Here is a 115,343-nt window from a genome sequence, read left to right on the forward strand (position 1 = left end):
TCATTTTCAGCAGCATCAACTACGAAAGGATGGCTATTCCCGCCACGTTCCAGGAACATATGGTGGTACTGAACTACAAAGTAACAGCGCTTTCGGGAGTGAAAATCGTATACAGTACGGGTTACCAGGAAGTGTCGCGCGAGCGGGCCACGGGCGCTTTTGCCCAGGCAGATATGAAAGTATTTCAGCAACGCGCCACCACGAACGATATCCTGTCGCGACTCGACGGGCAAATTGCCGGTCTCACGGTAATGCCTAATACTTTCAACCAGGACGTATTAAATCCCGGTGTACAAACCAATAAAGTGGTGATACGCGGTCTCGGCTCTGTTAACTCAACCAATGACCCGATATACGTGGTGAACGGCGTGATCGTTACCGACTTTAGCACGGTGAATCCGCAGGATATAGAAGATATTACAGTATTGAAAGATGCGGCCGCTGCGGCCATCTATGGTGCCAGGGCCAGTAACGGGGTGATCGTGGTACGTACCCGCGACGGTCAGAAAAAGCAACGCCTGCAGGTGAACTATGCGGGCAACTATACGTTCAGCGGCAAGCCGCACCTGGACTATGTACCGTACATGAACAGCCGGCAGTTTATCGAAACTTCGCGTGAAATCTTCGCACCGGACGTTTATCCCGCCGAAACGTTTGCCTATTCCAACATGCTGCCCCATACAAGGGTGATGTACGACGAATACCTTGGCCTCATTTCTTCCGCCACCGCCGATCACCTGCTGGATAGTATGGCGAATATCAGCAACCGCGGGCAGATACGTGACATGTTGTACCGCAATGCGATGCTGACTAACCACACGGTTTCCGCTTCGGGTGGCACGGATAACTATTCTTTTTATGCCTCTCTCGGTTATACTGGTGTACAGTCACCCACGCCCGGTGAGCGCGATAACAGTTATAAGTTTAACGTGTCGCAGCAGTTCAATGTTGGTAAACGCGTCACTATAGGCTTAAACACAACGCTGATCAACAGGAATACCAGCAAAAGAGGCGGCCTCTCAGCCTCCTATAGTTTCCTGCCTTACCAGTTGTTCAAGGATGGCGCAGGCAACGACCTTAACTTCGCTTCGCTGATGCAGTGGAACGATTCGCTGCGCAACGACTACCAGTCGAGAAGCCGTGTTAACCTCGATTATTACCCGTTAATTGACCAGCAATATAACGAGTCGAAAAGCAACGCCCTGTCTATGAACCTTACCGCGAACGTAACGGCAAATATCTGGCGGGGATTGAGCTACCAGGGTGTTTTCGGATATATTAAGAATCCCGGCACACAGGAAACATATACCGACAACCGCTCCTACATGCAGCGCATGCAACAGCTGAATTTTACCATTGCGCCCACTGAAAACGATGTTCCACAGTATCTGCTGCCTGCCACCGGCGGTATGTACAGCACCACCAGCTTTGAGCAAAGAAACTGGACGGTGCGCAATCAGCTGGTATATGATACGCGTGTTCGCCAGGGCAGAGATGCCTTGTCGCTGCAGGCTGGGCAGGAGGTATTAGAGAACTTCAGTTCCTCCACACAAACGACCTTACTTGGTTATGACAGGCAGCTGGGTTCTTATCCGCTGATAGACTATGCCACCTTAAGTCAGCCCAACTTCGGAACGGTGACCGGCTTTGCGTCATTGGGCGTACGGCCCTTTGATATCACTACGGTTTTATCCCGCTTCCGTTCTTACTTCGCGCTGGGTAACTATACGTTCGATGATCGTTACAGCCTGGACCTTAGCTGGAGGCGCGATCAGAGTAACCTGTTCGGTGCCGATATTGCCGCGCAAAACAAACCAGCATACAGCATAGGTGGTAAGTGGCAGATCAACAAGGAGCAGTTTATGCAGCGCATAAGCTGGGTAAATGAACTCGGCCTGCGGTTGAGCTATGGCGTTACGGGTAACTCACCGGCCGCTATTGCCGGCAATGGCACTTCGATGGATATCTTAAACGCCATGCCGCAATCGCAATCGGGCAGTATTGCCGGCGATGCCTTAACGGTAGAAACAATTGCCAACCCCAAACTTACCTGGGAAGCGACCCGCACCATCAACGCCGGTTTAAACTTCCGGATACTTCAGGGCAGATTGCATGGCGTGTTCAACTATTATCAACGTAAAACAGAAGGCCTGCTCGCAACCCTGCGCTTAAATCCTTTCTCCGGCTTTGCCGTAACGATGGGTAACCTGGGTGATATGGAGAATAAAGGTATCGACTTAGAACTGCACGCTCAGAACATCATTGCCGGCGACTTCCGCTGGTCTACCGATTTGATTATCGGCCATAACCGGAATAAGTTATTATCGCTGGGCGTTCCCTCCGCATCTTCTTACTCCAATACGCCGATGGGCAGGTTGTTCTCCAACCACATCGTCGGTTATTCCGCCCAAACCCTGTTCTCTTACCGTTATGCAGGGCTCGACAATATGGGCGATCCGCTGATTTACCTGGCAGACAAATCCACTACAAAGGCACCTAATATCGCTACGGTGAAGGATATGGTGTACAGTGGCACGACGCAGCCCGTGGTAAATGGCGGCTTCCGCAATACGTTCGACTACAAAGGCTGGAGCCTGGGCGTGAACATGGTATACAGCTTCGGGCATGTGATGCGGGCAGACGTAAACAACAGTTATTCAGGCCAGCTGGCGCAGACGGGGATGTATGGCGGCATCAGTGGTAACAACCTTTCTACCTACTTCCTCAACCGCTGGAAACAGCCGGGTGACGAGGCAAAGACCGACATTCCTTCTTATGTAGCAGACATGTACACCGATGCTACACGTCGCCACACGAACTATTATGTATATGCTGACAGAAATGTGCTCGATGCTTCTTATGTCAAAGTGCGGGACATCACCTTGTCTTATGACCTGCAGCCCGCGGCCCTGCGGCTGCTGCACGTTAAACAGGTGAACGTGTTTGTACAGGCCGGCAACTTCATGGTATGGAAGGCCAATGACCGCGATATTGATCCGGAGTTTATCAGTCCGCGCGGCGGAGGCAGGGTTACACCTGCGGCCCGGCATACCTACACCGCTGGCTTAAATGTTACACTCTAACCTTTAAAAAAGAGTTTATGAAGATGAAAAGAATTTATCCGCTGATATATATCGTTTGTTTGCTGCTCACTGCTTGCGGCGACAGCTTCCTCGACGTGATACCGCAGGGCAAAAGGATCGCCACCAATGTGGAAGATTATGACCTGCTGATGAACGAAATGGGTCTGTTCCGCGATAATGAGTATGCTCCGGGAGGATGGTCGGAAGCCATGATCATGGGCGATGATGCCGCTGCTTCGGGCAGGTATTTGTCGACTACGCAGATATTTGCTACACGCCTGTTTAACTGGGAGGCGCTCGTATACCAGGACAATGATCAGCCACCGGTATTTCTGCAAACCGCAGTCACCAACCTGTATACGTTCAACAAAGTGATCGCAGAAGTGGGAGGGGCAGCTGGTGGTACCGCAACACAAAAAGCCGCCCTGCGCGGCGAAGCGCTGGCCAGCAGAGCATGGACGAACCTGCAGCTGATCAACTATTACGCAAAACCTTATGCTGCGGGCACGGCTGCCACCGACCCAGGTTTCCCGATCATCACCATACCCGATGCTACCATTCAGCGTTATGAAAGAGGCACGGTGCAGCAGATGTACGATCACATCATCAAAGACCTGGAAGAAGCGATTGCCGTACTGCCCGTTACGCCGCGCATCCGGACCCGCTTCTCCAAACCCGCGGCGGAGGGTTTACTGGGTAAAGTGTACGTGTTTATGGGGCGGTACGCCGATGCGTTACCACACCTGAATAATGCATTCACCAGCCTTTCCGGCAGCAGCGTGCAGTTGTTCGACTACCAGCTTTTAACCGGCGTCGCCGATCCGAACTTTGGTTTTGACGGGCCGGGCAACGATCCGAACAACTTTACAGAAGATATCGTATCCAAAATATTCACCACCTCACCGCAGTCGTTTTTCCAGCTGAATAATCGCCCGTTGTTGCTCGCACCTGCTGCCGCAGCTTTGTACGACAGCCGCGACCTGCGCCTCAAATTATATTCAACCGGCGATGTAGATGGCAGTACCAATGCCGGCGGCCTGTTACGCAAATACGGTGTGCGCTATAACCGGTACGGATTACAGTTGCCTGAGCTATACCTGCTTCGGGCAGAGTGCCTCGCGCGTGGTAATAATCTGCCAGGCGCTGTGGCCGACCTGGAGGAACTTCGCAAGCACAGGATGCCTGCCGCCGCAGTAGCCGTACCATCGAATGTGGCTGCGGACCGGGACGCGCTTATTCGTTTCGTGATCGATGAACGTACCAGGGAGTTCGCGCTCCAGGGATATCGGTGGTTCGATATGCGCCGCCTGTCAGTAGATCCACTGTTCGCCAGCCAGACCTTTACACATACTACCTATAACCAGGACGGCAGCACTACCACCGTTACCATGGACCAACCCAACCGCCTGGTGATGAGAATACCCAACAGTTTTATGCTTAGCAATCCAGCCATGCAGAACAATCCATAAACCGAAACAGACATAAAGCAAATACTATGACGAGCATTGTAAAGCTCGAGCACTTGTCGCATAAATATGCAAGTGCCTGGGCGATCCGTGACATTAATATGCTAATCGGGCAAACCGGTATCATGGGGCTTTTAGGCTCCAATGGTGCCGGAAAGTCTACCACCATGAACATTATGTGTGGAGCGTTAAAGCAAACCGAAGGCGAAGTTTTCATTAACGGCATCAATATGCGGCAGCAGCCCGAGCTGGCCAAACAGCAGATCGGCTTCCTGCCGCAGCAGGCCCCCCTGTACATGGACCTTACCGTGGCCGAGTACCTGCGTTACTGCGCCGAGCTGCGCGCGATTCCTTCTTCCGGCATCAAGGCGGCCTTAGGTGCTGCGATGGAACGTTGCGGCGTAGCACATTATGCCAACCGGCTTATCCGTAACCTGTCGGGCGGTTACCGCCAGCGGGTGGGTATTGCTCAAGCCATCATCCACGAACCTAAACTTGTCGTACTGGATGAGCCTACCAACGGCCTGGATCCCAACCAGATCACCGAAGTGCGTGGATTGATAAGGGAAATTGCCCGCGAGCGCGCGGTGATCTTCTCCTCCCATATCCTGTCGGAAGTGCAGGTGTTATGCGATGAAGTAACGATGATCGAAGGCGGACGGGTCGTATTTGCCGATTCGATGGATGCGTTTAACAACTACATCGCGCCCCACAGTATTCTGATGGAAATGGAAAACCCTCCGGCAGCCAATACACTGCTTACCATTCCGGGTATTACGAGCGTGGAGTTCTCTACCCCGCGTAAAGCGCGCATCTTCTTTAGCGGCGACCAGGAAATTGTGGAGGCACTGGTAGCGGCCAGCGTGCAACAAGGCTGGCGGCTGAGGGGTATTCAGCTCGAAAAGAATGCACTGGACGAAATATTTAAACAACTCTCGAAACAATCTGCACAATAATACAGTAACCATGAAGATGATATTTAAGATAGCCAGAATAGAAATCAAACAGCTGTTCTACTCGCCGATCGCATGGTTTCTGCTGATCGTATTTTTAGTGCAGTGCAGCATGGCCTACAGTGAAGTGCTGGACGGATATGCCCGCCGGCAGGAGTTGGGCGGCTCCGCCATGACATCCATGAAGCTGCTTACCTCCTGGATATTCGGGGTGCAGTACGGCATATTTTCGACCGTACTTAAAAACCTGTTCCTCTACATTCCGCTGCTCACCATGGGCCTCATCAGCCGCGAAACCTCCAGCGGTACCATCAAACTGCTGTACTCATCACCCATTACCGTTACACAGATCGTGATGGGTAAATATGTGTCGATGCTGGTGTACAGCTTTTTCATGTTGTGCATTATCGCCCTGATGATGATCGTTGGCTGTTTCAATATACAGTCGCCCGATATCCCCATGATGCTCACGGCGTTGCTGGGTATTTACCTGCTGCTGTGTACCTACGCAGCAATTGGCGTGTTCATGTCGAGCCTTACTACCTACCAGATACTGGCAGGCGTGGGTACCTTCGTGATGATCGGTATTCTCAGTTACATCGGTAATGTATGGCAGCGCTACGATTTTGTGCGGGATATTACTTATTTCCTTTCGCTGACCGGTCGTACAGAACACATGCTGCGCGGACTGATTACCACCAAAGACGTACTTTACTTCCTGGTGATCATCTATGTGTTCCTGTGCTTTACGATCCTGCGGATGAAAGCGGGCAGGGAATCGCGTACGTTTGCGGTAAAAGCAGGCTGGTACACAGGCGTACTCGTATCGGGATTACTACTCGGTTACATCAGTTCGCGCCCGGGCCTGATCGCCTATTTCGATGCTACCGATACCAAAACCGAGTCACTGTCGCCCAAGGTTAGGCAAATCGTCGAGGACCTGGGCAGCGATAAGCTGGAGGTAACCGTATACGCCAACCTGCTCGACAATTTCTATCAACTCGGTACACCTGAATTTCGTAACCGCTTGCTGGAGGTGTGGGAGCCGTACGTGAGGTATAAGCCAGACATTTCGTTTAAGTATGTAAGTTATTACGACAGTGCACAAAATGCAGGAATGATGATACTTGCACCGGGTGAGAAACAGCAGAACCTGCAGGAGCAGGCGGCAGCCCGTGCCAAGAGTTACGACTACACACTGGCCGACTATCAGTCGCCGGCGGAAATACGTAAAATGATCGACCTGCGGCCCGAGAATAACCGGTTTGTGATGCACCTGCAATACAAAGGCCGCAGCACCTTTCTGAGGGTGTTTGATGATATGAACCCGTTCCCGGGCGAACCGGAGTTTGCTGCCGCGTTTAAGCGCCTGCAACAGGCTAAGTTTCCGAAAATACTGTTTGTGACAGGCAACCTGGAACGTAATCCGTTCAAAAGCGGTGATCGTGAGTACAAACGACTGGCGAATGAAAAAGCATTCCGGTTTGCATTTGTAAACCAGGGTTTTGATGTGGATACGATTTCGCTCGACCGCGACGAGGTGCCGGATGATGCAGCTGTACTCGTACTGGCAGATCCGCGCCAGCAACTGAGTGCCGCCGCCAGTGCAAAACTGAATGACTATATCCGCAAGGGTGGCAGCTTACTCGTAACCGGTGAACCCGGTAAGCAGGACGTGGTAAATCCATTACTGCGCCCGCTCGGTGTACAGCTGATGGAAGGTGTGATCGCCCAGCCGGGTTTCCAGGAAACACCGGATATGGTATACGCGCCACTGACGGCTAATGTTGGCTTGCTGACGAAAGAGCTCATCTCTAAATACCGCTACAAATGTAACGTGGTAATGCCCGGCGTTACCGGCCTTCAGTTCACGACCGATAGCGGCTTTTCCATCAAACCCCTGCTCACGAACGACCCGGAAATCAGCTGGTTGAAGAAGGGTGAACTGGTACTTGATTCTGCCGCTATTCAGTTCAATGAGGCAGCGGGTGACGAGCGCCGCATGTTCCCCCTGATGCTTGCCATGACGCGTAAAGTGAACGGGAAGGAACAAAGGATCATTGTGTCCGGCGATGCGGATTTCCTGAGCAATCGCATGTCGGGCATGTTTCAGCCACAAACGATCAACTTCCAGTTTGACACGGAAATATTCAGCTGGCTGAGTGGCGGCGAGTACCCGATCGATGCTGCCAGGGAGGAGAGTAAGGACAGGCGGCTGAACATATCTTCCGACCAGGTGAAAATCCTGAGAGTAGCGTTGGTATGGATCGCGCCAGCCATATTGGCGATCATCGGATCCATTTTGTTATTACGGCGTAAAAGAAAATAGGCATGTTGTTTACAACCGATCAGCAAACACTGGACGATCTCGGGATATTCGGAAGAAAGAATGGTGACTCCGTGTTTAATCAGTACAATCGTGCACAAACACGTGGTGGGGCGTCGGAGCTGGAACAAATGTTCCGGCATCCGCTGTCGGACCAGGCAGCGATAGCCCGTCGCAGCGATATCATTCGCTATTTCGCGGATGCTGCACTGGCGTTCCCTTTCGTAGCCACGCAGCTGGATGCTGCGGCGAACTACCTGGCCAACAATGATGAACGCAGCCGGTTAGATGGCGGCCGGTCGCTGAGTCAAAAGATTGGCCGGCTCGTGGCAGCCAGCGGTGATGCAGAACAGGTGTACAGTGGGGTACAGGCAGTAGTGTCTATACTCGGTACTGCTCAAACTTTTTTGCAGGGAATGGTATTACCCGCATCGCATGCCTATGCCGGAGAGGCGGGCGAGATGAAAGGCGTGTTGGCTACGGATGCATTGGAGCCCTTTATCAATGCACGTAAACTCACGCATGAGCAGGCAGCAGAGGCAGATCATGTGTTCCGCTTCCAGTGCCGCTGGCAAATTGCCGCCTTGTTAACCGCGATCAGCCGGTTGGATGTATACATATCCATCGCCGGCGTGGCCCGTGAGCGACGCCTGACGTTTGCCACACCTTTGCCTCCCGGCGCGCCACAAGTGAACATCAGGGGGGTATATCATCCCTCGGTAAAAAACGCGGTAGCAAACGATATTACTATTGCAGCGGATGGCAATGTGCTGTTCCTGACAGGCGCTAACATGGCGGGTAAATCCACCTTTATGAAAACGCTCAGCATCGCATTGTTCGTAGCACATACGGGCTTTCCTGTTGCGGCGGAAGCCATGTCGTTCACGGTGCTGGATGGTATGTACACTACCATCAACCTGCCCGATAACCTCGGACAGGGAGCAAGTCATTTTTATGCGGAAGTGATGCGCGTAAAGAAGATGGCACTTGAGCTGGCTACGGGCAAACGTTTGTTTATTCTTTTTGATGAACTGTTCCGCGGCACGAATGTGAAGGATGCGTATGAGGCCACCATTGCTATCGTGAAGGGCTTTGCCGGAAAGCGGGAGAGTATCTTCCTCATATCCACGCATATCGTGGAAGCAGGGCCTGTGCTGGAGCAACAGTGCCATAACATCCGGTTCATCTACCTGCCTACGCAAATGCAGGGGAATCGGCCGGTATACCCGTACAAGCTGGAGAAAGGCATTACCAGCGATCGCCACGGGATGGTTATTATTCACAACGAAGGCATCCTGGACATGCTCACATCCGGGTTGGCCGTGCAGCAACGTAATCGGTTATGACTTTTTATACAGACAAGCAAACGCTCGAAGACCTGAACCTGTTAGGTAAGTTTAAGTCCAATTCTGTTTTCAACATCTTCAACAAGGTGAAAACCGCCGGCGGCGAACGGCTACTGGAAGGCTTCTTTCGCCAGCCACTTACAGATCCGGCTGCCATTAACGCCCGATGTGCTACGTTCAAACGTTACCAGCAAATGGTGATTCAGTTGCCGTTTACCCGCGCTGCTTTTGATCGCGCAGAGGCCTACCTGGATACGACAGTGCCGGCTAACTACCTGCTGGTAGCCGCATCTGTATGGAGAAAGAAAGCCCTGTCGGGCATTACCCGCGATCAACGTTACGAGGAGTTGTACAATGGTTTGCTGGCGACGGTAACGCTGCTCGCCCAACTGTCGGCCTTCTGTGCGCAGGTAAAGGAGGATGATGAAGATATTAAACTGATCAGCCGCCTGTTGTCGGACAACCGTTTACGTGACCTGAAGCAAGTCAGTACACTTACTGTCACCGATGTAATCCGGTTCGACCATCTGTTGCGCGGCAAGATGCGCCGGGAAATGTCTGTGCTGCTCGCTACCGTGCATAAAGTAGATGTTTATATCGCAGTGAGTGATGTGGCCCGGGAGCGGGCCTTTGGTTATGCCGAAGCGCGGCCGGTACAAGAGCATATTGCCGACATCAAAGGACTTCGTCACCCGGCGTTACGCGATGCGGTGGCGAATGATATGCACCTCGATGCGGGCAATAACCTGCTCTTCTTAACCGGGGCCAACATGGCAGGTAAGTCAACCTTCATGAAAGCGTATGGCATTGCCATTTACCTGGCACATATGGGCTTCCCCGTAGCGGCCGAACGGATGGTGTTTTCCGTTCGGGAGGGGCTGTATACATCGATCAACGTGCCGGATAACCTGCAGATGGGTTATAGTCACTTTTATGCGGAAGTGCAGCGTGTAAAAACGGTAGCGTCGGCGGTGAGCGGCGGTGCAAAACTCATCGTGATCTTCGATGAACTGTTTAAAGGAACGAACGTAAAAGATGCCTATGATGCCACGCTGGCCGTGGCTGCGGCATTCAGTGCGTACCGTTCCTGCCTGTACATCATATCCACCCATATCATCGAAGTAGGCGAAGCACTGCCGAAAGTAAATACGCGTTTCGCCTATCTGCCAACGGTGATGGAAGGCGCTGTACCGCGCTACACGTATCGTTTAGCGGAAGGCATCACCGCCGACAGGCACGGTATGATGATCATTGAGCAGGAGGGGCTGCTGGCGTTGCTGGGTTAGACCAGCGTCCTTCCATATCGTACCGGTCATAACCGGGTGCAAAGCCGTCGGGCGTGATCTTTACGGTATGGAAGCCCATCTTCTCGTAAAACGCCACGGTGTGTTGTGTGGTATTCATCTGGTGCAGGAAATCCGGGAACAGTTGGCGCATCAGGTCAATGCGGAAAAGGGTGAACAGCTTACCAAATCCTTTTTTGTGATAGTCCTGGTGCACCATTCCCCACGCGAGGCCGGCCACCGCCTGTTTGGCATCGTGGAAAACGCCGCCGCAGGCAACGATCTTACCCTCATGCTCCATCACAAAAAAGTTGTCATCGCCGTGCTGGTCGAGCCAGTTAGTGAATAATAACACCTCTTCTTCGGTGAAATACTTCGGCCGGTTACTATGAAATGCAGTGAGGCAGTCTTCGCGGTGCGCGGGTGTGTAGGGTATGATGTTTGGCATGATACGTATGTATTTTGCTGCTACAAGTTAATCCATTTCTCCGTTGCAAATGTGCCTTTTGACCGGGCTAATACGTCAGTTCACCAGCTGTTATCCCCATTCCGGGACCACCGCCCGCAACGCACCCTTCATGAAACCGGACGTTTTTAGCCTGTCGCACCTGGCCCCAGCTTTTGTCGTTTTACCCACCTTTTTCCTAAATTGAGGCGGCGTATGTTTGCATCATAAAATACATCATCATGGAAAACAACACCCGCACCAAAGTAACGATAGAAAGCACTATTAATGCGCCTGTAGCCAAAGTATGGCAGTACTGGAACGAACCGGAACATATTAAGCAATGGGCGTTTGCCTCCCCGGAATGGCATGCACCGCAGGCTACGAACGATCTGCGCGAAGGCGGTACCTTCACCACCCGTATGGAAGCGAAAGACGGCAGCTTCGGTTTTGATTTTGGCGGGGAGTATACCAGCGTGGCAGAACATAAAGTGATCGCCTACAAAATGGCAGATGGCCGGGAAGTGAAGACGACCTTCGAACAACAGGGCGACAAAACACACGTCGTAGAAGTGTTCGATGCAGAGGATCAAAACCCGGTAGAGATGCAGCAGGCAGGCTGGCAGGCTATCCTCGATAATTTTAAAGCACACGTGGAAAGCGGTAAATAACAGCTTTGCGGCATGACGATACGGTGCATGCCGCGCATCTGTTCCCTAAAATCCATAATTTGCAGGGCAATTAAATGGATTATGAAAAGATACGCAGCCCTGTTTGCCTTATTGTTACCTATCGGCGTACTTGCCCAGGAGTATAAAGAACCCAGTGCGGCCAGTAAGGCCTACCACGAATACCGCCTTAAAAAGTCGGTGCCACCTTACGGCCTCGAAAAAGTAAATGGGCTGCTCGCCGCCGCCGGCGACAATGAAGGCGGAAAGGCTATTCCCGCAAAAGCTTACCTCGCACTCAGCCTCCGAGAGAAGTTCACTTACACCATGATCCATGCGGAATCGTATAGCCAGAACTGTGATATTGTACTGCCCGAAGAAGGCGAGGAAAAACACATTTACGGTTACCTGCAGGGCGATGTATTTAACGAAGCCGAATGGAGCGACCGCCAACGCGACTTCCTGCAGGGCAACCGCGATTCGGTGATGGCGCTCATTAAAGAATCGGCGAACCGCAGCAAACGCCTGGGCCGCAATTACAAACTCGCCTTGTTCGAAATTAACGCGGTGGAAATGATTCCGTTCCTGGTGGAGTTTTACCAGCGCGATCGTAAAGACCATGACATTCTCACAGTACTGCTTATGCTGATGCTGGAAGGCAAGTACCAGCCCTTTATGTCATCCTCTTCGTACGCAAAACTATACGGACCCAATAGCTCGTACAGCGCGTACCTGCAATACAACAAGGCAAACGAAGACCTGATCATTCAACGTGCGATGGACTATTACCGGTCAAAAAAATGATCCTGGCGCTGTACATATCGTGCATTCTGTCTGTTCCGGATACTTCTTTCGTGCGGGTACCCGCCGGTGAATATTGGGTAGGGCAGAAGGGGCATGCCGTTAATCCTGCCCGTAAGGTACGGTTAAGCACCTACGAGATTGGTGTCACGGAGGTAACGAACCGGCAGTTCGCCGCATTCATAAAGGCAACCGGCTACCAGACAGACGCCGAACGCCGCCACGATGCACTGGTGTTTGAGCCCGGCCTCAGGGAATTTCGCTGGAAGGAAGACAGTACGGCCACCTGGCGATATCCGAACGGCATCCGCAACGGTGGCATCGAACAGAAAATGGATCACCCCGTTACGACGATCAGTTACCGCGATATTCACGCTTATTGCGAATGGGCAGGCGTGCGCCTGCCATCGTTTGATGAGTGGGAGGTAGCTTCGCGCGCAGGTGCCCGCACTACATTCTTTTGGGGAGAGGACGCGAAACGTATCGGCACTTATGCTAACATCTGGCATGGCCGCGACCATTTGCAGTCCGACACCTCCGATGGCTTTATGTACACGGCTCCTGTAGGCTCATTTCCGCCCAATCCCTGGGGTTTATATGATGTGTATGGCAATGTGTTCGAATTTTGCGAAGGGCATCTGGGTAAGGCAGACGTTGCCCATGCGCGCGGCGGCTCCTGGTGGTGCAGTGCCCATGCCTGTAATTTCTTTAACTCGGTAGACATTGGCCGGGTAAGCGTGTATGCGTCGTTCAGTAACCTGGGTTGCCGGGTGGTAAAGAAGTGAAAAACCCCGCAATAAATATTATCTTGTAAGCCCGATAGCCCACGTGTGACTGATAGTATTTATGCTACTACCCAATTCCCTTATGAACAAGCGACTGATATTACTGATCTGTGTTCTGGCTGTATGCCTGCATGTTTCCGCGCAAAATACCGCAAAATGGATTGCCCCGGCTGATACGGCCATGAAGAACTATGGCGTTTACCATTTCCGTAAAACATTCAACCTTACTGCACGACCCACCGCTTTCCCCATTCTTATTTCGGCGGATAACCGCTACCAGTTATTCGTGAACGGCGTGTCCGTCAACTACGGCCCGCAGCGCTCGGACCCGCAGAACTGGCGGTACGATAGCCTGAACATCGCATCTCACCTGAAAAAGGGAGAAAACATACTGGCTGTTACGGTTTGGAACCAGGGCGTTTACGCCGCATGGGCACAGCTGTCCGTACAAACAGGCCTGTGGTTGAAGGGTGATGGTGTTAACTCAGATACGTCCTGGCAGGTGATGAACGATCACGCCTACACGGCTATTGCAGATGACAATCATATTGTAGGGCCGTTTGAGCAGTTAACGGCCGCGCAATACCCTTGGGGATGGCAGCAGGCCGGCTACAATGCCCGTCAATGGCAATCCGCCAAAGTAACCGGAGATAAACGCACGCTGTTTCCCCGCAACATTCCTCTGCCGGAAGTGAAGCCGCAGCGCTTCGCTAAAGTTCGCCGGGCAGATGGGCTGACTGTCACCGACGCGTTCCTCTCCGGTAAAAAGCCACTGCAGATCGCTGCGGGTAAAACGGCTACGATATTGCTCGACCAGGGTGTGCTCACCACCGCCTTCCCCGAGCTGGTGTTCAGCGGTGGCCGCGATAGTAAGATTACGATCACCTATGCAGAGTCGTTATACGACGATAAAACCAATCAAAAAGGCAACCGCAACGAGGTGACCGGCAAACATATCGCAGGCCAGTACGATGTATTTATCGCGGATGGCGGGAGTAAACGGTTATTTAGTCCGCTCTACTACCGTACGTTCCGTTATGTGGAACTGAAGATTGAAACGCTGGGTGAACCGCTTACGATACAAGATGTCCGCAGCAATTTTACGGCTTATCCATTCGTGCAGAAGGCGAGTTTCCGCTCCAGTGATCCTTCGCTCACGCAAATCTGGGACATTGGCTGGCGTACCAGCAGGCTGTGTGCTTATGAAACGTACATGGACTGCCCGTACTACGAGCAGCTGCAATACATCGGCGATACCCGCATACAGGCATTGATATCGATGTACGTATCCGGCGACGATCGCCTGATGAAAAACGCCATCCGTCAGTTCCGTGATTCGCGTATTGCGGATGGTCTTACGCAAAGCCGTTACCCTTCCAACATGCGGCAGATCATCCCTCCGTTTTCCTTATTCTGGATTGCCATGATAAATGACTACGCACAGCTGGGCAAGGATACCAGCTTTACGCTGTCGATGATCCCGTCGATCGAGCGTATACTTGGCTGGCACGAGAACCACGTGCGCAAAGACCAGCTGCTCGGTAAAATGCCTTACTGGAACTTTGTCGACTGGCCCGCAGAGTGGCCATGGAAGGGTGAAGAGGAAACGAGTGGCATCCCCGCCGGCACGCTCGAAGGTGGTTCTGCCATTCTCACGTTGCAGTACGTTTATGCGCTGCAACAGGCGGCTGCCATCTATCGCCAGACAGATAATGAACGAATAGGCGCTTCGCTGGATAAACGCGCAGATGTGATGAAGAAGGCGGTCTACGAACTTTGCTGGGACGCATCCCGCGGCATGCTGGCGGATTCGCCGGAAAAAAAGGAGTTCAGTCAGCACGTAAATGCCCTCGGTGTACTCACGGATGTCATTCCCGAAAAAGACCAGCGCGACTTGTTGCTGAAGGTGGAAAAGGATAGCACACTTATTCAATGCACAATCTATTATCGCTTCTACTTATCGCAGGCGTTCAAAAAAGCGGGATTGGGAGATGAGTACGTGCGCATGTTAAAACCCTGGAAAGGCATGATCGACCTGGGGCTTACGACTTTCGCCGAACGCCCGGAACCCACCCGTTCCGATTGTCATGCCTGGAGTGCCAGCCCGAACTATGATCTGCTGGCCACCGTTTGCGGCATTACACCGGCTTCAGCGGGCTTTAAATCGGTGTCGGTGGCGCCTCACCTCGGCAGCCTGGAATGGGTAGAGTGCACCATGCCACACTGGGCCGGTACCATTGAAGTGAAGTTGAAACGTACTGCGGGCAAGGGTGTGCAAGGAACGGTAACGCTGCCCGCCGGTATCAGCGGCACGTTTAAATGGAACGGGCAAACAGTTTCGCTGGCCGGCAAAAAGAACGAGATCAATCTGTAACAATACTACGGTACAATGGCCATTGCTTCCATCCCCATCAGGTAGTCGGGGTTGGACAGGCCGCATACAAACAGCATGGTTACTGCAGGCGGATTCGTTCGCTTGCCCCAGTATTGCTGAAAGGCTTCAAAGCCGGGACGTGGGTCCTGGCCCTTCAACACGTATACCGTCCATTTGATAACGTGCTGCCAGTCTGCACCCACGGAATACAGCGCCGACTGTATATTTTTCATGATCTGCTGCGCCTGCACAGCCATATCTCCTTTGCCTACTACTTCGCCATCGGCGTTATTGGCGTTGATTTCGCCGAGGTAAATAGTTTTGCCTGAACCTTCGACGGTTACAACATTGGTAAATGCAGGATTTTTTACCAGCTCGTCCGGATTTACGTGGGTGACTTTTGCAATACTCATAGGGTGTAAGGGACAAGCATTGTGCCATCGCCAGGGCCTTGTGGACTGATTTTTGTTACCTTTAGCTCATCAATATCCCCTTCAGTAACCGAGTACCATATGAGGACAGTTTTACCGGCCATGTTAGTAACCGTGCTATGTTCCTGCGAAAAAAGCACTAAGCTGCTTACAACTGAGGAACTTGTAGATAGCAAAATTGAGAATGTGATTCCCGCGCGTTACCTGGATACGCTGCGTAAGCTGGGTTTGCACGCTAATCGGGGCATTAATCCGCCCAATATCGAGGGGAATTATTTCATTCGCCCACATCTGCTCGATGCCGGAAATGTTCCCGGTGACGAACACGGGCGCCGTTTCGCCGATGCGCAGGCAATTTTTTCTACACAAAGCAACAAGGATTTTGCCGTCAACTTTACCGGCTCCAACTTCGTATCCCGGTACGATACCAGTTTGGCGACCGTCATTGCGGGGCAGGGTAACGATTTTACCGTGTATGGGAAAGTGAAAGCGGTAAACGGTGAGCACTATGCCATTTTCGGTGTTGTGATATCAGGAACAAGGTTGGGTAGCGATCTGCGCGATCTTCGTATCGGCATTATCAATATCGATGATAGTCACGGTGGGGGGCAGTTTATTAAAGAAGGCCAGGGGCGGGTAGGATATGATGCAGATGACGTAACGCATAAAGAATAAAAAAAAGGCTGTATTAAAAGTAGTTACGCCCGTTTTTATCCGGGTGAATGATGGAGCGTTTTCAGCGACCATCAAACTACTTTTGATACAGCCCCTTTACTTATTTAGCCGGAGTAATCGTGATATTCTTAAACTCTATCGGACCATGGTCGCCCTGGATATAGATCGGGCCTGGTTCCCCTTCGTTGCTGTCCAGCGCGCCGCCTGTAATACCGGGGATTTCCTGGTTGTTGATCACCGTTTTTCCGTTTACAACAATTGTTACCATACGGCCGATCAGGGTGATGTCGTAAGTCTGCCAAACGCCCGGGCCTTTCGCTGCAATTTCACTTGGTGCGAGGAAGCCATAAACACCGCTGAACAATACACTCGCCGGATGCGCGTCCGCAGGGCTGTCTTCGATCTGCACCTCATGACGTCCGCGAAGATATACACCACTGTTGCTGCCCTTCTCATAACGGAACTCCACATGCAGTTTGAAGTCGGTGAATTTTTGTTCTGATACCAGGTTTGAGCCGGAACGTGGGCTGGTAAGTATGCCGTTGCGTACTTCCCACTGATTGGTAGCGCCGCTGGGCTTCCAGCCGGTAAGGTCTTTGCCGTTGAACAGCGCAATCGCTTTACCCCATGATGGTGCCGCAGTGCGCTTCAGGTAAGGCGCTTTCACTCCGGTAAAACTTTCTTTTTTACCTGCGCGGGAAATGGTGCCGGCAATGCCGCCGCCGGTTAGTTCGCCTTCTATTACAAAATCTTCATCGCCACTTTCCCATTGTGGTGGAATCGTAAAGCTGAATTTACCATTGTCGAAATTTACTTTGGCTACCGGCCTTGCGCTGCCCGATGGGCCTACGAAGTAGCCTACCAGTGTGGTCCTGCCGGAGAGTTTTACTTCCAGCCAGGAAGGTGCTTTTTTGCCGTTCTGGTCTACGGTGATGTCCCAGCGGCCGATCAGGTCTTTCGCTTCCGTAGATTGCACGGTCGCAGCCGGGTGGCTGAATGCGGGGGTAATGGCCGCTGCCAGCAACAGGCAACTCATGCCGGTTGCGAAAATGTGTTTACGCATAACTATGTTTTCAAGATGATGGATAAGTACTTGCGGAAGACGTGGGTTCCGCTGGTGCGCGGCAAGATAGGTTTTATTTGCATTAGCCGCAATAAGCCTTACATGAGCGGATGAAAAGCAAAGGCCCCTTTGCAGGAGCCTTTCGGTTATTTATTAAACTCGTATTTGTATCGGATCATGCCCAGCAGTTCGTTGCCCTTGGCGTAGGCGTCTTCTTTGAGCGGCAGGCCTTTCGCATCGTAGCTGTACCTCCATACCGTGTAGTCCGAAGTGGTGGCGTTTACCGTGGTCATTTGCGCGAGGCGGCCCTGTGCGTCGTACTCGAAAATATAATCGGGCAACATGCGCTTTTTAGTGGGTTGATAGCGCATCACTTCCGTGAGGCGGCCCTGTGCATCGTAGTTGTAATAAATGCGCTGGGCGCGGATGTATTTGCCGGTCTCCAGCTCCTCTGTCACCCTGCCGGCGGTATCTGTTTTGAACAATACCAGGCTGGAGTCATTGCTGTTGTTCTTACGGCGCACCATCTGCACGGGGCGAAGCAGCGAATCATATTGATATGTGCGGGTTTCCGTCATCTTAAATTTCTCATCCCGCGCCTGCGAAACAGTTTGTATGCTCACGAGCGCATCGTTCACATAGCGGTACTGGGTGGTGTTGATACTGCTCTCTGTACTGTCAACGATCTTCGTCAGCTGTCCTTTCGGTCCGAAGGTGGAAGTCAGGATTGACAGTCCGGTAGCCCTGGACCGTGTCACGGAACGCATCTGGCGAAAGTTATTGCCGATGGAGCGGATGCAGATAAAATCATCGTCGCTCTGGAGGTTGGCGTCCAGGCTTTGAACGGTTTGGGCAGATACATTGGCTGTTTTAAGCGCCTGCATGTTGGCCACCGTTTTACTGGTATTGTGAATATCCTGGAGATAATACTGTGCGGACGCCCTGTTGCCTGTAATAACCGCTAATCCGAGCGCCAGCAGCGCAATGCCTGGTTTTTTCATGAGAATAACTGAAATAATGCCGATTTATGGCGACAAAAGTACTAACGTTCCGGCTAATTCAAAACGTATATCGGCTTTACAATTACCGAAAAATTAAAATATCTTTAATCCAGCCTAAACCCTCAGCCAAGATCTATGAGTGCGAATCATCTTCGTAAGGATAAAACCTGCCTCAACTGCGGTCGGGAAGTTCCGGAACGCTTTTGTACCCACTGCGGACAGGAAAACGTGGAGCCGCATGAAACCTTTGCCCACCTGGTGGGCCACTTTTTCCAGGACATTACCCATTACGACTCCAAAGCCTGGATCACCATCCGCGACCTGCTGTTTAAGCCGGGGCTGCTTACAAAGCTCTACCTGGCTGGTAAACGCCAAAGCTTCGTGAACCCCATCAGGATGTACGTATTTACGTCTTTTGTGTTTTTTCTCGTGCTGGCGTATGTAGGACCGCATCACGATCCTTACGAGGTGCATGCCCCCGGCGACGATATTGATACGCAGGCATATACCTCTTCGATTGACAGTATCGATGCACGGGCGCGGCGTGCGGACGAGCAGCCCGGGCTTAATGCGAGCGTAACGTTACTTTCAGATACCGCCTTTACGCATATCCTCCGCACGACGGTAGGGGAGCCGGAGCGGGCCGTAAGGCAATACGATTCGGTGCAGGCGACCATCCCCGCAGCGGAGCAGAGCAGGGGGACCGAACGTTTCTTCGCCCGCTCTTTCCTGTATATGCATGGTAAGTATGGAAGTAATGTAGGGCGCGCGCTGTTGGACAAGCTACAGCACAACGTTCCTAAAATGATGTTCGTCTTTCTGCCACTATTCGCGCTGCTGCTGCAAATGCTGTATCGCCGTAAAGGGCTGGTGTACGCGGATCACGCCATTTTTACCATTCATTTTCACACCTTCCTGTTCCTGCTGGGTATCGTGTCGTTCCTGCTGGATCACTGGCTGCATACGGAATGGTTCTCCTCTATTGCGTTTTTATTATCGGGTATTTACTTCGTAATCGCTTTAAAAAGAGTTTATGCGCAATCCACAAGAAAGTCGCTGCTGAAAGCGGCGATCGTGTTTATTACTTACTCCCTCAGCATCCTGTTGATCATAGTTGGCTATGTTATAAGTATATTAGCATTCGTTTAAAACACGCATATGCCCCCCGAATACGTAATCATACACCAGCAAGTTGCGCCCCACGTCGCGCACATCAGCCTTAACAGGCCCAAGGAATTAAATGCGCTCAACCTGCAACTGATGGGCGAATTGCGCGATGCACTCAAAGCGCTCGATGCGGACGATAACGTTCGCGTCATCGTTGTCAGTGGCAATGAGAAGGCTTTTGCAGCCGGCGCAGATATTAAGGAGATGGCGAACAAAACAGCTATCGACATGTTCATCACCGATCAATTCAGTACATGGGATGCGATCAAGAAGATCAGGAAACCGATCATTGCAGCCGTAAGCGGATTTGCACTGGGCGGCGGTTGCGAGCTCAGCATGCTTTGCGATATGATCGTCGCCAGCGAGACGGCGCGTTTCGGTCAGCCCGAAATAAAAATTGGCGTCATGCCCGGAGCTGGCGGAACCCAGCGTTTGACGCGGGCAGTAGGCAAAGCTCTCGCTATGGAAATGGTGCTCACCGGCCGTTTTATTACGGCGCAGGAAGCGATGAAAGCAGGACTGATTAACAAAGTCGTGCCGGTTGAGTTATATTTGCAGGAAGCTATCAAACTGGCATCGGAAATCGCCCTGTTAAGCCCGCTGGCTGTAAAAATGGCCAAAGAAGCGGTGCTGAAGTCTTTTGACACCACACTTGAAGAAGGTTTACATTTCGAACGAAAGAACTTTTACCTGCTGTTTGCCGCCGAAGATCAAAAGGAAGGTATGCAGGCTTTTATGGATAAACGGGCACCGGTGTTTAAGGGCAGATAGTGGATCAAACTAAAAACACTTCCCATGAACCCATTTGACGAATTACTCGCGAACAACAAAGTTTGGGCAAAAGAAAAGGTGGCGGCCGACCCCGACTTTTTCAAACGCCTCTCCGAACAACAGGCGCCAAAGTTCCTGTGGATCGGCTGTTCCGACAGTCGTGTACCCGCCAATGAGATTACCAATACCCAGCCGGGCGAAATATTCGTGCACCGCAATGTAGCGAACATGGTCGTGCACACCGATCTGAACCTGATCACCGTGATCGAATATGCCGTCAACATCCTGAAGGTGGAACACATCCTGGTGGTTGGCCACTACGGCTGTGGTGGCGTAAAAGCGGCACTCACCAACAAGAATTACGGCATCATCAACCGCTGGCTCAAACATATCAAAGACGTATACCGTTTTCACCGCGATGAGATCGACGCTATTCCTACCGAAGACGGGCGTACGGACAGGCTCGTAGAACTGAACGTGGTGGAGCAGGTGATGAACCTCGCGAAATCCAATACCATACAGGAGGCCTGGCATCGCCACCAGCGGCCGCATTTACACGGCTGGGTATATGGTTTAAAAGATGGGCTGATCAATCCTGTATTCCATATGGAGCCGGGCACGCACATCGATCCTATTTACGAGTACGATATGGATTAAACAGATGCTTATGAAGAAATGGCTGATCGTAACCGCATTGTTGCAGGGTACTTTTTTGATCGCCTGTAAAAACAACGGCAAGGAAAAAGCGCAGAAGCGTCGCCCCGATTCGGTCGTAATGGTGAATACCGATACGATGATCGAGGCTACCGATACAAACATCGTGGCGGTACAGTCGGCGTCCTGGGCCGCTTTTGAGGCGTTTGACGGCAAGTATGGGCATGATCTGGGCCTGTTTGGCCAGGAGCCACTGAAAGACCGTTTTAAGGCACTTTTAGGCGAGAATACGAAGGCGTTCCTGGAACGTCACAAGGTAACACCACCCATCCAGGTCGAAAATTTCCTGCTGTTCTCCGAAGGTTGTCGTCCGCACGATTGTACCGTGGAAGAATCGGCGCTGGTGATCGACATGAAAAAAGATATTATTTACGCGGGGCTGGCAGTTAACAAACAGGTAAAACTTTTCTCAGAAAGAGGGGATACGGCTTACCCGGACCGGTTACGGAAATGGAAAACGAAGTTCGCAGAATAAAAAAGCCGGGATTTATGGTGTCCCGGCTTTTCATTTATACGTTAATCAAACTTCTTCTTAAGCGCCAGTAGCTTGGCCTGGAAGTCGTTCAGCGGCGCCTCTTTTTTAGGCTGCCTGTTATTATTGTTGTTATTGCCACCACCGCGGTTGTTGTTCTCCCGGCGCTGGCCGCCACCACCTTGCGCGGGTTCGTTGTCCTTCATGGAAAGGGAGATACGCTTACGCGCGATATCCACTTCCAGCACGGTGACCATTACTTTTTGGTTCAGTTTTACGGCTTCGCTCGGGTTGCTCACGAAACGGTTAGAGAGGTGCGAAATGTGCACGAGGCCATCCTGCTTCACGCCAATATCAACGAACGCACCGAAGGCGGTGATGTTCGTTACTACGCCAGGCAGTTGCATGCCGGGTTTCACATCTTCCATCGACTTAATACCTTCTGCATATTCGAAGATCGCGATTTCATCACGAGGATCGCGGCTGGGCTTTTCCAGCTCTTTCATGATGTCTTCGATCGTGAGCAAACCTACTTCTTCGGTGATATATTCTTTCGGGTTGATCTTTTTACGCAAATCGGTCTGGCCGATCAGTTCCTGCACCGTGCAGTTCTGTTTGGCAGCCATCGCCTCGATCACTTCGTAACGCTCGGGGTGTACAGCGGAGTTGTCCAGCGGGTTATCGCCGTTCTCGATGCGAAGGAAGCCTGCACACTGTTCAAACGCTTTATCACCCAGGCGGGTCACTTTCTTCAGCTCCTTACGGTTTTTGAAAGCGCCGTTCTCTTTGCGGTATTTAACGATGTTTTCCGCCAGGGAAGGGCCCAGGCCGGAAACGTATGCCAGCAAGTGTTTGGAAGCGGTGTTAAGGTTCACGCCCACGTTGTTAACGCAGCTGATCACCACGCGGTCGAGGCTTTGTTTGAGGTGGCTCTGGTTTACGTCGTGCTGGTACTGGCCTACACCGATTGCTTTCGGATCGATCTTCACCAGTTCCGCCAGCGGGTCGATGAGCCTTCGGCCAATTGATACTGCACCACGTACGGTTACGTCATGATCAGGGAACTCTTCACGCGCCACTTCTGATGCGGAATAAACGGATGCACCGCTTTCGTTTACCATGAACACGATTACCTTTTTACCGAAGTCGATCTTTTTCACGAACTCCTCGGTTTCGCGACCAGCTGTACCATTACCTACTGCGATGGCAGCAGTATCGTACTTGTCTACCCACTTGCGCAGCATATGTTCTGCATCGTCGCGTTTATAGTTTTTTTCCAGCGGGTAAATCACGTCATTGTCCAGCATGTTGCCCTGGTTGTCCAGCGCTACTACTTTACAGCCTGTACGATAACCCGGGTCGATCGCGATCACTGCTTTTGGTCCTAACGGAGCGGCAAGCAGCAACTGGCGCAGGTTTTCTGCAAATACTTCGATCGCTTCCGCATCGGCACGTTCTTTTGCCTGGGCACGGAACTCGTTTTCGAGTGATGGGCGCAGCAGGCGTTTGTAAGCGTCTGTACCGGCTTTTGCTACCTGTTCGCCGGAAGGGGTGTTTTTCTTCACCACGAACTGGTCGTTGATGATTTCCAGCGCATCCTCTTCAACCGGCGCAATGGTGCCGTACAGGAAGCCTTCAGCTTCGCCGCGCAGGATGGCCAGTACACGGTGGGAGGGGATGGTGGTAATATCTTCGTTGAATTCGAAATAGTCTTTGTATTTCACGCCTTCTTCCTCTTTACCCTCGATCACTTTGGCGGTGAACTTGGAGGTATTGTTGAAGAGTTTACGCATTTTGTCGCGCAGCTCGGCGTTTTCGTTCATACGTTCCGCGATAATGTCGCGGGCGCCTTTGAGGGCATCATCGCCGGTGAGTACCTGTTCGTTCAGGTAACCTTTGATGATCTCGTCCAGCGCGCCGGTTTCCTGCTGGTCCATGATCAGGTTGGCCAGTGGCTCTAAACCTTTCTCGATGGCGGCCATAGCGCGGGTCTTACGTTTCGGTTTGTACGGCAGGTACATGTCTTCCAGTTCGGTCAGTACCCACGAAGCTTCCAGTTTTTCCAGCAACTCCGGCGTCATCTTATCCTGCTCGGTAATTGTTTTAATGATGAAAGCGCGACGCTCGTCTACTTCCTGGTAGCGTTTCTGCAGGTCCTCGATTTTGGCAATCTGTACCTCGTCCAGGCTGCCGGTCACCTCTTTACGGTAACGGCTGATGAAGGGCACCGTAGAGCCTTCGGCCAGCAGGTTCATGGTATTCTCTGCCTGCTTCTTCGCAATTCCCAGTTCTGAGGAAATCAGCTCAATGTGTTTCGCATTCATAATAATATCAATAATTTATTCTTTTTTCGGGTAGAAGGAACAGGGGTAAAACCTCTTTTCCTCCGGGCCGCAAAGCTAATTAAATTGGCTTATCTGCCAAGAAAAAGAAATTAACAGTTTTTTGCATATAGATACGCTTAATCTCGTCCCTGTTTTTCGAAGTAAATAACACATTTTCAGCGGATTTGCTATCTTTTAATACAGAATCGGACCGCACCCGCCAAATACTTTGTATTTTGCCGGCTATTCCTAATAACGTTTGCATGGAAAATAAGCACTCATTCAGCAGCCTGCTGACTATAATGGACGACCTCCGCGAGAAATGCCCCTGGGATCGCAAACAAACGATCCATAGCCTGCGGCAGCAAACCATCGAGGAATTGTACGAACTCACCGACGCTATTACCGACACCGACTGGAAGTCTATCCGCGAGGAGCTGGGCGACCTGTTGCTTCATATTGTGTTCTACGCCAAAATAGGCAAGGAACAAAACCAGTTTTCGATTGATGATGTGATCAACGGCATCTGCGAAAAGCTGATCTCCCGCCATCCGCACATTTATGGCGACGTTAAAGTGGAAAATGAGGAAGAAGTAAAACAGAATTGGGAAAAGCTCAAACTAAAAGAAGGTAAAAAGTCGGTACTAAGCGGCGTGCCCGGCTCGCTGCCTGCCCTTGTGAAGGCCATGCGCCTGCAGGAAAAAGCCAAACAAGTGGGCTTCGAGTGGGATAATACCGACCAGGTGATGGATAAAGTGAAAGAGGAAATGGACGAACTGAAAGCTGCCATCCATACCGGAAAACAGGACGAAATAGATGAGGAATTTGGGGATGTACTCTTCTCGCTCGTCAATTACAGCCGCTTTTTAAAGGTGGATGCGGAGAATGCACTCGAGCGCACGAACAAAAAGTTCATCCGCCGCTTCCAGCGGATGGAAGAACTGGCCAACCAGCGCGGCCAGCAGCTGAGTGATATGTCGTTACAGCAGATGGACGACCTTTGGAACGATATCAAGAAAACAGAAAAAGGAGTATTATAAACTTTGGCCCGTTTAGATTCAAAAGAGATCCGCTTATTCTTCCTGCGCAACGGTTACCTGTTGATCGTAGCCGCTTGGCTGTTTACGTTCGCCTTCCTGTTCGCCAACTTCTGGTCGTACTATTCTTCGGAAGATGGGGTGCGGCAGACGTTACAGAACAGCATTAATGCCAGGCAGCGTTCCTTCGATCGCATCGCCGCCGACACGCAGCTCGTGCGCAGTCTCATGGAGCGCACTTACACGCAGGAGCAGCTGCAGCGGCTTTACCAGAAGGATTTATACATCTTTGCGTATGATAACCGCGGTGGCGACTCCTGGGAAACGTTCTGGAGTACGAGCATGGTAAAACCGCTCGATCTGCCGCTCGATCCGCGGCCGGGCAGTTATTTCATCAAACTGAACAACGGCGATTATGTGATGATTTGCCGCAAAGTACAGCCAGAACAGTACCTGGTCGGGCTTATTCCTGTGAAAATGGAATACCAGATCGAGAACGACTACCTGGTAAATGGCTTCTACAAACGGCCGGCGATCAGTAATGAATATTCCATCCATACGAGTGGTCCGGGTAAGCCGGTGCTGAGCGCCGATACGGGCAGTATTCTCTTTTATCTCTACCATGACCTGAGCGGCGGTCGTTATCCACCGAGCTGGATCAGTATTGCTTTGTGGAGCATCGGTTGCATCTGCATGCTCATCTTCATTAATCAATTTGCTACTTTATTAGCCCGCAAGATCAATCCTGTATGGGGTTTCCTGTTTCTGCTGGCGGTATTGTTCATCGGTCGTGTATTCACCTATTTATATGCTTTTCCCATCGACCTGCGCACATTGCAGTTGTTCGATGCCACGATATATGCGCGTGACGATGTATTTCGATCGCTCGGCGACCTGTTGCTGAACGTGCTGCTTACCTTCTGGCTCATTTTGTTTTTCCGGGAACATGTGCGGACGATCAAACCGCCTGCTCTCGAAAAAACCTGGCAGCGCTGGCTGGTAATCAGCTTTTCGGGATTGATCATGTTCGTCGTAGGACAATTTTACTCCGACCTGGTGCAGTCGCTCGTAATGGACTCGCAAATATCGTTCGATGTAACCAACGTATTCGGCCTCGATCAATACAGCGTAGTAGGGTCCATCGTGTTGGGTTTTATCGCGATCAGTTTCCTGTTCTTTTCGCAGATTGTGAACTACCTGCTGAACCAGCTGACGAACTTCAACTATCGCAGTAAATACCTGTTCCTCGCTATCGTAGGACTATTATGGCTGGCGGTGAATATATACAATGACGAACGTGTGTACGATGTGGCCTTCATGACCTGGCTGCTCGCCTACGTGATCCTGCTTGACCTGCTGGCTCTGCGTTTTGAGGATACGCCCAGCTCCGTACCGTTCCTGTTCTGGATGCTCGTCATGACTGTCACCACTTCCGCCGTATTGGTGTATCACAATAACCAGAAGGAACTGGAAGGCCGCGTAAAAGTGGCCGAGCGCCTGTCCAAACGAAAGGACGTAGCCCTCGAATCCTTCCTGAAAGATGTGAACGAAAAACTGGCGAAAGATGCAATGGTACAAACATTTTTTAAGTACCGCACCCGCGTAGCAAAAGAGGAACTTCGCCAACAGATCGACCAGAAATACTTCACCGGCGCGTATAACAACTATCGCATCGACCTGTATACCTTCGATCAGAACCATACGCCGTTATATAACGACAATGCAGAAACGATGGACGAGTTCGACAGCTTCAAAACCCGTACGGAGAAGCCGTTGATCGCCGATAACAACCTGTATTACGAGGAGCGTAGTTTTAACGATTACAGCTACATTGGTACCCGCGAAGTACGTGAGGACTCTGTATTGCTCGGCTACCTGCGTTTCGTGCTCACGCCGCTGGTCGCGCAGCCGGAGCGGCCTTTCCCAAGTTTATTAGTGGAAGGCAGTAAAACCGGGCAGAACGACGTAAGCTCCATGTATTCGTACGCGGTATATGATAAAAACATACTGGTAAATAACAACAACGACTATCCGTTCCCGGTAAAGCTCTACGCCGCTGATATACCGGCTATGCGTGACAATGTGACCTATGCCGATGAGGATAGTTACTCCAAATTATATTATCGACCTACGCCTGAAAAGCTGGTGATCATTGTAAAGAAAGACAGGAGCTTCGTAGAATTCATGACCTTGTTCGCCTACATGTTCTGCCTCTTCCTGATCATCATCGCCATCTATGCCGTATTCGACCTGCTCATTAAAGCCCGTATGCGCTGGAGCCAGATGAAAGCGCTGCTCAATATCAATATCCGCAAAAAAGTACAGGGTACGATCATTTTCGTGGTAGTATTCGCTTTCATCGTATTGGGTGTAACAACGATCTTATTTTTCATCAACCGTTATCAAACCGAAAATGCAGAACGGCTGAGCCGCAAGATCAATGCCGTAGCGCACGATCTTCAAACAGTATTCCAGCACCGGCTTGAGTTTGATGAGATGGAAATGATCTACGACTCATTGTCGCGCTCCGTCAGCAAACTGGCTGAAAACCACGACGTAGACCTGAACCTCTACGACCGCGACGGCAATCTGCGTTTGACCACGCAGCCGTTGCTGAGCGAAAAAGGCCTCACGGCTAACAAAATCAATCCGATCGCGTATTTCGAGCTCACCCGGTTGAACAAAGTACAATTCATTCAGAACGAAAGGATCGGCCGCATGAACTTCCTCTCCGGTTACATTCCGGTGCGCGATGGCGCTAATATCCTGGCCTACCTGAACGTGCCATCGTTTACGACCGAAACGGAGCTGAACAACCAGATATCCAACTTCCTGGTAGCATTGATCAACTTCAACGCCTTGATATTATTGATCGCCGGCCTGCTCGCGCTCTTTATCACGAATACGATTACACGCTCGTTCTCGTTGGTAACAGACAGGCTGCGCAGCGTAAACCTCGGGCAGCATAACGATGAAATTGAGTGGGATAAGGATGATGAGATAGGCTTGCTGGTGAAGGAATACAACAAAATGGTACGCAAACTCGAAGTGAGCGCCGTCAAACTTGCCCGAAGCGAACGTGAAGGTGCCTGGCGTGAGATGGCGCGGCAAGTGGCCCACGAAATCAAGAACCCGCTCACGCCGATGAAGCTGAGCATTCAATACCTGCAACGCGCGATCGCCAACGATTCTCCGAACGTAAAAGTGTTATCGCAAAACGTAGCAAACACGCTGGTTGAGCAGATCGAGCACCTGTCGAACATCGCGTCCGACTTCTCGGCCTTTGCGCATATTGGTCAGGCCAACAGCGAAGAAATGTCGCTGAACGAGTTGCTTTATTCCCTTACAGGCTTATACCAGGGCCATCCTGGCTGCGCGATCGAGTACGAGCAGCCGGAACGCCAATACACGATTTTCGCGGATAAAACACAAATGAACCGCCTGTTCACCAACCTGCTGCAAAACGCCATCCAGGCCATGCCGGAAGGTAAGCAGGACGGACTCATACGCATCATGCTGCGGCCGTCCCGTATGGGGCATGTGACGGTTAGCGTGGTCGATAATGGCCATGGCATTCCGGCAGATGTGCAGCCAAAAATATTTGTACCCAACTTCACGACTAAGTCATCCGGCACGGGCCTGGGACTGGCGATGTGTAAAAACATCGTGGAACAGGCGAGGGGCGAAATCTGGTTTGAAACGGAAGAAGGGAAGGGGACGACGTTTTTTGTGAAGTTGCCTCTGATAGAGGAATAACCGCTACATAAAAGGGCCGGACTGCTTTCACAGACCGGCCTTTTGATCTTTATTGGACCAACATTTTTTCGCTCTTCAGCCCCCGTTGTGTCACTCACTTCAACTGCGTTTTCACTATCGGCGTCTAAAACCGCGCCCCAAACAACCTGCTCCCAATCCTTACCAGCGTTGCACCCGCCTCCAAAGCCAGTTGATAGTCGCCGCTCATGCCAATAGACAATTCGCGGAATGTATTTTCCGAAGGAAAATACGCAGCCTTCACTTTATCGAACAGCGCCTTTAATTGATGAAACTCCTTCGCGATCTGCGCTTCGTTATCCGTATTAGTCGCCATGCCCATAAAACCGCAGATCCTTACGCCAGCAAACTTATCCGGCGCAGCCGCCACTGTAGTAAGCAATTCTGTAAGCTCCGCTTCATTCAGGCCGAACTTGGTCTCTTCTTCAGCAATGTGTATTTGCAACAGGCAGTCGATACGTCGTTGCTGTTTGAGCGCCTGTTTACTGATCTCCTGCAGCAGTTTCGTACTGTCGATTCCGTGAATCATGCTCACGAACGGCGTTATGTATTTCACCTTGTTCGATTGCAGGTGGCCAATGAAATGCCATTGAATGTCAGTCGGCAACAGGGCTTGTTTTTCCATCATTTCCTGCACATAGTTTTCGCCGAAAATGCGCTGTCCGGCTTTGTACAGGGCCATAATGTCCGACGCCGGTTTGATCTTAGAAACTGCGACCAGCTTTGCATTGAACGGTGCTAACTCGCCGGTGATATGTTGATATGCGGGTAAATTGACTGCCATAGTACCGCAAAAATAAAGGAAATGCGGTATTTGTACCGAAGAGCTTGTGATTCATTCAACAATTCTCAAAGAATGATGGATAAGATTGAATTTTAATGCGGCCATTTTTTTACGTGGGCTTTTATAGATAGGTTTGTAAACACCACAATCCCCGTTATAAAACATTTTACGGTATGAATTTTCAATTAACTGAAGAACACCTGATGATACAAAAAGCAGCGCGTGACTTCGCTGTAACGGAACTTTTACCCGGCGTGATAGAACGAGATGAGCAACAGAAATTTCCGGCGGAACAGATCAAAAAACTGGGTGAACTCGGATTTCTCGGTATGATGGTAGACCCCAAATACGGCGGCTCCGGCATGGATACGATCTCTTACGTACTCGCGATGGAAGAGATCTCGAAGATCGACGCATCTGCTTCCGTAGTGATGAGCGTAAACAACTCCCTGGTTTGCTGGGGACTCGAAACATTTGGTTCAGAAGAACAAAAACAACAATACCTCGTGCCCCTCGCCAAAGGTGAGGTGATCGGCGCCTTTTTGCTGAGCGAGCCGGAAGCTGGTTCTGATGCTACTTCGCAGCGTACTACCGCTTTTGAAGACGGCGACCACTACATCCTGAACGGTACCAAAAACTGGATCACGAACGGCAATTCCGCCAGCACTTACCTGGTGATTGCACAAACGCATCCTGAAAAAGGTAGCAAAGGCATTAATGCATTTATCGTAGAAAAGAACTGGCCCGGCGTTACGATCGGAGCTAAAGAAAATAAACTGGGCATCCGCGGCAGCGACACGCATAGTGTTATGTTCCAGGATGTGAAAGTGCCTAAAGCAAACCGCATTGGCGAAGATGGTTTCGGCTTCAAGTTCGCGATGAAAACGCTGGGTGGTGGCCGTATCGGTATTGCCTCGCAGGCGTTGGGTATTGCCAGCGGTGCGTACGAACTGGCATTGAAATACTCCAAAGAAAGGAAAGCTTTCGGTAAGGAGATATCACAGCACCAGGCCATCCAGTTCAAACTGGCGGATATGGCTACGAAGATCGAATGCTCCCGGCTGTTGTGTCTCAAAGCCGCATGGCTGAAGGATCAGCATGAAGATTATGTACTGGCCGGCTCCATGGCCAAAGTATTTGCTTCAGAAACGGCCATGTGGGTAACTACGGAGGCAGTGCAGGTGCACGGCGGTTACGGTTATGTAAAAGAATACCATGTGGAACGACTCATGCGCGATGCTAAAATTACCCAGATATATGAAGGTACTTCTGAGGTACAGCGAATCGTGATCAGCCGCTCTATTCTGGGATAAAACCTGCTTCATAAATACTTCATACAGCCGTGCAGGTTGTTTCCCTGAATTGGTGTAGATTGCCAATATATTATGAAGAATATTAAGATAATAGAGGTGAAGTCGGAAATCGGCGCAGGCACCCGTGGCGCGAGCCTGGGGGTAGATGCGATCAAGATCGCGGCGCTCGATTTCATGAGTAATTTCTTTGTGCACTTCCCTTCCGAAGAAATAGAAACGGAGAATAAACTCCTGTTCGAACCCATTGAATCTCCCTTTGCCAAACGCATCAAGGGTACGATCAATATGTACGAACGAGTGAGTAAAAGTGTATACGAAACGATCAAAGCCAACTGGTTTCCCGTAGTACTTTCCGGTGACCATAGCACTGCAGGCGCTACCATTGCCGGTCTTAAACTGGCGCGCCCCAAAGCTAAATTAGGGGTGATATGGATTGATGCGCATGCTGATCTTCATACGCCTTACACCACACCATCCGGCAATATGCACGGCATGCCCATCGCTACTGCCATCGCGGAAGATAACCTGGATTGTAAGGTGCACGAGCTGGATGATAACACGACGCGGCTCTGGAATCAACTTAAAAACATCGGTAAAATTGCCCCCAAGGTATTACCGGAAGATATCGTTTTCATTTCCCTGCGGGATTATGAAAAGGAAGAGGAGCACCTGATTAAAAAGTACGGCATGAAGGTGATCTCCACCAACGAGGTACGCCGTAAAGGTCCGGAAGCCGTGGCCCGTTCAGTATTCCGCTACCTTAGTGACTGCGAGCAGATTTACGTATCATTTGATGTGGATAGCCTCGATGCGTCCATTTCCCGTGGCACGGGTACGCCGGTAAGCAACGGGTTAAGAGAGCGGGAAGCACAGGATCTTATCTCCAAGTTCATGCAGCACCGCAAAATCTGCTGCTTCGAAATCACGGAAGTAAATCCCACCCTGGACCGTGAGAACCTCATGGCCGAAATTGCGTTCAACATCCTGCAACGCAGTGTGAACGTACTCATGATGAACTAACTTTTGCTGAAATAGGCGATGAGCCAACCCACCACTTCACTATAACTACGGATGCCTTTCTCCTGGTGATTGGCCTTCAGGTATTGGTCGTAGATGGCAGATGAATAGTCGTCTATCGGCCCCTGGAACTGCTCGTAGAAGCTCATTAAATCGTCGTAATGCTTTCTCACCCTTGGATCTGCTTTTTGCCAGATAAGGCGCGTAAGAGAAGGGTCACGGCGCGCGAGGTGACGAATACTGTAGAGGAACATTTCAAAATTACCCGCATAACGGAAGCGCACGTCTTCCGACCCGGAGGCTACCAGGTAACCTACAAAGTTGGCGTCTTCCTCCGGTGCGTAGCCAATCTGGTGCGCGATTTCATGACAGGTTGTAAAAGGTTGTACGAAGGCCGGTACGCTGGTGTTCACCTGCGCCTCGTTGGTAAACGGGTTCAGGTAGCCGGTTACGCCAATGTAGTTCATCCACCAGCCGAATATCATCGGTTTAATAGATGGGTGCTGGTATTCCAGTACCGGCCACTTATTTTCTGCGGCGAGATAACTCGTGGCCGCCATGTTAAATAATTGTTTGTTGGAGAAGGTCGGCAAACTGTCCACTGCGGCACAATCGCGGTTCACCAGCTTTAATAAGGTGTCGCTCAGCAGGTAGAGGTCGGCCCGGCTGTACTTTTCAGGCACATTCAGGTCGAGGTCCTGCGCCAGCGTTTTACGATGATAGTTGCCGCCCCAGAAGAGCAGGAACACCAGGTAAACGGATAATATTGCATTTATTCCCTTCAGGATCAGAAATAGGGCTTCTTTTCCCTTTCTTTTTATAGCGGTATATATTAGTTTTGAGAAAAAAGGAGCAGGGTTATTACCCAGGAAATATAAATGATGTCGCCTATGCTAAATGGAATGTTGCCAAGGGTGATCCTGAGCAACTTGCTTATGAGGAAGTACCACCTGTGAAAATAGAAGCCCGAAAACCCGGGTCCCACTGTTAGTATACCTTTTAGCAGCACGATGAGCAGTACAGTCAGCGAAATCTGAATAATCTTTTTTTTAATCCTGGAGCCGCTGTCCAAGTTACTATCAAACATGATCGACGAAGTTTTACAACGAGAATTATCTGCCGTACTATCCGCACAACTGAGGGTGAAAATACAGATTAATCAGTCAGAAAGGATACACGGAGGGGATATAAATGAAACTTACCGTATTCAAACCAACGAGGGCGACATGTTCCTCAAGTTGAATAATGCCCGTCGTTACCCTGGCATGTTCGCCCGGGAATACGACGGCTTACAGGAGCTGCGTGATAAGAACGTAATCGCTGTGCCTCGACCACTGGGCTTTGGCGAGACTGCCGGAAAATCCTATCTCGTAACTGAGTTTATGGCGAAAGGCGCCGCTTCGCCCGACTTCTGGGAGAATTTCGCGGCCTCTGTGGCGCGCCTGCACCAGCAAACCCAACCCTTTTTCGGTTACCGCGACGCCAACTATATCGGTTCCATCAAACAATATAATACGCCTTATAACAGTTGGGCGGTGTTCTACGCATTCAACCGCCTGTTGCCGCTCATGCGTATGGCGTACGACCAGCAGGCCATCACTACGGCTGATAAAGAACAGATAGAACGCCTGTGTAAAAAGCTGCCGGAGTTGTTCCCGGAAGAGCCGCCGGCATTATTGCACGGCGATTTGTGGTCGGGCAACTTCATGATCGGTGCTAACGGCAAGGCCTGTATTTTCGATCCGGCGGTGTATTACGGACATCGCGAAATGGATCTGGCGATGACCAGGCTGTTCGGCGGTTTTGATACGCGGTTTTACTACACTTACCAGGCTATTATGCCACTGGCCCCGGGCTGGCAACAGCGCATAGGCCTCTGCCAGCTGTATCCATTACTGGTACACCTGGTGCTGTTCGGTGGTAGTTATTACAACGATATTAAAGAGATCCTGCAAGGGTTTTAAACAGGCGAAGCGTGCGGGTTTAAGGGCATAGGACCGCGTTGTTGGCTACGCGTGCGCCTTAATGAAGTCCTGCATCTTCCGCAGCTCGTTCTCCACTACAGGAAAGAATTTATCCACCTCACTTACTACTTCCGCCAATAACCCTGGCACTTTGTCCATTTCGGTATTGTTGCGCAGCAGGCCCTCCAGCGTTTCCATTTTGGCAGTTACCCAGGTAAGGCCCACCATCGAAAAGTTAGGTTTGATCTTGTGCACCTGGAAACGGAGCTGGTCCAGATCTTTACCGGCGGCAATTACATCCAGTTTACGCATCTCCTCACGAATGTTATTCACGAAAATCTCGAATAGGTCAACCGCATAACTGATATTGCTTTCATAAAGCGTGTTAAGGTATTTCACGTCGAGGCCGGAGTGGAACTCGTACCCGCTGATATTTTGTACTTCCATTATAATTTCAGTTTCGTCTTCGTTCAGGTATTTATTGAGCACCTGCAGTAACTGGTCAGGTGTGTAAGGTTTTGTAAGGATGTCGGTAATGCCGATTTGCCGCGCTTTCGCAATGGTACTGGGCATGGCAGCGGCCGTAGTGGCGATGACCGGTGTTGCTACGTTAGGTTTGCTTTCATCTTCGCGGATCTTCTCTGCCAGCTCAAAACCATCAATGCCCGGTATGCGGATGTCCATCAACACCAGGTCGTAATGACGGGAGTTAACGAAGTACAGCGCGTCGTGCCCGTTAGTGGCCAGCTGGTAGTCCACATGGTATTTTTCCAACAGGCTGATGATGTATTTGAGGTTCATAGGATTGTCCTCTACCACCAACACTTTGGACTGACCGAAGTCTATCTTCGCATATTTATTATCCAGTTTTTCTGGCATACCTGGGCGTACCGGTTTTCTCGTATCAACAAACGGCAAGTTAAAACAAAAGCACGTACGGTAAACAGGTTCATCTACAACACTTATTCGACCACCCTGTAATTCCACCAGTTGTTTGGCGATGGCGAGCCCTAAACCAGTGCCGCCATACTTTTCGCGAATGCCTTTTTCAGCTTGCTTATAGTTCTGAAACACCAGCTCCAGCTTGTCTTTCTCGATGCCGATGCCTGTATCGCATACCTTGAATCTTACCCAGGTAGTGTTGTTCTGCACATTTTCCAGTTCTACCTGCAGGCATATTTCACCCTCACGGGTAAACTTTTCTGCATTGCCCAACAGGTTCATGAGAATCTGGTTCACGATCATGTCGTCGCCCATCAGCAACGTGTTCAGCCGTTTGTCGAATTGCACGGTGAGCATGATAGGGCGTTGGGCCAGTTTCAACTGGAAAGAATGTTTCATAGAGTCGATCAGTTTACTGAGATCGAACTCGCGTTGCTGCACTTCCAGTTTGCCCGCTTCTATTTTGGACAGATCGAGAATATCGGTGATGAGTCCATGTAATATGTTGGAAGAGTGTTTCAGTATTTTTATATACTCCTTCTGGCCTTCGGTCAGATTGGTTTCGTCGAGCAGGTGCGTCATGCCGATGATGGCGTTCAGCGGCGTGCGGATTTCGTGGCTCATATTGGCCAGGAACTCCTTCTGCGTACGCTGGGCTTCTTCTGCCGCTTGTTTGGATTTTTCCAGCTCCTTTTGCAGCTTTTTATGGTCGGATATGTCCATATGGATGTGCACACCGCCGACCGTTTTGCCGTCGCGATCGTACAGGTTGGCCGAACTGGCCACTACCCACTTGCGGGCGCCGTTTTTCAGCACCACTTCCATGTCATATAATATAGGCAGGTCGGTGGCGATACGATGTTTGCGAAGCTTGCGGGCAGCTTCGCGGTCGGCCTCGTTGGGCACAAAGAGGTCGGTAATATTCCGGCCGATCACCTCCTCACGGGTGTAACCGGTCAGTTTAAGCAGGTTGTCAAACACCCTTGTGATGTTGCCATCAATATCCGTTTCGCAAAAGGCGGCGTTAAGATTATCGAGGATGATGCGGTATTTTTCATCGGTACGCTTCACTTCTTCCTGCCACTGGCGGTGCTTGGTAACGTCCACTACCTGCCATATCGCTCCGCGGAAGGCATCATCGTCATATATCGGAACATAACTCACCTCGCGGATGTGGCCGGTTTTAAATACCAGTTCCCATCCGAACAGCGGTTTTTCCCGCAGGCGCAATTCGTCCATTTTGATAATGAACGCCGCCGGGTCGGCAGTAAGGTCGGCCAGGTAACTCACCAGGTCATTAAATGGAAGATCAATATCGCGGTCGTTGATGGGACTGTTTTTGAAATAGGCGGCGAAAACTTCATTGACCCATATAAAGTGGTGTCGTTCGTCCGAAACAAGTACGCCGGCATTGGTATTACGGAGAAAAGCGGAGAGGGGAAGCGCAAAAATAGCCGGTAACTCCTCCCGGGTTAACGGGGAAGAATACGGTTGTTCTGCTCGGTCTATTCTCGCTTTCTGCGTCATACGTTTTTCGGGACAGGGGGTAATGATGGATTTCATAAGAAAACATCAGGAAATTTAATGTCTTACCCATGGGTTCACAGCGACTCGCAACTCAGTAACAGTAAATATCTGATATTTTTGTATATTTTCTTATATAAATCTCATAGACAATCAACAAAGTTAGGAAATTTTTGCTTTTGCAAATATTTGTATACCTTTGCATCCCTCTTAAAGTGAGGATTTTGTTATGAAACAGCTCCGAGAATTTGATATCGCCTTTGTAGGACTAAAACCCGGAGTTCATTCGTTTCAGTACCAAATTACGGATAGTTTCTTTGAAAACTATGGTCCGCAGGATTTTAGCGACTGTAAAGCGACTGTAAAGTTACAATTCGATAAGAAGAGTAACTTTTTTATGTTGAAGTTCGAGATAGGAGGTTCAATTACAGTTACCTGCGACCGATGTGGTCAGCCATTTGAGCTGCAGTTATGGGATGATTTTGAACACGTGGTAAAACTCGTGGAAGCGCCCGAAGAACTGGAAGGCGATGCAGATCCGGAGGTTACATATATTAGTAAGACCGAATCTCATTACAATGTGGCAGGCCTGATTTACGAGTTCATCAACCTCAGTATTCCGATGCAGCGTATACACCCGGTTGATAGTGAGGGGAAAAGCGGATGCGATCCCAAGGTACTGGAAATGCTCGAAAAGATGAACGACCAGGAACAGCAAAAGGCAAATCCGATCTGGAAAGGATTGGAAAAATTTAAAGACAATTAATTAAATAAGGACAAATTAAAAATTAAATAAGATGCCAAATCCGAAACGCAGACACTCCCAGCAAAGATCAGCTAAGAGAAGAACGCACTACAAGGCTTTCGCTGATACGCTTAGCACAGACAGCGCTACTGGCGAGGTTCACCTGAGGCACCGTGCACACTGGGTAGAGAATAAACTGTACTACAGAGGTAAAGTTGTACTGGAAAAACAGGCAGCCGCTACTAAATAATAATTTTTTACTATTTTTACACCCGAGCTAACAGACAAATACACATGAGAATCGGGCTTGATATGATGGGTGGCGACTTCGCCCCTGTTGAAGCAGTAAAAGGAGTAAAGTTATTTTTAGAGACCGTCGCCTCTGACGCGCACCTGGTACTCATCGGTGACGAGCAAGTCTTGTCGCCTTTGTTATCCGAAGCGGGTCTGGACCAATCACGATATTCAGTTGTTCATTCATCTCAAGTAATTGGGATGAATGAACATCCTACCAAGGCGCTGAAGGAGAAGCAGCAATCTTCCATTGCGATAGGCTTTTACCTTCTTCACAACAAGAAAGTTGACGCATTTATCAGTGCCGGTAACACCGGGGCGATGATGGTAGGCGCGCTTTATACCGTTAAAACGATTGAAGGCATTCAGCGTCCCACAATTTCCACCATTGTGCCCCGTGAAAACGGCGTAAATGGTATATTGCTGGACGTGGGTATTAACGCCGATTGTAAGCCGGAAAACCTGCTGCAGTTCGCTGTGCTCGGTTCCCTCTATTCCCAACACATCCTCAAAATTGATTCGCCACGCATTGGCTTGTTGAATGTTGGGGAGGAAGAAGGAAAAGGAAACCTGCTGGCCCAGGCCACTTACCCGCTTTTGAAAGAGAGCACACAGCTGAACTTCGTTGGTAACGTAGAAGGTCGCGACCTGTTTGAAGATAAAGCCGACGTTATTGTTTGCGAAGGCTTTACCGGAAACGTGATACTCAAATTGGCTGAATCCTTCTATGGAATCACCAAAAGGAGGAATATCAGGGACGAGTACATCGATAAGTTCAATTTCGAATCCTACGGTGGTACCCCCATTTTAGGCGTAAACGAACCGGTGATCATTGGCCATGGTATTTCTGAGGGACCGGCTTTCAAAAATATGATCCTCCTTGCTCAGCAAATGATTGAAAGTAAGCTGATGGACAAGATCAGGGAAAGTTTTGTAACCGTGAAGTAGCAGCAATGCCTATACAAGAAATTCGAGACCGCTCCGCATGCCGGAGCGGTCTTTTTTTTAGTCTATTCAGTCGCTAGGGTATTCTGCCCTTTTTCCCCTAATTTTGCCAGATGAGAAAGATATTTTCCCTGGCTTTGCTCTCCGCAAGCCTGTGGGCATGTGAACCAACCAAACCGGCATTGCAGTCCGGGATATGGCAGGCCCGCCTTCACCGGGCCGATGGCGCCGATATTGTTTTCAATTTTGAAGTGAGTGACAGTGCCGGCAAACCGCAACTGCACATTCTGAATGCAAAGGAACGTTTATTGGTCGACGATGTTCGCCAGCAGGCGGATTCGGTATTCATCAAAATGCCCTTCTTCGACTCTGAATTTAAGGCCGCCCTGCAGGCCGATGGCAGCCTGAAAGGATTATGGGTACGGCATCTGGCTAAAGAAGATGCGAGTATTCCCTTTAGTGCACGCCCTGGTGTGGCCGAACGATTCCCCACTGGTGCAGCCACAGAAAAGTCAGTTTCGGGCAGATGGGCTACTTATTTTACCGCGCCGGATGGTACGGACAGCTCCTTCGCTATTGGTGAATTTGAACAGGAGGGAAGCCGTGTAATTGGTACATTCCTCACCAGCACAGGTGACTACCGCTTCCTGGAAGGTGTGGTGAAAGACGATACGCTGAAGCTCTCCACCTTCGACGGTTCGCACGCTTACCTGTTCACTGCCAAAGTGGAAAGCGATTCCACGCTGAGCAACGGGATGTTTTACGCGGGCATCTCCGGCAAGGAAATCTGGACCGCCCGTAAGGACACAAAGGCCGTACTGCCGGACGAAACCACACTGAACACGATAAAGCCCGATTCCAGCGTGCTGGACTTCCGGTTCCCGGATGTGAACGGGAACGAAGTGTCTATCCGCGACGAGCGTTTCCGCAATAAGGTGGTCATCGTACAACTCTCCGGCTCCTGGTGCCCGAACTGTATGGATGAAACGGCGTTCCTGAGCGATTGGTACAAGCAAAATAAAGACCGTGGCGTGGAGATCATCGCGCTGGCATATGAGCGTACCACGGATACAGAGAAGTCGAAAAAGGGGGCGATGAGCTTCATTAAACGCTTCGACGTTACTTACCCCGTGCTGCTGACCGGCGTAACACCGTCCGACACGCTGCGTACGGAAAAAACGCTGCCGCAGTTAACCGGCATCAAAGGCTTCCCGACGACGATCTTCATCGGTAAGAACGGCAAGGTAAAGGAGGTGCATACGGGCTTTACCGGTCCGGGTACAGGCGCACATTACGAAACGTTCAAGCAAAATTTCAACCGGTTGGTAGATGAGCTGCTGGCCGAAAAGATACCAGAACAGAATATCTGATCCATAAAAAAAGGAGAAAGTCCGTAAAACCTTTCTCCTTTTATGTTTCAGCGGGTTGCTGTTAAAACTCGTTCTTCCACATCATACTCTCTACCGGCTTCACGGTACGGCCGTTGTATTTGGCATTTCCCTTTTTGTTATAGAAAGTTTCAATGTCGCCTTCTACTGCAAAGTAGATCAGCTGACCGATTGGCATGCCGGCGTATATGCGTACCGGCTGTGCACAGGAAATTTCGAGCGTCCAGGTGTTGCAGAAGCCTACGTCGCCTTTACCAGCGGTAGCGTGAATGTCGATGCCCAGGCGGCCGGTGCTGCTCTTCCCTTCCAGGAACGGCACGTGTGCATGCGTTTCGGTGTATTCCAGTGTTACGCCCAGGTAAAGGGTGTTTGGCTCCAGTACGAAGCCTTCTTCCGGGATTTCGAAATGGTCGATTTCGTTGTGTTTACGGGCATCCAGCACGCGGTCTCTGTACGTGGCGAGGTGTTTACCCAAATGCACGTCATAAGAGTTGGTACCGAGAAATTTCCGGTCATACGGGGATATCACGATTGTACCCTTTTCAATTTCCTCAAGGATGCGCTTATCCGACAAAATCATACTGGAACGTTGTTTGGTTAGTTTTTAAGTGATCGGGTTAATATTAATTCTATTACTTTTGATCACTTAATTAATGCGGCAAGATATGCCAATATTACGTACGATACAAATAGATGAAGATACAAAGCTGGGGGTGTGGAAAATTAGTGAAAAAGAGGCCTTTTTCAGGAAGAAGGTAGCGATCGAACCCGAGGTACACCATCCGCATAAACGATTACAGCACTTCGCAGGCCGTTACCTGCTGCAGGAACTGTTTCCGGATTTTCCGGTAAATAACATCCGCGTAAGGGAAAGCCGCAAGCCTTATCTGCCCGATGATAGTTTTCACTTTTCTATTTCCCATTGCGATGATTACGCCGCGGCGATCGTGAGCCGCAAAGCGGGTGTTGGCATCGATATTGAACTGGCGCAACCCAAGATCGAAAAGGTATCGCACAAATTCCTGGGGCCGCAGGAGCTGGCTTTTATGGACCCGGGACAACCGCTGCTGCATAAGTCGGTGTGCTGGTCGGCCAAGGAAGCGGTGTTCAAGTGGTACGGCGAGGGTAAGGTCGATTTTCGCGAGCATATGCAACTGCATCCGTTCCGCTTTATGCAAACGGGCATCATCGTCTGCGATTTTCTTAAACCGGATAAAAACGCACGCTTATATTTGCATTACCTCATGGACGGCAATATGTGCCTGGCCTGGGTAGTGGAATGATATATGTCATTGGATGACTGAAAAAAACTGTTCAACTTGAGAGTATTCCTTTTAGGCTTCATGGGGGCCGGCAAAACATACTGGGGCAAACAACTGGCCGAACACCTGCAATTGCCATTTTATGACCTCGACGAGGTGATTGTAGAACGGGAGGGCATGTCTGTAAGTGATATATTTGCCGCCAAAGGTGAAGATGCTTTTCGCCAGATGGAAAAAGATGCGCTGCGGGAACTGGTGGCCGAACAGGACAAGTTCGTGATCTCCTGCGGCGGCGGTACGCCCTGCTTCCATGATAATATCACTTTCATGAACGAAAAGGGCACGACCATCTGGCTTAATCCGGCTGTAGAAACGATGGTGGAAAGGCTGAAGCGCAAACGCGGCAAACGCCCGTTACTGCAAGACCTGACGGATGAAGAGCTGCTGGCCTTCGTAGAGAAAAAACTAATGGCCCGCGCGCCGGTGTACGAGCAGGCCAAGGTGGTAATTACAAGTGAAGATATCACGCTCGATACCTTTGATAAACATTTGAAAGATGCATAAGAACTTTTTAGCCTGGAGCGCCATATTAGGTGCGTTATCTGTGACCTTGGGCGCTTTCGGCGCACATAAACTGAAAGAACTGGTACCGCCCGAAACAGTAAGTACTTTCCAAACCGGTGTGACTTACCAGTTTTACCATGCCTTTGCATTATTAGCAGTGGGCATCCTGTACGCCAATTATCCAGGGCCGTTAATGACCTGGGCTGGCCGGTGTTTCCTGTTGGGCATCCTGTTGTTCTCCGGCTCGCTGTACCTGCTTACGATCTTTAAGGCGACCGAAACCGTAGGACTGAACAAGTTTGGTATCATTACGCCTTTCGGCGGCCTGTTCTTCATTGCCGGTTGGATCTGCATGGCCCTGGCGTTCCTTAAAAAGTAATTGTTCTATGCGTTTAACCCGCTTCGTTCTGATACTGGCCGCCCTCCTGGGTAGCATTTCCGTAAATGCACAGCAGCGTAATATTGCAGGCGATTGGTATGGCGTGTTCATGAAAGCGCGCGCCGTGCTCACGCTTACCGATAATAACGGCACGCTGCAAGGTGTGTTTAAGTCGCCCGACCAAACGCAACGCGAATTTCCGATGGATGTGTTGCGGCAGAACGGCGATACGCTGGAGTTTGAAATACGCTCACTTGCCCTGCGTTATAAAGGTTTATGGCTGGATTCTGCTGCCATATACAAAGGGCATTTTTCGCAGGCGGGGCAACAATTTCAGCTGGACTTTTCCCGCAACAAGCTGGAAAAAGCGGTGGTGAACTTTCCGCAGGAACCTAAGCCGCCTTTCGATTACGAAGTGGAAAACATTACGTTCAACAATACAAAAGATAATGTAACCCTGGCCGGCACCTTTACCCGCCCGCGCGGCACCGGTAAGGTTCCCGCCGTGTTGCTCATTACCGGGTCGGGCGCACAGGACCGTAACGAGGAGCTGTTTGGTCACAAACCTTTTTGGGTGATCGCCGATTATTTTACACGTAACGGCATTGCTGTTTTACGCTACGACGATCGCGGTTTCGGTAAGTCTACCGGCAACTACGGCAAAGCAGATGTAAACGATTTTGCCCGTGATGCAGCGGCTGGTGTAGCCTGGCTGCAACAGCGCGCGGATGTAGATGCCGCAAAGGTCGGCGTACTCGGACATAGTGAAGGTGGCATGGTGGTACAAATGCTGGCGGCAAACGATAAGTCGATCGGTTTTATCGTGTCGATGGCAGGGCCGGGCTTGAACGGTGTTGACATGGCGCGGCTGCAAAATGCGGCGGTCAATCGCTCCGGCGGTATGCCCGATAGCGTGATCAAAGTAATAACTGCGGAAAATACACGTTTATTGCGCATGCTGGCCGCTGAAAAGAACATAGATACATTACGCCGCAAACTCGTACCGCTCGTAAACAACCTGTACGATGCAATGCCCGAATTATACCGCAAGGGACTGCAAAAGCCGGCGTTCACGTTCCAGACGATCACCAGCACTACTTCGCCCGCCATGTTGTCGATCGTGCGTTTTGATCCGGCTTTGTACATGCCGAAAATCAAATGCCCGGTGCTGGCAATTAACGGGGAAAAAGACATACAGGTATCGGCTAAAGAAAATATCGAAGGCTGGAGCAGCGGTTTAAAAAAGGCCGGCAACAAAGATGTTACGGTGCATATATTCCCCGGACTGAACCACCTTTTCCAGCAGTGTAAAACCTGCGATGTACAGGAGTATGCCATGCTGGAACAAACCATATCGCCTGAGGTGCTGGAGATGATGACGAAGTGGATACAACAACGTACCGGGCCGCAGAAATAAAAAAGGCCGTATGCCCGGCAATAGTTAATTTTGGTACCATATTATGGCAGGAAACAAACTGAAAACCGAAAAGAAAAAAGCGGAAAGCAAGAAACCGCAAGCCAAGCCAGACCCCGATGTGCTGAAGCCGGACAAAGAACCGGAAGTGAAAGTAAAGGAACTGGTAAAGGACGAACGCACCCATAAAGTACTGGGTGTTTCGATGCTGCTGTTATCGCTCTACTGTTTTATCGCGTTCACCTCTTACCTTTTTTCCTGGGAAGAAGACCAGGACAAAGTATTCCGCTACTCTGCCCGTATTCTTTTTAGTGATGATGTGGAAGTGGATAACCTGCTGGGCCGCCTGGGCGCCTTCGTTTCCCACTGGTTTTTCTACAAAGGATTCGGCCTCGCATCTTACCTGTTCTGCTATTTCTTTTTCATTTTAGGGGTAAACTATATCGTTGGCCGCCGCGTATTCCGCATCTGGCGCAACGTAAAATATATCCTGTTCGGGTTGATATTTATCTCCACTGCTTTTGCATTCATTTCCGGCAAGTCCGCCTTCCCATGGGGCGGCGCGGTGGGTACCGCGATTACGAAATGGACAAGCGGCTTTGTGGGTAAAGCGGGCATGGGCCTGTTATTACTGGTAACCGGCTTAAGCTGGTTGATCTGGAAATTCAACATCGACTTCAAACTGCCGGAAAAGAAACAGCCTGCCATTAAACCGGTGAAAGCCGATGAAGGCGGCCCTGTTTTACATATTGACGAAGAAGTGGAGCCCAAAGAAGATACGGCACCTTTCCGACCTAACGGCCTCAAACACGAAAGCGGCGTTACGGTAATACAACCCGCATCCGAAGAAGACTTCGACCCGGGATTACAGCTGGTGGAGAGAGAAGAACCTTCCATTCCGGCCAGTCACATCACCTACATTCCGCCGATAGCACCACCATTGCCCGAAGAATCGTTGCTGGAGCTGGTGGAGGAAGAGGACGAGCCACCTTTCGATATGACGGAAGTTACCAAACCTGCTGAACTGGAAATTCCGGAACAACCTGTGGCCCGTCGCGGTAAAACGCCCACGGAGGTAACATTCGAGATCAAACCGCCGGTAGAAGAAACCGTGGCAGAAGACGAAGACGTTCACCAGGGGCCACTGCCCGTTCGCGAACACGTTACCGCAGACCCTTACGAGCCCACGCTCGACCTGCGCGACTATCAATACCCTGCGCTCGAAATGCTTGAAAACCACGGTTCCGATAAAATCGTGCAGGATGCCAGCGAACTGGAAAAAAACAAGAACCAGATCATCGATACGCTCAAAAACTACGACATACAAATCCAGAAGATCAGCGCTACTGTTGGTCCGACCGTTACCTTGTACGAAATCGTACCTGCCGCCGGTGTGCGCATCTCCCGAATCAAAAACCTGGAAGATGATATCGCGCTGAGTTTGTCCGCCCTGGGTATCCGTATTATCGCGCCCATTCCGGGTAAAGGTACCATTGGTATCGAGGTGCCGAACGTGAAGAAAAGCATCGTATCGCTGCGTAATATGCTCGCTTCGGAAAAGTTCATGAACAGCAACATGGACCTGCCCGTGGCGATCGGTAAAAAGATCGATAACGAGAACTTTATTGCCGACCTGGCCAAAATGCCACACCTGTTGATGGCGGGTGCCACCGGCCAGGGTAAGTCTGTGGGTATCAACACGCTCCTGGTGTCGCTATTGTATAAAAAACACCCGTCGCAGCTGAAGTTTGTGTTAGTCGATCCCAAGAAAGTGGAGCTGTCGCTGTACAAACTGATCGAGAAACACTTCCTGGCCAAACTGCCAGGGGAGGAGGATGCGATCATCACCGATACAAAGAAAGTAATTCATACCCTCAACGCCCTCTGTATTGAGATGGATGTGCGTTACGACCTGTTAAAAGAGGCCGCCACCCGTAACATCCGCGAGTACAACGCAAAATTCACTGCCCGTAAGCTTAACCCGCTGAAGGGGCACCGCTTCCTGCCGTTTATCGTGCTGGTAGTGGATGAGTTTGCGGACCTCATCATGACTGCCGGTAAGGAGGTGGAAATGCCGATCGCCCGTTTGGCCCAGCTGGCCCGTGCCGTAGGTATTCACCTCATCATTGCCACGCAGCGCCCGTCCGTAAACATCATCACCGGTACCATCAAAGCCAACTTCCCGGCCCGTATAGCGTTTAAGGTATCGTCCAAAGTGGATAGCCGCACCATCCTGGATATTGGCGGTGCCGAGCAGCTGATTGGTCAGGGTGACATGTTGATCAGCTACAATGGGGAATTAGTGCGCCTGCAGTGTGCTTTCGTTGACACGCCCGAAGTAGAGAAGGTAGCCGAATTTATCGGCGAACAGCGGGGTTACCCGGAAGCCTTCCTACTGCCTGAATACGTAGACGAGAAGGAGATGGACGGCAAAGACTTCAGCCTGGCCGACCGCGATCCGCTCTTTGAAGAGGCGGCCCGCGTAATCGTGCAAAATCAGCAGGGATCTACATCTTTACTGCAGAGACGCATGAAACTGGGTTATAATCGCGCCGGCAGGCTTATGGACCAGCTGGAATCCGCTGGTATCGTGGGTCCGAACCTGGGTAGCAAGGCCAGGGAGGTAAATGTCAAAACCGAGGCCGATCTCGAGGAAATTCTTAATGATTTGTTATAATTCTTCCGATTATTGCCCGGCATTTCCACTTTTGCCCGGAAATGCGAATTTTGCATTTCATTAAAGTTATCAGGCATAACATTTGTCTTATACCGTGAAAAAACCAATAACTGTTATAAAACTTAAGATGATGAAGAAAACGATACTTATAGGCGCCCTGTTGTGTGGACTGGTATCTGTCAGCTCAGCACAATCGAACGATCCTAAAGCCAAAGCGGTACTGGACGGCGTGAGCAAAAAATTTAAATCACTCACTTCCGTAGTGGCCAACTTCATCCTCAAAATCGAAGGGGCTAACAACAAAGTGTCTGATACCAAGAAAGGTACGGTATTCCTGAAAGGCGCCAAGTACAAAGTAGCCCTCGACGGACAGGAAATTATCAGCGATAATAAAACCTCCTGGACATACACCAAAGACGTAAACGAGGTTACCATCAATAACGTAGACCAGAGCGCAGGTACCATGACGCCGGCCAAACTGTTCACCAACTTCTACGATAAAGATTACCTGTATCGTATGGATGCGGAAACCACCGAGAAAGGTAAAGTGCTGCAGAACATTGAGCTGACGCCTACCGACAAGTCTAAGTCCATGTTTAAAGTACTGGTATCCATCGATAAAAAGAGCCAGACCATTGCAAGGATGAAGATGTTTGAAAAGAACGGTAACAAAGTAACTTACGAGATCACCAACTTTACGCCGAATGCAAGTGTAAACGAAGCTACGTTTACTTTCGACAGCAAAAAATATCCAGGCGTAGAAGTAGTGGACCTCCGCTAATAACGAGCTTTCACATCCATATAAATAGAACAAAGCCCATCGGTCTTATATCTTTAGACTGATGGGCTTTTTCGTGGCTTTAGGCCTCGTTTCCTACAATGGAAAGCGATGCATAGAACTTCCACATTTTTCACTACCTTTGGCAAGTTTAATTTTAAAATCCAACAATATGGCATACGACGTAATCGTAATTGGAAGTGGCCCTGGCGGCTATGTGGCCGCTATCCGTGCTTCTCAGCTGGGATTCAAGACAGCTGTGGTGGAGAGGGAGAACCTGGGAGGTATTTGTTTGAACTGGGGTTGTATTCCCACTAAAGCGTTGTTAAAGTCTGCACAGGTATTTGAATATATCCAGCACGCGAAAGATTACGGTATTACCGTGAGCAGTGCTGAAACTGATTTTGCTGCCGTTGTTAAACGCAGCCGCGGTTCTGCCGACAAAATGAGCAAAGGCGTGCAGTTCCTGATGAAAAAGAACAAAATCGATGTATTGTTAGGCAATGGTAAGCTGAAAAGCAAAAACCAGGTAGAAGTAACCGATAAAGACGGTAAAGCTACTGTACACGATGCAAAATATATTATCCTGGCTACCGGCGGCCGCGCCCGCGAACTGCCTAACCTGAAAATGGACGGCAAAAAGGTAATCGGTTACCGCGAAGCCATGGTACTGCCTGAGCAGCCTAAATCTATGATCGTTGTTGGTTCCGGCGCTATCGGCGTTGAGTTTGCCTACTTCTATCACAGCATCGGCACCAAGGTGACTATCGTTGAGTTTATGCCGCGCATCGTGCCGGTAGAGGATGAAGACATCTCTAAAGAACTGGAGAAAATCTACAAGAAGAAAGGTATCGACATCATGACCAATGCTTCTGTTGAAGCAGTGGATACCAGCGGTGCTGGCGTGAAAGCGAAAGTAAAAACCCAGACCGGCGAAATCACCCTGGAAGCAGATGTGGTACTGAGCGCTGTGGGCGTTACCGCTAACATCGAAAACATCGGCCTCGAAACAGTAGGTGTTAAAACCGACAAAGGCAGGGTAACGGTTGATAAATACTACGCGACTAACGTTAATGGCGTTTACGCGATCGGTGATATCGTTCCTGGCCAGGCATTGGCACACGTTGCGATGAAAGAAGGTATTGTTTGCGTGGAAGCTATCGCTTACAACGAGAAAAAATACCATCACAAACCTGAGCCGGTTGATTATAACAACATCCCTGGCTGTACTTACTGCTCTCCTGAAATCGCTTCCGTAGGTTATACCGAGAAAGCGGCTAAAGAAGCAGGGTACGAAGTAAAAGTGGGTAAATTCCCCTTCACTGCTTCTGGTAAAGCTACCGCTGCAGGCGCAACCGAAGGCTTCGTAAAAGTAGTGTTCGATGCGAAATACGGTGAGTGGTTAGGTACTCATATGATCGGTGCTAACGTAACCGAGATCATCGCGCAAACCGTAACTGCCCGTAAGCTGGAAACAACTTACATTGAGGCTTTGGACGCTATGATGCCGCACCCGACCATGAGCGAGTCCGTAAAAGATGCGATCGAAGTAGCTTACGGCGAAGCGATCCACCTGTAAGAAAATACAAAGCAGTTTATAGTAACAGCCCGGCAGCGAAGTGTTGCCGGGCTGTTCTTTTTTTGATTAAATTGCTCTTTTTACACCAAACAACACACGTATGTTGCAACAAATGCTGAAACGCGCCGTGCTGCCAGCCCTGTTCGTTTTATTACAATTTCGCGCCCACGCCACCGAAGGCATGTGGCTGCCGCACCTGCTGTCGAACATGAACGAAAAGGAGATGAAGGGAATGGGCATGAAGATCAATGCGGCAGATATCTACAACGTCAATAAAGGCAGCCTGAAAGATGCCATCGTGAGCCTTGGCGGCTTTTGCACCGGCGAACTCATATCTTCTCAAAGCCTGTTGCTCACCAACCACCATTGCGGTTATTCAGCTATACAAAGTCACTCGTCCGTAGAAAGTAATTACCTCGAGAAAGGCTTCTGGGCAAAGTCCCGGGCGGAAGAGCTGCCTAATAAAGGCCTCTTCGTTACCTTCATCGTACGCATCGAAGACGTGACCCTGCAGGCTTTGCAAGGTGCCGGCAGAAATACGCCGGAGAAAGACCGCGCGCAGGTCATAGAAGCGAATCTGGCTAAGATCAAGGACAACGCGAAGAAAGAAGATTACCAGGATGTAGTGATCAAACCTTTTTACGAGGGCAACCAATACTACCTGTTCGTCACAGAAACTTACCGCGACGTTCGCCTGGTAGGTGCGCCACCATCTTCCATCGGTAAGTTCGGATCAGACACCGATAACTGGGTTTGGCCCCGCCATACAGGCGATTTTTCGCTGTTTAGGATTTATGCCGGGAAAGATAATCGTCCCGCAGAATATTCGGCCGATAATGTGCCTTTAAAGCCTAAACACTTTTTGCCCGTATCGCTCGACGGTATCGCGGAGAACGATTTCACGATGGTGTTCGGTTTTCCGGGCCGTACTACGGAGTATCTGCCTTCGCAGGCCGTGAAACTTACCGTAGAGGGACAAGATGTAGCCCGTGTAGCTATGCGTGATGCAGCGCTGAAGATCATCGACGGTTTTATGCGCCAGGATGAAAAGATCAAAATACAATATGCGGCCAAATACGCCAGCACCGCCAACGCCTGGAAGAAGTGGATCGGCGAAATGCAGGGCGTGCAGCAAACAAAAGGTATTGAGAAAAGAATCACTTACGAAACGGAATACACCAAACGTCTGAACGCCAACACCTCTCTGAAAGAGAAGTACAACGGTGTGCTGGACTCACTTAACACGATTTACCAGGACTTTTCGCCTTACGCCGTTAACCGCGACTACTATTCCGAACTGACCCGCAACGTAGAGCTGCTCTCTGTTTCAGATAAGTTGATCAATATGATGAATGAAGTAAGGCAGAAAGGAGAAAGTGAATACCCCGCCCTGCGCGAAAAGTTTCTTGCCAGCCAGGCTTCGTTCTACAAAGATTTTAGTGCGAAGGTGGATCATGATGTAGCCGCTGCCTTGTTCGACCTTTATTTCACGGCTGTGCCCTCCCGCTTCATTGGCGGCGAAGCCACACAGATATGGATGGAAACAAATAAAAGCGGTAAACAACTGGCGGATAAGTACTATAGTAATTCCGCACTCGTGTCGTACGACAAGCTGAAAGCCTTCCTGGATAAACCTTACCGCGATGTGGCCACGGACATATTTAAAGATCCGGTCACACGCATGAGCATTGCCTTGCGAAATGGCTTTATCGAAAATGTAAATAACCCTGCCGTAGGCATGCAGAACGATATCAACCGCCTGCAACGTATCTACATGCAATCGCAAATGGAAGTGCTGAACGATCGCCGTTTTTACCCGGATGCAAATAGTACATTACGCATCACTTATGGTAAAGTGAATGGCTATCGCCCAACAGACGCAAAAACGTATGACTTCATTACCACGCTCGATGGTGTGATGGAAAAATATAAGCCAGGTGATTATGAATTTGACGTGCCGGAAAAACTGCGCACCCTGCATGCACAAAAGGACTACGGTCAGTACGGTGCAAACGGCCGTATGCCGGTTTGTTTCATAGCTTCTAACCACACGACTGGCGGTAACTCCGGTAGTCCGGCCCTGGATGCGTATGGCAACCTCATTGGCCTCAACTTCGACCGCACCTGGGAGGGTACGATGAGTGATATTAACTACGATGCGTCTATCTGTCGAAATATTATGGTGGACGTACGTTATGTGCTGTTCATCATCGACAAGTTTGCCGGTGCCAAACACCTGGTAGATGAAATGAAGCTCGTCCATCCAAAGAAAACAGCGGTGAAAGCCGCTCCCGCGAAACGGGCATAAAAACAAAGGCCGGGCGATAAACCCGGCCTTTAATTTTTTATGCTTGGATTTTACATTCATATACGATCGAACTACACACATCCACGTTACGCAGCGCTTTCCGGTAAGAGCGGAACCCGTTCCAGAACCCCTTTACCAGTCCGCTGCCGCCGGATTTATACTTCTCACTTAATAAACTCACATAGAACGAATCAAACACCATCGGGTGCTTTTTTACGACTGTAATGCCGTGTGCCAGCAACATTTGCTGCATGGCAGCAGGGGAGAAGTGGTACAGGTGGCGCGGCACATCGTAGGCTGCCCAATGTTCACCGTAAATGACTGCATCTTTAGACGTATAGTTTGGGACAGCGATCAGCAACGCGCCGCCGGGTTTTAACACCCTTTTGATCTGCTCAACGTATCCATGCAGGTTGTGCACATGCTCCATGACATGCCACATCGTCACCACATCAAATTGCGCGGCTTCGATGGTGAACAGTGCCTCTGAGGGCAATGCCGCCAGTTTGTACAGCGTTTGTGCATTGGCCCGTGCGCCTTCGTCTGGCTCGAGGCAGGTCACCTTCCAGCCGGTTTGTTGCATAAAGTGAGCAAACGCGCCGGTGCCGGCCCCAATGTCGAGCAGGGAACCCTCTTTCTGCTTGGCTGCGGACTTCACCCAGTTTTGTTTGGATCGGAGGGTGATCTTACGCGCACTGTGGTACAGGCGGTTTACTAGTCCTTCCTTCGTTTCGGTATGCGAAATATATTCCTCCGACTTATAATAAGCGCCAATCTGGCTTTCTTCGGGTATATGCTGCGTGAAACGGCCGGTGCAATGCGCACAATGCCATATTTCAAACGATGATTTTGATACGGTATAATCCACCGCGTTTAACGCGTGGGCGATGTGATCGGACCCACATAAGGGACAATATTGATACGAAATAAGGCTCATGTTGCTTTGTTCCGGTTTACGCCGGCCGGAGGAAAAGGCCTCCTGGCCGCATGCCGGCGAAGTTAAATCTTGAAATCCGTTTTTGGTAAAACGGTTGTTACTTTTTTATGCGTGGTTAGCGGTACTCGCCCCACACTTTACGCAGCGTGTCCGAAATTTCGCCCAGTGTGCAGTAATGCTCTACAGCATCGACTACGAGCGGCATCAGGTTTTCGGTGGTACGGGCGCAGGCTTCAATAGCTGACAGCAACTCCTGCACCTTTGCATTGTCGCGGCGGGCGCGCAGCGAGGCGAGCTTTTCTGATTGCAGGCGGCGAATGCTGTCGTCCACCCTAAACACTTCCGGCGCTTCCTCTGCCTGAACGGTAAACTTGTTCACACCTACGATCACCTTTTCGCCTGTTTCAATTTCTTTCTGGTAGCGATACGCGCTGCGGGCGATTTCGTCCTGGATAAATCCCTGTTCGATCGCGCTCACCGCACCACCCATTGCATCTATCTTATCGATCAGCAGTTGCGCCTGGGCCTCCACTTCGTTGGTGAGTGCTTCGACATAGAAAGATCCGGCGAGCGGGTCTACTGCGTCTGCGACACCACTTTCGTAACCTACGATCTGCTGGGTACGCAGGGCGATGCGGGCGGCAGCTTCCGTCGGTAGCGACAAGGCTTCGTCGTAGCCATTGGTGTGCAAAGACTGCGTACCGCCTAACGTAGCGGCCATCGTTTGAATCGCCACCCGTACAATATTGTTATGTGGCTGCTGCGCCGTGAGCGTACTGCCACCGGTTTGAGTATGAAAACGGAGCATCTGTGCTTTGGGATCGGTAGCCCCCAGTTCCTTTGTGATGTTCGCCCACATGCGGCGGGCAGCACGGAATTTGGCTACTTCCTCAAAAAGATGGTTATGCGCGTTAAAGAAGAAGGAGAGGCGTTTGGCGAATACGTTTATTTCTAATCCCTTGTCGATCGCCGCTTTCAGGTAGGCTTTGCCGTTGGAGAGCGTAAACGCCAGTTCCTGCACGGCATTAGCACCTGCTTCGCGGATGTGATAACCGGAGATGGAAATCGTATTCCACTTCGGCACTTCCCGGCTGCAGTAATCGAATATGTCTGTAATTACCCGCATTGAGGGCTGGGGCGGGTAGATGAACGTACCGCGTGCGGCATATTCTTTCAAGATATCATTTTGTATTGTGCCGGATATCTTTTTCAGATCGGCCCCCTGTCTTTTCGCCAATGCAATGTAAAGCGCGAGCAGGATGAAGCCCGTGGCATTGATCGTCATCGATGTGGAAATATTTTCCAGCGAGATGTCTTTGAACAGGATTTCCATATCCTCGAGTGAATCGATGGCCACACCAACTTTACCTACTTCACCTTCCGCCATGGCATGATCGCTGTCGTACCCAATCTGCGTGGGCAGGTCAAAGGCCACACTTAATCCCATTACGCCCTGGCTCAGCAGGTAGTGGTAGCGCCGGTTACTTTCTTCCGCCGTACTGAAACCTGCGTACTGGCGCATGGTCCACAGTTTGTCGCGGTACATGCTGGCATGCACACCACGCGTAAAAGGAAACTCGCCGGGCGTTTCCGTCATCGGTACCGGGGTAGTATATACCGGCTGAATAACTATGCCGGAATCCGTTTTGATCTGTTTGTCCATATTGGTAAGGTGGTTACAATGTTACGATATTTTCAGGCAATCGTTCAGGGGTACGGAAAGATACATATTACACACAAACGGCACAATACACTTCGATAGATACGGCACAGTTTATGAGCCGTTAACATTCAGTTTAAATAAGAACCAATAATTTGTGGTAAAATCCGAAGTCTGGCTATGATCAACTACCTGCTGTTATCTATTACCATTATCCTGGCCCTTTACAGTTTGCTGCTGGCGTATACAGCCTCCCGCAAACCTTTGCCCGATGCCGGTTTTCAGGCTGCCCTATCGCTGGCGCTGGCGTTATTTATCTATCTCTATGGCACTTGGGTTTATCTCAGTATTTATGCGCGTTATGCATTTGGTATCCTGTACATCATGCTGGCCGCGTATGCATTACTCCGCCGGCGGCGTGATCAGCCCTCCGGTAAGCGACTGGCGCTCTGGCGGCGCATCAGCCTTAGCTTTTTTACGATAACGATGCTGATACTGACTGTGCTTTATTTCACCGGTACCACCGGCAAACCCGATACGGTAAACCTCGGCTTCCCGTTTAAGACGGGCCGCTACTTTGTGTTACAGGGCGGTAAAGGTCTGCCGAGCAACTTTTTTCATTTCAGCATCCGTGGAGCCATTTATGCAATGGACATCGTGCAGCTGAACAAATACGGTGGCCGCGCCAACAGTGTATTTTCCCGCAACCTGGAGGACTATGCCATTTTCGGCGATACGGTGTTCAGTCCCTGCTCCGGCCGGGTAGTGCGTGCCGAAACGGACAATCCGGATAATATTCCGCCCAACATGCAGCGCGGTCCCAAGAATACGAATATGGTCGTGATCGAAACGGAGGAATACACCGTATTTCTTGCCCATCTTAAACGGGGCAGTGTAAAGGTAAAAGAAGGCGATATGATCCAGAAGGGCCAACCCCTTGGCGCTGTAGGCAACTCCGGCTTCAGCGCGGAGCCGCACCTGCATATCCAGGTGCATGCAAAGGAGGGCGACAAGCCCTGGTACCAGTCAAAGCCGCTGTACATCCTGTTTAACGGCCGCGGGTATCTGTTTAACGAAGTGATTAACGCGAGAAAAGGATATTAAACGAGGTGAATGGCCTCGTAAATCTTTTCAATCCAGTAATAAACGCGAGAAAACGACGAAGCCTGCATGGATCACATGCAGGCTTCGTTATTGAGAGACGTTGTTTACATAATCTTCTTCGCTTCCGCGCTGATGATTCTCGCTGCAATGTCCGCAGGCGATTCGCCGCTTTGCAGGAACACTTCCAGGATGCCTTTGTTCAGTTCTTTACCCGATGCGTCGGCAGGCAGTTTGGAAGCCACCTGTATGATGATGGATATCAACTGTTCTTTCACGGTTTTAACGGCTTCCCAGGCCTCGGCGGATACATAGATCTGCTGGGAGATATTATGCTCAAATTCGGCTTTAATCGTTTGAATAAGGCCAACCTGCATGTCGCTCACCGTAAGACCAGGTTGCGATACGCGGGTAATCAGGCTTTGGGGCGTGATGCGCTCTACATATAACACAATACGTTCGTAGGCCTGCAACTGCAATGGCAATGCGGCATTGCTGGATGGTGTTGCCGGGGGCTGGCTGCCTGCCAGTGACTTTTCTTTTTCTTTTTTGATCAGATCTTTGATCGTAGAATAAATAATGACAGCTGCGCCTATGATCAGTACTGCGTACAGTAACTGTGAATTAGAAATGGACATGAATGTATATGGTTTTATATCGCGCACAAACATAGTAATTAATTATTATGTTTTTAGCACTTATCCTGAATGATAAAGAAAATATTTTTCGTTTAACACTCTGGTAAACTGATCGGTATGTTCACCGCCAGGCCGCCATCGGAGGTTTCTTTGTACTTCGAGTTCATGTCCTGCGCCGTATCCCACATGGTTTTCACCACGGCATCCAGCGATACTTTAGCCAGTTCCGGGTTACTTTGCAGAGCGAGTTGCGAGGCGGTAATGGCCTTAATCGCTCCCATGGTATTTCTTTCGATGCAGGGCACCTGTACCAATCCGCCGATGGGATCGCAGGTTAAACCGAGGTGGTGTTCCATCGCGATCTCTGCCGCCATTAGTACCTGCCGTTGCGAGCCGCCCAGGCATTCTGTAAGCGCTGCTGCGGCCATGGCCGACGATACGCCGATCTCCGCCTGGCAGCCGCCCATCGCAGCTGAAATGGTAGAGCGTTTTTTAAAGATGCTGCCGATTTCGGAGGCGGTCAGCACGAAACGCATGATCTTATCTTCCTCGTATCCGTCGCAGAAGGTGATGTAGTATTGTAAAACTGCCGGTATCACGCCGGCCGCGCCATTGGTAGGCGCCGTCACCACGCGACCGAACGAAGCGTTTTCTTCGTTCACCGCCAGGGCGAAACAGCTTACCCAGTCAAGTGTATAGGCAAAATGACTGCCGCCCTCGCGGATGGCTTTTACCCAGCTATCGTAGTCGTTATAGGTACGGCCTTTCAGCAGCCTGGTATTGAGTGCGGCCGCCCTGCGCGCAACTTTTAGTCCGCCAGGCAGCTCGCCGGATGTATGCGAACCCCTGTAAATACAGGCTTTCATCACTTCCCAGATGTTCATCACTCCTTTGCGGGTCGCTTCTTCCGATCGCCAGGCCAGTTCGTTCTCCATCACCACTTCCGAAATGGAGTACCCGGTTTTGATACACCATTGCAGCAACTGCCGCGCGGTGTCGATCGGGAAGGGGAGGTCTACCTGCTGTCCGCCGGCATTACCTTCGCCCTCTTTTACGACAAAACCACCGCCGATCGAGTAGTAAGTAGAAGCGGTCTGGTCGCCGTTATTAAACGTTACCAGGAAGGTCAGCGCGTTCGGGTGAAACGGCAGCGATTCCTCGTACAGGAAGTCGATATCTGTTACCGGGTCAAAATCTATTTCGTGTTTACCCGCCAGCACCAGCTTTTTCGTACGGCGGATGTCGTTAATTTTCGGGGTAATGTTGTTCACATCGAACGTAACCGGGTCGTCGCCGGCCAGGCCGAGTTGTACTGCCACGTCTGTACCATGCCCATAGCCGGTTTTGGCCAGGGAGCCATACAGTAATACGGTCACATGGGTAATATCGGATAGCTGGCGCTCCGCTTCCAGTTCGTGCAAAAACCGCATGGCAGCACGCCATGGGCCTAAAGTATGTGAGCTGGATGGTCCTACGCCAATCTTAAAAATGTCGAAAACGGAAATGCACTCGTGCGCCACAGAAAAGAGTTTAATAGTCAAAAGTAACGAAAGATCGGCGATGCACAGTGCCGGTCATCGCTGTAAATGACATCTGCGTGAGAAACTTAATATGGAACGGGCATCGTCTCGCTGTTCATCCGCCTCTCCCGTCATGGCGAACGCGAGCGAAGCGACCCTCCGCTTTAGTCTTCGCTTCGATGATTTAGCCTGGAGGCTTGGGCGTAGGGTCGCTTCATTTCATTCGCGATGACGATAAAGGCATAAGAGAAAGCGCCCCTTCCAGAGACGCTTTCTCTTATGTTATAAAGATGAAGGCATAAAAAAAGCACCTCCTTCCGGAAGCGCTTTCTCTTATCTTATAAAGCAACTTAGTTGATATAAACCTCCACCAGCTTCATCCTGAAATACAACACGGAGTTAGCAGGGATCTTTTCGGAAGCACTTCTACCATATGCTAGCCCGGAGGGGATCAGCATTTCCAGCTCGCCGCCCTGGGTGGTTTTACGCAAACCGTACTGCCAGCCACGGATCAGGTTCATCAGCATCGCGCCGCCAAGGGTGCTGGTAGAGTCGCCTGTGCCATCGAAGGTGGTGCCGTTCAGCAGTTTACCAACGTAAGATACTTTCATTTTGGAGGTCAGTTTCATGGTGTCGGTGCCGGTACCATGTGTAACGATTTTGTAATACAGACCGGTGGTGTCGCGTACCATGCCGGTAATATTTGCGGTGTCGATGTAATGTTTAATGATCTCTTCATCCTTCGCAGCCTGTTTTGCCGCATCATAGCTTTCTTTTTCGTCTTTCTTACAAGCTGTTGCCAAAACCACGAGCAATACTGCAGCCAGGCCTAAAAGGTGTTTCATCTTCATGTGTACGTTATTGAAATATAAAAGTAACGAATTGATTAGTCTTTAAAGTCCACCAGTTCTATCTCGGAGATGAGGGGCGCGTTAGCGGGTATGACGTTACTGATCCCTGCCGGACCATAAGCCAGCGCCGATGGAATGTACAAGGTCATTTTGCCCCCTTTGCCAATGCGGGACAGGCCGATCTGCCAGCCCGGTATATGTTGATTTAAAGGCCTGCCGTCCAGCATGCTGGGCACGCCCAGGGAGGACTGCACGATTTTGCCGGTCACTAATTTGGTGGTAAAGATGACAGTGGGTACAGAGCTGCCTTTCATGGTTTCCGGGCCGCCCGTCCTGTGAACGCGGAACATGAGCCCTGAGGGGTCGCGTAAAACGGAATCGATGTTGTTTAACCTGAAATATGTTTCAAAAATGGCATCTTCCTCTTGCGCACGAACGATTCCGTCCTGACTTTGGGAAGTTTCCTCTTTGGTACAGGCGCAGAGTGCCGTCATAAAGCACAGGATCATTACAGTTATAGCACGTATCGTCATATATTAAACCGGCTGGTGTATATGTTTCTTAAACGGTTGAGGCGCGGTAAAGTTACAGAGGAAAGGGTATAAAAAAAGAGGCTGCCTTGCGGCAACCTCTCTTGTATTGGGAATGTCCGTATTTCCAATTAGTAATCCATGCCCATGCCAGGACCGCCCGGGTGCGCGTGGCCAGCGGCAGATTTAGGCTCTGGTTTATCAGCGATCACACACTCGGTGGTCAGCAGCATACCTGCGATAGAGGCAGCGTTTTCCAGCGCAATGCGGGATACTTTAGTCGGGTCGATTACACCTGCAGCGAGCATTTTCTCGTAAGTTTCAGTGCGTGCATTGAAGCCAAAGTCACCTTTACCTTCTTTCACTTTCTGAACAACGATAGAACCTTCGATACCGCAGTTAGCAGTGATCTGACGCAGCGGCTCTTCTACAGCGCGCTTAACGATCTGGATACCAGTAGCTTCGTCTTCGTTTGCACCTTTCAGTTTGTCGAGGGATTCGATAGCGCGGATGTAAGCAACACCACCACCAGGTACGATGCCTTCTTCAACGGCAGCACGGGTAGCGTGCAGGGCGTCATCAACGCGATCTTTTTTCTCTTTCATTTCTACTTCTGTAGCAGCACCAACGTACAGTACAGCCACACCGCCGCTCAGTTTAGCGAGGCGCTCCTGTAATTTTTCGCGGTCGTAATCAGAAGTAGTTACTTCGATCTGCGCTTTGATCTGGCCGATACGAGCCTGGATGTCAGCTTTTTTGCCTTTACCACCTACAACCGTAGTGTTGTCTTTATCGATCGTTACAGACTCTGCACGGCCCAGGTAAGTGAGGTCGGCGTTCTCAAGTTTGTAACCTTGTTCTTCGCTGATAACAATACCCGCAGTGAGGGTAGCGATATCCTGCAGCATTTCCTTACGACGGTCGCCAAAGCCAGGAGCTTTAACAGCAGCCACTTTCAGAGTGCCACGCAGTTTGTTTACTACCAGGGTAGCCAGTGCTTCACCTTCCAGGTCTTCAGAGATGATCACCAGGGGAGCGCCCTGTTGAGCAACTTTCTCCAGGATGTGCAGGATGTCTTTCATCGTGCTGATCTTTTTATCGTAGATCAGGATGTAAGGGTTCTGCAGTTCAGCCTGCATTTTTTCGCTGTTAGTGATGAAGTACGGAGACAGGTAACCGCGGTCGAACTGCATACCTTCTACTACTTCTACAGTAGTTTCAGTGCCTTTCGCTTCTTCAACGGTAATAACGCCGTCTTTAGTTACTTTTTTCATCGCTTCGGCAATCAGTTTACCGATAGCATTATCGTTATTGGCAGAGATAGTAGCTACCTGCTCAATTTTTTTGTTGTCGTTACCAACTTTCTCAGACTGTTTAGCCAGGCTGTCAACAATACCTTTAACAGCTTTGTCGATACCACGCTTCAGGTCCATTGGGTTAGCACCTGCTGCTACGTTTTTCAGACCTTCGCCGATGATCGCCTGGGCCAGAACGGTAGCGGTAGTTGTACCGTCACCTGCAATGTCAGCAGTTTTAGACGCTACTTCTTTCACCATCTGGGCACCCATGTTTTCGATAGGATCTTCCAGTTCGATTTCTTTTGCAACAGTAACACCGTCTTTAGTAACGCTTGGAGCACCGAATTTTTTCTCGATCACTACGTTACGGCCTTTAGGGCCCAGGGTCACTTTCACCGCGTCTGCCAGGGTGTCAACGCCTTTTTTCATTTTGTTGCGGGCGTCGATATTGAAGAATATTTGCTTTGCCATATGAATGGTAATTGTGGAGTTGTTTTAATGATTTGATTGTGTTCAGTTCGCGTAAACGCAATGGAATTAAACGATCGCCAGGATGTCTGACTCGCGCATGATCAGGTAATCTTCGCCTTCCAGGTTCACCTCTGTGCCGGAGTATTTGCCATAAAGTACAGTATCACCTACTTTAACAGAAACAGGTTCGTCTTTTTTACCAGGACCAGCTGCAATTACAGTACCGCGCTGAGGTTTTTCTTTAGCGGTGTCGGGGATGATGATGCCGCCTGCTGTTTTTTCTTCTGCTGCTGCGGGTTTAACGATCACCCTGTCAGCCAGTGGTTTAATACTTAATTTAGACTTAGCCATGGTTATTTGTAGTTTAAAAAGATTTTAATGTTTGATGTTGCTGAGTTCACGAGAATTATGCCAACGACCGTTTCGGGTCAAATTTGCAGGCGACAAAGATAAGTAACTGACAGCGTACTGTCAATTAATGTCAATTTTACAGTGGGTTGACAGTCAGGCCGCCTGTTCTGGCAGGGGCTTGTCAGGCGCCATACGCAGCATCCTACCGGAGTTTAGCGATAATTACAGCCGTTAAAGTGCTGGCGGTGATCAGGTATCGGCAAACGCGTCCGTAACAAATTTTCCCATATGCGCATAAAAACGTAGATTTGCGGCCATTTTGCATGCATGATTAGTAGAAGAAACATCAGAGTAAAGGTGATGCAGACGCTGTACACCCTCGAGACAATGGAGCAGGTGAAGCCTGGTACAGCCACCAGTCTGCTGAACGAGAAGTTAGACCAGACAAGCCAGGTATTTACGTACCTGTTGTACATGGTAACACAGGTGGCGCAATATGCCGAAACCGATTCGCAGGCCCGTGCCTCCAAGCACCTTCCCTCCGAGGAAGACCTGAACGTGAGCACGAAAATAGCTGGTAACGAGTTCCTGTACCAGATCATTAACGACAATGGTTTTAAAGTAAACCTGGATAGCTGGAAGCTGAAATTCCTGCCAGACCAGGAGTTGCTGCGTAAACTCTATAACACCCTCACCGAAACCGATACCTATAAGGCGTACATCGCCGAAGAGGGCCGTACAAAGTCGGCAGAGAAGCAGATGATGGAGTTTATCTATAAAGAAGTACTCAGCAAAAATGAATTGTTCCTCCAGCACATGGACGATCACTTCCTGAACTGGGGCGACGATGCCGAAATGATGGGCCTCCTGATCGGTAACTACTTCTCCAAACCGCAGCTCTTTAACTTCCTGCAGCTGATCAGCAAGGAAAAACTCGAATACGCCAGAGAACTGCTCCGCACCGTGATCGATAAGAAGGAATACTGCCTCGAACTGATTAAACCTAAACTCCAGAACTGGGACTCCGACCGTATTGCGGCCGTGGATATGCTGCTGATGGAGATGGGCGTTTGCGAGTTCCTGTACTTCCCGACGATCCCTACAAAGGTGAGCATCAATGAGTATATCGACCTGGCAAAGGCTTACAGCACACCGCAGAGTGGCCAGTTCGTAAACGGCATCCTGGATAACATCCTGAAAGACCTGGAACAGGCAGGACGTATCCAGAAAACCGATCGCACAAAAAAATAAAGAAAGCCCGACGGAAAAACTAATTTTACGTCAAACTCCTCTTTCCATATGAAGAAACTGGTTTACATCCTCGCCTTAGGCATTTTAACTGTGTCCTGCAACAACAACCAGGCTAAAACCGAAGGTGCGCAGGAAGGTACGTCGTTATCATCCGGCGAAAACAAAGGCGAACTGCCCGTGATCACTTTCGAGAACGCGGTGCATGATTTTGGCAAAATTACTGAAGGTGAAATCGTGGAGTACTCCTTTAAGTTCACCAACACCGGTAAAGGCAGCCTGTTGATCCGCAATGCCGTAGCCAGCTGCGGTTGTACGGTGCCCGAATGGCCTAAAGAACCCATTAAACCGGGTGAATCAGGCTACATGAAGGTGAGCTTCAACAGCAAAGGAAAACCCGAAGGTTTTACTGAAAAAGAAATCACGATCGAGGCTAACACCGAGCCGCCTGTAGTAAAAGGCCCTAAAGTGCAATGCACGATCGTTAAGAAGGCATAACTTGTTCTAAAACAATAAACAACAATAAAATGTACATTAATTTATTAAACACGCTGCTGATGGGCGCGCCTCCGGCCGGCCAGGGTAGCGGTGGATTCGGGATGGGTAACCTGCTGTTCATCGGTGGTATGCTCGTTGTGATGTATTTCTTCATGATCCGTCCACAAACCAAGAAAGCAAAAGAACAAAAACAATTCAGCGAAGGTCTGAAAGAAGGTGATAAAATCGTTACCATTGCCGGCATGCACGGTAAAATCAAAAGGATCAACGCAGATGGCACCATCCTGGTGGAAATCGCCGTTGGTACCAGCGTAACCATGGAGCGTTCTGCTATCAGCCGCGAATACTCTCAGGCTGCACAGGCTCCTGCCGCAGAAGAAAAGAAATAACTGTTTACAGATAACATCTTACAAGCCCGCTTCTTCCACGAAGCGGGCTTTGTGTTTTTGTACATTTTTACGACATTGCGTGTATGATGATCATTGGTCTCACTGGAGGAATCGGTTCGGGCAAAACTACAGTAGCGAAGATATTCGAACTACTGGGCATACCTGTTTACTACGCAGACGATCGTGCGAAACTGTTGATGACGGAGGACGAACAGCTGGTGTCCGAAGTAAGGCAGCACTTTGGCGATCGCGCCTACAATGCCGCAGGCGAACTGGAAAGGAAGTATATCGCTAACATCGTGTTTAATGATCCCGCCAAACTGGCGCTCTTAAATTCCCTGGTGCACCCTGCCACCATCCGCGATTCCGAAGTATGGGCCAACAGGCAAAACGCGCCGTACGTGATCAAAGAGGCCGCATTAATGTTTGAAACGGAATCGTTCCATCATGTGGACAAGGTGATCTGTGTATTTGCACAACAGGCGCTCCGCATTCAGCGGGTGATGAAGCGCGATAACGTTACCCGTAACGAGGTGCTGGCGCGTATGCACAAGCAGATAGATGAATCCATCAAAGCGAAATTATCGGATTACGTGATCTATAATAACGAGCAGCAGCCTGTCATTCCGCAGGTGCTGGCCTTGCATGAAACGTTACTGAAGTTATTATAAAACGCGAAGGGAGGAACGATGACCGTTCCTCCCTTCGCACTTATCGCTTAAAAGTTATTGCAGTTTTTCCAACCCCGCTTTCAGGCGTTTTAAACCTTCGGTGAGTTTCTCCATAGAAGAGGCGTATGACATGCGCAGGCAGTTGGGCGCCCCGAAGGCAGCGCCGGTTACCAGCGATACGTTGGCTTTGTGCAGCAGATACATACACAGGTCGTCGGCGTTGTTTACCTCCATGCCTTCGGCCGTTTTGCCGAAAAAAGCACTCACGTCCGGGAACATGTAGAATGCTCCGGCAGGCTCGTTTACCACGAGACCTTTAATTTCCTTCATTGCATTATATACAAAAGCGCGACGGTTGCGGAACTCGGCTACCATGTCGTTGGCAGTGTCCAGCGGGCCGGTGAGGGCCGCTACGGCTGCTTTTTGCGTGATAGAACAGGTGGCGGAGGTAAACTGGCTCTGGATCTTGTCGGCTGCTTTTGCAATGTGCAGCGGTGCCGCCAGGTACCCCAGGCGCCAGCCAGTCATCGCAAAGCCTTTACTGAGGCCGTTGATAATCACGGTACGCTCTTTCAGGTCGCCGAAGCTGGCAATGCTGGTATGTGCGCCGATATAATTGATGTATTCGTAAATCTCGTCAGAAAGGATGTATATCTGCGGGTGTTTAGCAAACACGGCAGCCAGCGCTTCCAGCTCCTCGCGGGAGTATACGGAGCCAGTCGGGTTACAGGGGGAGGAGAACATGAACATCCGCGTTTTGGGCGTGATGGCGGCCTCCAACTGTGCAGGCGTGATCTTGTAATCGTTTTCGATACCGCAGGCAACGAACTTCACTTCGCCCTGGCAAAGCTTCACCAGCTCTGAGTACGTAACCCAGTAGGGGGTAGGGATGATCACCTCATCGCCCGGATTAATGATGCTGAGCACGGCGTTGGCAATACTTTGCTTGGCACCGGTAGATACGACGATCTGCTCCGGGGTATAGGTAAGTCCGTTGTCGCGTTGCAGTTTCACGGTTACAGCCTTCTTTACTTCTGGATAGCCGGCTACGGGTGTGTAATGGGTAAATCCTTCGTCAATGGCCTTTTTCGCTGCATCGCGAATGTGTACAGGCGTATCAAAGTCGGGTTCACCGATGCTGAGGTCTACAATATCTATTCCCTGCGCCTTCAGTTCGCGGCTCAGTTTCGCCATCTTGATGGTTTGCGGCTCGGATATCCTCGAAAGTCGTTCTGCTAGTTGTAACATAGAAATTGATTAATAGCCTTTTGGCCGCGGCAAACCTACATAAAAAAAGGGAGCAATGATGCTCCCTTTCCTGTTCAAGACGGTTTATATAGCTGTAAACTAGTACAGGCTGTGTTTGTAAACGTTCAGTGCGATCTTGCGCGCATCGGTACCAGCGGCTTTTTTCAGGCCGGCCAGGTAAACAGTATAAACGTTACCAGCAGCAAAATCGGTAAAGGTTTTGCTTGCCAGCGCGGTGGTGGATCCCAGTTCGAACACTTCAATTTTCACCACACCTGCGTTGGTGCCCCAGAATTTCTGGTAAGTGCTGCCAACGAAGTCGCCATACGCGCGCTCACCAAAGATTTCTACATCATTCACCACTACTCTTACATTACCTACGTCCTGTCCAACATGGAGGAAGCGCATGTAAGCTTTATCGGAAGTTACGTTTGAATAATCTTCGATGATGTTTACCACTTTAACTGAGCTGTCAGCACCTGCTACATTATTGTTATAAGTGATTACGCTGTGCCATGCCAGGGTATCGTAAAGGGCCTGGTTAGTCGTCAGCGAGCTGTCGGAGTTGTATTTCTTAAACGAAAACTCCTGTGTGCCGGGCGTAACCTGTAAGGTTGCGTACTGGCCAAACTCGAAAGCTCTTGAGGTGATCTTTTTACCATTGTTAAATACATCCTGAGATGCAGGGTACACTGCCAGGTTAATCAGGCTGAGGATGGAGTACGGTTGTGCGGGTTGCGGATCGCCACTTTTCAGGCAGGAAGAAAATCCGGTAATCAAAATTGCGGCTGCTGCCACCAGCGTCCAGAGTCGGTTCATTCTTGTTAGCATGCTCTCTTTTGGTTTATAGTTTATTGATCTGTTTCTCATATGTTAGCTTATAACGCTAAAGATGCGGTTTGTATTTTCCTGTGCCTTACACCTCACTTCGCCTGGCGCAACAGGCATTCCGGCACTAAATGCGGGAAGCGTTCTTTGTTAAACGAAACAGGAGGGAAGAAGTTACACCGGCCGAAAAATAAAGCTTTTGGCCCGTTTAGGCGAATTTTACGTAATAATTTGGCAAAAGTTGCGTTCCGTTGGCTGTTAATTCATAGAATTTTCGTAGTATGGCAGGCTGCCGCGAGTAACTGTATTATTGCAAAGCAAGCATGTCGGTATGGCGTAGAAAAAATTGTTACGGTCAAAAGGCGCTCAAAATCAGGCAAATAATGTATTTGCAGGACTTTTGACGGGCACTTTAATATATCAATTTAAATTCTATCTTTGCAACTCTTAAAAAAAAATTATAAACCCGAATCAACATGCAACTAAAAGGACTGGTTAGATTTTTTGCTGTCGCACTGATCCTTATCTCTTTGTATCAATTGTCCTTCACGTTTGTGGTACGGAACTATGAGAAGAAGATAAAGCAGCAGGCCGAAAAAGATGTGGCCAAAAAGTATCCTGCAGCTACAGGAGACACGCTGAAGGATCTGCTGAGCGCAAGGAAACAGGAGATCATTGACAGCACCAGTGGTGAAGAAATTGCGGGTTTTCCCTGGTTTGTCACCTATACCAAAGCGAAAGAAAGAGAACTGAACCTGGGTCTTGACCTCCAGGGCGGTATGAACGTGGTGTTGGATGTAAGCGTGGAAGACGTGATCCGCTCCCTCTCCGGCTACTCTAAAGATCCGGCCTTCAATGCGGCCCTGGTTAAAGCCCGGGAAATGAAGAAATCAAGCCAGTCCGACTTCGTTACGTTGTTCGGTGAAGCTTATGCCCAGCAAGCCCCACAGGGTAAACTGGCGTCTATCTTCGCAAACGCCAGCCAGAAAGACCTGAACTTCAACTCCTCTAACGAACAGGTACTGAGTGTGATCCGCAAACGTTCGTCTGAAGCGATCAAAAACACTTACCTCGTACTACAGAAAAGGATCGACAAGTTTGGTGTAGCGCAGCCTAACATCAGCCTTGATGAAAATAAAGGTATCATCTCTGTGGAACTTGCCGGTGTTGATGACGCAGACCGCGTACGTAAATACCTGCAGGCCAGCGCTAACCTGGAATTCCGCGAGGTGCACAAAAACACGCCTGAATTTGCTAACCAGACTTTAGGCGCCGTTAATGAAGCCGTAAGAAACTACCTCGGTTACAGCACTGCCAAAACAACTACCGACACTGCCGCTACCGCTGCTGCTGCAACTCCTGCTCAGGATACTGCCGCTGCTGCTACTGCCGCCGCTACGAAAGATACATCTGCTATCGGTAGCCTCGACGTAGCCCTGGCTGCCGACAGTGGTAAAGGTTCCAAACTGGATTCCGTTGCTAAAATGCAGGCCGACTTCGCCAAACAGGCTCCCCTGTTCGCGGTGATGGTGCCTAACATGGACCAGCAAGGCAACACCGACTTTGGCCCTTCTATCGGTAACGTACATATTAAAGATACTGCGACCCTCCGCCGTTATTTCAACCTGCCTGCTGTTAAAGCGGTATTGCCGAGAGATTTCGTGCTGGCCTGGGGCGCTGCTTCTAAAAATCCGGAAGCTAAAAACTACCTGCCTGTTTACGGTCTGAAAGTAAACCCGGTAAACCCGAAAGCGAAAGTAACGGGCGAAATGGTAACCGATGCGAAACAATCGTTCGACCAGAACAGTAACGCAGAAGTATCCATGACCATGGACGAAACCGGTACCCGCGAATGGCGCAGGATGACCGGTGCGCTGAAACCAGGCAACATCGAAGACCGCAGAACGTTTAATTACGTAGCCGTGGTACTGGATGGTATCGTATATTCAGCTCCTTCTATTAATGGTGAGATTCCTAATGGTCAGTCTTCTATCTCCGGTAACTTTACCGTTGATGAGGCGAATGACCTGGCTAATATCCTGAAATCAGGTAAAATGCCTGCCCCGGCTAAAATCGTACAGGAACAGATCGTCGGCCCAACCCTGGGTGCTGAGTCTATCGCTGCAGGTGCTAAATCCTTCGCGATCTCCTTTGCGGTAATTTTCGTACTGATGCTGGTGTACTATAACACAGGCGGCTGGGTGGCTAACATCGCCCTCATCCTCAACCTGCTGTTCACCGTAGGTATCCTCGCTTCGCTCGGCGCAACGCTCACGATGCCTGGTATCGCCGGTCTGGTATTAACCATCGGTATGGCCGTGGATACGAACGTAATCATATTTGAAAGGATCAAGGACGAACTGAGTCGCGGCCGCACCTACCAGGAAGCGGTGGAACACGGTTACAAACGTTCCCTCGCACCGGTACTGGATGGTCACATCACCTCCCTGCTCACGGCGCTGATCCTGTTCTACTTCGGTCTTGGTCCGGTACTGGGCTTCGCAACTACACAGATCATCGGTCTGTTGCTGTCCCTGTTCTGCGGTATCCTCGTATCCCGTATGATCACCGACTTCTGGACAAACAAAAAACGTCACTTCGAATACTTCACACCTATTTCCCGCAAAATCTTCAAGCATGCGAACTTCGACTTCGTAGGCAAACGTAAGATCGCGTACGCTATTTCTGCGGTGGTAATGGTACTGGGTATCGCTTCGTTCTTTAACGGTTTCGACCACGGTATCGACTTCGCGGGTGGCCGTAGCTATACGGTTCGTTTCGACAAAGAAGTAAACCGTGAGGAAGTAAGAGAAAACCTGGCGAAAGTATTTGAAGCAGAACCTTTCGTGAAAACAGTAGGCCAGACCTCCGAGCAGCTGAGCATCACTACTTCTTACAAGATCGAAGAGCAATCTCAGACGATCGACCAGGAAGTATCCAGCAAACTGTTCGACGGCCTTAAACCCTACTATCCTGCCGGTACTACTTATGAAACATTCATGAGTAAATACGTGGTAGGTTCTCAGACCGTATCTCCAACGATCTCCGATGACCTGCGTACCGGTGCGATCAAAGCGACCGTGTTCTCTATCATCGTGATCTTCCTGTACATCCTGATGCGTTTCAGCAAATGGCAGTACTCTATCGGTACCATCTTCGCGCTGTTGCACGACGTACTGGTAACGCTGGCAGTATTCTCCTTCCTGCGTAACGTAGTGCCTTTCCCACTGGAAATCGACCAGCACTTTATTGCGGCGATCCTAACGGTGATAGGCTTCTCGATGAACGATACGGTGATCGTGTTCGACCGTATTCGTGAGTACTTCCGTAATGGTAAAGGGCTCGACAGAAATACGACGGTAAACAAGGCGATCAACGATACCCTGAGCCGTACGATCATGACTTCCTTCACCGTGTTCCTCACCATCCTGATCCTGTTCATCTTTGGTGGTGAAGCTACCCGTGGTTTCGCATTCGCGATGCTGATCGGTGTAATTACCGGTACTTATTCTTCTATCTTCGTAGCAGCACCAGTAATCGTTGACTTCGACAGGAAAAACGAACTGGCTAATGAGTCAGAAGTAGTAGTAGTAAAAGAAAAAGCGCCTAAACTGTAAGGTATAGCGCTAAGCATATTGAAAAGGGCCGGTATTTGCACCGGCCCTTTTTTTGTTTCGTTGCATAAAAAAAGCAAGCCGTTAAGCCTGCTTTTCTTTTTAGGTTGATGCGTGAGCAAATGTTTAAACGGAGCGTCGCAACGGCGGTTCAATAGTAGCAATGCCGTTGGCTGACTACTCACTAAAAGGATTTTTAAAAGTGAAGCCCCTGCCGCTGTCATTGTCCTGGTAGCCCACTTCCATGCCCATTAAGTGCAGTGCGTGCGCTTTTTTAATGATGACGGGAATGCCCGCCACGGTAAAGCGTGCATCATCTTCCAGCGGGGCGTCGAAGCCCAGCATGTACGACATGCCACCGCCTGAGCAGCCACCGCCGCCCTTTACGCCTATACGCAGGTGTTGCGTGGTATCAAAGCCATCCTGTTCCATCAGCTTCCGCAGTTCCGCTACTGCTGCATCTGTGAGCAGTACCGGCGTATGCTTTTGTGTGTCCATAATCCCCGGTTAATTTATTCAAAATTACAAAATCCGGACGGGGTAGCAATTAATGCGCGGAACCGTTAAATTTATAGCCTATTTCAAACAACTATGCGTCATCTTATCACCGCCTGTATGGCGATGCTGCTATTCCACTATACCCATGCCCAGGAGTTCGGGGGCAACCCGCCTTCGCACAAATGGCGGCAGATCAACAACGATACCGTGCGGGTGATATTTCCTGAAGGGATGGATAGTATCGGTCAGCGGGTGGCCAATACCGTGATGTACATCAACCGCCACAACCGCCTGTCTATCGGCGGTAAGCAGGAGAAGATGAGCATCGTACTGCAAAATCAGACCTTGCAGGCCAACGGTTACGTACAACTCGCGCCTTTCCGCTCGGAGTTTTACCTGGCGCCGCCACCCAACTCAAATGATATGGGGGCTATGAGCTGGGTCGATCAGCTGAGCATCCACGAATACCGCCACGTATTACAGAATACTAACTTCAATGTAGGCATCTCGAAAGTAGTGGGCATTATCGGCGGAGAACTCGGGCAAACCGCTGCTACAAACATCGCCGTGCCTAACTGGTACTGGGAGGGCGACGCGGTGTTGAGCGAGACGGCATTGAGTGAACAGGGTAGAGGGCGTTTACCGGCCTTTTTCGACGGTTTCCGGGCACTTTCGCTGGCGGAGAAGGATTATTCCTACATGAAGATCAGAAACGGTTCTTTAAAGGATTACGTGCCGAGTCATTACCCGCTCGGCTATATCATGAGCAGCTATGGGCGTTACGAACACGGCACCACCTTCTGGAAAGACGTTACGGACGATGCCGTTCGGTACCGCGGGGTGATTTATCCCTTCAGTCACAGCCTGAAACGCCGCACCGGTAAGAACGTGGCCGGCTTCTACAACGCCGGCATTAACTGGTACCGCCAGCAATGGGAGCGCGACGTACAGCAGTCCGGCGCGTTCGACGATACGGCCATGATAAGCCCCGATGTACGCACGGTAACCGATTACAAATATGTATACACCACTACCAATGGCGACCTGCTTGTTCTAAAGAGCTCCTATAAAAAGATCGCCGGCTTCTATCGTATTGATAAAAATGGTCACGAAGAGCGGTTGTTCGCACCAGGCTTTGGCTTTGACGACTACTTCGGCTACCGCAACGAACGTATGGTATGGACGGAAACCCGCTACCATCCCCGTTGGACGTGGAAAGACTATTCCGTTGTAATGATACATGAGGCCGGCAATACGCGGCAGCTTACGCTTAAAACCCGTTACTTCTCCCCGGATATTTCTGCGGATGGTAAACTGGTATGTGCCGTATCCTCCAGTCCCGATATGCATTACAACCTGGATGTGCTGGACGCCGCTACCGGCGAGGTGTACAAACAGCTGCCCAATCCGCAGAACTGGTATTACACCTATCCGAAATTTACAGATGACGGACAGTCGGTCGTTGCCGGTGTGCGTGGCCCTGACGGCCGCATTGCGCTCATTAAACAATCCATCGCCACCGGCGAAAGCACCTTCCTGCTGCCCTGGGACCGGCACGTACTGGGCATCCCGTCCTTGCAGGGCGACACGATACTGCTTACTGCCAACTATGGCAACGTAGATAACGTGTATGCCGTAACAGCCGACGGTGTTCATCAAGTCACCAACGCCCGCAACGGCGTGCAACATATGGCGGTCAGCGACGGGCAGCTCGTGTTCAGCGAGTTCACGGCCAAAGGCTATAAACTGTTCCGCACGCCGCTGCAATTCCGTAAGGTACAGGCGTCGCAAAGTGCCTGGCTGCGGCCGGACTTCAAAGAAGGCGGAAGTATTATCGGCAGGGTGCCGCAAACAAACAATCCGGTCACGAAGTATTCACAGTTGCATGGAATGTTCAACCTGCATAGCTGGGTGCCTGTATTCAGCGATCCCGATTTCAGCGTCACGGCTTATAGCGACAACATTCTTAATACCGTCACCGCATCTGCCAGTTACAATTACAATCGTAATGAAGGAAGCTCTCAGATCAGTGCCGACATCCTGTCCGGCGCGCTGTTCCCGTATCTTAGTACCGGCGCTGCCTACACGTTTAACCGCAGTTTGTATGTGAACGATAGTATAGAAGTATTCTGGCGTGAGGCCGACTGGCATGCGGGTATTTCTGTTCCGTTACAGTTGTCGCGCGGCCTGTACGGCAGGGCGCTTACGATCGGCGGTACTTACACGTACAAGCAGCGAATCAAAAACGCGTCCAGTAAATACATGTTCCGCGATACGGAATTGCAGTATGTAACCGGTACCCTCAGCTTCGTAAACCAGCGTATCAAAGCAAGGCAGCAGATCAATTCCCGCTTTGCGCAATCGGTGTACCTGCAATATCGCAGGTCGGTCAACGCGGTGCATGCCTGGCAGTTCATGGGGCGGGCCGATTTGTACCTGCCGGGATTATTCCCTACACACAGTTTGGTGCTGCAGGGTGCTTACCAGCAAAGGGATACAAGCCTGCGGTATGCATTTAACGACAACTTTGCCTACGCACGCGGTTACAACGAACCTTTTTACGAACGCGTATATAAACTCGGCGCCAACTATCACTTCCCGATCGCTTACCCGGATTGGGGCTTTGGGCATATGTTATATTTCATGCGGATACGCGGCAACGTGTTTTATGATCACAGTATCGCACGCACGCTGTGGAGCCTGCGTAATACGCGTTACGCATCCACAGGGGGAGAGTTGTATTTCGATACCAAAGTGGGAAACAGTATTCCGTTCACATTCGGGTTGCGGTATAGCTACTTGTTGGATATCGATCCGCAGGACCCGGGCCGGCAGCATTACTTTCAGTTGATATTGCCGTTGCAGCAGTTGTTTGCGTATTAGGGTATCCACATAAAAAAAAGCTCCTCGTTCCTTACGAGGCATACTTATAAAAAAGAGGCTGCCCGTTCTTCACGAGGCAGCCTCTTTTTTCGCGCTCCAGATCCGGAAGGATACCAGTTACCGTACAAAAAACTTCATCGCCGGTACCATGTACAGTTTATCACCCGCGTACTTTACAATGATGTTATTGAAGTACAACACATGCCCCGGTTGTATGGTTTCCTTAACATGTTTGGCCCATATCGGCGACAGGCGATCTGTCTTAAACACTTCGCCCGTAAAGTCAGTGTAGATCACCGGTTTGTTGGTAGTATCGTTTATCCCGATCTCGCGGCTTTCGTGTGTAAACTCGAACGACACGACCGGGTATTTATTCTTTTTGTTATCCCATACTACCAGCGGCGAATCGGCCATGGCAATAATGTCCGGGCGGGGTAAACTATCGGCCAGCAGGTTGTTCCAGGTAGTACGGAAACGGAGCGTGTTTTTAGCAGGAGTCGCCGGCTTCTTCGTCGTTTGCGCAGTGGCGCTCACAGCACCGGCCATTGAGGCAATAAATAAGAGTTTTCGTATCATAAGTGCTTAAAAAGGGAACGTCCGGTGTATTAACGACCGGACGCTCTCCAAAATTATAACAGTTTCAAACTTTCCTCGATTACTTTGATCTTGTCCTCCGCATCTGCCTTCTTTTTCCTTTCCACCTCTACGATCTCCGGCTTGGCGTTGGCCACGAAGCGTTCGTTACTCAGCTTCTTTTCTACCGATATCAAAAAGCCTTTCTGGTATTCCAGGTCTTTCAGCAACTGGTCTTTCTGCGCCGCAGTATCCAGTTCCGTTTCTGTTTTGATGTAACACTTATCTTTCTGGATGACCAGCGCAATTGCACCGGTTACCGCTTCTTTCGTGTACGTCACCGCACTGGCGTTCACCTGCTTGCCGAGTATTTGTTCAATACGACGGAAAGCCGCTTCGTTGCTGGTTTCGATATGCAGCTCCACCGGATCCTTTGGTTTGATCTGGTGTTTGTTGCGCGAATCGCGGATGCTCGTGATCACTTCTTTCGCCAACTCGCCATCGGCAAGGATGGCGCTGTCGATCGTACCCGGAGCAGCAAACTGGCGGATCACCAGGTCGTCGCCGGCGGCACGGTCTTTCAGCAGGTGATAGATTTCTTCTGTTACGAACGGCATGAACGGGTGCAGCAACTGCATCAGCCTTTCGTAGAAGTTGATCGTTTGCTCATACACCTGCGCATCGATCGGCTGTTCAAAGCCAGGTTTGATCCACTCGAGGTACCAGCTGCAGAAGTCGTCCCAGATGAGGCTGTAGATGGTTTTCAGCGCTTCACTCAGGCGGAAGTCTTTCATCAGGCTTTCTACCTCGGTGTGCGCCTCGTTCAGGCGGCTTTCGAACCAGGTTACAGCGAAATGCGGGATCGTAGCTTTTGTATCTTCTACTTTCCACATTTTTACCAGCTTGAGGGCGTTCCACATCTTATTGGTGAAGTTGCGACCCTGCTCACAGCTGGTATCGTCGAACAGCAAGTCATTGCCCGCGGGCGAAGATATCATGATGCCGAAGCGAACCGCGTCCGAACCAAACTTCTCGATCAGTTCCAGCAGATCGGGCGAGTTACCCAGTGACTTACTCATTTTACGGCCTTGTTTGTCGCGCACCATGCCGGTAAAGTATACGTCGCTGAAAGGCTTTTCCTGCTTGTATTCCAGGCCGGCCATGATCATACGGGCCACCCAAAAGAAGATGATATCCTGACCCGTTACCAGCACGTTGGTAGGGTAGTAGTAATTGATTTCCTCGTTGCCCGGTCTGGTAATTCCGTCGAACACCTCGATCGGCCATAACCAGCTGGAGAACCAGGTATCCAGGCAATCTGCATCCTGGCGCAGTTCGCCGTTAGGCGCACCGAACTTCTCCGTATACAGGCGTACCGCTTCTTCCTGCGACTCGGCCACTACAAAGTTGCCGCTCTCGTCATAATACGCCGGTATGCGCTGTCCCCACCACAACTGGCGGCTGATGCACCAGTCCTTCACATTCTCCATCCAGTACTTGTACGTCGCCATAAAACGATCGCCGGGGTGAATGCGTACTTCGCCGCTGGTCACCGCTTCCAGGGCAGGTTTGGCCAGTTCGGCCATTTTCACGAACCACTGGGTAGAAATGCGCGGTTCCACTACCGTAGTAGGGTTACGCTGCGAGTATCCCAGGCGGGTGGTATATTCTTCTTCCTTGATCAGCAAGCCTTGCTCTGCCAGCGTGGCAACTACCTTTTTGCGGGCAACGAAGCGGTCTTCGCCCACAAATACGATCGCGGCCTCGCTCAGCGTGCCGTCGTCGTTCAGCGTGTCCACCACTTCCAGGTTGTGTTTGAGCCCCAGGTTGTAGTCATTGATATCGTGTGCAGGCGTCACTTTCAACGCACCGGTACCGAAGGCAGGATCCACGTAATTATCGAAAATGATCGGCACTTTACGGTCGATCATCGGTACCAGGGCGAAGTGGCCTTTCAGATGTTTGTAGCGCTCATCATCCGGGTTTACGCAGATCGCCGTATCGCCCATGATCGTTTCCGGGCGTTGGGTGGCGATGGTAATGAACTCGCCTGTCTTTTCGCCGGCCGCATTCACGATCGGGTACTTTACATGGTACAGTTTGCCGGTGAGGTCTTTGTATTCCACCTCTTCGTCGCTCAGCGCCGTTTTGGCCTTACTGTCCCAGTTGATCATACGCGCGCCGCGGTACAGCAAACCCTTATTGTACAGGTCTACGAATACCTTGATCACCGCTTTGTAATAATGATCATCCATCGTAAAGCTAACACGGTCCCAGTCGCAGGAGCAGCCCAGCTTTTTGATCTGGTGGTAAATGATACCGCCGTATTTATCCTTCCACTCGTACGCGTGTTCCAGGAACGTTTCGCGGGTGAGCTGTGATTTATCGATGCCTTTTTCTTTTTTGAGCATCTCTACCACCTTGGCTTCGGTGGCAATGGAAGCATGGTCAGAACCGGGGACCCAGCAGGCATTGAAGCCGCTCATGCGGGCTTTACGGATCAAAATGTCCTGTACGGTTTCGTTCAGGGTGTGGCCCATGTGCAGTACCCCCGTAACGTTAGGGGGCGGTATCACAATGGTAAACGGCGGCCTGCCGTCTGGTTTGGAGCTGAAATAACCATTGTCCATCCAGTGCGCGTACCACCTTTCTTCCGTACCCGAGGGGGTATAGTTCTTCGATAATTCCATATACGAGGTAAAAACGTTGAATCGCAAAAATAACCAGAAAGCAGTGAATTACAATAATAGTTGCACCAGCTCTTCACCCTGTTCAGCCGCCGTTGTGTCACTCACTGCACCGTCTGGTGCTTTCCTCAGCGATTAAAGACGATCCTTCGTGGATCCTTCGAAGATCCTTGCTGTCAACACCCTGTATCAGCACTGTGACAGCGAGTTGACAGCAACCGCAGCAAGGATCCCCGGAGGATCCCGGGAGGCTGGAGGTAGTCAGGAGGATAGTTGGTTGTCGTGAGAAGCCCTTGAGGGGCGGGTTGCGTCATGGAAATGTTGTAAGAGTGCAAAAGTTGTAGAGGGGAAGTCCAATGTAAGTCCAATAGGAGAGTTATGTGAGAGTTATGTGAGAGTTATGTGAGAGTTATGTGAGAGTTATGTGAGAGTTATGTGAGAGTTATGTGAGTGTCCCGTCCTAAAATAGGTTTACACCCTTGTGAGATAATCCGGATTAAGGTTTACACCTGTCTTATACTAGAAAAACTTGAGAGCTAGTTTGTCACATTTTAAAAAGGTTCACACCCATATGAGGTGATCCGCATAAGGTTCATGCCCATGTAAGATAATCCCCCATCAAAATTTACATTCCTATTTGTTAAAAGCCCGGCAACGGATCACGTAGCCGGGCTTACAATCGTCTAAATATGTTTTTACAACCCCATCGCTGCAATAATGTCACAAACCCTGTCAGTCATTTCCGTAGTCACATCAAGGTGAGTGACCATGCGTACCTGGGTGGCAGATACGACGTGGGCCAATACGCCGTGCTGGCGTAGGTGGTCGGTAAAGGTTACCGGCGTCCAGTCGCCTTGTACGTCGAAAATGATGATGTTCGTGTCTACGGGCAGCATGTGACCGGTAAAGTCGCGTTTCAGGAGCGCGCGGGCAATGCGTTTAGCATTGGTATGATCGTCTGCCAGGCGGCTGATGTTATGTTCCATGGCGTATAGTCCGCAGGCAGCCATATAACCTGCCTGGCGCAACCCGCCACCTAACCTTTTACGTACTCTTCTGGCTTGTTTGATGTAATTGGCGCTGCCCATCAATACAGATCCCATCGGACATCCCATGCCTTTGTTGAGGCACACGGAGATGCTGTCGAACAGGCGGCCGTAGGCTTTGGGCTGCTGTCCGGTCGCTACCAAAGCGTTAAACAGGCGGGCGCCGTCCAGGTGCAGGGCCAGGTCGTGCCGGTCGCATACCTCGCGTATCTGCTCCAGCTGCTCAAACTCGTAGCAGCAGCCACCGCCACGGTTGCTCGTATTTTCCAGTGATACGATTGAAGTACGGGCCTTGTGAACGTCATCCGGGTTGATGGCATTGATAATATCGGCAGCTGCAAGCAGGCCGCGGTCGCTTTCTATAGGTTTGACCTGCACGCCGGAGTTGGAGGCGATGCCGCCGCCTTCGTAAATGTATACGTGGGCGTGCTCGCCGCAAATCAATTCGTCGCCGGGTTGCGTATGTACTTTAATGGCGATCTGGTTGCTCATGGTGCCGGAAGGGCAGTAAAGGGCTGCTTCCATGCCAAAATGCGCTGCCATAATGGCCTCGAGTTGGTTCACGCTTGGGTCCTCACCCCAAACATCGTCGCCGGTAGCTGCATGCATCATCGCTTCCATCATGGCAGGCGATGGCTTGGTGAAAGTGTCGCTTCTTAAGTCCGTAATCATTGAAAATTTTACAATAAGAGTATTAATAAATTAGAGATCTTGTTAATTTAAAGACCGTTCTTTTTCAGTTGTTAAAATTTGTTTAAAGCACTCAAAATACTTAATAAAAGGCTATAATTTTACGTTTTGATTCAGTATTTTGTTATTAGCTGCTTAATGAGAAGAGATAGGAGTGAAGTTATTTGGAAACGTGTGGGATTAGCACGATCTTTGCAGGCTTTTTATAGCAAATTGTAAGGTATAACATTTAAATAATTACAACAAAATTTTTTTTTGAGTGTTATACATTTTTCTAAACCAATACTTTAAAATATGAGGCAACTTAAAATTGCCACCCAGATCACCAATCGTGATTCGCAGGCGGTAGAAAAATACCTGCAGGAAATCTCGAAGATCCCTTTGTTAACTCCGGAGGAAGAGACTGTGTTGGCTCAGCGCATTAAAATGGGCGATCAAAAGGCTCTTGAAAGATTAACCACAGGCAACTTACGTTTCGTTGTGTCCGTTGCTAAACAATATCAGCACCAGGGGCTCAGCCTGAGCGACCTGATCAACGAGGGTAACCTTGGCTTGATTAAAGCAGCCCAGCGTTTCGATGAAACCAAAGGTTTTAAATTCATTTCGTATGCAGTATGGTGGATTCGCCAATCCATTCTGCAGGCGTTGGCCGAACAGGGTCGTCTTGTTCGTCTGCCGCAAAACAAAATTGGCACTTATAATAAAGCTAACAAAGCTTATATGGCTTTCGAACAGGAGAACGAGCGTGAACCTTCTACCGAGGAACTCGCAGAAATCCTGGAAATGTCAGAATCGGAGATCAACAATATCTTCCAGAGCAACACCCGCCATATGTCACTGGACGCACCAGTACATGAAGCCGAAGACGTAGCTATGGGCGACCTGCTGGAAGGTGGCGATATTACCGACGACGATGTAATGCGCGACTCCCTTCGCGAGGAGATCCGCAGGGTGCTGAAATCACTCAGCCCCCGTGAAGCCGAGATTGTGAACGCGTATTTTGGTCTGGATGGAGAAAACGGCGCCACTATCGAACAGATAGGGCAGAAATATGATCTGACAAAAGAAAGGATTCGTCAAATTAAAGAAAGAGCTATCAAACGCCTTCAGAAAGCACGTTATAGCGGCGCTTTGAAATCCTATCTGGGTTAAACAGGCAATATCAGAAAATATTTTAATGGTTTAAGCGCCGGCCTGTTTTTACACGGCCGGCGTTTTTTAATGGCCAATATTCTCATTTCTACCTAAGACCTGTTATTTTTGCAAACTGTGTTATGCGTAGCGTTCACTTCCTTTTCCTCATCACCATCTTCTTTGCCGCCTGCGAACGCACGGTGGAGATTGACCTGCTCGACAGGGAAAGTAAGCTGGTAGTGGAAGGGCAGATAGAAAACGGGCAGTATCCCCGGGTTTCCCTCAGCAGGAGCCTGGATTTCTACTCGAAAATAACGCCTGGCATACTCGAAAGTTCTTACATTCACGGCGCTGTAATCACCGTATCCAACGGCATCCGCACGCACCGGCTCAGGGAGTATAGCGTAAAGGTGAGCGACTCGCTCCGCATTTACTACTACTCTGCCGATCCGGCTTCGGCATCCACCATTTTCCGGGGGCGCTTAATACCACCTACACGCTGCACATCGAAGCGGAAGGCAAGGTGTACGACGCCACCACCACGATACCGGCGAACGACCTGAAGCTGGACAGCCTGTGGTGGGAACCGACAGACGGGGACGATACCAGTAAGGTGCGCATCGTCGTACGGGCAACAGATCCGCCGGAGCGTGGTAATTACGTAAGGTATTTTACCGCCCGCAACCGGCAGAGCTTTTTACCCGGACTGAACTCCGTCACCGACGACCAGGTGGTGAACGGCACCACCTTTAACATCCCGGTAGATGCGGGGTTTGACAGGAGCCAGAAGCTGGACCTTGATACATATGGGTTCTTCTTCCGTGGCGATACGGTGCGGGTGAAGTTCTGTAACATCGACAAAGGCACCTTCGATTTCTGGCGAACGCTGGACTTTGCTTTTACCGCGGCCGGTAATCCGTTTACTTCGCCGGTGAAAGTGCTGGGCAATGTAGACGGAGCTTTAGGGTACTGGGGCGGTTACGCAGCACAATTTAAGACCATTATAATACCAAAATAAACCAACCAATCATTCAATTTATTCAAACGACAGCATGGAAACAAACACGCAAAGTGAGCATGTGCACCTCCTCATCATCGGTTCCGGCCCTGCCGGTTACACCGCAGCTATTTACGCTGCGCGTGCAAACCTCAAACCGGTGCTGTACCAGGGTATTCAACCTGGCGGGCAGCTTACCATTACCACAGAAGTAGAAAACTATCCCGGCTACCCCGAAGGCATTCAGGGCCCGGAAATGATGGTAGATTTTGAAAAACAGGCGACCCGCATGGGCGCTGATATCCGCTTTGGTATGGCTACGAAGGTAGACCTGTCCAAACAACCGTTTACCGTTATCATCGACGAAGAAAAGACCATTACCGCCGATGCGTTGATCATCGCTACAGGTGCCTCTGCCAAATGGCTGGGCCTCCCGAGCGAGCAGCGCCTCAATGGTAGCGGCGTATCCGCGTGTGCGGTGTGCGACGGCTTCTTCTTCCGTGGCAAAGAGGTAGCGATCGTAGGTGCGGGCGATACCGCGGCCGAAGAAGCACTGTATCTGTCTAAACTTTGCTCTAACGTACACATGATCGTGCGCAGGCACGAAATGCGTGCTTCTAAAGTAATGCAGGACAGGGTACTGAAAGCTTCCAACATCATGGTATACTGGAACAGCGAAACCGATGAGGTGCTGGGCGAAAACAAGGTAGAGGCGGTAAGACTGGTGAACAACCAGACGAACGTTAAAACCGAGATCCCGGTGAGCGCATTCTTCGTAGCGATCGGTCACCAGCCTAACTCAGGCATTTTTAACGGTCAGCTGGAAATGGACGAACAGGGTTACATCAAAACGGTTCCCGGTACTTCCAAAACTAACATCGAAGGCGTATTCGCCTGCGGCGACGTGCAGGACAAAATCTACCGCCAGGCCGTAACGGCTGCAGGTAGCGGTTGTATGGCTGCACTGGACGCAGAGCGTTACCTTTCCGCAAAAGAACATCACTAATTTTTCCATAAAGGGAAGAGGTTCCGGCCTTTTCCCTTTTCCTTTCTTATAAAAAGCCTGCGTTATGCTTACGGTAGCCCTGGAACAACTCCGCTTTTTCGCCTACCACGGTTTTTATGCCGAAGAAGGCGTTCTGGGCAACGACTTTCTCCTCGATATTTATGTAAGTTTTCCCGAACCGGAACAGGTAGAGGCACTGGCCGAAACCGTGAACTACGCTGCGTTGTACGACATTGCCCGCGAAGCGATGGTGGTACCGCAACCACTGCTGGAACAGGTCGTGTATGATATTTCCGACCTCATCCACCGCCGGTTCCCGAATATTAGTCAGACCAAAGTAGCACTCCGTAAAATGAACCCGCCCATGGGCGCGGAAATCCGCAATTCGCTCGTAGTGCTTGAAAAGAATTACTGATACTTCCCGTATATTTATTACCGTTAAATAACCCGTCCTATGTTTAAAAACATTTTTTTCCTGCTGATACCGGTGCTTACTGCTTTCAGCCTGCAAGCACAAACGGTGGAAGATCTACAGGCCGAAGCGCAGGCGCTGGAGAAACAGATGAACGAAGCCGGCGCGTTACAGAAGTACAAAGAAGTACTGAAGATCCAACCCGCTAATGTACCCGCGCTGGTACAATCAAGCCTGCTGGCCGTAAAAGAAGGCTTCCGGCAGAAAGATAAAGAAGCGAAACAAACGTTATATAATGAAGCGAAGGCGTATGCCGAACAGGCGTTGCAGGCCGATGCCTCCAATGCCCAGGCCAACTTTGCGATGGCAGTGGTATTAGGCCGGATTGGTCTCATATCCCCCGCAAAAGAAAAAGTAGCCGCCGCCAAAGAGGTGAAGAAGTACGCGGACCTGGCCCTCCGGTTTAATCCCGATTACGGTGAGGCTTACCACCTGTTAGGCAAATGGAACTTCGAACTGGCGAACATGAGCAGCCTGGAACGTACGGCCGCCAAGGTGCTGTTCGGCGGCGTTCCCCCAGGCACCATCCAGGACGCGATCGCGAATTATGAAAAATGCCGTAAGCTGAAACCTGGTTACATCATCAACTACTATGACCTGGCTATCGCTTACCATCAGGATAATAAGGATACCGAAGCGATGGAGATACTGAAGAAAGTGAACGGCGTGCGCCCGGTTTTCCAGGATGATGTGCAAACGAAGGCAGAGGCGAAAAAGATGTTGGAAGGATTGCAGTAGCCGCGATGAAGCTTTTCTCTTGCCGTCATGGCGACCGCAGGGAGGTCAATCTCGTATGCAGTCTCAGCGCGGGCGATTTACGGAGATTGGAGCGATCTATCTATTCGTCATGGCAACCGCAGGGAGGTCAGTCTCGTATGCAGTCTCAGCGCGAGTGATTACGGAGATTGGAGCGATCTATCTATTCGTCATAGCGACCGCAGGGAAGCCAACTTCCGCGACAGTCTCCGCGTTTGCAACATTTCCTGGGGACTTACAACTGCTTCCCCTTCCATTTTCCACTCTTCAAATACCAGGCAGCCAGCACCAATACGGTGATCCAGTAAATAAATTCAGAGCCCCATGCCCAGTGCAGGGGCTTTTGCCATTGTTCGATTACCACTTCACAATATACGAGGTACAGGATTACTGCCGTAAACTCGATGAGCAGGTTCACCTTCGTGTTGCCCGTACCCGTTACCCCGCTAAACACCACCGACGACACCGCCGTGGTGAGAATACTGGCCGTTAGCATGCGGACAGAAGGCAGGGCTTCCTGAATCAGCGTGGCATCCGGTGTATAGATGGCGAGCAACTGGTGAGGAAACAGGTTTACCACGAGACAAACCACCGAAACGCAGGCCAGGCTGTAGCCCGCGATCTTGCGGATGATACCGGTCACTTCAAACTCGCGGCCCTGGCCAATGAGATTACTCACCATTGTGTTAGCCGTAGACCCCAGCGCCCATATAAATACCGACAGTATGCCGAACAGGCTGCGCATCATGTTGGAAATGGCCAGGGGCCTTTGTCCCAGGTGTTCGATGAAGATGAAGAACACCAGCCAGCTGCCCACTGCGAACAGGTACTGTACAATGAGCGGCGCCGCTACAGTAAGTGTAGAACGAATAGCGGCGAACTGCGGCCGCAGGTATTGAAACAGGTGAAACTGCTTATGATATTTCAGGATGAACAGCATGGCGAAAGCGGTGACGAACCCCGTGCATTCCGCGATGATAGAGGCATAGGCGGCGCCATTCAATCCCATCGCCGGGAAGCCGAGTTTACCGAAGATGAGCGCATAATCCATCCCGATATTGGTAAACTCCATGAATACAGACGTTACCGCGAGAATGCGGGTATTCGTAGTGCCGATATAAAATGAGTTGGCCAGTCCCATCATCATGAGGAAAGGTAGTCCCCACATACGAATGCGGATGAAGGAGAGCGCAGCTTCCTGGATTTGCGGGTCGTGCAGGGAGCTGGCAAAGATGATAGGGGCCAGCACGGCAGTAACGCCTATCGCGAGGAACGCGAACACCAGCCCAAGCCAGATGCCGCTGCCAAACAGGCGGCCGATGCCCGGATAGTTCGTTTCTCCCGCCCGGCGTGCGATCAGGATCTGCATACCGTTGTTGAGCCCATGAGAGATCATGTACATCACCAGGTAATACAACCCAGCAATGCCATTCGCCGCCATTTCGAATTGTCCGAGCCGCCCCAGGAAGGCGACGTTGGTCATGTGATTGATCTGGGGTATAATGAGCGCCAGCCATATGGGCGCCGCTATTTTGAACACCTGTCTGTTCGATGTATCTACTCGCATATAACTAATGCCGCAAAGATACTTAAACCTTTTACAGACCACCATTTCGGGGCAGTTTTCAACAATTTTGCCTATTATTGTGCCTTACAAAAGACCATATATGCCCGTGGCTTACACGATACAACCCACTTTTGCGATTGATGACACCAGTTTGCTGGAAACAGACCTCACTACCTGCCACCTTGTGGTACTGGTTGGTAAGGGCACTTTCAGCTATGCCGTGTACACCGCCGCAATGCGGAAGTTCCTGGCATTGAAGTCTTACAGCTTTCAGCCTGCTACCGGTGCGGTGGCGGAGCTGGAAATGATCGAACAGGTGTTTGATGCAGACAAACTGCTGCTCACTGCCTTTAAAGAAGTGCTGCTCGCTTTCGATACGGCCGACAATACGCTGGTACCCGAAATGTTTTACGGCGCACAACTGAAAAAAGACTTTCTGCACGTTGCCCACCAGGAAAAAATGCAGGAAGCCGTACTCACGGATACGCTGCCTGAACTTGGCATGGTAAACGTATATGCTACCGATAAAGACATCCTGGGTTTCTTACGTAAAGAGTTTTCTACCGATAAAGTAGTACACGCGCACACCGCGTTGCTCAAAGCTTATAACCAGGACCCGGACATTCACAGCCCGGACGGCACAGTATTTATCGAAGTACAGCAACAGAAATTTACACTCACTTTATATTCCTCCGGTAACCTTTTACTGCAGCAGCAATTCACCTATAAAAGCGGGCTGGATGTAGTGTACTATGCTGTAAATGCCCTGCGCCAGCTGCAACTATCGGAGCAGGACGTGCGGGTGAAACTCGGCGGCGCGCTGGAAGAACATTCACAGGTATACCAGGAGCTGTATAAGTTTATACCTAAACTGTCGTGGGTGCAGCGGCCGGACGGTTTCTCTTTCCTCGCAAAGATGCAGGAAGTTCCCTCGCACCATTTCCATAACCTGTATGCACTAGCCTTATGCGTATAATTGGCGGCGAGCTGGGAGGCCGGAGGATTAATCCGCCTACCAATATGCCACATACCAGGCCTACCACCGACATCGCGAAAGGAGGCCTTTTCAACATCATCGAGAATAACCTGGATATAACTGCTCTTAAGACACTGGACATATTCGGGGGCACCGGGGCTATCAGCTACGAGCTGGCTTCGCGTGGGGCAGCGGATCAAACTATCGTAGAGAAAGATCCTAACATGGCGAACTTTATCCAGAAAACGGCGGACTCGTTAGGCGTGAAGCTGAAACTGGTGCGGATGGATGTGTTTAAATACCTCGAGCATTGTACCGATAAGTTCGACTTCATTTTCGCTGGTCCACCCTACGCGCTGGATACCATCGACGAATTACCAAAGATCATTTTTGAGCGGCAGTTGCTGAACCCGGAAGGTTGGTTTGTGCTGGAGCATACGCCTCGCAATAACTATAAAGAATTTTCCTATTACCGTACCGAAAGAAATTATGGTACGACGATCTTCTCGGTGTTCATCAACCGTGAGGAGCTTAGAAAACCTTAATGCCATGCAACGCATCTGTTTATTTCCCGGCACCTTCGACCCGGTTACATTTGGACACACCGACGTGATCGACCGCGCCATCGACCTGTTCGATGAACTGATTATCGGCATTGGCGTAAACGCCGGTAAACAACCGATGTATTCCGTAGAGCAGCGTGTGGCCTGGATCAAAGAGATCTACAAAGACCAGCCGAAGATCAAAGTGGCTTCTTATGAAGGGTTGACAGTTAATTTCTGTAAAAAGGTAAACGCACAATTCATCCTCCGCGGCATTCGTTATGTGAGCGATTTCGAGTACGAAAAGGCCATTGCAGATATGAACCGGATGATGGACGATTCCATCGAAACTATCTTCCTTACCTGTTCACCACGCTACAGCACCGTAGCATCAACACTGGTGCGGGATGTGATCCGGAATGGGGGCGACGCCAGTCAGTTTGTGCCCGAGCCGGTATTAAAAACAATCAGGAACGCATAATTCAGCATATCATGAAACCAATCTGGCATTCGATGAACGTGTCGCTCGAGCAATTGAACGAGAACGGGAAGGGTACTTTGGGCGAGCATCTGGGCATGGAGTTTACAGAAATCGGTCCGGACTACCTGCGTGCCATGATGCCGGTGGACCACCGTACGGTGCAGCCTTACGGCTTATTACATGGTGGTGCTTCCGCAGCACTGGCCGAAACGGTGGGTAGTGTGGCCGCTGCACTTGTTCTAAATCCTGAAAAGCAGCTGGCAGTGGGGTTGGAGATCAATGCCAACCACGTTCGTGGTGTACGGGAAGGATACGTGCACGCGATCGCCAAACCGCTTCATTTGGGTGCTACCACCCATGTTTGGGACATCCGGATTACGGACGACCATCATAAGTTGGTGTGTATAAGCCGGTTAACGGTGGCGGTTCTACAGAAAAAGAATCAAACAGAAGATTAAGATAGAGCGCCGCCGGGTGGTACTCTCTTTTTATAAGTTATTGTGTACCAACAGGCTGACAGCAGCGGTGTTACAGGAAAAGAATCGAACGTAAGATTAAGATATAGCGGCGTGCTGAAATGGCACGCCGCTTTTTTTATACTGTTTGAGGGACGGGTGTGACGCTTATGATGTATGGGGTGCCTTTAGCGGCCGGATAAGTCGCTGTGTTTGTTTACTGCGTTACACCTTCCTGTGTTTTTATCGCTTCGCTCTCCATGCTTCAAACACATTGATGATGTTCTGGTAGGAGAATTTCAGGTACTTATCTACATTTTCCTGTTTCACCCACTCAATATCCATAATATCTTCTTCGATCTGTGGTACCGTCAGCTCCGTTCCGGTGAAGTGCATGGCGTACCAGTGGCTGTGTTTGAGTACTCGCTTGCCTTTGTGGGAATAATAATGGAAGGTTTCGGTAATCTTATCGCCCAGGGTAACCGAGTGTAAGCCCGTTTCTTCCCTCACTTCGCGTAGGGCGCACTCTTCAATCGTTTCGCCGTCGTCCCATTTCCCCTTGGGCAAGTCCCACTTGTTGCGGCGGAAGATCATGAGTACATCGCCGGCGGGGTTGGTGACGAGTCCACCACCTGCTTCCAGCACCGTATATTTTGCTTTCACTTGATTGAACAGGCTGGCCGGGTCTGCTGTGCGAAGGATCGCGCCGGGCAGGGCATCCCGTTCCATTTTTTCCAGTACATCCGCGATGGCAGCATCGTTCGGCTCGCTAAAGGATGGGAGGTCGCCGGGGATATTTGTGTCGGGTGATACGATGTGAAGCGATCGTTCGTTTATATAGATGACAATGGGTGTTTGCATGCGTGCAAAAGTAGCAAATTCCAAGTAGTGCCTTTTCTGCATTTTGCTTTACTTTTGCGGTCATGAACAAAGTAAGTGAAAAGCAGGTAGCAGAGAAACTGTTACAGGTACAAGCCGTAAAGCTGAGTCCATCGGAGCCCTTCACCTGGGCTTCTGGCTGGAAGTCGCCTATTTATTGCGACAACCGTAAGATCTTATCTTACCCTTATGTTAGGGATTATATCAAGTCGGAGATGAGTAACATTGTTTTCGACGTGTTTCCGGAAGCCGATGTGATCGCGGGCGTAGCGACTGCGGGCATCCCGCACGGGGCCATGGTAGCGGATCAGCTTAAACTGCCGTTCATTTACGTTCGTTCCAAGCCAAAAGAGCATGGCATGGGCAGGCAAATTGAAGGCGTACTGGAGGCCGGACAGCGTGTTGTGGTAATCGAGGACCTGATCTCCACGGGCAAAAGCAGCCTGGAAGCGGTGCAGGCGATCCGTGCGGAAGGTGGCAACGTCATCGGTATGGTATCTATCTTTAACTATGGCTTCGATATCGCGGTAAAAGCGATGGAAGAGGCGGGCGTTTCTTACCGTTCTATGAGTAACTACAATGCACTTATCGAGCTGGCGGTAGAGAAAGGCCTGGTGTCTGAAGCGGAACAGGAAACGTTAAATTCCTGGAGAACGTCGCCAAGCACCTGGGGTAAGTGATATATTTGAATTTTTGTTTGTATATTAGATTATAAAATTCAATTTATTTATGCGTATCATTAGATTATTGCTCGTGTTTATGTTCGTGGGAATGGGCGCTACAATGGCCCAGGCCAAGAAAGGCACCCTGGCTACTGTAGTGATTAAAACCCCTACGGTTCAGTGCGCGATGTGTAAGCAAACCATCGAACGGTTTATGTACCAGGAGGAAGGTGTGCAGTCCTGCAAGGTCGATTTCAAAAAGAAGACCACTACGATGAAGTATTATACAGACCGTACCAACGTAGAGAACTTGAGAGCGGCGATCGCCAATACCGGCTATGATGCGGACGACGTAACAGCGGCCGAAGATGCTTACAAAGCGCTTCCCACCTGCTGCAAGAAGCCTGAAGACGGTGGTGGACAGCCGAAGAAAAAGGGATAAGTATTAGTATAGAGTAATAGTAAGGGCCGCCTGTCTTAGGGCGGCCATTTTTTATGCACAAAAGCCGGTCGCTCCCTGGGAGTGACCGGCTTTTACGTTATAAAGAGAGGCTGTTTAGAAAAGCCCCAGTTGCTGTTTCGTTTCACATTTGATCGGAAACGGCAGGAATACCCCACCTTTACCTACCTTACATTTACCGCTCGCCTTGATCGTCACCTCCTTAGACACCAGGGCGGTAAGGGCGTTTTTGAACACGTTCGACATGTCCACCTCCATCTTCACCGGGAAGTAGAAGGTATCCTTCGCTGGTATATATATTAAGGTATCCTGGCTGGAGTGACCCACCTTTACATCATTCAGGAACAGGTCGAAATCTGCCTCTTTCAGCTTCAGGTTGAAACCGTTTGGGTTGTAATAAGCGATGCTCATGCGCACTACACTTTTAGTGAAACCGAGGTTATCCAGGCCAAAGTTAGCCACGTTTATAAACTCCAGGTCCTTCATCTTTTCGCAGGAACTCATGCTGGCCCAGGCGGCGAGTACAACTATTAACAGGCGGGTATGCTTCATCAGAAAACGTCTTTTTTAAGTCGGGATTTTGCGCCCAAACCTACGCCGTATTTTCCAATTTCTAGCAGGAGTGGGGTGGGTTTAACAATGATTTACAGCTTACGCGATTTGATGAGAATCTTTGAAATGTATAATGACAAAAGATTTTAAGGGTTGTGGTCAATTGTTGTCTGACGGTAATTTGGACGATGTGTTTATTAAGGGAATCCTATCATTCATCGGCCTGGAAATTGCCTTTGCGCCGTATCTAAAGATCCGAAAGTTAATCATTTGTGTCCGAAGTTTGGATGCTGCCAGACCTCGTCTTTATTCAAAATGTTCGTTCGGCCAAATGCGTTTTAAAGCTCTCATATCATAAAAATAAGCCCAACTGAGCATTTTTAAAAGCTGGCAATGTTACCCCAAAAGGGCCGCTTTGCAGGAAAAGCGATACAATAATGTGGTTTTGAGAGGTTGATCACGCGTTTTTAGAAACTCTTCTAATGCACATACTATTATAAATATTGGCTGGCTATCTACGAGAAATCGGCTTGTTGACATCCCCGTAAAGTAACAAACTGGGTTTTTATGGTGTTGGAAAAGGAGATTAGTTAATGCTGTTTATAGGTATAGGTGAGGCAGTTCGCGCGTCTTTTATTGCTTCAATATTATAAAAAACGTAAATATTCAGCTGTAAAATCATCTGTTATTTTAGCTGCCGGAGTCGTAAACTCGCTGCCATTGAACTAACTACCGGGCGCCGATTCATGTCTTTTTCGGCAGTGAAACGATGCACAATTCGCTACATTTCTAGTGAACACATTACAAAAACTACTGAACCAATCATCTTTAGTAGAACCTTAGGAGACATCAAAAGCCATAAAATCATCCGTTTAGGCCCAAATATGAGGCGGTAAAATTTCATCAATTTTAGGATTTTATCGGTGCATCGCGTGTCAAAAAAATTGTGCTTTGCTCCAACCTTGGATTTAAAATCCACATAGTTAGAATGGATGCTGACGTCAAAATTCGAACACTGTGACATGAGAAATAGCGCGTAAGTATAAAAAAAAGCGAAAATATGTTTACAGCGAACTTGTCCATCTTATTATCCCGAATAGACCCTATCGCGATTTTTAGCATCATCAAAAAAGTGGAAAACGTGATTTCGAAACTTGAAAAATCATGACAATTCGGGCAGGCATATACCTATAATATTAAATATGTCGAAGGCGTTTTTCCCTGTTTGACTGGTCTTGAAATGATAAAAACGAAAATTTTCAACGCGACTTTTTAAACTATTGAATAGATAGGAGCTAAAATTATTACGACGAATATTGAAAATGTATTATGCGTTTACTGTGATTAGCTTGCCTGTAAGTAGTGTATTTATAAAGTATTTCTTCTATGTGTGTGGGCTTGATCGCCTATTTAATGCCACCCTCCATTTTTCGGAATCGCACTTTCAGGTCCCGATATGTTTTTAAAAAATCAAATATGATCCTGCTTGTTCGCCGGCTTGATTTGAATTAGTTCTCCTTTCATGCTGTTTATATTTAATGTGTCCGGCCTGTAACACAAGGTCGATATTTGTAATATGATGCCTACTTTTACCCGGATATATGTGTTTTTCGCCTACATGTGTTATAGCGAAATCAACGACCGAAAATATCAAAATGTGACATAATGTCGCAGAGCAATAGGTGCCGAAATGGGCCATTTTTGGCTGATCTGGTTCCTCCTTATCGTTGTCCTGATCCGACTGCCTGGGTTCGTTCGAACGAAACACTTACAGCTCATCTTCTCCAAAATTTGGTAGCCGGTGGCTCCGGGAGTCCCATCGATTTTCTACTTCGGCAAACTCAGCTTTTAGCATCTCAATTTTCCACGCGTTTTTCTCAGCTTTTTCGGCGGGTCGGGGAAGGGTATCTATTTGATATTTTACTTCAAATAAAATTGGCTGAAAATGAACTAAAAAATCTACTAATTACTTTAGTATTTTTGCATAGAAATTGGTTTTGGAAGAAGTTGACATCTTACTAAAGATAGTAGCATATTTTATTTAATTCTATGAGCTGTTAAACAAAGGGTTAAGTCATTTAATTGCAAGCTTAATATTTAATTTCATATAACCATTTATAATTGATTTCGACATCTAAATTTAAAAACTCAGACACTATGTCAGAAGGACTAAAAATGACTTCTTTGTTGGTTGATTCTCAATATTTTCCGCCTATTGAGTGTTATAAAACTTTAATTAATGTTGACATATTGAAGATTGAGAGATATGAACACTACCAGAAAGTAAGTTTTAGGAACCGCTGCTACATTGCCGGACCAAATGGCCGTATACTTTTAAGCGTCCCGCTCGTAAAAGGGAAAAATCAGCGGACGATCATGAAGGATGTTAAGATCAGCGATGCCGAAAATTGGCAGGCCCTGCATTGGAAAACTTTGGTATCGGCCTATCGTCGGTCGCCCTGGTTTGAATATTTCGAGGAAGACCTTCAGTCGTTATATGAGCAGAAGTTTGAATATTTGTTGGATTGGAATCAGGCCTGTTTCGAGTGGGTTAACAAACGCATCGGTTTTGAGAAAGCTGCCATTTTTACAGATCAATATCAAACGACTGAAGAGTTAGTAAATGTGACTGATGCTCGTGACCGGTTTACGCCACCGGGTGATCAGGATGAACAGGCAGGTATCACTAACTATACCCAGGTGTTCCAGGAACGGGTCGGCTTCCTCCGAAACCTGAGCATTTTAGATCTGCTGTTTTGTGAAGGCAAGCGTTCGATCGAGGTGTTGAAAAATGCTTAAATCATCCCCGCTGATATGCAGTCAAATGGCTGCGTGATGTTTAGGAGATTAGGGGCACGTCGGTAAGCGAAGACATCGCTGCATGAATACATGTTTTCATTTTCCCTCGATGCTCATTTCGGTGGGGGAGTAAAATGGTCTTTCGATGCCAGGCAGTTTAATTTCGTTTTTCATGACAATTCTCCAGGTAGGCATAGCTCCTGAAGACAGGGGTTCGGATGTTCTATTTGATTTGGGTAACTTACGCAATCAGTTAAAGACGGGTAGTCAACTTTTGTGTCTGGCTTGTGAGGGGGAGCGGGCTTGGGCGAGCCGGCTGCGCAATTGGTCTGTCTGAAGTCATTACAATATAGGTGTCCGGCAACGCATATTGCCAGGCGGGGTTCTCCCGGACTGATGCTATTTTACCTTTTTTGTTCGCGTGCGCCGGCAGCAGGGTCGGGACGCGCCGGGCTGGTGTGGAACGACCGCCGCCAAAGTCATGCAATTGTTTGGTTTGTAGGATTTTAGAGAACGGTTCACCCTTTCATAAAAAAGATCGAAGTTTTTAGAAAACCAATGGAATAAAAAAGTAGATTTGCAGCCTATTGCTGGGAAACGAACTTACGTAGGTGTGTAAACCAGAAGTTTTCAGCAGGAAATCAAGGACATTTATCCTGAAGTTTAGATTTTTTTACTCATTTAAAATTCATTCTCAGCAGTAAATGAACAACACCTACACGGACCTCGTTAACCAAACGTTCGAGTTTCCACAGGAAGGCTTCGATGTGAAGGAGAGTTACCTTCAGTTCAACGGTTTGAACATAAAGGCACTGATCGACAAGTATGGCACTCCTTTCAAGCTGACGTATCTCCCCAAAATCGGGATGCAGGTAAATAAGGCGAAGAAGATGTTCCAGGATGCGATCAAGAAGAACAAGTACGACGGCAACTATTATTATTGTTATTGTACTAAAAGTTCTCACTTCTCTTTTATAATGGAGGAGACCCTGAAACACGGCGTTCATATTGAAACCTCTTTCGCGTACGACATCGACATCATTAACAAGCTGTACGAAAGAAAGAAGATAACCAAGGATACCTTCGTTATCTGTAACGGTTACAAAACGAAATCTTACACCCGGGCCATCGCCAAACTGGTAAACAGTGGTTTCCGTAACGTGATACCGGTGTTAGATAATAAAGAGGAGCTGGAAGACTACAGCAAGTTGATCAGGACAAAAGATCCGGTGAAACTTGGTCTGAGGGTAGCAGCGGAAGAAGAACCAACCTTTGATTTTTATACTTCGAGGCTGGGTATCCGCTCCAGGGACATTCTCGAATTTTATGTAGATAAACTGAAGGGCAACAGTAAGTTCGAACTAAAGATGTTGCACTTCTTTATGAATAAGGGGATCAAGGACGATATCTATTATTGGAGCCAGTTTAACAGGGTTGTAAACCTGTACTGCCAGTTAAAGAAAATTTGTCCGGAGTTGGAGAGCATCAACATTGGTGGTGGGTTCCCGATCAAACACTCCCTTGGGTTCGACTATGATTACGCTTACATCGTGAACGAGATCGTAGCCAACATCAAAAGTGTTTGTAAAAAGAACAAAGTACCCGTTCCGGATATCTATACAGAATTTGGATCGTTTACGGTAGGAGAGAGTGGTGCGGTAATATATAGTGTGATTGGCGAAAAGATGCAGAACGACCGCGAGATCTGGTATATGATCGATAGCTCTTTCATCACTACCTTGCCAGATACCTGGGGCATAGGAGAAAAGTTCCTGATGCTACCCATTAATAAATGGGACGAGGAGTACCAGGAAGTACACCTGGGTGGATTAACCTGTGATGGGTATGACTTTTATACATCAGAAGAGCATATCAACGCAGTGTTCCTTCCCAAGGCGTCCAATGGTAAAGAACCGCAAACGGCCAGTGAAAAAGAGCCGCTTTATATCGGCTTCTTCCACACGGGCGCTTACCAGGACCAACTCAGTGGTTACGGGGGCATCAAGCACTGCCTGATCCCTTCGCCGAAGCACGTGATTGTTGGGTACGACAAAAACGGACAATTAAAAGATTGGCTATACGCAAAAGAGCAAACAGCTCAAAGCATGCTTAAGATTTTGGGTTATTAAAAAAATGGGTTAGTAATCCACACGCGGCCCCTCGACTTTTCGAGGGGCATATTTTTTTCCCGCCTGTCACAATACATGTGCTGATATGCCCCGGTTTTCCTTACTTAGTTTAAAAAAGAATAGGTCCCCCAATGAAGGAAGACCCATTAATTTCATAGTAGAGACGTAAAACTAAAAAGTCATAGACATAGCTTGGATAATAGAACACGATTTCGAACATTCATAGATCGTCAGGACAAACGGAATAAATCATAGCTTAGGAAAATAGAACGCCTTAATTCATAGTCAGGATAAATGGAACAATTCACAAGTTGGATAAATAGCAGACTCTAAAGGCATAGTGTAATTCAGGTAAATCCCTGATGATGAAACAAAGGTACATCCGCGCGCTGCTCCGACAAATACCCGAAAGTGTCATTTTTATACCGAAAATCGGTTGCAGTCAATAGCACGTAACACGTTAAGAATGATACCCTTTATGATTAGATTAAACCCAAATTATATTTATGAAATTTACACTACCTATTCTTTTCGTTAAAGCTATGCTCGCCGTAAATAGCCTAGTAGCGCAGACTCCAGCGCAAGAAGAAGTGAAAACCGTTATCCAGCAAATGTTTGAAGGTATGAGAAAGGGCGACAGTGCCGTCGTTAGAGGGGTTTTCGCGGATAAAGCGTTGCTGCAAACGATTGTTGACCGTAATGACGCGCCGGTAAAAGTTTCCACGGCCGACCTCGGGGGCTTTCTGAAAGCCATTGGTACGCCTCACACGGACGTGTGGGATGAGCGTATCACCTTCTCCCAAATTTTATTGGATGGAAAACTTGCTTCCGTGTGGACGCCCTATAAGTTTTACCTGGGAGATAAGCTGCAGCATTGCGGCGTTAATTCATTTCAGCTGGTCAAGCTGGCTACGGGATGGAAGATTGTACACCTGATCGATACGCGCAGGAAGAATTGTGAATAGGTGCGTGCTATTTCTCTGTATTCAGATAACCGATGGCGGAATCGCACTGTCGTTCTATTTCGGCAAAGCATTCGTCCAGCAACTCGGTGCGCCCTTCCTGGAACTCCGTTTGTCCTGAGCGGGACAAGCCTTTTAAGATCAGGAATTGTTTAGTAAGATTTTGGTTGATGAGTTCTGAGAATTGCTTTTGTTTTTCCCGGGCCTGCAGTTTCTCCAGGTAGGCGACATTGCGGTAATGGTGGCCAAGTACCCGGATCATCAGCAATACATAACAGGCAGTAAGCATCGGGTTGAAGAGTGCAGAGCGATCTGCAGAATATTGCGGTAAGACAAACACCGGTACGTCATATAACCTGATACAAGTGATGAGTGACAGGTAAAGGCAGAGCACCACAGATAACCCCAGGGCGGCACGAAGTCCGATCGTGAACAGGGCGAGCAGGATGCTGAGTATCCAGATCATGGCGTACATGGTAGACAGGTCCTGCTGGCTCGCGAACGACGAGGCCATACTAAGCAGCATCGGGTTGAGTACGGCGATCATAGCGGCAGCGTAATGGCACCTGGTATTGTTAAGTACCAGGAAGCTCACCAGGAAAAGTGTGACCGAGGCGGCACCCAGTAGCAGGTGAAAAGTATCCTGCTGCAGCACTAACACGAAGGTGAGGGGAACCAGTAAGAGCAGATGAAAGAAGATGAAGTCGAACAACATCTTGATTTTAGACTGCTCGCGGGTATCGGCCGTTTTGTGCAAATACGCACCGACTGCAGCTTGTTCGGCTGCATGATAGATGCTGACGGCTAATAATCGGATCCGCTTCATAAGTACGTTGCTGACGGTAGAAAGTGTCTATGGTTAAAATTACTGGTAGGGGAAGTTAGGTCAATTAGCATGGCTGCCCGTTATACTTTCGTGTGAAATTGCGGCCGGCGCAATACTCATAAAGAGGTATAAAAAAGGGGCCGATACAAATCGGCCCCGAACACTTCATCACTGTAATCTATCCCTTATGCAACTACAATTTCTTTTGCAGGTTCCTGCTTAGCTTCTCTTTTGGGCAAGGTTACCTTTAACACGCCGTTTTCATATTTAGCGTTAATTTTTTCTGCATCCACGTTCTCGTCAAGCGTAAATGAACGTTTGAAAGAGCGGGTCGAAAATTCCCTGCGGATGTGTTTTTCTGTTTCTTCCTTGTTCTCAGTTTTCTTTTCCACGCTGATAGAAAGCACCTGTTTGTCGAGATTCAGTTTGAAATCAGTCTTCTCGAAACCGGGGGCTACAACGTCAAGCAGGTAGGCCTCTGACGTTTCCTGGATATTCACCGGTGGGTGAGTGGCGAAAAAGTCGGGTGTCAGGAAGTCGTCTTTCCAAAACTTGTTAAGACCATTGTTGCCAAATACTTCATCAAAGATGTTGTTGAATGATTTGTGAACCGGACGTTGATTAAATTTTACGAGTGTCATAGCTATAAATTTTTTAGGTTTTTAATTGTTATCGAGCGTTTGCTCATTTGCCGGGTATAAATCAAACCAAATACCAATGGCCAAAAACTTGCATAATTGTCATTTTTGATGTATTTGTAGTGACAAAAAGTCTTAATTTTATATTATGCAATGACATAATGGCTGTTTATCGATGTTGTCACTCTATTTATTATTATCATTACCTTTGCAAAAAAGGAGATTAATCATATGTACCCAGCGGAATTAGTTATGCCGAGGAAGGCAGAGTTGACCGACAACGGTTTTGAAGAATTACTGACTCCTGCCGATGTTGAGACAGTACTGGCAAAAGAGGGCACTACCCTCGTAGTTATAAATTCAGTTTGCGGATGTTCCGCAGGCACGGCACGCCCGGGCGTGCTGATGGCAGTTGCTACCAGCGAAAAGAAACCTAGCAGGCTGACTACCAGCTTTGCAGGTTACGACCTGGATGCAGTACAGGAGTTGCGTAAGCACCTGTTGCCTTATCCTCCATCTTCCCCTTCTATCGCGTTGTTTAAAGATGGCCAGTTGGTGCACTTTATCGAGCGTCACATGATCGAGGGTCGTCCTCCACAGGTGATTGCAGGTAGCTTGCTGCAGGCTTTCGAAGAATTTTGTTAATTAATATCTTCTCAAAAAGCAGTTAACATACATAAAAAATTAACTGCTTATATGTGAAAGAAATTTGGGATTTGAATTTTCCCAACGTACTTTGGTGGTTTGATTTTTTCCTCTTGACCTAATTCGGCTTTGTTCATAGGAAAGTTCAGATCACCAAATTTTTTTATAGCCTATGTATCCAAATCTTTATTACGTTTTTAAGGATCTCTTCGGTACAAGTCACGCATTTTTCAAGCTGTTTCAAACCTTTGGTTTCTTTGTAGCGGTAGCTTTCCTGGCTGGCGCCTGGGTACTCACGCAGGAATTAAAACGCCGTGAGAAGCTCGGCTGGCTGAAGGGCATGACCGGCATGGCTGTGAGAAAACGGGGCGACTTTAAATCCGGGTTGCTCTGGAGTGCAGTTATCGCGTTTTTGATAGGATACAAAGTATTGGGCATGTTTGTGCTCATACAAGGCAATATGAGCAGTGCGGAAGTCCGCGAGCTGCTGCTTTCTACCCAGGGTAGCCTGTGGTTGGGTATTGCAACGGCGGCCGTGGTAGCCGGCATCAAGTGGGTGAGACGCCCGAAGGATCCGGAAGAGCTGAAGGCGAAGGAATGGAAAGAAGAAGTAACCATCATGCCGCATCAGCGTGTGCCCGACTTTACGGTACTGGCTGCGCTGGCGGGATTGATAGGCGCAAAGATATTTCACAACTTAGAAAACTGGAGCGACTTCGTAGCCGATCCATGGGGTTCGATATTTTCTGCGAGCGGTCTTACCTTTTATGGAGGTTTGATCCTTGCCGCCGTGGTAATCATTTACTACGCCCGTAAGCGCAACATTTCTACCCGCCACCTGATCGATAGCGCTGCGCCGGCATTGATGCTGGCTTATGCTATTGGCAGGATGGGTTGCCACTTTTCGGGCGACGGTGACTGGGGTATTCTCAATAACGCATATGCCCCGGACAGCACCGGTGTTGTGCAGCGTATTACGGACGAGCAGTACCAGCAACGCCTGCACGATCATGCCTCCTTCTTTGAGGGCGAGTTTGGCGGTATGGACAAAGTGCATGCACATGCTTTTGTAAAGCCTAACTCCCTGGCGTTTTTACCCGACTGGTTTTTCGCTTACGGATACCCGCACAACGTCATTAATCGCGGCATGCCGATGGCCAATTGCGACAGCGAATATTGCCATGTACTGCCCGTAGCGGTATATCCCACGCCCTTATACGAGATCATTGCCTGTCTCTTTCTGTTCGGCATTCTTTGGACAATACGACGAAGGGTGACGATACCAGGCGTTATATTCGGCATTTACCTGATTTTCAATGGGCTGGAACGATTCTTTATTGAGAAGATAAGGGTGAATACAAAGTATGACCTGTTCGGATTTCATCCCACGCAGGCGGAGCTTATTTCTACCGCGATGGTGATAACAGGCGCCGTACTGATATGGTATTGCACTACATTACATAAGAAAACAGTTTCCCGTTAAGAACTATATGCAGCGTCATCCCAATCTTGTGCCCCTGTCGCACGAGCATAAGCGGTTGTTGGAAGTGTGCCGGTATCTGAAGTCAGATGCGGTGCCCCAGGAAGGTTATCCCTTAGAACCGCAGGCTAAAATGAACTTCGTCGTGAAGATATTTAAAGAGGTGATGGTACCGCACCTTCAGAAAGAGGATTATCTTTTTGAAGCGTGCGCCGGCCGCGACCCTGAAATTGATAAGGCTATCCAGGAGCTGCAAACCCAGCACCGCCAGATATCTACGATCTACGGTGGCTTGATGGAAAGCAAAGACCTGGAAGCGGATATGGACTACATTGCCCGCGAGCTGGAACTGCACATCCTTCGTGAAGAGGAGGAGGTGTATCCGCTCATCGAACAGCGGTTGCCAGATGTAGTAGGCAGTATGACCTTTTAATAAAGCGATATTTTGAGATACGAGCAGCCGTCCGGAAGGGCGGCTGCTTTTTTTATAGACAGGTGGATTCATTAATTTTATTAAGCTTGGCTATTTCATCCAAGGTGGGATCCTATTTCAGGATGTAACAGGCAAATTGGTAAACAGGTGTAAACCTTAATTCGGATGATCTCACCAGCGTGTACACCTGGTTTTGGATATGAAAAACTGAAAAAGTAGCCAGTTATTCTACTGTTAGTCCATAGTTGGCAGCCAAATTCACCCCGACAACCAGCTACTAATTCTACTGTAATTCTACTGCAATCCTACACTTACTCCGTACAAAGTCCACTACGAATGCCAGTTAAATAGTCGTCACAGCCGATGAACGGAGCGTCGCAACGGCGGATGAAAAGAGAAAGAAAAGTTTGTAACAAAAGAAAAGAAGAAGCGTCTTTAATGCAACACCCCGATCATTTCGACCAATCATCACTGTTTATAGACCATTTATGTAAAGGATTGTACTATGCATTGCAAAGTACCTACCTTTACACTGTAATTGTTAATAAAAGGAACTTAGCCAAGCACAGACACTTTGTTTATCAATTTCATAAATCCGCCTTATATGAAACGTCATTCTAAAATGTTGCCCCTTAGTATGTTGCTTGTTTTCGCAACTGCAATGCCGGCCCTGGCCCAAACGAAAGTGACGGGACAGGTGAACCAGGCAGACAACAAACCGGTACCGTTCGCTACCGTTACTCTGTTAAAGGCCAAGGACTCGACCCTTGCCAAAGGAGCGGTGGCCGATATCGATGGAAAGTATCAATTTGAACAGGTGGCCGCCGGTAAATACCTGGTTGCCGCAGTAAATATGGGAATGAAGAAAAGCTTCAGTCAGCCCTTCGAAGTAAAAAACGCGCCCTTTCAGCTGCCGGCTTTGTTGCTGGGAGAGGATGTTAAGAAACTAAAAGAAGTAAACGTGACCGGTAAAAGGCCGTTCATCGAACAAAAAGCCGATAAGATGGTGGTGAATGTGGAGAACAGTATCGTAGCAGCCGGAGGCACCGCCATGGAAGTTTTAGAAAAAGCACCCGGTGTGCAGGTAGATAAAGACGATAACATTTCCATGAAAGGAAAGGGAGGCGTCATCGTGATGATAGACGGGAAACCTACGAATATGACCTCCCAGGACGTTGCCCAGCTGCTCAAAAACATGCCCAGCTCTAACATTGACCAGATAGAGCTGATCGCCAATCCTTCCGCCAAATACGATGCAGCGGGCAACGCCGGGATCATTAACATCAAACTGAAAAAGAACAAAAACTACGGCACCAACGGGAATGTATCGCTGGTGTATGGTCAGGGTAAACTACCGAAAGCGAATGGCAGCTTTAACCTGAACCATCGTAACGAGCGCCTCAACGCATTTGCATCCTACAACTACAATTATAACCGCAACTTCGAGAACCTGGAAGTGTACCGTAAAAGTATGGACCAGGGCCGCCAGGTGATATTTGACCAGGCCAACTATATTGATAAGTCATCGCACGCGCATAACACTAAGCTGGGACTGGATTATTTCCTGAACAAGCATCATACGATCGGTGTGATGGCTGATCTTAATAAGCGGGTGTGGGAAGGACCGGGTAGCAGTATCACTAAAATGGGCGATGGGCTGGCGATTGACAGTAACCTTATTACCAATTCGGAAAACGACCGTGACTTTAGTCAGACCGCCTTTAACCTGAATTACAAAGGCCGACTGGACTCCGCCGGTAAAGAGTTGAACATCGACCTTGATTTCAGCCGTACCGACCAGCAAAACGGTAACCTGATGAAAGGTGCTTTTCGCGGTCCAGACCTGAAGCATTATATGCATGGTGATACGGTACGGAGCCAGCAGCCGTCGCGCATCGAGATCCGCACGGCGAAGGCCGACTACGTGCATCCGCTGAAGAACGGGGCTAAGCTGGAAGCTGGGTTTAAAGTGAGCTTTGTGAAATCGGACAACAACGCGCGTTTTGATTCGCTGAAGTTGCAGCAGTGGGAGTTTGATGCCAACCGCTCGAATCACTTCATTTATGAAGAGAATGTGAATGCCGCCTATATCAACTTCTCTAAACAGTTTAAGAAATTGGGCGTACAGGCGGGTTTACGGGGCGAACAAAGTAATGTGAAAGGTAGCCAGATGACCACTGCGCAAGTGAACGACACCAGTTACTTCAACTTGTTTCCCAGCGTGTTTTTGAGCTATACGGCCAACGAGAAAAATATGTGGGGCGTGTCGTACAGCCGCAGGTTGCAGCGCCCGAGTTATGATAACCTCAACCCGTTCGAGTTTTACCTGGACCGGTACACGAAAACGAGTGGCAACCCGGGTTTGAAGCCGCAGTATTCCAATAACTTCGAGGTGAACCATACCTTCAGGCAGTTTTTGACTACCTCGCTCGGTTATACCCATACGAAAGATATGATTACCAGGGTAATTGAGGCTGATGAGGATTTTGAGACCGGGGATACCACCATCCTGAAGTACAAGTATATGAACGTGGCCAAGCGCGACAACTTTAATCTCGGCATTTCTGCTCCCTTTCCAATCACGAAGTGGTGGAACAGTTTTGTAACCATTTCCGCCTTCTACAACCGGTTCCAGACCGTGGTGGACGGGGAGCAGATCGACCGGGCGTCTGCCGGTTTCTTTGGTCAGACACAGCATACGTTTAAGATCACGAAGGGCATGAGCGCGGAGGCTTCTTACTACTATAGCTCGCCACAGGTGACGAATGAGGGTTTGTTCAGGATGAGGGCGATGCATTCGGGTAACATTGGCCTGCAGCAGCTGGTGTTAAAAAAGCAGGGTACCCTGCGGGTGAACGTGAACGACGTATTCAATACCAACCGTTTTTCGGGTACCTACGAGGCCAGTGGTCAGCAAATAAGGTTGTCGAACCGCTGGGATAGCCGGCAGCTGCGTGTAAGCTTTACCTATCGTTTCGGGAACATGAACGTAAAAGAAGCCCGCAAGCGCCGCACGGGGATAGAGGATGAACAGAATCGTGTGAAGTAGTGTAATCCCCTCATTAACAATGACCTAATCAAGTTTTAGGTATATAAGGATGGATGGAGCGTGGCCTTTCGCAGGTCACGCTTCTTTTTTTATTTTGGGAATGCAACCTTTTTTTAAGGCTGGCGTCTTTAATACGAACACATTTAAATCGCTTGACAACAAACCTCCTAACAGATCAACTGGTATATCGTTGCCGACAGGGTGATGTACGGGCGTACCGTGAGCTGTACGATGCATACAGTAAGGCGATGTATAATATATGCCTTCGTATGTTGGGGAATTCGGCTGATGCGGAAGATGTGTTACAGGAAGCGTTTGTGCAGGTGTTTAATAACATAGGTAAGATTCAGCAGGAAGCAAGTTTAAGCGGGTGGATCAAAAGGATTGTGGTAAACCATTGCCTGTCGCAGTTGCGCAAGAAGAAAGTGTATTTCGAAGAAGTGGAGGAGGAGCATGTAAGCGGCGAAGCGGAAGTAGATGAAGTGCAGTTTGCCTTGTCGGTAACACTGGTGAAAGAGGCGATTGCGCAGTTGCCGGACGGTTATCGCACCGTGTTGAACCTTTACCTGTTCGAAGATTATTCCCACCGCGAGATCGGCGAGTTATTGGGAATAACGGAATCAACCGCCAAAACACAATATATGCGTGCAAAAGAAAAAGTGAGAGGGATTGTAAAGCAAAAAACAGTAGCGTGATGAAAATGGAAGATTTCATACGGGATAACCGGTCAGCGTTTGAGGAAGAGGGGCCATCGCCCTTGCTGTGGGAGAAGCTGGAAAAGCAATTGTCGGTAAAACGCAAAGTGGGTATTGTACGCGCTTTGGGACGTCACTGGTTAAAAGTTGCGGCGGCCTGCCTGATCCTTATCAATAGTGTTTTTTTGATGCAGTTCCTGCAATATAAGAGCCAGCAGCAACAGCATGTGATGATCCCGGAAATAGACGAAGCCGGCGTGTATTATACCAACCAGATAGAGCAGCGTTTGGAGTTGATCAATGCGTATCCTGCCCCCGAACTGGGTTTGGATAGTACCGTGAGAAACGAGCTGCAGTTAAAGAACGACACCTACCTCATGCTTGAAAAGGAGCTACAGGCGAATCCGGGCAACGAGCGCATCAGAGCTGCCATGATCCGGTATTACAAAATGAAACTGGAGTTGCTGGACAAAATACTTGAAGAGCATGAGCGACATTCAACACCTAAAAAGATCCAACAGTATGACGCTGAAATTTAAAATATTATTCCTGTTATTCTTACCAGCCCTGGCGTTTGCGGAAGGCGATCAACAAAGCGTTCGTATGGTGGAAAAGACATTTGCAGCCAGTGCTGCCAGTGCTTTAAAGATCACTAACAAATACGGTAAGATCGTTATCAACCTTTGGGATAAAAACGAAGTAAAAGCATCGATCGCAATTACCGGTTTCGGTAAGAACGAAAGTGACGCGAAGGCCATGGCTGCGGCTGTGGATATAGAAGAAGGCGGCAGCGGGGGAGACATTGTATTATCGAGCAACTACAAAACCGGTGGCAACAAATGGATATTCGGATCCAGTAAAAACGGTAAGCAGTACGTAAACATAGATTATACGGTGTATATACCGCGCAAGCTAAAAAACATCACCCTGGAAAATGCTTTTGGAGATATACTGGCCCGCGAACTTACATCGCCTACCGCCATCATTATCAGCTATGGTTACTTCGATGTGGAGTCTGCCGATTACCTGTCACTGAAAGCGAATTATTGCGACAAGAGTAAGTTGGGGAAGATACAATCCGCTGAACTGACAGTGAACTATTCTTCTTTCCGTTTGGAAGAAGCCCGTACACTGACCATGCGTAGTAATAATTGCGATTACAAGCTTGGTTCCATCCGATCATTGTCGCTCACCGCCAATTACGACGACTTCCGGCTGGAGCATGTAGATAAGATAGATGCCCGCACCAACTACACCGATCTGCGGATCGATCACCTGGAAACGGAGGGTACCTTTAACGTGAATTACAGCGATGTCAGTATCAAATCGACAGGCACGCAACTGAAGTCATTCCACTTCAATGGTAATTACTCGGATGTAACATTGGGTGTTGCCCAGAGCCTCCCGGTTAGTATCACCGCCAGTGTGAACTATGGCGACATTAGTACCGGCGGCCTGGCCATGAAAAATGTAACCAGCGTGCGGAAAGGTGGCAAGCTGGATTACTCCGGCATCAGTGGGGCAGGATCTGTACCTGTACAGGTGAAGTGTAATTACTCGGATGTTACGTTTAAAACGAACTGATAAAACCTGCGGCAGCAGCCGGTGACGGAAACAGGCACTTCGCCATTCCGCTTTGTGTCCGGGACCGGCGCTGCCGCCGATAATAAACTACCATTCTAAAACCTCATTAAACTTATTGTCATGAAAACACGCGAAGCTTTGTACTACTGGATACCGTTCGCACTGATGGCCTTATTCTTCTCGTCATTCAAACAGGGCCGTGAAAAAGTAAATGGTAACGGTAATGTAAAAAAGGAAAACAGGAGCCACGACTCATTCAGTGGCATCGCTACCTCCGGCAATTATAAAGTATACATTAAGCAGGGCAATAGCTATTCCGTGCAGATAGAGGCGGAGGATAACCTGTTGCCCTACATCGAGACCAAAGTGGAGGGTAACTCTTTAGGCATCGGTACTAAAAGAGGTTTCAATATTCACCCGACGAAACAGATCAACGTGTATATTACCCTGAAAGAGCTGAAAGAACTGGCGGCCAGCGGCAAGGGGGGCTTTTACAGTGAAGGCCAGCTGCGTTCCAACAAACTGGAAGTTGCCTTTAGCGGGTCGCTGGAAACAGACCTTGATGTAGAGACGGGCAGCCTCGAGATCAGCAACTCCGGTTCCGGTAAAATGAAGTTCCGCGGTAAGGCCGACAAGACCGAAATCGCCATCTCCGGCAGCTGCGCTGTGGAGGCGGAAGGTTTATCTACCAACAATACCGAGATCGCTATTTCCGGCAGTGGGGACGTGCGTATAAGGGCGGAGAAAAAGCTGGACGTTGCCATATCTGGTGCAGGCAATGTAACCTATACGGGTAATGCAGCGGTTTCACAGCATGTGTCCGGCCGGGGCACCATCAAAAAAGGATGATATCATCAAAGTATAAATGTGTTCAGGAAAAGCAGGCGATTTGCCTGCTTTTTCTTTTATCTTTGCAGACGCGGTAAAACGCATTTAACCTAAAAAACGCCAAAGAATGCCGTCCTTCGATATCGTCAGCAAAATAGATGGGCAAACGCTCGACAACGCGATCAACACCGTAAAGAAAGAGATCACTACGCGTTTCGACTTTAAGGATTCCCATGTGAGCATCGAGCTGAACAAGAAAGATTTTAAGTTGAGCCTGGAAGTGGAATCGGACATGAAGTTGCAGCAGGTGATCGACGTGCTGATCAGCCGTAGTATGCGCCAGGGCGTGGACGCCAACGTTTACGACCTGAGTAACGAGCCTTACCAGAGTGGTAAAGTATTGAAGAAAGAGGTGCCTGTACGCAACGGTATCAAACAGGAAGACGCCAAGAAGGTGGTAAAGCTGATCAAAGACAGCGGTACGAAGGTGCAGGCGGCGATTATGGATGATATTGTACGCGTTACCGGTAAAAAAATAGATGATTTACAGGAAGTTATCGCTCTCATGAAGGGCGCGAACCTGGGCATTCCCCTGCAGTTCGTGAACATGAAGAGCTAGTCCTGTCGGTTAGATTTATATTCTTTTCGGAAAAAAAGTAGGAGACTAAAAAAAATATCTTACCTTTGCAGTCCGTATTTACAAATTATTGATATGAAACAGGGAATTCATCCGGAAAATTACAGATTTGTCGTTTTTAAAGATATGTCAAACGGTACTAGCTTTTTGAGCCGTTCTACCACGCCTTCTAAAGAAACTGTGAAGTGGGAAGATGGTAACGAGTACCCGGTTATTAAACTGGAGATCTCCAATACTTCTCACCCGTTCTACACTGGTAAAAACGTATTGGTGGATACTGCAGGTCGTATCGACAAGTTTAACAAACGCTACGCGAAAAAGGCTTAATTCGTCTTTTTTAAATAATTACGATCCCATCGGTAAGCTATCGATGGGATTTTTTATTTTAGCCATATGAGCCCTAATTACATCCTTTTTGATACACCGGACCGGGACCTGTTGTTCCCGTTCACCCACACGCGGCCGGCCGCAGCCTGTAAAGTGGGCCTGCTCACTATACAGCAGAAGTGGGAAAGGTTGTTAAATGCAACCCTCAGTCACTTTACCGTTCCCTATTTGCAGGAAAAGTACCCCCTGGTAACCGGCGATATAAACATCCTGCTGAACGGGCATGTATTGCCTACGGCGGAGCTGGTGGAAGTTGTGAAGAGCTTGCAGAATGGAGAGGAGTTGTATAAAGACGGCAGTTTATTGGCCAAAGTAGTGAGTGGCCTTGACTTCCTGCAACCTTCAGTGGGCGGCAGGCGCAATTTTGAGGGCGATATCAAACGAATCGACTATCCCTGGCATATTAGTCAATTGAATGACTACGGCATCCGGCAGGACTTTAAAATACTTACGGAAGGCAGGGTATCAGCAGTGATACCGGCCTCGAACCAGGTGGTGAATCCGGAGCACATTTTCATCGAGGAAGGTGCGGCTGTAGCGTGCAGCGTGTTGAATGCGAGCACCGGCCCTATATACATCGGCAAAAATGCCCAGATCATGGAAGGCTGCCTCGTGCGTGGGCCGCTGGCGATGGACGAAGGAGCTGTGTTGAAGATGGGAGCTAAGATCTATGGGGCTACGAGTATTGGCGCCAATAGTGTAGTTGGGGGCGAAGTGAAAAATACCGTGTTTTTCGATCATTCCAATAAAGGGCACGATGGTTATTTGGGGGATGCGGTGATTGGTGAGTGGTGTAACCTTGGTGCCAGTACCAATTGCTCGAATCTTAAGAATAATGCCCGCGAAGTGCGTGTGTGGATGGAGGGGCGTAAAGAAGCCTGGTCGGCCGGACTGAAATGTGGCGTGCTGATGGGCGACTACAGTCGTTGTGGGATCAATACCATGTTCAATACCGGTACCGTCGTGGGCGTATCGGCCAATGTATTCGGAAGCGATTTTCCCCCCAAGTTTGTACCCTCTTTTACGTGGGGAACCAATGTGGACGCATCCTACCGGCTGGCGGAAGCGTTGCGCGATGCGGAGTCGTGGATGCAGCTGAAAGGAAAAACGCTGTCGGACATGGAAAAGCGCATGCTGACGTATATCTTTGAGGCGCAAAGAAGTCAAAAATAGTAAACGCATAAATTCCTTTAAACAACAATGAGAAAGAAAATTGTAGCAGGAAACTGGAAAATGAACCTGACATTGGCGCAGGGTGAACAACTGATCAATGATATACTGGCGGCTGGCCTTAAGCTGGAAGAGGGTCAGGAAGTAGTGGTGGCGACGCCGTTCCCGTATCTTACAAAGGCTAAATCGCTGCTCCAGCACCATCCCGGTTTTTACCTGGCAGCCCAGAACTGCTACTCCGAGAAATCCGGTGCCTTTACCGGCGAAGTATCTGCGGAAATGCTGAAATCCGTTGGTGTGGATTACGTGATTCTTGGTCACTCAGAAAGAAGGGAGTATTTCAAAGAAAGTAATGAAGCCCTGGCTAAAAAAGTAGATCTCGTGCTGGCAAACGGTTTGAAGCCTATTTTCTGCTGCGGCGAGCCGCTGGAAGTTCGCCAGGCTGAAACACAGAACGAGTATGTAGCTAAGCAGCTGGAAGAGAGCCTGTACCACCTGACGGCCGAGCAGTTGAAAGACGTGGTGATTGCTTATGAGCCTATCTGGGCGATTGGTACCGGTTTAACCGCCAGCGCTCAACAGGCGCAGGACATGCACGCGTTCATTCGCGCGCAGATCGCCGGTAAATATGGCCGCGAGGCTGCTTTGGGTCTGTCCATCCTTTATGGTGGCAGCGCGAAACCTTCCAATGCGAAAGAACTGTTTTCCAGCCCTGATGTAGACGGTGGTTTGATCGGTGGTGCGTCGCTGGTGGCGGCTGACTTCGCAGCGATCGTTAAAAGCTTCTAAATAATACAGACAAGTTGCGCTCCCCAGGCGCAACTTTTTTTAGCATTTCTTGCTAAAAAAATTAGTATTTCCCAAAATAGTTAGTATATTCGTATTGTTAAATTGCTTTTGTTATGATGGAAGAAGCACTATACGATTATCTATTGGTAATTAGCCCTGACGCTGAAACCGCGGCGGATGTGAAGCGTTTCAAGGGGATGATCGCGAACGAGATCGGAAGTTATACGGGATTGCATTCCAAAGCGCATATTTCGTTATTCCGTTCCGAATTCCCTGACCGTTACGAGGACACTTTCACCCGGATGTTGGGAACCTTGGCTGACGAGCTTTCAGCGTTTACGATTTACACCTCCCGGGTAGATCATTTCAAGCACGGTGAGCATAAACGCACCATTTATGTGAACGTGGCTAACCCCAAACCCGTAGAGGAGTTGCATCGGCGTGTGCTGCAGTTGTTTGAGCTGAAGGCGCATAGTTTCAAACCACATATTACATTGGCGAGGGCGATTGCTACGGCGTCGTTCAACCAGGTATATCCTCACTTCGAGAATAAGCTGTTCGTAAGAAGTTTTCATTGCCATAGTTTCACGCTGTTGAAGCGTCCGGCTGCCGGCGGCTCTTACGAAATTGTACGCGAGTTTATGTTCGGTAATCATGAATCTGCGGAGGGGCCCTTGTTCCATCACGAAGCGCGTTCATTGCATCAACAGCAGGGGCACGGGCAGCAGGATGAGCATCAGCGCCATGAGCACGAGCATGCAGCGTAGCCGGTAGGGCGGGAGCGTGTTCGGCAAAATGTAGTGCGTCAACATGCAGTGTAGAGGTGGTGTGTTCGGCAAAAAGTAACAGTGCTGCATGCGTCAACCTCTAGCGTAGAGGTGGTGTGTTCGGCAAAAAGTAACAGTGCTGCATGCGTCAACAAGTAGCGTAGAGGTAGTGTGCTTCGCAGAATGAAATGCGTTAACGCACAGCGTAACCCGGCCGGCAGTATACTCGCCAAACTGTAACCCTTGGCGGTGTATACACCGAGGCAGCAGGAAACGCATTGTAGTAGGGAAATACAAGATTCAAAACGTATAAAGTTATGAAAAGGCATGAAAGAGAACGTGAAAAATGATCGTGAAGTGTAGGTGTTAAACAGCCATAAATGCAGACGCCAACGCGATTCACCGCTCTAAAAACCCTAAGGCTCATTAACCAATTTAACCTTAAAGACATTAACGCTTAAAATACCGTGTTGCATGGAATGGGTGGCAATTAAAACAGGTCATGAAAGTCAAACAACCCCAACCCCCGAAATGGAAATGTTTGCAGGCCTGGCTAAAGCCGGCTTTCACCTGGAAATGATGAGAAGAAATGTGAACCCTGCCACGGTAGAATACTTTTACTTTCATCCAACTCTACATATACAGGTACATGAAGTGCAGGAGCCAGAAGGAGGATCTTCCCAATTCTTTATTTTTTATTCGGATGGACGCACGGTCTTCGTGAAACAGGCCGCGCAACTCTTCCAAAAGTTATCTGTCCCGGTGCATTGAATAGGCTGTTTTCTCTCGCACCGAAGACAGTAAGGAGCCATCTTGTAACAGCCGGAACGGCTTGCCGACCGGTTGTTACAAACTCCTTCCGGCACCTGGCTTTTTACCTGGTCCATTTTTCTTTCTCCATCCATATATGTCCTAAACCCTATACCTCCCAAACAGGTGGCCGTCCTGTTGTGTGCCCTCACAACCTGACCGCCATTCCTTAACAGCAGTGGCTCTTCCCCAAGGCCGTTCGCTTCATAGCCGGATGAACAAGTTTCTTCCGGCTATGTTTTTTCAATTAGTTTTGCCGCATGCAAATTCTCCACCGCGAAATACTTGTAACAGGCCGCGTGCAAGGCGTCTACTTCCGCGCATCCACCAAATCCGCCGCCGACCGCCTCCAAATCAAAGGCGCAGTTAAAAACACACCCGACGGCCATGTATGGATCGCCGCCGAAGCGCCGGCAGCAGCCATGGAAGCGTTCATCGAATGGTGCAAACAAGGCCCCCCGGCAGCTAAAGTCACAGGGCTTGATATCAAAGAAGGGGAGCTGCAGCATTATACTTCGTTCGAGATACTCCGCTAGGGTAACGACATTACACGTCGTTCGATATACATCGCTAAGGCAACACACAAAGCGTTCGTTCGATATTCGCGTTAACGCGATAAGTCCCAATACCCACACATCAATTCAACTATAAAAAAAGCGCCGGCCCCAAAGGGACCAGCGCTTGTCTGCCTGAAAGGCTATCAGTTATTTAATCCCTAACTTTGTCAGCAACGCCTTGTCGAGCGAAGATTTCGGTACAATAACCGTTACGGTATTAACTGCGAAGTAAGGCTCGGAAACATAGATGTAGCCCTCTTTCGGCGTTTTTGTACCCCAGGAGTTCTTCACAATAAAGTAATCCTTTCCGCCATCACCTTTGCCCAAACCGGTAATATGCATCAGGTGATCGTCCTGGGTAACCAGGCTTTCGAACAACTGCTGCCGGTAAGCCGGTGTAACCTGCACTTCCGCCATGCCCGGTTTAAATCCTGTAGCAGCCGGAATGCTGTCGCCGGCAGGAGAGAGGGCGTAACCTTTTTCCATTTTAAAGCCACGGTTGCTTACGTCGGCATCCCACATGATGGTGTAGCCTTTACCGATCGACTGCTTCACCGCATCCACAAACTCCGCCAGCGGCAGGTTGTAATAAGCGCCGTTGGAAAAGTTGTCCGGAACCTCTACTACGAACGGCTGGTAAAACGGATGATGTGTGAAAGAGGTCAGGTTAACATAGTCGCTCTCCGTAAACTTCAGCACGTCTTTCGCATAGGTTTGCGGGGTATAGCTTTTACCATTGTACTCGAAATTGGCGGGCGCTTTGCCAAGCGCATTATCCAGTATCTGGTCTACACCATCTTCCCAGTTAGCAGGAATTGGCTTTTTAAGCTTTAATACGCTGTCGAGGTAAGTTTTGAGGGTGCTGACAAGCTTGCCGTGATTGTGCGCCGTCTGCCCGTCTTTAAGGCCCGAATAGACGCTTTCCGGAACCACTCCGTACCGGGCGATGGCCCTGATCACGTCGTGGCCCAGGCCGCCTTCGTCAAAACGAGCGTAACCCTGGCGCAGGATATAGTTCTCCGCCTTTTCACGATAGATATTTCGTACGCTGAACATTTCCGAAATATCAGGCTGCTCCTGTCCCTTGCGCATGCATTCAGATTCGATCAGGGAGGTGGTGGAGAAGCACCAGCAGGTGCCTGTCATATCCTGGCTCTTAACTGGCGTGGCCTTGTTGTTCTTTACAATGGTTACCTGGTCCTTTACACTTAGGTTAACCTGGGTCTCCTGCGCCATCGCAGGGAGGCTGGCACCCATACAAAGGGCCAGTAATATATCTTTTCTCATAGCCGGCATGTCTGTTTTGGTAAAGATAACGAAATGTAAAGAAAAACGCCGCAGCCTGAAGAGGCACGGCGTTCTAGAATGGCGGTATAAAAAAACTTATTGTTGTACGTCGATGTTCAGATTGGTGTGGTCGCCTTTCAGGGTTACCCTGTCAGACTTAAAATAGCGTTCGTATTTCTTCAGCACGTCGGCGGGCTGTTTGGTGCCATTGATGTACAGTTCGCCGTCCTTCTTCTCGATCTCGTACGACTTGGTGCGGTCGATCAGTTTGTCGGCAGCCAGTTCGTTCAGTAGCAGGTTGTACTGGTTGCGCTCTCCGAAGCTGCGGTTCATATTTTCCCTGGCTTCTTCCGCATGTTTGGAGGCTTCTTTCCGGTGGATCTCCGAACGCTCCATCGCTTTCTCAAATGCCTGGCGTTGTTTCACGGCCAGTTCTTCGTGGCGTTTGCGGTCTGCTTCCGACAGCTTACGGTGTGCATTGGCCTGCGCGCTGAAGTTCTGGTCAATGCCCTTGAACGCTTGTTGCATCTGCTCGTCGATCTTCTGCCAGTTTACTTCTTTGTAAGCTTTCTGCAAGTCCTCCTCCATCTTTTTCCAATCTACCTGTTTAAAAGCTTTCTCCGTTTCTTTACTCATCTTTTCCCAATCAATGCTTTTATAGGCTTTCTCGGCGTCCTTCGCCATCTTTTCCCAGTCTATGTTTTTCTGCGCTTCGGCGATCTGCTGCTTCAGCTGGTTGAAATCAACATTCTTGTAAGCATTTGCCATCGCCTCTTGTGTTGCTTTGAAGTGATCGCGGCTAATCTTCAGTTGCTCGCGCTGAAGCGCCATTTGTTCACGCAGTTGCTGACGTTGCTCACGCGCATTTTCTTGTGCTTGCTGCATTTTGATAAACTGCTCCTGCATACGAACGCGGTCCGCTTCAGGCATTTCACTGATACTGTTGTATGTTTTCACATTGCCCTTATCGTCGGTGATGACGATCTTGCCGCCAGGTACTGTATCATACCACGCTGCTGTTGAAACGTCTGTGGTGGTAAGGGCGGCCGGTGCGCTCGGCACCACGGGCGGTGTTTCCGGTACAGCAGGCGGTACCGCCATAACAATTGGTTCAACTGCTACACATGGTTCGGTGGAAGGCGTCGTTACGCAATCTTCTTTTTTTACGGTTTCTGTAGGCTGATCCTTTTGAGCCGGGTTGAGCCAGGCAATGGAAGCAACGCCGGTGAGTATGATCAGTACAGCCAAAAATTGCTGGCTGTAGCTACGGTGACTAGTTTTCATTTCCATGATTCGTTTGATGCGGTGAAAGAGGTATTGTTTGTTGTCCGCAATCGCCATGGCCATCGGGTTGGTGGTAAGGCGGTATTCTTCCAGTGCCACCAGGGCCTTGGCGTAGTGCAGGGGCTGTACGGTGCTGGCAATTACCAGGTCGTCGCAGCAATGCTCCCTTTCTATCTGGATGTTTTTGGATATCCACCAGATAAAAGGATTGAAGAACAGGATGGTCTCTACGATGGATTGGAAGATATTCAACAGGTAATCATGGCGTTTTACGTGTGCCAGTTCGTGGAGCAGGATGGCTTCGAGCTGGTCGGTACTTAAGTTATTCACCATCGCGGCAGGCAGCAGGATCAGCGGGCGCAGGAACCCGATCATCACCGGCACCTGGATGGATGCACAAATGTGTAACTGTACTTTTTTACGGATGCCCAGGCGGCGGCTCAGGAGGTCGACCTGTGTGCTCCAGGCGTCGTCCATACGCAGCAGTACGTTGCGGCGTATTTGCTGTAACTGTGCAAGGTCCAGCACCAGTTTGATGGTCATGACCACCACACCTACAATGTAGATGCCTACCAATACGGGGAAGTACACTTCCATGCCGGGTATGAGCCCTACCGTACCGGTTGCCGCAGGTGCGGCAGGCAGGTTGGCTACGCCGCACTCAGGAAGCGGTGTGTCCATTGCCAGCTGCATCGTTAGCTGCGACTCGCGAATGGCCAGCAATTGTCGGCTGAAAGTAGCGACAAACCATGTGAAGATACCCGCCAAAGACAGGAACGACAAATGGTATTTAGCTGCGGAACTGGCCGCCGGCCATATTTTGAGTACGATCCTTAAACAGGCGAATACGACAAAGGCCTGCCAAAAGGAATGCAAAAGGGTCCATCCAAAGGCGCGGATGACTTCCGCAGTAAAAGGAAGCAGCGAGGTCATGGCAAAAAATTTAAACTGGTAGCTATTCTTGCTTTTTCTCCATGTCTGAAAGATAACGCCTGATGGCATCCAGCTCCTCCGGGGAAGAGCGGTGGTGACCGAGAGCCTGCATTACAAGCTGGCTCGCGGAGCCGTTAAAAACGGTATCGATCATTTTGTTCAATAGTTGTTGTTGTGTTTTTTCCTGCGAAACAAGCGCCTGGTAAATATGGGTCTTGCTGCTGGTGTCGCGGCTTAACAACCCTTTGTCGTGCATGATCTGCATGAGTTTGAGGGTAGTGGTGTAGCCTGCTTCCTTGCGCTGCTCCAATATCTCATGCACGTCCCGCACAGTACTCGGGCCTTTCTCCCAAAGGATGCCCAAAATTTCCAGTTCACTTTCCGTCGGCTTAATGTTCTTTACAGCGTCCATCGTTTAAGGTTTAAGTGATCCGTTCCTGCCCGGATTACTCATGTACGAATATCTTCGTAAACAAATGTACGATACTTTTCGTAATTCAATACTCCGAAGGTGTATTTTTTATTTCTTTTAACACGGAAAATTACCTTTCATCCGTACCAGTCTTTGGAAACCAGCCATGGGCCTGCTATCAGGCCGCCGTTGTGTCACTCACTGCAACCGCATCATCTCTATTAAACGAAAAAAAGCGGCGCGTATAACTAAGTATACACGCCGCGTACTATAAACCGAAAATCTATCCCTTAGAACCTGCCCGCCTTTAAGGTTACATGAGCGGCCGGACCACTCATATCGCTATCACTGATACCGGGTGTGCTGGAGCCCTGTATGAACCGGTAGGAGGCACCCACGCCAATACGCAGGAAGGTGGCTACGTTGATCTCCACGTTCGCATAAGGCTCGGCGGCAAAAAAGCCGCTCTGGTCTATCCACCGGTCGCTGTCGCTATCAGGTTTCCATCTAACACCTTTCGCTACAGCACCGCCGCCGATGAGGGCACCCGCTCCCCAATGGAACAGTTTGTTGGAGTTAAAAGTGTATTCCGCTACAAAACCGCTGTACCAAAAGTTCCAGTAGCGGGTCGGATCATCTACGTTCACACGGGGCGATTCAATGTCGTTAACGAGCGCATACCCGCCGGCACCCAGCATGATGCGGCTGTTCAGCATCACCCCGGCGTTACCGCCCATCATAATGGCAAACTTATCTGCAAAAGGCGTGAAGTGAATGGTGGGGGCGCCGTAGCCGCCTACGCGCATCTTACCGCCGTTTTTTGGTGTGGAAAGTGTTTCCATCTTTTCCTGGGCTATTGCACTGCCGGCAGCTGCAAGCATAGCAAGCCCTAATATGAACTTTTTCATATTGATAAAATTGAAGTGAGTATTTGTGATTAGTGTATTTCTTTTTCTGCGTAGCTCACACCCGACATGCCAAACCAGCCCAGTACACGGCCATTGCCGCCACTCGCGTTCTTCAGGTTGGTACCTACGTTTTCCAGTACCCGGGCGAACAGGCCGCCGTTATAGATTTGGCTTTCTACATGTGATAACCACTCATGGCTGGCCTTTGTGCAGGAAGCAATGCGAACGATCACTTTTTCTCCCTTCAAAAATGGTTTGTCGCCACGGGTAATACCTTCGCTGATGGGCGGTATAAACTTAATGCCATCCGACACATCTTCGGCAAAGCTGCCGTTAATCGGGAAGTTGTCTGTAAGCCTTGTCTCTTTGTTATTGCGGTACGAGCGCACCCAGTAATAATCGTTTCCTCCTTCCAGGTCCCGGGCGTGTAACTTTGCAAAGTAGCCTTCTTCGTTCCCAAACTCGGCTTCTTTAAACTCGTAAGTCAGCGAATCAATCACCGGTACACGTTTTACCGTGTCGATGGCTTCGTACGCCTGTCCGGCCAGCTCTACGCGCAGTTTGTAGGCGTGCCCAAGTATGCCGATGCTCACCGCAGCACCCGGATCAAAGCTGTAGTAGCCGTTTGAATAGGTGAAAGGGTACACATTGCCGCTCGTTAAATCGGTGAGGGTAACGTTGGCGGCGCTGATCACGTTGGCAGGTGCGGTGCCGGTGTAAGCGGTGGTCTCGGTAATGCGGATTTGTTGTACACCAGGCGCACTGGTAATCCAGGCATCCACAACCGGAATGGTTTTACCGGCTGGTACGTCCAGGTCAAACTTGGTTTCGCAGGCGGTGAGTAAAAAGGCGCCCGCAATCATCAGCTGGCTGAATATCTTTTTCATATGCAATGATGTCATTAGAATTTAAAGTTGTAGGTGATACCGGGAATGATGGTGCCGATGATCGACAGGCGGATGGCCTCTTTCTTCGATGCATCATCGTCGTTCTGGCGGAAGTAAACAGAGTAAGCGTTTTTACGTGCATACACGTTGTACAGCGAGAACACCCATTCTCCATGCCAGCGCTTGCGCTCTTTGCCCTGTAGTGTGTAGCTCAGGTCCAGGCGGTGAAAGTCGGGCAGACGGTAGTTGTTACGTTTCTCTGTAGTGTTATACGGAATGTCCCAGCCCTGGTACTCGAGGCGCGCATCTGCAAAGGTTGAAGGAGCACCGGATGCATACACGAAGTTGGCCGATACGCTGCTCTTCTTATTCAGTTCATGTGTCACTACTACGTTCAGGTTATGCGGACGATCATAGCGGTTCTTAAACCATTCGCCCTGGC

The 115,343-nt window shown here is 49.5% G+C and carries 103 protein-coding genes (2 of these 103 only partly in view); 69 read left to right on the plus strand and 34 right to left on the minus strand.

The annotated features are described in order from the left end of the window. The 6 genes in view from MKQ68_RS03660 to MKQ68_RS03685 are tightly spaced (at most 26 nt apart) and all read left to right on the plus strand, a layout consistent with a single transcriptional unit that may run on beyond the window. A protein-coding gene (locus MKQ68_RS03660; protein ID WP_264282127.1) for a SusC/RagA family TonB-linked outer membrane protein crosses the window boundary here: on the plus strand, window positions 1–3,083 show its 3' portion. Its footprint begins 484 nt before the window's first position; 3,083 of the gene's 3,567 nt are visible here — the last part of the coding sequence; its start codon lies off the left edge, out of view; it ends in the stop codon at window positions 3,081–3,083. Window positions 3,084–3,100: 17 nt separating this feature from the next. Further along, entirely contained in the window at window positions 3,101–4,552 is a 1,452-nt protein-coding gene (locus tag MKQ68_RS03665) for a RagB/SusD family nutrient uptake outer membrane protein (protein WP_264282128.1), read from the plus strand. Window positions 4,553–4,578: 26 nt separating this feature from the next. Further along, window positions 4,579–5,505, plus strand: a complete 927-nt coding sequence (locus MKQ68_RS03670) for an ABC transporter ATP-binding protein (RefSeq protein ID WP_264282129.1) — start codon at window positions 4,579–4,581, stop codon at window positions 5,503–5,505. Between the two features lie 10 nt (window positions 5,506–5,515). Then, window positions 5,516–7,831, plus strand: coding sequence for a Gldg family protein (locus tag MKQ68_RS03675; protein WP_264282130.1), 2,316 nt, complete (start codon window positions 5,516–5,518; stop codon window positions 7,829–7,831). A gap of 2 nt (window positions 7,832–7,833) precedes the next feature. Beyond that, window positions 7,834–9,174, plus strand: coding sequence for a MutS-related protein (locus tag MKQ68_RS03680; protein ID WP_264282131.1), 1,341 nt, complete (start codon window positions 7,834–7,836; stop codon window positions 9,172–9,174). Next, complete coding sequence (locus MKQ68_RS03685; protein ID WP_264282132.1) at window positions 9,171–10,460, plus strand: MutS-related protein; 1,290 nt, start codon at window positions 9,171–9,173, stop codon at window positions 10,458–10,460. Before MKQ68_RS03680 ends, MKQ68_RS03685 begins: the two co-directional genes overlap by 4 nt. On the opposite strand, the gene MKQ68_RS03690 is transcribed toward MKQ68_RS03685, so the two are convergent. Beyond that, the gene (locus MKQ68_RS03690) at window positions 10,423–10,905 is read right to left on the minus strand and encodes a GNAT family N-acetyltransferase (RefSeq protein ID WP_264282133.1); all 483 of its coding nucleotides are present in this window, start codon (window positions 10,903–10,905) and stop codon (window positions 10,423–10,425) included. The genes MKQ68_RS03685 and MKQ68_RS03690 overlap by 38 nt on opposite strands. Before the next feature lie 239 nt (window positions 10,906–11,144). Between MKQ68_RS03690 and MKQ68_RS03695 the strand changes: the two genes are divergently transcribed. The 4 genes from MKQ68_RS03695 (at window position 11,145) to MKQ68_RS03710 (ending at window position 15,530) form a co-directional block, all read left to right on the plus strand. Then, window positions 11,145–11,573 carry an SRPBCC family protein gene (locus MKQ68_RS03695; RefSeq protein ID WP_264282134.1) on the plus strand — a complete coding sequence of 143 codons (429 nt, stop codon included), beginning with the start codon at window positions 11,145–11,147 and terminating at the stop codon, window positions 11,571–11,573. Between the two features lie 81 nt (window positions 11,574–11,654). After that, a complete protein-coding gene (locus tag MKQ68_RS03700) occupies window positions 11,655–12,374 on the plus strand; it encodes a hypothetical protein (RefSeq protein WP_264282135.1) in 720 nt (239 codons plus the stop codon). Beyond that, on the plus strand, window positions 12,371–13,156 hold the full coding sequence (locus tag MKQ68_RS03705; RefSeq protein ID WP_264282136.1) for a formylglycine-generating enzyme family protein: 786 nt from the start codon (window positions 12,371–12,373) through the stop codon (window positions 13,154–13,156). The genes MKQ68_RS03700 and MKQ68_RS03705 overlap by 4 nt, the downstream gene beginning before the upstream one ends. A gap of 82 nt (window positions 13,157–13,238) precedes the next feature. Beyond that, on the plus strand, window positions 13,239–15,530 hold the full coding sequence (locus MKQ68_RS03710) for a family 78 glycoside hydrolase catalytic domain (RefSeq protein WP_244841655.1): 2,292 nt from the start codon (window positions 13,239–13,241) through the stop codon (window positions 15,528–15,530). Between the two features lie 5 nt (window positions 15,531–15,535). Here MKQ68_RS03710 and MKQ68_RS03715 read toward each other — a convergent pair whose 3' ends face one another. Next, on the minus strand, window positions 15,536–15,943 hold the full coding sequence (locus MKQ68_RS03715) for a RidA family protein (RefSeq protein ID WP_264282137.1): 408 nt from the start codon (window positions 15,941–15,943) through the stop codon (window positions 15,536–15,538). A gap of 99 nt (window positions 15,944–16,042) precedes the next feature. On the opposite strand from MKQ68_RS03715, the gene MKQ68_RS03720 reads away from it, so the two are divergent. Beyond that, complete coding sequence (locus MKQ68_RS03720) at window positions 16,043–16,636, plus strand: hypothetical protein (protein ID WP_264282138.1); 594 nt, start codon at window positions 16,043–16,045, stop codon at window positions 16,634–16,636. 100 nt (window positions 16,637–16,736) lie between these two features. On the opposite strand, the gene MKQ68_RS03725 is transcribed toward MKQ68_RS03720, so the two are convergent. Together MKQ68_RS03725 and MKQ68_RS03730 are read right to left on the minus strand one after the other, a co-directional pair. Then, complete coding sequence (locus MKQ68_RS03725) at window positions 16,737–17,699, minus strand: 3-keto-disaccharide hydrolase (protein WP_264282139.1); 963 nt, start codon at window positions 17,697–17,699, stop codon at window positions 16,737–16,739. Between the two features lie 146 nt (window positions 17,700–17,845). Further along, window positions 17,846–18,700: an RHS repeat domain-containing protein gene (locus MKQ68_RS03730; RefSeq protein ID WP_264282140.1), complete on the minus strand. Its 855-nt coding sequence runs from the start codon at window positions 18,698–18,700 to the stop codon at window positions 17,846–17,848. A 135-nt stretch (window positions 18,701–18,835) separates the two neighbouring features. Here MKQ68_RS03730 and MKQ68_RS03735 point away from each other — a divergent pair, with 135 nt between their 5' ends. Genes MKQ68_RS03735 through MKQ68_RS03750 form a run of 4 tightly spaced genes read left to right on the plus strand, consistent with a single transcriptional unit; the run spans window position 18,836 to window position 21,827 of the window. Next, entirely contained in the window at window positions 18,836–19,849 is a 1,014-nt protein-coding gene (locus MKQ68_RS03735) for a DUF3667 domain-containing protein (protein WP_264282141.1), read from the plus strand. A gap of 9 nt (window positions 19,850–19,858) precedes the next feature. Continuing rightward, window positions 19,859–20,638, plus strand: a complete 780-nt coding sequence (locus MKQ68_RS03740; protein ID WP_264282142.1) for an enoyl-CoA hydratase-related protein — start codon at window positions 19,859–19,861, stop codon at window positions 20,636–20,638. A 24-nt stretch (window positions 20,639–20,662) separates the two neighbouring features. Next, window positions 20,663–21,295, plus strand: coding sequence for a carbonate dehydratase (can, locus tag MKQ68_RS03745; protein WP_264282143.1), 633 nt, complete (start codon window positions 20,663–20,665; stop codon window positions 21,293–21,295). A gap of 10 nt (window positions 21,296–21,305) precedes the next feature. After that, window positions 21,306–21,827: an Ivy family c-type lysozyme inhibitor gene (locus MKQ68_RS03750; RefSeq protein WP_244841642.1), complete on the plus strand. Its 522-nt coding sequence runs from the start codon at window positions 21,306–21,308 to the stop codon at window positions 21,825–21,827. 41 nt (window positions 21,828–21,868) lie between these two features. On the opposite strand, the gene MKQ68_RS03755 is transcribed toward MKQ68_RS03750, so the two are convergent. Beyond that, complete coding sequence (locus MKQ68_RS03755) at window positions 21,869–24,148, minus strand: Tex family protein (RefSeq protein WP_264282144.1); 2,280 nt, start codon at window positions 24,146–24,148, stop codon at window positions 21,869–21,871. A 263-nt stretch (window positions 24,149–24,411) separates the two neighbouring features. Here MKQ68_RS03755 and mazG point away from each other — a divergent pair, with 263 nt between their 5' ends. Both mazG and MKQ68_RS03765 read left to right on the plus strand, forming a co-directional pair. Then, complete coding sequence (mazG, locus tag MKQ68_RS03760) at window positions 24,412–25,188, plus strand: nucleoside triphosphate pyrophosphohydrolase (protein ID WP_244841640.1); 777 nt, start codon at window positions 24,412–24,414, stop codon at window positions 25,186–25,188. Between the two features lie 3 nt (window positions 25,189–25,191). Continuing rightward, entirely contained in the window at window positions 25,192–28,941 is a 3,750-nt protein-coding gene (locus MKQ68_RS03765; RefSeq protein WP_264282145.1) for a sensor histidine kinase, read from the plus strand. Between the two features lie 124 nt (window positions 28,942–29,065). Here MKQ68_RS03765 and MKQ68_RS03770 read toward each other — a convergent pair whose 3' ends face one another. Beyond that, window positions 29,066–29,743, minus strand: a complete 678-nt coding sequence (locus tag MKQ68_RS03770) for a YggS family pyridoxal phosphate-dependent enzyme (RefSeq protein ID WP_244841632.1) — start codon at window positions 29,741–29,743, stop codon at window positions 29,066–29,068. A 173-nt stretch (window positions 29,744–29,916) separates the two neighbouring features. Here MKQ68_RS03770 and MKQ68_RS03775 point away from each other — a divergent pair, with 173 nt between their 5' ends. After that, window positions 29,917–31,056, plus strand: a complete 1,140-nt coding sequence (locus MKQ68_RS03775; RefSeq protein ID WP_264282146.1) for an acyl-CoA dehydrogenase — start codon at window positions 29,917–29,919, stop codon at window positions 31,054–31,056. 72 nt (window positions 31,057–31,128) lie between these two features. Beyond that, entirely contained in the window at window positions 31,129–32,076 is a 948-nt protein-coding gene (locus MKQ68_RS03780) for an arginase (protein ID WP_264282147.1), read from the plus strand. Here the strand turns inward: MKQ68_RS03780 and MKQ68_RS03785 are convergent. After that, window positions 32,073–32,942, minus strand: coding sequence for a DUF3810 domain-containing protein (locus MKQ68_RS03785; protein WP_349773817.1), 870 nt, complete (start codon window positions 32,940–32,942; stop codon window positions 32,073–32,075). The two genes, MKQ68_RS03780 and MKQ68_RS03785, sit on opposite strands and share 4 nt — an antisense overlap. 216 nt (window positions 32,943–33,158) lie before the next feature. Between MKQ68_RS03785 and MKQ68_RS03790 the strand changes: the two genes are divergently transcribed. Next, on the plus strand, window positions 33,159–34,037 hold the full coding sequence (locus tag MKQ68_RS03790) for a fructosamine kinase family protein (protein ID WP_244841627.1): 879 nt from the start codon (window positions 33,159–33,161) through the stop codon (window positions 34,035–34,037). Between the two features lie 45 nt (window positions 34,038–34,082). On the opposite strand, the gene MKQ68_RS03795 is transcribed toward MKQ68_RS03790, so the two are convergent. Continuing rightward, window positions 34,083–36,542: a PAS domain-containing hybrid sensor histidine kinase/response regulator gene (locus MKQ68_RS03795; RefSeq protein WP_264282148.1), complete on the minus strand. Its 2,460-nt coding sequence runs from the start codon at window positions 36,540–36,542 to the stop codon at window positions 34,083–34,085. Between the two features lie 190 nt (window positions 36,543–36,732). Between MKQ68_RS03795 and MKQ68_RS03800 the strand changes: the two genes are divergently transcribed. The 4 genes from MKQ68_RS03800 (at window position 36,733) to MKQ68_RS03815 (ending at window position 39,857) form a co-directional block, all read left to right on the plus strand. Next, window positions 36,733–37,269: a YceD family protein gene (locus tag MKQ68_RS03800; protein ID WP_264282149.1), complete on the plus strand. Its 537-nt coding sequence runs from the start codon at window positions 36,733–36,735 to the stop codon at window positions 37,267–37,269. 31 nt (window positions 37,270–37,300) lie between these two features. Beyond that, window positions 37,301–37,498, plus strand: coding sequence for a 50S ribosomal protein L32 (gene rpmF, locus MKQ68_RS03805; RefSeq protein ID WP_244841622.1), 198 nt, complete (start codon window positions 37,301–37,303; stop codon window positions 37,496–37,498). Between the two features lie 44 nt (window positions 37,499–37,542). Next, a complete protein-coding gene (plsX, locus tag MKQ68_RS03810; RefSeq protein ID WP_244841619.1) occupies window positions 37,543–38,490 on the plus strand; it encodes a phosphate acyltransferase PlsX in 948 nt (315 codons plus the stop codon). Window positions 38,491–38,600: 110 nt separating this feature from the next. Then, window positions 38,601–39,857, plus strand: a complete 1,257-nt coding sequence (locus tag MKQ68_RS03815) for a peroxiredoxin family protein (protein ID WP_264282150.1) — start codon at window positions 38,601–38,603, stop codon at window positions 39,855–39,857. 61 nt (window positions 39,858–39,918) lie between these two features. On the opposite strand, the gene dcd is transcribed toward MKQ68_RS03815, so the two are convergent. Beyond that, window positions 39,919–40,455 (minus strand): dCTP deaminase, encoded by a 537-nt coding sequence (dcd, locus tag MKQ68_RS03820; protein WP_264282151.1) that lies wholly within the window; start codon window positions 40,453–40,455, stop codon window positions 39,919–39,921. Window positions 40,456–40,540: 85 nt separating this feature from the next. Here dcd and MKQ68_RS03825 point away from each other — a divergent pair, with 85 nt between their 5' ends. From MKQ68_RS03825 to MKQ68_RS03860, 8 genes are all read left to right on the plus strand, one after another. Beyond that, entirely contained in the window at window positions 40,541–41,158 is a 618-nt protein-coding gene (locus MKQ68_RS03825) for a 4'-phosphopantetheinyl transferase family protein (protein ID WP_255861223.1), read from the plus strand. 36 nt (window positions 41,159–41,194) lie between these two features. Next, window positions 41,195–41,701 carry a shikimate kinase gene (locus MKQ68_RS03830; protein WP_264282152.1) on the plus strand — a complete coding sequence of 169 codons (507 nt, stop codon included), beginning with the start codon at window positions 41,195–41,197 and terminating at the stop codon, window positions 41,699–41,701. Then, window positions 41,694–42,080, plus strand: coding sequence for a DUF423 domain-containing protein (locus tag MKQ68_RS03835; RefSeq protein ID WP_244841608.1), 387 nt, complete (start codon window positions 41,694–41,696; stop codon window positions 42,078–42,080). Before MKQ68_RS03830 ends, MKQ68_RS03835 begins: the two co-directional genes overlap by 8 nt. Window positions 42,081–42,087: 7 nt before the next feature. Further along, entirely contained in the window at window positions 42,088–43,497 is a 1,410-nt protein-coding gene (locus MKQ68_RS03840) for an alpha/beta hydrolase family protein (protein WP_244841606.1), read from the plus strand. Window positions 43,498–43,540: 43 nt separating this feature from the next. Continuing rightward, on the plus strand, window positions 43,541–46,171 hold the full coding sequence (locus tag MKQ68_RS03845) for an FtsK/SpoIIIE family DNA translocase (RefSeq protein ID WP_264282153.1): 2,631 nt from the start codon (window positions 43,541–43,543) through the stop codon (window positions 46,169–46,171). A 130-nt stretch (window positions 46,172–46,301) separates the two neighbouring features. Continuing rightward, the gene (gene lolA1, locus MKQ68_RS03850) at window positions 46,302–46,952 is read left to right on the plus strand and encodes an outer membrane lipoprotein periplasmic chaperone LolA1 (RefSeq protein ID WP_264282154.1); all 651 of its coding nucleotides are present in this window, start codon (window positions 46,302–46,304) and stop codon (window positions 46,950–46,952) included. A 169-nt stretch (window positions 46,953–47,121) separates the two neighbouring features. After that, a complete protein-coding gene (gene lpdA / locus MKQ68_RS03855) occupies window positions 47,122–48,528 on the plus strand; it encodes a dihydrolipoyl dehydrogenase (protein WP_264282155.1) in 1,407 nt (468 codons plus the stop codon). A gap of 100 nt (window positions 48,529–48,628) precedes the next feature. Beyond that, the gene (locus tag MKQ68_RS03860) at window positions 48,629–50,836 is read left to right on the plus strand and encodes a S46 family peptidase (protein ID WP_264282156.1); all 2,208 of its coding nucleotides are present in this window, start codon (window positions 48,629–48,631) and stop codon (window positions 50,834–50,836) included. A 37-nt stretch (window positions 50,837–50,873) separates the two neighbouring features. Here the strand turns inward: MKQ68_RS03860 and MKQ68_RS03865 are convergent, their stop codons facing one another. Together MKQ68_RS03865 and MKQ68_RS03870 are read right to left on the minus strand one after the other, a co-directional pair. Next, complete coding sequence (locus MKQ68_RS03865; protein ID WP_264282157.1) at window positions 50,874–51,773, minus strand: class I SAM-dependent methyltransferase; 900 nt, start codon at window positions 51,771–51,773, stop codon at window positions 50,874–50,876. Between the two features lie 115 nt (window positions 51,774–51,888). Further along, window positions 51,889–53,436, minus strand: coding sequence for an acyl-CoA mutase large subunit family protein (locus tag MKQ68_RS03870; RefSeq protein WP_264282158.1), 1,548 nt, complete (start codon window positions 53,434–53,436; stop codon window positions 51,889–51,891). A 177-nt stretch (window positions 53,437–53,613) separates the two neighbouring features. On the opposite strand from MKQ68_RS03870, the gene MKQ68_RS03875 reads away from it, so the two are divergent. Continuing rightward, window positions 53,614–54,537 (plus strand): M23 family metallopeptidase, encoded by a 924-nt coding sequence (locus tag MKQ68_RS03875; RefSeq protein ID WP_264282159.1) that lies wholly within the window; start codon window positions 53,614–53,616, stop codon window positions 54,535–54,537. 104 nt (window positions 54,538–54,641) lie between these two features. Here MKQ68_RS03875 and MKQ68_RS03880 read toward each other — a convergent pair whose 3' ends face one another. The 6 genes from MKQ68_RS03880 to MKQ68_RS03905 all read right to left on the minus strand — a co-directional run bounded on the left by MKQ68_RS03880 (window position 54,642) and on the right by MKQ68_RS03905 (window position 60,193). Continuing rightward, window positions 54,642–55,172: a DUF7935 family protein gene (locus MKQ68_RS03880; RefSeq protein WP_264282160.1), complete on the minus strand. Its 531-nt coding sequence runs from the start codon at window positions 55,170–55,172 to the stop codon at window positions 54,642–54,644. A 92-nt stretch (window positions 55,173–55,264) separates the two neighbouring features. After that, window positions 55,265–56,692 carry an L-serine ammonia-lyase gene (locus MKQ68_RS03885; RefSeq protein ID WP_264282161.1) on the minus strand — a complete coding sequence of 476 codons (1,428 nt, stop codon included), beginning with the start codon at window positions 56,690–56,692 and terminating at the stop codon, window positions 55,265–55,267. 350 nt (window positions 56,693–57,042) lie between these two features. After that, window positions 57,043–57,543: an FKBP-type peptidyl-prolyl cis-trans isomerase gene (locus MKQ68_RS03890; RefSeq protein ID WP_264282162.1), complete on the minus strand. Its 501-nt coding sequence runs from the start codon at window positions 57,541–57,543 to the stop codon at window positions 57,043–57,045. 35 nt (window positions 57,544–57,578) lie between these two features. Next, the gene (locus MKQ68_RS03895; RefSeq protein ID WP_264282163.1) at window positions 57,579–58,037 is read right to left on the minus strand and encodes an FKBP-type peptidyl-prolyl cis-trans isomerase; all 459 of its coding nucleotides are present in this window, start codon (window positions 58,035–58,037) and stop codon (window positions 57,579–57,581) included. Window positions 58,038–58,204: 167 nt separating this feature from the next. Beyond that, entirely contained in the window at window positions 58,205–59,842 is a 1,638-nt protein-coding gene (gene groL, locus MKQ68_RS03900) for a chaperonin GroEL (protein ID WP_264282164.1), read from the minus strand. A 66-nt stretch (window positions 59,843–59,908) separates the two neighbouring features. Further along, window positions 59,909–60,193 (minus strand): co-chaperone GroES, encoded by a 285-nt coding sequence (locus MKQ68_RS03905; RefSeq protein WP_285892325.1) that lies wholly within the window; start codon window positions 60,191–60,193, stop codon window positions 59,909–59,911. Window positions 60,194–60,520: 327 nt separating this feature from the next. Here MKQ68_RS03905 and nusB point away from each other — a divergent pair, with 327 nt between their 5' ends. The 4 genes from nusB (at window position 60,521) to coaE (ending at window position 62,999) form a co-directional block, all read left to right on the plus strand. Next, window positions 60,521–61,444, plus strand: coding sequence for a transcription antitermination factor NusB (gene nusB, locus MKQ68_RS03910; RefSeq protein ID WP_264282165.1), 924 nt, complete (start codon window positions 60,521–60,523; stop codon window positions 61,442–61,444). Between the two features lie 48 nt (window positions 61,445–61,492). Continuing rightward, complete coding sequence (locus tag MKQ68_RS03915; protein WP_264282166.1) at window positions 61,493–61,939, plus strand: DUF1573 domain-containing protein; 447 nt, start codon at window positions 61,493–61,495, stop codon at window positions 61,937–61,939. 29 nt (window positions 61,940–61,968) lie between these two features. Beyond that, on the plus strand, window positions 61,969–62,328 hold the full coding sequence (gene yajC / locus MKQ68_RS03920) for a preprotein translocase subunit YajC (RefSeq protein ID WP_264282167.1): 360 nt from the start codon (window positions 61,969–61,971) through the stop codon (window positions 62,326–62,328). 83 nt (window positions 62,329–62,411) lie between these two features. Further along, window positions 62,412–62,999, plus strand: coding sequence for a dephospho-CoA kinase (coaE, locus tag MKQ68_RS03925; RefSeq protein WP_264282168.1), 588 nt, complete (start codon window positions 62,412–62,414; stop codon window positions 62,997–62,999). A 54-nt stretch (window positions 63,000–63,053) separates the two neighbouring features. Here the strand turns inward: coaE and MKQ68_RS03930 are convergent, their stop codons facing one another. After that, window positions 63,054–64,247 (minus strand): pyridoxal phosphate-dependent aminotransferase, encoded by a 1,194-nt coding sequence (locus MKQ68_RS03930; protein ID WP_264282169.1) that lies wholly within the window; start codon window positions 64,245–64,247, stop codon window positions 63,054–63,056. A gap of 99 nt (window positions 64,248–64,346) precedes the next feature. Further along, window positions 64,347–65,078 carry a DUF4397 domain-containing protein gene (locus MKQ68_RS03935; RefSeq protein WP_264282170.1) on the minus strand — a complete coding sequence of 244 codons (732 nt, stop codon included), beginning with the start codon at window positions 65,076–65,078 and terminating at the stop codon, window positions 64,347–64,349. A 473-nt stretch (window positions 65,079–65,551) separates the two neighbouring features. Here MKQ68_RS03935 and secDF point away from each other — a divergent pair, with 473 nt between their 5' ends. After that, window positions 65,552–68,692 carry a protein translocase subunit SecDF gene (gene secDF, locus MKQ68_RS03940; protein WP_264282171.1) on the plus strand — a complete coding sequence of 1,047 codons (3,141 nt, stop codon included), beginning with the start codon at window positions 65,552–65,554 and terminating at the stop codon, window positions 68,690–68,692. 174 nt (window positions 68,693–68,866) lie between these two features. Here secDF and MKQ68_RS03945 read toward each other — a convergent pair whose 3' ends face one another. Beyond that, window positions 68,867–69,187 (minus strand): HesB/IscA family protein, encoded by a 321-nt coding sequence (locus MKQ68_RS03945; protein WP_244841554.1) that lies wholly within the window; start codon window positions 69,185–69,187, stop codon window positions 68,867–68,869. A gap of 93 nt (window positions 69,188–69,280) precedes the next feature. On the opposite strand from MKQ68_RS03945, the gene MKQ68_RS03950 reads away from it, so the two are divergent. Continuing rightward, window positions 69,281–72,070, plus strand: coding sequence for a TolB family protein (locus MKQ68_RS03950; protein ID WP_264282172.1), 2,790 nt, complete (start codon window positions 69,281–69,283; stop codon window positions 72,068–72,070). A 117-nt stretch (window positions 72,071–72,187) separates the two neighbouring features. Here the strand turns inward: MKQ68_RS03950 and MKQ68_RS03955 are convergent, their stop codons facing one another. The 3 genes from MKQ68_RS03955 to ltaE form a co-directional block, all read right to left on the minus strand. Next, window positions 72,188–72,646, minus strand: coding sequence for a hypothetical protein (locus tag MKQ68_RS03955; RefSeq protein ID WP_264282173.1), 459 nt, complete (start codon window positions 72,644–72,646; stop codon window positions 72,188–72,190). Window positions 72,647–72,699: 53 nt separating this feature from the next. Beyond that, complete coding sequence (locus tag MKQ68_RS03960) at window positions 72,700–75,333, minus strand: valine--tRNA ligase (RefSeq protein WP_264282174.1); 2,634 nt, start codon at window positions 75,331–75,333, stop codon at window positions 72,700–72,702. Window positions 75,334–76,025: 692 nt separating this feature from the next. Next, window positions 76,026–77,048, minus strand: coding sequence for a low-specificity L-threonine aldolase (ltaE, locus tag MKQ68_RS03965; protein WP_264282175.1), 1,023 nt, complete (start codon window positions 77,046–77,048; stop codon window positions 76,026–76,028). A gap of 312 nt (window positions 77,049–77,360) precedes the next feature. On the opposite strand from ltaE, the gene MKQ68_RS03970 reads away from it, so the two are divergent. The 6 genes from MKQ68_RS03970 to MKQ68_RS03995 all read left to right on the plus strand — a co-directional run bounded on the left by MKQ68_RS03970 (window position 77,361) and on the right by MKQ68_RS03995 (window position 81,413). Further along, a complete protein-coding gene (locus tag MKQ68_RS03970; RefSeq protein WP_012793808.1) occupies window positions 77,361–78,218 on the plus strand; it encodes a sigma-70 family RNA polymerase sigma factor in 858 nt (285 codons plus the stop codon). Window positions 78,219–78,340: 122 nt separating this feature from the next. Next, window positions 78,341–78,763 (plus strand): DUF4249 domain-containing protein, encoded by a 423-nt coding sequence (locus MKQ68_RS03975; RefSeq protein WP_264282176.1) that lies wholly within the window; start codon window positions 78,341–78,343, stop codon window positions 78,761–78,763. After that, window positions 78,724–79,218, plus strand: coding sequence for a DUF4249 domain-containing protein (locus MKQ68_RS03980; RefSeq protein WP_264282177.1), 495 nt, complete (start codon window positions 78,724–78,726; stop codon window positions 79,216–79,218). Before MKQ68_RS03975 ends, MKQ68_RS03980 begins: the two co-directional genes overlap by 40 nt. A gap of 34 nt (window positions 79,219–79,252) precedes the next feature. Continuing rightward, window positions 79,253–80,203, plus strand: coding sequence for a thioredoxin-disulfide reductase (gene trxB / locus MKQ68_RS03985; RefSeq protein WP_244841540.1), 951 nt, complete (start codon window positions 79,253–79,255; stop codon window positions 80,201–80,203). Between the two features lie 64 nt (window positions 80,204–80,267). Further along, window positions 80,268–80,618 carry a dihydroneopterin aldolase gene (gene folB, locus MKQ68_RS03990; RefSeq protein WP_264282178.1) on the plus strand — a complete coding sequence of 117 codons (351 nt, stop codon included), beginning with the start codon at window positions 80,268–80,270 and terminating at the stop codon, window positions 80,616–80,618. Between the two features lie 39 nt (window positions 80,619–80,657). Further along, on the plus strand, window positions 80,658–81,413 hold the full coding sequence (locus MKQ68_RS03995) for a tetratricopeptide repeat protein (RefSeq protein WP_264282179.1): 756 nt from the start codon (window positions 80,658–80,660) through the stop codon (window positions 81,411–81,413). Window positions 81,414–81,666: 253 nt separating this feature from the next. Here the strand turns inward: MKQ68_RS03995 and MKQ68_RS04000 are convergent, their stop codons facing one another. Continuing rightward, entirely contained in the window at window positions 81,667–82,998 is a 1,332-nt protein-coding gene (locus tag MKQ68_RS04000; RefSeq protein WP_264282180.1) for an MATE family efflux transporter, read from the minus strand. A 100-nt stretch (window positions 82,999–83,098) separates the two neighbouring features. Here MKQ68_RS04000 and MKQ68_RS04005 point away from each other — a divergent pair, with 100 nt between their 5' ends. The 4 genes from MKQ68_RS04005 to MKQ68_RS04020 are packed head-to-tail and all read left to right on the plus strand — an operon-like array spanning window position 83,099 to window position 85,455. Then, the gene (locus tag MKQ68_RS04005; protein ID WP_264282181.1) at window positions 83,099–83,974 is read left to right on the plus strand and encodes a DUF3822 family protein; all 876 of its coding nucleotides are present in this window, start codon (window positions 83,099–83,101) and stop codon (window positions 83,972–83,974) included. A gap of 44 nt (window positions 83,975–84,018) precedes the next feature. Beyond that, window positions 84,019–84,519: an RsmD family RNA methyltransferase gene (locus MKQ68_RS04010; RefSeq protein ID WP_264282182.1), complete on the plus strand. Its 501-nt coding sequence runs from the start codon at window positions 84,019–84,021 to the stop codon at window positions 84,517–84,519. Window positions 84,520–84,523: 4 nt separating this feature from the next. Continuing rightward, window positions 84,524–84,997: a pantetheine-phosphate adenylyltransferase gene (gene coaD, locus MKQ68_RS04015; protein WP_244841524.1), complete on the plus strand. Its 474-nt coding sequence runs from the start codon at window positions 84,524–84,526 to the stop codon at window positions 84,995–84,997. Window positions 84,998–85,008: 11 nt separating this feature from the next. Beyond that, the gene (locus MKQ68_RS04020; RefSeq protein ID WP_264282183.1) at window positions 85,009–85,455 is read left to right on the plus strand and encodes a hotdog fold thioesterase; all 447 of its coding nucleotides are present in this window, start codon (window positions 85,009–85,011) and stop codon (window positions 85,453–85,455) included. 240 nt (window positions 85,456–85,695) lie between these two features. Here the strand turns inward: MKQ68_RS04020 and MKQ68_RS04025 are convergent, their stop codons facing one another. Beyond that, a complete protein-coding gene (locus MKQ68_RS04025) occupies window positions 85,696–86,313 on the minus strand; it encodes an NUDIX hydrolase (RefSeq protein ID WP_264282184.1) in 618 nt (205 codons plus the stop codon). A 62-nt stretch (window positions 86,314–86,375) separates the two neighbouring features. Here MKQ68_RS04025 and pyrE point away from each other — a divergent pair, with 62 nt between their 5' ends. Beyond that, window positions 86,376–87,011: an orotate phosphoribosyltransferase gene (pyrE, locus tag MKQ68_RS04030; protein ID WP_264282185.1), complete on the plus strand. Its 636-nt coding sequence runs from the start codon at window positions 86,376–86,378 to the stop codon at window positions 87,009–87,011. A gap of 49 nt (window positions 87,012–87,060) precedes the next feature. Then, window positions 87,061–87,435 carry a heavy-metal-associated domain-containing protein gene (locus tag MKQ68_RS04035; protein ID WP_264282186.1) on the plus strand — a complete coding sequence of 125 codons (375 nt, stop codon included), beginning with the start codon at window positions 87,061–87,063 and terminating at the stop codon, window positions 87,433–87,435. Between the two features lie 114 nt (window positions 87,436–87,549). Here MKQ68_RS04035 and MKQ68_RS04040 read toward each other — a convergent pair whose 3' ends face one another. Then, on the minus strand, window positions 87,550–88,005 hold the full coding sequence (locus tag MKQ68_RS04040) for an LEA/WHy family protein (RefSeq protein WP_264282187.1): 456 nt from the start codon (window positions 88,003–88,005) through the stop codon (window positions 87,550–87,552). Between the two features lie 2,157 nt (window positions 88,006–90,162). On the opposite strand from MKQ68_RS04040, the gene MKQ68_RS04045 reads away from it, so the two are divergent. The 3 genes from MKQ68_RS04045 (at window position 90,163) to MKQ68_RS04055 (ending at window position 93,898) form a co-directional block, all read left to right on the plus strand. Continuing rightward, window positions 90,163–90,804 carry a WbqC family protein gene (locus tag MKQ68_RS04045; protein ID WP_244841515.1) on the plus strand — a complete coding sequence of 214 codons (642 nt, stop codon included), beginning with the start codon at window positions 90,163–90,165 and terminating at the stop codon, window positions 90,802–90,804. Window positions 90,805–91,508: 704 nt separating this feature from the next. Then, window positions 91,509–92,933, plus strand: coding sequence for a type III PLP-dependent enzyme domain-containing protein (locus MKQ68_RS04050; RefSeq protein WP_264282188.1), 1,425 nt, complete (start codon window positions 91,509–91,511; stop codon window positions 92,931–92,933). A 506-nt stretch (window positions 92,934–93,439) separates the two neighbouring features. Continuing rightward, a complete protein-coding gene (locus tag MKQ68_RS04055) occupies window positions 93,440–93,898 on the plus strand; it encodes a nuclear transport factor 2 family protein (protein ID WP_244841507.1) in 459 nt (152 codons plus the stop codon). 7 nt (window positions 93,899–93,905) lie between these two features. Here MKQ68_RS04055 and MKQ68_RS04060 read toward each other — a convergent pair whose 3' ends face one another. Then, window positions 93,906–94,721, minus strand: a complete 816-nt coding sequence (locus MKQ68_RS04060) for a hypothetical protein (protein WP_264282189.1) — start codon at window positions 94,719–94,721, stop codon at window positions 93,906–93,908. Window positions 94,722–94,906: 185 nt separating this feature from the next. After that, complete coding sequence (locus MKQ68_RS04065) at window positions 94,907–95,362, minus strand: Hsp20/alpha crystallin family protein (RefSeq protein WP_264282190.1); 456 nt, start codon at window positions 95,360–95,362, stop codon at window positions 94,907–94,909. A gap of 249 nt (window positions 95,363–95,611) precedes the next feature. On the opposite strand from MKQ68_RS04065, the gene MKQ68_RS04070 reads away from it, so the two are divergent. The 15 genes from MKQ68_RS04070 to MKQ68_RS04140 all read left to right on the plus strand — a co-directional run bounded on the left by MKQ68_RS04070 (window position 95,612) and on the right by MKQ68_RS04140 (window position 109,169). Then, complete coding sequence (locus MKQ68_RS04070) at window positions 95,612–96,004, plus strand: BrxA/BrxB family bacilliredoxin (RefSeq protein ID WP_285892326.1); 393 nt, start codon at window positions 95,612–95,614, stop codon at window positions 96,002–96,004. Window positions 96,005–96,176: 172 nt separating this feature from the next. Then, window positions 96,177–97,487, plus strand: coding sequence for a prolipoprotein diacylglyceryl transferase (locus MKQ68_RS04075; protein ID WP_264282191.1), 1,311 nt, complete (start codon window positions 96,177–96,179; stop codon window positions 97,485–97,487). A gap of 7 nt (window positions 97,488–97,494) precedes the next feature. Continuing rightward, window positions 97,495–97,917: a hemerythrin domain-containing protein gene (locus tag MKQ68_RS04080; RefSeq protein ID WP_264282192.1), complete on the plus strand. Its 423-nt coding sequence runs from the start codon at window positions 97,495–97,497 to the stop codon at window positions 97,915–97,917. 604 nt (window positions 97,918–98,521) lie between these two features. Continuing rightward, window positions 98,522–100,966 carry a TonB-dependent receptor gene (locus tag MKQ68_RS04085; protein WP_264282193.1) on the plus strand — a complete coding sequence of 815 codons (2,445 nt, stop codon included), beginning with the start codon at window positions 98,522–98,524 and terminating at the stop codon, window positions 100,964–100,966. Window positions 100,967–101,019: 53 nt separating this feature from the next. Then, window positions 101,020–101,661 carry an RNA polymerase sigma factor gene (locus MKQ68_RS04090; RefSeq protein WP_264282194.1) on the plus strand — a complete coding sequence of 214 codons (642 nt, stop codon included), beginning with the start codon at window positions 101,020–101,022 and terminating at the stop codon, window positions 101,659–101,661. Further along, window positions 101,661–102,200: a hypothetical protein gene (locus tag MKQ68_RS04095; protein ID WP_264282195.1), complete on the plus strand. Its 540-nt coding sequence runs from the start codon at window positions 101,661–101,663 to the stop codon at window positions 102,198–102,200. Before MKQ68_RS04090 ends, MKQ68_RS04095 begins: the two co-directional genes overlap by 1 nt. Next, window positions 102,184–103,245 (plus strand): DUF4097 domain-containing protein, encoded by a 1,062-nt coding sequence (locus tag MKQ68_RS04100; RefSeq protein WP_264282196.1) that lies wholly within the window; start codon window positions 102,184–102,186, stop codon window positions 103,243–103,245. The genes MKQ68_RS04095 and MKQ68_RS04100 overlap by 17 nt, the downstream gene beginning before the upstream one ends. Window positions 103,246–103,365: 120 nt before the next feature. Then, complete coding sequence (locus MKQ68_RS04105) at window positions 103,366–104,094, plus strand: head GIN domain-containing protein (protein ID WP_264282197.1); 729 nt, start codon at window positions 103,366–103,368, stop codon at window positions 104,092–104,094. Between the two features lie 106 nt (window positions 104,095–104,200). After that, a complete protein-coding gene (locus tag MKQ68_RS04110) occupies window positions 104,201–104,692 on the plus strand; it encodes a YajQ family cyclic di-GMP-binding protein (RefSeq protein WP_244841490.1) in 492 nt (163 codons plus the stop codon). 144 nt (window positions 104,693–104,836) lie between these two features. Further along, window positions 104,837–105,037, plus strand: a complete 201-nt coding sequence (locus MKQ68_RS04115) for a type B 50S ribosomal protein L31 (RefSeq protein WP_432803732.1) — start codon at window positions 104,837–104,839, stop codon at window positions 105,035–105,037. 66 nt (window positions 105,038–105,103) lie between these two features. Beyond that, window positions 105,104–106,270: a putative sugar nucleotidyl transferase gene (locus tag MKQ68_RS04120; protein ID WP_264282199.1), complete on the plus strand. Its 1,167-nt coding sequence runs from the start codon at window positions 105,104–105,106 to the stop codon at window positions 106,268–106,270. A 27-nt stretch (window positions 106,271–106,297) separates the two neighbouring features. Next, on the plus strand, window positions 106,298–107,056 hold the full coding sequence (gene tpiA / locus MKQ68_RS04125) for a triose-phosphate isomerase (protein ID WP_244841487.1): 759 nt from the start codon (window positions 106,298–106,300) through the stop codon (window positions 107,054–107,056). A 113-nt stretch (window positions 107,057–107,169) separates the two neighbouring features. Continuing rightward, a complete protein-coding gene (locus MKQ68_RS04130; RefSeq protein WP_264282200.1) occupies window positions 107,170–107,823 on the plus strand; it encodes a 2'-5' RNA ligase family protein in 654 nt (217 codons plus the stop codon). A gap of 474 nt (window positions 107,824–108,297) precedes the next feature. Next, on the plus strand, window positions 108,298–108,594 hold the full coding sequence (locus tag MKQ68_RS04135) for a hypothetical protein (protein ID WP_264282201.1): 297 nt from the start codon (window positions 108,298–108,300) through the stop codon (window positions 108,592–108,594). 299 nt (window positions 108,595–108,893) lie between these two features. Beyond that, window positions 108,894–109,169: an acylphosphatase gene (locus MKQ68_RS04140; RefSeq protein WP_264282202.1), complete on the plus strand. Its 276-nt coding sequence runs from the start codon at window positions 108,894–108,896 to the stop codon at window positions 109,167–109,169. Window positions 109,170–109,337: 168 nt separating this feature from the next. On the opposite strand, the gene MKQ68_RS04145 is transcribed toward MKQ68_RS04140, so the two are convergent. From MKQ68_RS04145 to MKQ68_RS04170, 6 genes are all read right to left on the minus strand, one after another. Further along, complete coding sequence (locus MKQ68_RS04145) at window positions 109,338–110,477, minus strand: C1 family peptidase (protein ID WP_264282203.1); 1,140 nt, start codon at window positions 110,475–110,477, stop codon at window positions 109,338–109,340. A 96-nt stretch (window positions 110,478–110,573) separates the two neighbouring features. Continuing rightward, window positions 110,574–112,694, minus strand: coding sequence for a M56 family metallopeptidase (locus MKQ68_RS04150; RefSeq protein WP_264282204.1), 2,121 nt, complete (start codon window positions 112,692–112,694; stop codon window positions 110,574–110,576). Between the two features lie 22 nt (window positions 112,695–112,716). Next, window positions 112,717–113,106 (minus strand): BlaI/MecI/CopY family transcriptional regulator, encoded by a 390-nt coding sequence (locus tag MKQ68_RS04155; RefSeq protein ID WP_264282205.1) that lies wholly within the window; start codon window positions 113,104–113,106, stop codon window positions 112,717–112,719. Between the two features lie 290 nt (window positions 113,107–113,396). Further along, window positions 113,397–114,014, minus strand: a complete 618-nt coding sequence (locus tag MKQ68_RS04160; RefSeq protein WP_244841480.1) for a hypothetical protein — start codon at window positions 114,012–114,014, stop codon at window positions 113,397–113,399. Window positions 114,015–114,043: 29 nt separating this feature from the next. Further along, window positions 114,044–114,901, minus strand: coding sequence for a DUF4249 domain-containing protein (locus tag MKQ68_RS04165; RefSeq protein WP_264282206.1), 858 nt, complete (start codon window positions 114,899–114,901; stop codon window positions 114,044–114,046). Between the two features lie 14 nt (window positions 114,902–114,915). Then, window positions 114,916–115,343 carry the final stretch of a TonB-dependent receptor gene (locus MKQ68_RS04170; RefSeq protein ID WP_264282207.1) on the minus strand. It continues 1,945 nt past the right edge of the window, so the window shows 428 of its 2,373 coding nt (coding positions 1,946–2,373); its start codon lies beyond the right edge, outside the window; its stop codon occupies window positions 114,916–114,918.

This window comes from Chitinophaga horti (genome assembly GCF_022867795.2).
Taxonomy (GTDB): Bacteria; Bacteroidota; Bacteroidia; order Chitinophagales; family Chitinophagaceae; genus Chitinophaga; species Chitinophaga horti.

Coding starts and splice junctions, on each gene's coding strand:
- MKQ68_RS03665 (WP_264282128.1), top strand. CDS start 3,101: ATGAAGATGAAAAGAATTTATCCGCTGATATATATCGTTTGTTTGCTG.
- MKQ68_RS03670 (WP_264282129.1), top strand. CDS start 4,579: ATGACGAGCATTGTAAAGCTCGAGCACTTGTCGCATAAATATGCAAGT.
- MKQ68_RS03675 (WP_264282130.1), top strand. CDS start 5,516: ATGAAGATGATATTTAAGATAGCCAGAATAGAAATCAAACAGCTGTTC.
- MKQ68_RS03680 (WP_264282131.1), top strand. CDS start 7,834: ATGTTGTTTACAACCGATCAGCAAACACTGGACGATCTCGGGATATTC.
- MKQ68_RS03685 (WP_264282132.1), top strand. CDS start 9,171: ATGACTTTTTATACAGACAAGCAAACGCTCGAAGACCTGAACCTGTTA.
- MKQ68_RS03690 (WP_264282133.1), bottom strand. CDS start 10,905: ATGCCAAACATCATACCCTACACACCCGCGCACCGCGAAGACTGCCTC.
- MKQ68_RS03695 (WP_264282134.1), top strand. CDS start 11,145: ATGGAAAACAACACCCGCACCAAAGTAACGATAGAAAGCACTATTAAT.
- MKQ68_RS03700 (WP_264282135.1), top strand. CDS start 11,655: ATGAAAAGATACGCAGCCCTGTTTGCCTTATTGTTACCTATCGGCGTA.
- MKQ68_RS03705 (WP_264282136.1), top strand. CDS start 12,371: ATGATCCTGGCGCTGTACATATCGTGCATTCTGTCTGTTCCGGATACT.
- MKQ68_RS03710 (WP_244841655.1), top strand. CDS start 13,239: ATGAACAAGCGACTGATATTACTGATCTGTGTTCTGGCTGTATGCCTG.
- MKQ68_RS03715 (WP_264282137.1), bottom strand. CDS start 15,943: ATGAGTATTGCAAAAGTCACCCACGTAAATCCGGACGAGCTGGTAAAA.
- MKQ68_RS03720 (WP_264282138.1), top strand. CDS start 16,043: ATGAGGACAGTTTTACCGGCCATGTTAGTAACCGTGCTATGTTCCTGC.
- MKQ68_RS03725 (WP_264282139.1), bottom strand. CDS start 17,699: ATGCGTAAACACATTTTCGCAACCGGCATGAGTTGCCTGTTGCTGGCA.
- MKQ68_RS03730 (WP_264282140.1), bottom strand. CDS start 18,700: ATGAAAAAACCAGGCATTGCGCTGCTGGCGCTCGGATTAGCGGTTATT.
- MKQ68_RS03735 (WP_264282141.1), top strand. CDS start 18,836: ATGAGTGCGAATCATCTTCGTAAGGATAAAACCTGCCTCAACTGCGGT.
- MKQ68_RS03740 (WP_264282142.1), top strand. CDS start 19,859: ATGCCCCCCGAATACGTAATCATACACCAGCAAGTTGCGCCCCACGTC.
- can (WP_264282143.1), top strand. CDS start 20,663: ATGAACCCATTTGACGAATTACTCGCGAACAACAAAGTTTGGGCAAAA.
- MKQ68_RS03750 (WP_244841642.1), top strand. CDS start 21,306: ATGAAGAAATGGCTGATCGTAACCGCATTGTTGCAGGGTACTTTTTTG.
- MKQ68_RS03755 (WP_264282144.1), bottom strand. CDS start 24,148: ATGAATGCGAAACACATTGAGCTGATTTCCTCAGAACTGGGAATTGCG.
- mazG (WP_244841640.1), top strand. CDS start 24,412: ATGGAAAATAAGCACTCATTCAGCAGCCTGCTGACTATAATGGACGAC.
- MKQ68_RS03770 (WP_244841632.1), bottom strand. CDS start 29,743: ATGGCAGTCAATTTACCCGCATATCAACATATCACCGGCGAGTTAGCA.
- MKQ68_RS03775 (WP_264282146.1), top strand. CDS start 29,917: ATGAATTTTCAATTAACTGAAGAACACCTGATGATACAAAAAGCAGCG.
- MKQ68_RS03780 (WP_264282147.1), top strand. CDS start 31,129: ATGAAGAATATTAAGATAATAGAGGTGAAGTCGGAAATCGGCGCAGGC.
- MKQ68_RS03790 (WP_244841627.1), top strand. CDS start 33,159: ATGATCGACGAAGTTTTACAACGAGAATTATCTGCCGTACTATCCGCA.
- MKQ68_RS03795 (WP_264282148.1), bottom strand. CDS start 36,542: ATGAAATCCATCATTACCCCCTGTCCCGAAAAACGTATGACGCAGAAA.
- MKQ68_RS03800 (WP_264282149.1), top strand. CDS start 36,733: ATGAAACAGCTCCGAGAATTTGATATCGCCTTTGTAGGACTAAAACCC.
- rpmF (WP_244841622.1), top strand. CDS start 37,301: ATGCCAAATCCGAAACGCAGACACTCCCAGCAAAGATCAGCTAAGAGA.
- plsX (WP_244841619.1), top strand. CDS start 37,543: ATGAGAATCGGGCTTGATATGATGGGTGGCGACTTCGCCCCTGTTGAA.
- MKQ68_RS03815 (WP_264282150.1), top strand. CDS start 38,601: ATGAGAAAGATATTTTCCCTGGCTTTGCTCTCCGCAAGCCTGTGGGCA.
- dcd (WP_264282151.1), bottom strand. CDS start 40,455: ATGATTTTGTCGGATAAGCGCATCCTTGAGGAAATTGAAAAGGGTACA.
- MKQ68_RS03825 (WP_255861223.1), top strand. CDS start 40,541: ATGCCAATATTACGTACGATACAAATAGATGAAGATACAAAGCTGGGG.
- MKQ68_RS03835 (WP_244841608.1), top strand. CDS start 41,694: ATGCATAAGAACTTTTTAGCCTGGAGCGCCATATTAGGTGCGTTATCT.
- MKQ68_RS03840 (WP_244841606.1), top strand. CDS start 42,088: ATGCGTTTAACCCGCTTCGTTCTGATACTGGCCGCCCTCCTGGGTAGC.
- MKQ68_RS03845 (WP_264282153.1), top strand. CDS start 43,541: ATGGCAGGAAACAAACTGAAAACCGAAAAGAAAAAAGCGGAAAGCAAG.
- lolA1 (WP_264282154.1), top strand. CDS start 46,302: ATGAAGAAAACGATACTTATAGGCGCCCTGTTGTGTGGACTGGTATCT.
- lpdA (WP_264282155.1), top strand. CDS start 47,122: ATGGCATACGACGTAATCGTAATTGGAAGTGGCCCTGGCGGCTATGTG.
- MKQ68_RS03860 (WP_264282156.1), top strand. CDS start 48,629: ATGTTGCAACAAATGCTGAAACGCGCCGTGCTGCCAGCCCTGTTCGTT.
- MKQ68_RS03865 (WP_264282157.1), bottom strand. CDS start 51,773: ATGAGCCTTATTTCGTATCAATATTGTCCCTTATGTGGGTCCGATCAC.
- MKQ68_RS03870 (WP_264282158.1), bottom strand. CDS start 53,436: ATGGACAAACAGATCAAAACGGATTCCGGCATAGTTATTCAGCCGGTA.
- MKQ68_RS03875 (WP_264282159.1), top strand. CDS start 53,614: ATGATCAACTACCTGCTGTTATCTATTACCATTATCCTGGCCCTTTAC.
- MKQ68_RS03880 (WP_264282160.1), bottom strand. CDS start 55,172: ATGTCCATTTCTAATTCACAGTTACTGTACGCAGTACTGATCATAGGC.
- MKQ68_RS03890 (WP_264282162.1), bottom strand. CDS start 57,543: ATGAAGATGAAACACCTTTTAGGCCTGGCTGCAGTATTGCTCGTGGTT.
- MKQ68_RS03895 (WP_264282163.1), bottom strand. CDS start 58,037: ATGACGGCACTCTGCGCCTGTACCAAAGAGGAAACTTCCCAAAGTCAG.
- groL (WP_264282164.1), bottom strand. CDS start 59,842: ATGGCAAAGCAAATATTCTTCAATATCGACGCCCGCAACAAAATGAAA.
- MKQ68_RS03905 (WP_285892325.1), bottom strand. CDS start 60,193: ATGGCTAAGTCTAAATTAAGTATTAAACCACTGGCTGACAGGGTGATC.
- nusB (WP_264282165.1), top strand. CDS start 60,521: ATGATTAGTAGAAGAAACATCAGAGTAAAGGTGATGCAGACGCTGTAC.
- MKQ68_RS03915 (WP_264282166.1), top strand. CDS start 61,493: ATGAAGAAACTGGTTTACATCCTCGCCTTAGGCATTTTAACTGTGTCC.
- yajC (WP_264282167.1), top strand. CDS start 61,969: ATGTACATTAATTTATTAAACACGCTGCTGATGGGCGCGCCTCCGGCC.
- coaE (WP_264282168.1), top strand. CDS start 62,412: ATGATGATCATTGGTCTCACTGGAGGAATCGGTTCGGGCAAAACTACA.
- MKQ68_RS03930 (WP_264282169.1), bottom strand. CDS start 64,247: ATGTTACAACTAGCAGAACGACTTTCGAGGATATCCGAGCCGCAAACC.
- MKQ68_RS03935 (WP_264282170.1), bottom strand. CDS start 65,078: ATGCTAACAAGAATGAACCGACTCTGGACGCTGGTGGCAGCAGCCGCA.
- secDF (WP_264282171.1), top strand. CDS start 65,552: ATGCAACTAAAAGGACTGGTTAGATTTTTTGCTGTCGCACTGATCCTT.
- MKQ68_RS03945 (WP_244841554.1), bottom strand. CDS start 69,187: ATGGACACACAAAAGCATACGCCGGTACTGCTCACAGATGCAGCAGTA.
- MKQ68_RS03950 (WP_264282172.1), top strand. CDS start 69,281: ATGCGTCATCTTATCACCGCCTGTATGGCGATGCTGCTATTCCACTAT.
- MKQ68_RS03955 (WP_264282173.1), bottom strand. CDS start 72,646: ATGATACGAAAACTCTTATTTATTGCCTCAATGGCCGGTGCTGTGAGC.
- MKQ68_RS03960 (WP_264282174.1), bottom strand. CDS start 75,333: ATGGAATTATCGAAGAACTATACCCCCTCGGGTACGGAAGAAAGGTGG.
- ltaE (WP_264282175.1), bottom strand. CDS start 77,048: ATGATTACGGACTTAAGAAGCGACACTTTCACCAAGCCATCGCCTGCC.
- MKQ68_RS03970 (WP_012793808.1), top strand. CDS start 77,361: ATGAGGCAACTTAAAATTGCCACCCAGATCACCAATCGTGATTCGCAG.
- MKQ68_RS03975 (WP_264282176.1), top strand. CDS start 78,341: ATGCGTAGCGTTCACTTCCTTTTCCTCATCACCATCTTCTTTGCCGCC.
- trxB (WP_244841540.1), top strand. CDS start 79,253: ATGGAAACAAACACGCAAAGTGAGCATGTGCACCTCCTCATCATCGGT.
- folB (WP_264282178.1), top strand. CDS start 80,268: ATGCTTACGGTAGCCCTGGAACAACTCCGCTTTTTCGCCTACCACGGT.
- MKQ68_RS03995 (WP_264282179.1), top strand. CDS start 80,658: ATGTTTAAAAACATTTTTTTCCTGCTGATACCGGTGCTTACTGCTTTC.
- MKQ68_RS04000 (WP_264282180.1), bottom strand. CDS start 82,998: ATGCGAGTAGATACATCGAACAGACAGGTGTTCAAAATAGCGGCGCCC.
- MKQ68_RS04005 (WP_264282181.1), top strand. CDS start 83,099: ATGCCCGTGGCTTACACGATACAACCCACTTTTGCGATTGATGACACC.
- MKQ68_RS04010 (WP_264282182.1), top strand. CDS start 84,019: ATGCCACATACCAGGCCTACCACCGACATCGCGAAAGGAGGCCTTTTC.
- coaD (WP_244841524.1), top strand. CDS start 84,524: ATGCAACGCATCTGTTTATTTCCCGGCACCTTCGACCCGGTTACATTT.
- MKQ68_RS04020 (WP_264282183.1), top strand. CDS start 85,009: ATGAAACCAATCTGGCATTCGATGAACGTGTCGCTCGAGCAATTGAAC.
- MKQ68_RS04025 (WP_264282184.1), bottom strand. CDS start 86,313: ATGCAAACACCCATTGTCATCTATATAAACGAACGATCGCTTCACATC.
- pyrE (WP_264282185.1), top strand. CDS start 86,376: ATGAACAAAGTAAGTGAAAAGCAGGTAGCAGAGAAACTGTTACAGGTA.
- MKQ68_RS04035 (WP_264282186.1), top strand. CDS start 87,061: ATGCGTATCATTAGATTATTGCTCGTGTTTATGTTCGTGGGAATGGGC.
- MKQ68_RS04040 (WP_264282187.1), bottom strand. CDS start 88,005: ATGAAGCATACCCGCCTGTTAATAGTTGTACTCGCCGCCTGGGCCAGC.
- MKQ68_RS04045 (WP_244841515.1), top strand. CDS start 90,163: ATGTCAGAAGGACTAAAAATGACTTCTTTGTTGGTTGATTCTCAATAT.
- MKQ68_RS04050 (WP_264282188.1), top strand. CDS start 91,509: ATGAACAACACCTACACGGACCTCGTTAACCAAACGTTCGAGTTTCCA.
- MKQ68_RS04055 (WP_244841507.1), top strand. CDS start 93,440: ATGAAATTTACACTACCTATTCTTTTCGTTAAAGCTATGCTCGCCGTA.
- MKQ68_RS04060 (WP_264282189.1), bottom strand. CDS start 94,721: ATGAAGCGGATCCGATTATTAGCCGTCAGCATCTATCATGCAGCCGAA.
- MKQ68_RS04065 (WP_264282190.1), bottom strand. CDS start 95,362: ATGACACTCGTAAAATTTAATCAACGTCCGGTTCACAAATCATTCAAC.
- MKQ68_RS04070 (WP_285892326.1), top strand. CDS start 95,612: ATGCCGAGGAAGGCAGAGTTGACCGACAACGGTTTTGAAGAATTACTG.
- MKQ68_RS04075 (WP_264282191.1), top strand. CDS start 96,177: ATGTATCCAAATCTTTATTACGTTTTTAAGGATCTCTTCGGTACAAGT.
- MKQ68_RS04080 (WP_264282192.1), top strand. CDS start 97,495: ATGCAGCGTCATCCCAATCTTGTGCCCCTGTCGCACGAGCATAAGCGG.
- MKQ68_RS04085 (WP_264282193.1), top strand. CDS start 98,522: ATGAAACGTCATTCTAAAATGTTGCCCCTTAGTATGTTGCTTGTTTTC.
- MKQ68_RS04090 (WP_264282194.1), top strand. CDS start 101,020: ATGGAGCGTGGCCTTTCGCAGGTCACGCTTCTTTTTTTATTTTGGGAA.
- MKQ68_RS04095 (WP_264282195.1), top strand. CDS start 101,661: ATGAAAATGGAAGATTTCATACGGGATAACCGGTCAGCGTTTGAGGAA.
- MKQ68_RS04100 (WP_264282196.1), top strand. CDS start 102,184: ATGACGCTGAAATTTAAAATATTATTCCTGTTATTCTTACCAGCCCTG.
- MKQ68_RS04105 (WP_264282197.1), top strand. CDS start 103,366: ATGAAAACACGCGAAGCTTTGTACTACTGGATACCGTTCGCACTGATG.
- MKQ68_RS04110 (WP_244841490.1), top strand. CDS start 104,201: ATGCCGTCCTTCGATATCGTCAGCAAAATAGATGGGCAAACGCTCGAC.
- MKQ68_RS04115 (WP_432803732.1), top strand. CDS start 104,837: ATGTCAAACGGTACTAGCTTTTTGAGCCGTTCTACCACGCCTTCTAAA.
- MKQ68_RS04120 (WP_264282199.1), top strand. CDS start 105,104: ATGAGCCCTAATTACATCCTTTTTGATACACCGGACCGGGACCTGTTG.
- tpiA (WP_244841487.1), top strand. CDS start 106,298: ATGAGAAAGAAAATTGTAGCAGGAAACTGGAAAATGAACCTGACATTG.
- MKQ68_RS04130 (WP_264282200.1), top strand. CDS start 107,170: ATGATGGAAGAAGCACTATACGATTATCTATTGGTAATTAGCCCTGAC.
- MKQ68_RS04135 (WP_264282201.1), top strand. CDS start 108,298: ATGGAATGGGTGGCAATTAAAACAGGTCATGAAAGTCAAACAACCCCA.
- MKQ68_RS04140 (WP_264282202.1), top strand. CDS start 108,894: ATGCAAATTCTCCACCGCGAAATACTTGTAACAGGCCGCGTGCAAGGC.
- MKQ68_RS04145 (WP_264282203.1), bottom strand. CDS start 110,477: ATGAGAAAAGATATATTACTGGCCCTTTGTATGGGTGCCAGCCTCCCT.
- MKQ68_RS04150 (WP_264282204.1), bottom strand. CDS start 112,694: ATGACCTCGCTGCTTCCTTTTACTGCGGAAGTCATCCGCGCCTTTGGA.
- MKQ68_RS04155 (WP_264282205.1), bottom strand. CDS start 113,106: ATGGACGCTGTAAAGAACATTAAGCCGACGGAAAGTGAACTGGAAATT.
- MKQ68_RS04160 (WP_244841480.1), bottom strand. CDS start 114,014: ATGAAAAAGTTCATATTAGGGCTTGCTATGCTTGCAGCTGCCGGCAGT.
- MKQ68_RS04165 (WP_264282206.1), bottom strand. CDS start 114,901: ATGAAAAAGATATTCAGCCAGCTGATGATTGCGGGCGCCTTTTTACTC.